We start from the raw sequence: 102,961 nt of genomic DNA, 5'->3' as shown, positions 1-102,961 counted from the left end.
GGGTTGTTGAAAATAACATACCACCTACTACCGCAATACCCATTGATACACGGCTAGTTGATCCAGACCCTAAAGCTAATGCAATAGGCAAAATACCTAAAATTGTACATAAAGAGGTCATGACAATCGGTCTAAAACGTGCCGTGGCTGCATTTTTAACCGCATCCATCTTAGTCAATCCATTCTCTTTTTGCTGGTTGGCAAATTCCACAATCAAAATACCATTTTTGGTTACTAGACCAATCAATACAATGATACCAATTTGCGAAAAGATATTTAATGTTTGGCCAAAATCCCAGAGGGATAATAAAGCTCCTGCAACGGCCAATGGAACCGTAAATAAAATAATAAATGGGTCTATGAAGCTTTCAAATTGTGCAGAAAGTATCAAATAAATCAATAAAATGGCTAGAGCAAAGGCAAACAACAAAGAAGAACTTGACTCCTTGAACTGCTTACTTTGACCATCATAGGCTGTTGAGAATGATTCGTCAAAAGTCTCCTTTGCCAGTTTATCCATTTCGTCAAGCGCTTCTCCCAAGGTAACCCCTTTCGCCATTTGCGCCGTTACTGTAGCTGCCGAATAGCGGTTGAAGCGGAATAATTGCGGAGGTGTACTTTGTTCCGTTATCTTAACCATATTGTCGAGTTGGATTAAATCCCCCCGATTATTTTTAACATATAACGATTTTAAGTCATTCACATCATTTCGTAAAGAGCGGTTGATTTGACCAATAACCTGATATTGTTTACCATCCATGATAAAGTAGCCAAAGCGTCTACCTGAAAGACCTAATTGCAAGGTTTGTGCAACATCCTGAATAGATACGCCCAAATTCTGTGCTTTTGCACGATCGATTTCCAAGCGTAATTCAGGTTTAGTGAATTTTAAGTTGATATCTGAAATCTCAAACTTGGGGGAATCGCGAACTTTTGCCATAAACTGTGGCATCATTTTCTTCAACTTGTCGAAATTCGGAGCCTGAACAACAAAGGCAACAGGTAATCCGCCACCACCTCGTTGGCCCGTTTGAAGCGTAGGCTCTTGGATTACGATGGATTTCGCGCCTGAAAATTTCTTTACCTTAGGCTGAAGCGCGTCCACAATGGCTTGCTGGCTTCTACGTACGGAATCATTTAACAGAATCCGGATCATGCCTGAATTAGAACCTGCATTACCAAAGCCCGGAGAGGTGATGGTATAAATAGCGCTTCTTTCTTTTTCTGGAATCTCCTCCATGATGGCTTTGGTAATGTCATCTGTGAAGTTTAACATATAATCAAAGGTAGCGCCCTCAGGAGCGGTTGCACTCACCCGCAATTGTCCGCGGTCTTCCAATGGAGCTAATTCAGATGGAATTGCCCCTGTTTTAAATAGTCCGTAGATGACGCCAATTAATCCGATCATAATCACCCAAGCAACCCAGCGCACCCGAAGGAAAGAATTAAGCGAGTTCTCGTATGCCGTTGTCATCCACACAAAAAATGGTTCCGTAACCCTGTAAAACCAAGGTTTATTATGGCCCCCCTTTAATAATTTCGAACTTAACATCGGGGTTAAGGTCAATGAAACAAATGCCGAGATGATAACGGATCCTGCAACGACAATTCCGAATTCACGGAACAATTGCCCTGTGATACCTTGTAGGAAAATAACAGGTAAGAAAACCGCAGCTAGTGTAACCGTCGTAGAAATAACGGCGAAATAGATTTCTTTTGAACCCGACAAGGCAGCCTCCCATGGACTTAAGCCCTCTTCTATTTTCGTGTAGATATTTTCTAATACAACAATGGCATCATCAACCACTAGACCAATCGAGAGCACAATACCCAATAAAGTCAACACATTGATTGAGAATCCCGCCAAATACATGAAGAAAAACACGCCAATCAGAGACACAGGGATTGCCGTTAATGGAATAATGGTGGACCGCCAATCGCGTAAAAATAAGAAAATGACAATGGTAACTAATAAGATAGCCGTTAAGATAGTCTCCTCTACTTCTTCAATTGATTTTCGCACATACTTGGTATTATCAAAGCCTTCTTTCAATATTACATCACTTGGGATGGTCGTTTGAATTTGCTTGAATTTTTTGTGAATCTGATCGACAATTTCAATTTGATTGGAACCCGGTTGAGGAATTACAGCAATTGAAATCATAGGGACCATATCCCTTTTAAAAAATGTCTTTTCGTTTTCAGGCGCAAGTTCCGCGTTTCCTACATCCGAGAATTTTACGGAACGATCACCCTCTTCCCGGATAATAAGGTTATTAAAATCCTCTACAGATGTCATACGGCCCTGAGTTCGAACAGTTAGTTCTGTATTATTTCCTTCAATGCTACCTGAAGGTAACTCAATGTTTTGCTTTGTTAATGCACTTACAATATCCGGAGCGGTTAATCTAAATGATGCTAAACGCTCAGGGTCGATGTGTAATCGCATCGCATATTTCTTCTCCCCCCACATTTGAACTGAACTCACACCTGGTATTGTCTGAAGTTTTTCTTTGACATTCCGAGTGGCGATTTCATTTAGACTCAATAAGTCGCGTGTGCTGGAGTAGATGTTTAGGTTGTAGATGGGATTTGAATCGGCATCTGCTTTTGAAACTACGGGAGGGTCTACATCCTTTGGAAGCAATGCCATAGAACGAGAAACACGGTCACGAACATCGTTTGCCGCATCTTCAATGTTTACCGCCAAATCAAATTCTACGGTAATGTTTGAACGACCATCTCGACTTGAACTCGAAAGCGTTTTGATTCCAGCAATCCCGTTAATTGATTCTTCCAGTGGTTCCGTAATTTGGGATTCTATGATATCCGCATTTGCTCCGGTATAACTCGTTTGTACGGTAACTACCGGTGGGTCAACCGATGGGTATTCCCTGATTCCCAAATAGGAATAACCAATTAGGCCGAATACAATTATGGTCACCGACATGACAATAGAAAGTACGGGGCGTTTAATGCTAATTTCTGATAATGATGCCATAGGTTGAATAGGTTTTAGGCCAATTTCTTTTCGGGAATTGGATGTATGTTACTTAGTTGTTGCCAAACAATTTCTGTTGGAATTTCGACCGAGGAACCATTTGGATAATGATAAATTGTTGCACGGCCAAGTTCATAAGCGCCTGAGTAAGGCATGTGGTTTTTAAAATTTTTATATTGACCAAGTAAAATTAAACCTGGAACTTCGAAAGCATTTGCAATGTGTGTGGGACCAGAATCAATACCTACGAAAAAATCAGCACCAGCAATTATTTTGGCCATTTCACAAATACTAGTCTTGCCTACCAGTGAAGTGAATTTGGGATGGGAAAAAGATAAGCCATCGGAAACGCCTACTTCAATGATATTCACCTCATATGTTTCAAGCGCCTGTTGAATTAGCTTTACCCAGCCATCATCCCGCCACTCTCGATCTTTACCGTTTGATTTACGATGAATTACCCAGTATTTTGCTGGGAGTTTTGGGGTAGATACCTGGCCTAAATACAGGTATGGCTGTTTAGATTGTTGGTAAGCGATACCGCACAACGCATAAAACCCTCCCAATAAATTTTTATTTACGTAGTAATTACTTTGATTTAATCCAATAAGCTCTGCTTGTGTATTTATCAATTCACGTTTAAAAAAAGGGTCAAAGCGCAATCCACTCAAATGCAAATTATAAAAATGCGTAAATGGGTTATTTCCAGTTAGCCAAATGCTGCTTAACAATGAATTCTCAACTATTACGCGATCAATGTGTGGATGATGTATTAGCAGGTCTTTAAATGTTGATTTAACAATCCAAACGATGCGAGCGTTTGGATGCTTTTTTCTAAGTTCATCTATTATGGGCTCAGCAGCGATAATGTCTCCCAGATGCTCAGCAAGTAAAATGCCAACCACCGGATATTTGATTCTTTCTAGACGAATACTTATGAAAAGTTGGATATAGGATACACATGCCGAAAACCAATAGCTTAGTTTTCGAAACTTATATTCCCATAAGGACCGACTCACATAGATGGATGCCATAAATCCTTTATTCTACAACTTCTTTGATTTCAACTTCGCCGTCCGGTTTTACCTGAATTACACCATTGGTAATGAGCGTATCTCCAATCGAAAGACCCGATAAAATCTCAACACTTTTTTCGCCGCGATTACCTAGTTTAACTTTCACAGGAACCGACTTCCCTTGCTTGACAATGAAAACTTTACTACCTATGGCTTCTGGAATTACGGCTTCAGTAGGGATAAGAATAGCGCTTCCTTTTGATTTTAAGATCAAATTAATTTTGGCGAAAGCTCCCGGAACTAATTGATTCCCTGGATTAGCCGCTACGGCACGAATTTGCAATGTTCTTGTTAACGGGTCTATCTTAGGGTCTACCGCATATACCTTTCCCGTAAAAGTTTTGTCTTCATTTTCCGTTTGAAATTCAACAGTACTTCCTTTTCGGATTTCAGTCGCATATTTTGCTGGGATGGAGAATTCGATTTTAGCTGGATTGGTATTGGTTAGTGTGGCAATTTTAGTTGTAGGGGAAATATAACTTCCTAAGCTGACATAACGGAAACCGATGGTTCCTGAAAATGGGGCCTTTACGGTTGTCTTGATAATTTGAGCTTTCAAATCTTCAATATCAGCTTCGATGGTATTCACAGAGTTTACGGCGATATCATATTCTCTTTGCGAAATGGCTTCTTTCTGTAATAGGATTTTTTGACGCGCTTCATTGTCCTCAGCTAGTTTTTTATTGAAACCTAGTTTACGTAAACGAGCCTGCAAATCATCATCATTAATTCGGAAAAGTACGGTGCCTTTTTGTACAACATCACCTTCTTTGATGTTTAATAATATAATTCTTCCTGCGATTTCAGAACGAATTTCAACTTCTTCATTGGCAAGAATACTTCCTGTGGTATTCACCATGTCATCCAAGCGAGTTGATTTAACTACAGAAACGACTACAGCAGTCTTTCCTCCTCCTTTACCACCCGGGCCACCTTTTTCTTTCTTAGCTTCTTCAGGATTTTTGTTTAAAGCCTGTTTGATTTTCGGATAAAACGCAAGACCTAAGATTAAGGCAATAGACAAGAGGCTTACGATCGATTTGGTTACTTTATTCATCTGTTATTTATATAGTCGGTTTAGGATAATAGTCAAATTACATATTTTCTACTATTTAGCTGTCCTAAATTGTAGGTTTATTGGTCTGTCTTATTTGTTAGCCAGGGTAAAATTTGCTCATTTTGAATCTGATTCATTACGAAATGACTCTGAGCATTTCCGATATTTTTAATACTTGCTAATTTGTGAAGGATGAAATTTCGGTATTCATCCATGTCGGAAACTACAATCTTTAATAGAAAATCACTGTGTCCTGAAACGCAATAACATTCTTGTACTTCGACGAGTGACATGACATCTATTTCGAATTGATTTAAGTATTCAGCGGCATGCTCTTTCAAGGAAATATCGCAAAAAACCGTTAATGATTTCCCTAACTTATTGGGATTGATGGTCGCTTTGTATCCTGTAATTACACCTTCTTTTTCCATGCGCTTGATGCGCTCATGGATTGGGGTAGCACTTAAGCCCAATCTAGATGCCATCTCTTTGTTTGACATAAAGGCATCCTCATGAAGAAAAGCTAATAATTGCTTATCAATGTTGTCAATTTTTGCCATCGTTTTCAGGTGTTTCAATGATGGATGCGCCTGCGGAAATAATTCCTTTCAAGGTGTCAGTTCGCATATATTGCTCTAGACTTATTTGGTATTTCCCTATTTTGGGGAATCGGATTCCTTTGAAAATGGTATATTGGTGGCTGTACATGTCTCCTAGGCCACGGCCTCTTGGTTTACCTGTTTTCACATCATAAAAAAAAGCCTCTACAAATGCACGTTTAACTACCTTACCTTCTGCATTTAGTATTTTGGGTACATAATAAAGATTATAATAGGGGTATTCATTCGATTGGCGTAAAGCTACTTGAACATCATAAGTCTTAACCGTATCAGTCACTTGGAAATCAATAAGAACTTTGTTTTTCTGTAACCAGCCTTGTTCGGCGAGTGAAACAGTCTGGTCTACGAGCGTGTCAGTTTGGCAAGCTACAGCCACTATAGCTGTTAATAGTAGTAATATTCGCTTGAAATACATAGCTTATTGCGCTGCTGGTGCTTCTGATGAACCTCCCTCACGCGGAGGGCGCGGTTTAAATTTCTTCTTAAACTTTTTCTTAAAAGGTTTTGGCGTTACATTTTCGCCATCGGCAACTGGTCCAGCTCCTTCAGGTTTAGGACCTTGTTCTTGCCTTGGATTTCTCTCCGGTTGCGGTCTTTGAGGACGATTTTCTTCACCAACTGTTCCCTGCGTACCTGGTTTAGGACCGCGATTATCTGGTCTTGGGCCTCTCGGATTTTCACGTCCATCGGGTTTAGGACCACGGTTTTCACGAGGCCCTCTATTTTCAAAACGATCTCGACCCCCGCGGTTATTTCCAGGCTTATTTCCAGGTTTTTTCCCGCCATACTTTTTATCCATGCGTTCTAAATCCGAATTCAATTCAGATAAAGATAGCTTTTCTACCACTGGCGCATCAGGATTTAAATCAGCGAAAGATTCAGGAATAATGCCTTTTTTGTTCAACTCAATGATTTCAGCAACTCGGTCGCAACTTACTGGAATCCATATTGCTTCTTCTCCCACAATACCAAACCACATCATCCGCTTAAATATATCGGTCTTCTGTAAGATCGCGTCCCCTTTTTTTGTCTTTAGTCGACCTTCAATCGTTGGGATACCTTTCAAGGCGTCCATATAGGTCTCCAGCTCATAGTTTAAGCAACATTTCAAGCGCCCACATTGCCCGCTTAACTTTACAGGGTTCAATGATAAGTTCTGATAACGCGCTGCTGATGTTGTTACGTTTTTGAAGTCGGTAAGCCATGTCGAACAGCAAAGTTCACGACCACAAACGCCAATGCCACCTAAACGTCCAGCTTCTTGTCGCAAGGAAATTTGTTTCATTTCCACGCGCACTTTAAATTCGGTAGCCAATATTTTAATCAATTCTCGGAAATCAACTCGGTCGTCGGAAGAGTAATAAAATACAGCTTTCGTTCCATCTGATTGAAACTCTACATCAGACAGTTTCATGTTCAATTTTAAATCGCCGATGATTTGTCTTCCACGATACATGGTAGGCATATCGAGTGCCATCATTTGCTCATGTTTTTCAAGGTCTTTATCCGTTGCGATACGAACAATTGACTTTAAATTATCATCATCTTTGATGCTTTTTTTCAACAATTGCAAACGAACTAGTTCACCTTGCAATGAAACAATTCCTAAATGCAAGCCCGTAGTAGACTCAATCATTACCGCATCGCCGGTATGCAGTTCAAGTTGATTAGTATTTCGAAAATATTCTTTACGTCCTCCTTTGAATTTAATTTCAACAATATGAAAACGCTGAAATTGAGGTACATCTAAGTCGGAGAGCCAGTCAAAGACATTCATTTTATTGCAGCCTCCTGTGCCACAACCTCCATTGCTTTGACAGCCCGCGACTTCGCCGGCTATTCCTTTGGATCCACATGATCCTGTTGAACACGATTTACATGCCATAATTTATGCTTGATTGGCGAATTATCCGTTATACCTAAGGACGTCAAGGCCAATATCTCTTCTAAAATTTTTCCCTTCGAATTGGATTGCGAGTGCTGCCTTTTGAGACTTTTGAATCGCTTTCTCCAAGGTATTCGAAGTGCCTGTTAAGGCAATTACTCGTCCACCATTTGTTACGAGTTGGCCGTTTTGCTCCTTTGTTCCCGCGTGGAAAATATGGGCGTCAACCACTTGGTCTAGGCCTGTAATCACATCTCCTTTTGGGTAAACTTCAGGATACCCACCCGCTACGACCATTGTGGTCACCGCGTATTGAGTAGAAAGTTGAATTTTTTCCTCATTCAAAGTCCCTTTGGCAGCCGCAAGGAGTAAAGATAAGAAATCAGATTCGATTCTGGGCAATACAACCTCAGTTTCTGGATCACCCATCCGTGCGTTGTACTCAATGACGTAAGGTTCACCTTCGTGATTCATTAACCCAATGAAGATAAAGCCTTGGTATTTTATTCCGTCAGCTTTTAATCCAGCTAAAGTCGGCTTAATTACGCGATTTTCCACATGTTCCATAAAGGAAGACGTTGCAAATGGCACAGGTGATACGGCACCCATACCGCCGGTATTTAAGCCTTCATCATTTTCTCCAATGCGCTTGTAGTCTTTTGCTTCCGGTAATACCACATAATTTTCTCCATCTGTTAAGACAAATACGGATAATTCAATCCCGCGTAAAAACTGCTCTATAACAACTTTATCAGACGCTGCTCCAAATTTCGAATCAAGCAACATTTCTCTCAACGATGTTTTGGCTTCTTCCAAAGTTTGCGCGATGATTACCCCCTTTCCAGCGGCTAGGCCATCGGCTTTTAAAACAATAGGCAATGATTGTGTGTCCAAATAAGCCAAACCTGCCTCAATGGTTTCTTTTGTGAACGTTTGTGACGCTGCCGTAGGAACACCATGTCGCTGCATGAAATTTTTTGAGAAATCTTTACTGCCTTCTAATTGTGCTCCTTCAGCCCCCGGCCCTACGATGCCAACCTGTTGTAAGTCATCTTGAGATTCAATGTAATCACGAAGCCCTTTAACTAATGGCTCCTCTGGGCCCACAACAACTAATTCAATTTGATGCTTACGAATCGCCTCGACTATGCCTGCTAAATCCGCTACTCCGATGGCTAAATTGGTACCTAAACTTGCTGTCCCCGGATTTCCAGGTGCGATAAATAAACTACTTAGTAATGGGCTTTGAGCGATTTTCCATGCAAACGCATGTTCACGACCTCCTGACCCGATAATTAAAACATTCATATTTTTATTAATTGGCTAATTCACTCAAAAACTTAATTCGCATCAAACGCAATTCCTCCTCACTTACATCATCAATATTACACTCATCTAAAGCTTGGGTAATATTATCCGTATCTGCTGACATAAAGTAATCATAGATTTCCTCTTGCTTGTCAGGCTCAATTACTTGATTAATAAAGTAATCCAAATTCAATTTCGTTCCCGAATAACAAATAGCTTCGATCTCTTCAATCAATTCAGCCATCGATAATTCTTTTTGCTCAGCAATCAAATCCAAATCAATTTTTCGATCAACCTGTTGGATGATGTAAATTTTGATTTTTGATTTATTAACAGTTGATTTGACAACGACCTCTTTTGCTGTTTCAATTTCATTTTCCTCGACATAACGAATAATTGCCTCGAGGAATTGCTTTCCAAATTTCACTACTTTCCCCATCCCGACGCCATTAATCTGCGACATCTCCTCTTGTGTTGTAGGGTAAGTAGTTGCCATTTCTTCCAACGAGGGATCCTGGAAAATCACGTAAGGAGGCAGGTTTTTTTCTTTTGCTACTTTTTTGCGAAGGTTTTTTAGGATTTCAAACAAGGCATCATCATATGCTTTAGCCCCTACTGCAGCATTTTCCTCATCATTTTCGGCCGTTATCGCTTCCTGCTCATAATCATGATCACGCGAGAATGTCAATGGATATGAATCCTTTAAGAAGGCATCCCCTTTTTCATTTAACTTTAGGACACCGTAGTTTTCGATGTCTTTAGTTAATAAATCATAAATTAATACCTGCTTGATGAATGAAATCCAAGGGGATTTTTCATCTTCCGGATTTACTTCTTTTTTCTTTTTTCGAAGTTTTTGTTTTTTAGGGGCTTTTTCTTCGCCCTCTACATCATCATCTTCCTCATCATCATCGTCCTCTTCTTCAGAAATAGCCCATGATACTTGCTTTCCTATGCCAAATACACGTAGGCTTTCTTGCTCATAGCTCTGGGTATATTGATTGGTTTTGCCCTCAAGTACATCTGCTATATGTTCTGCGTCAAACTTCTCCCCGGTTTGTTTAACCGCTTCAAGTACCCATGATACTTCTTGCTCTGCCTTGTATGTTGGGGTGGGATGTAAACAATTGTCGCAAAAACCACAATTATCCGCTTTGTGCTCACCAAAATAACTTAAGAGTTGCTTTCTTCTGCAAACACCCAAATTCGCATAATAAACCATTTCACTCAATAAAATCTTGGCATTCTCCTTTTCGGATACAGCCTTGTCTTTATTGAATTTATCAAGTTTTAAAATATCATCATAGGTGTAAAACAAGATACACGTACCATCTAAACCATCACGACCCGCACGTCCTGTTTCCTGATAATAGCCTTCCAATGATTTAGGCGCATCATAATGAATCACAAATCGAACATCCGGTTTGTCTATTCCCATACCAAAGGCTATCGTGGCGACCATCACTTCGACTTCTTCATTTAAAAAGGCTTCCTGGTTCGACATGCGAACCTGTGGATCTAGGCCTGCATGATAGGGTAAAGCCTTAATTCCATTAACGCCCAATAATTCGGATACTTCTTCCACACGTTTGCGGCTCAAGCAATAAATAATTCCCGCTTTGCCTGCATGGCTTTTGATGTAACGAATTAACTGTTTGTCTATATCTTTTTTCGAACGAATCTCGTAATACAAATTCTTTCGATTAAAGGAAGATTTAAATACTGTAGCATCCTCTAAATTCAAGGTTTTTTGAATATCCTGCTGCACCTTTGGCGTTGCTGTCGCGGTTAATGCAATGATGGGCAATTTCGCATCAATCGATTCGATGATGTTACGAATTTTTCGATATTCTGGTCGGAAATCATGTCCCCATTCAGATATACAGTGAGCTTCGTCAATCGCCACAAACGAAATCTTAGCTTGCTGTAAAAAATTCAGATTCTCTTGTTTGTTAAGTGATTCAGGGGCGATGTAAAGTAATTTAACACTACCACTGATTACCTCAGCCTTCACTCGATTAATCTCAGCACGACTTAGTGACGAATTTAAAAATTGCGCATTGATGCCAAAAGCGAGCATCTGATCTACCTGATTTTTCATCAGCGCAATCAAAGGGGAGATGACAATGGCTGTTCCCGGCATTACAATGGCAGGCAATTGGTAACAAAGTGATTTACCAGCACCTGTCGGCATTAATACGAAACTGTTATGCCCATCAATCGTATTCCGAATGATGGCTTCCTGCTCCCCTCTAAATTGACTAAAGCCAAAGGTTTTTTTGAGCTGTTCCTTCAAGACCTCACTAGAATTGGGATTCGGCATATTTTTTATGGTGGCGTGTGTATATCAGTAATTGCTTAAGATTTGGCTATCTTTGTGGGTTCCCAAAATCTTACTAACATTGAAATTAAGCAAAAATATTCAAAGCACAGCAAAAAAAGTTTTAAGTCAAGAAGCTGATGCAATTCTGCGTGTGAGCGATGGAATTGACTCCGAATTTGAATCCTGTGTGGAGCATTTACTTGCAAGTAAAGGGCGTATCGTATTCACGGGAATTGGGAAATCGGCTATTATTGCGCAGAAAATTGTAGCTACCATGAATTCGACAGGAACACCGGCCTTGTTTATGCATGCCGCTGATGCCATACATGGTGATTTGGGCATGATTCAAGCTGGGGATTCCGTGATTTGTATTTCCAAGTCGGGCGATACTCCTGAAATTAAAGTATTGGTGCCACTGATTAAGCGCACTGGTGTCTCCTTGATTGCCATGGTTTCAAATAAGCAGTCGTATTTAGGCCAGCAAGCTGATTTTATATTACATGCATTGGCCGAACAAGAGGCAGATTTGATGAATTTAGCGCCCACGACTTCGACAACCGTCGCGTTAGCTTTAGGTGACGCCTTGGCTGTTTGTTTGTTGGAATGCAAAGGATTTACTGCACAAGATTTCGCCAAGTATCATCCGGGAGGAGCCTTAGGAAAACGCATGTATTTGAAGGTTAGTGATATATACCCTCAACACGAATTTCCATCAATTGCTCCATCGGCGAGTATACAAGAAGCGATTCATGAAATTAGCTCGAAGCGCCTGGGCGCGACGGCTATTGTCGATCAACAAAACCAACTAATTGGTATCATAACGGATGGAGATGTCCGTCGCATGTTAGAAAAGCAAGCTAATTGGTCAGATATTCAATTGGATGATATGATGAATCGTAATCCCAAAACAATCGATTCTGATGCATTTGCCACCGAGGCTTTGGCCACTATGCAATCCCTTAATATAACGCAGTTGGTTGTAATGGAAAACAAAAAGGCCGTGGGATTTGTGCATCTCCACGACCTGTTAAAAGAGGGCATTATATAAGTTTTAACGCATACGATTAGACGATTGCACAAGCATTTCGTCTTTACGAACTAAACGATTTGCAATCATATTGGCTAATAAAGCCACGACCATCGCATAAAAACCATAGCCATATTGTCCTTGTGCTTCTGGTTCGAAAACCGGCGTAGCTTCTTTGAAAATCACCCAAAAGGAATACCCCATTGCTCCCGCTAATAAAAGTGAGTTAATTAATCCCAACATCATTTGACGTATCCGATTCTTGAATGAAAAAATTGTAATTAGGGTAATGATGGTCGACAAGGTCAATAAAATCACTAAGGTAATCGTGCTGTTGGCGCTTGACTTCCCCGCCTGGGTAAGGGTCCATTCGTTAAAAAACAATTCGGCCCTTTGGCCTGATTGCCCTACTTTAGCCCAAATGCTCCAGCCCATTGAAACAAGGCAATTAGCAATTATAACGAGGCTTAAGAAGATTGTTTGTGGTCTTTGAATCATAATGAGTTCTATTTTCTGCGAAATTAAGCATTTTCTTGAAAAAGCTTGGTGGCAATTTTTGCCGAACTCAAGCAAAGTGGAATTCCTCCGCCAGGATGTACACTTCCACCTATCCAGTACAGATTTTTAACGGCTGATCGATAATTGGGGTGGCGTAAAAATGCAGCAAATTTATTGTTGGACGAATTCCCATACAAGGCACCGCCCGACGAAGAGGTACGTGATTCAATCCGTCTAGGATCTAAATAATCTTCTGCCACAAGGTAATCCTCCAGCTTTATGCCCAAAATCCGATTCATTTTTTCAATGACTTGTTGGCGACATCGTTGAACAAGTTCATCCCAATCTTGTCCTGAATTTGCTGGGGCATTCACGAGTATAAACCAGTTTTCGCAACCAGCTGGCGCATCTGCTTTAGCCACCTTACTTGAGATATGTACATAGACCGTTGGGTCTTTATATAAGGTTTCCTTTTTAAAAATGGCATCAAACTCTGCACGATAATCCTCAGAAAAAAAGATGTTATGTACGCCAAGTTCATCAAATGAACGCTTAACACCCCAATAGAATATAACGCCTGAACTGGATTTAGGCTGATTGAGTAATTTATTTGGGCGAAGCTCTGTTGGTAATAAATGATTATATGTAGGCCTGATATCCGCATTGCTAGCTATGATATCAAAGTCATAGGAGGCTTCATTCGTTTGTATTCCGTTTACCTTGTTTCCATCGCATAGAATACGTTTGACAGCTTCCCCGAAATGAAACTGCACACCTAATTCCTTCGCTAAACGAACCAAGGCATTGGGGATTTCAACCATACCCCCTTTTGGGAAATAGGCCCCCAGATTGTATTCCAAATGTGGAATGATGGAGAGAGTTGCAGGTGTCTGATAAGGATCAGATCCATTGTATGTTGCGTAACGGTCAAATAATTGAACGGTCTTTGGGTTTCTAAACGTGGTTCTATGCGACTGATGCATGGTTTGAAAAAGACCTAATTTGTGCAGATTGGCATATCCATGCATCGCTTTTTTACTCGTCCAGGTACTGAATTTATGTAAGGAGTCATCGAGGAACAAATCGCTTACGATGTTGTACTTTTCGCCAGCTTCTTTGATATATCGGTAAACGGTTGCAGCATCTTCTTGCAGTGCCTCAGCCATTAATTGCGCGGTCTCTGCGGGGTCTTCTACCGTTTTCAATCGGGTTTGATCCTCCCAAAAATAACGGCAAATTTCAGGTAGTCGCTCATAGTTGAAGTAATCTCGCGGGTTCTTGCCAGCTAGTTCAAACAATTCATCCACGAGATGAGGCATTGTGAACAAGGATGGTCCAGTGTCGAATCGATAACCTTGCATTTCCAAGAGGCCCAACTTCCCACCTGGCCGTTCATTGGCCTCAAATACCGTTACATTATGCCCTAGTAACTGCATGCGTATGGCAAATGCAATTCCCCCTATTCCTGATCCGATTACTCCTACTGTTGACACCTAATTTAATTTTACTGTGAAATTAACTAAATAAGAATAAACGTGTAAATGTTTTACACTACATACTCTTTTCCGTAATTTCGCACGAATTTTTATATTAAACTATGTTACGTACACACACGAACGGCGAATTGAGAATGGAGCACGTGGGCCAAACAGTCACTTTATGTGGTTGGGTTCAAAAAACACGTGATAAGGGAGGAATGCTATGGATTGACTTGCGCGATCGCTATGGCATCACTCAATTAATGTTGGAAGAAGGAAAATCGGATCCCGCCGCTTTAACATTAGCGCGTGGTTTAGGCCGAGAGTTCGTGGTGGCCGCAGAGGGAGTGGTTGTGGAACGTTTAGCTAAGAATGATAAGTTGCCAACAGGGGATGTGGAGATTAAGGTGGCCAACTTACGGGTATTGAATCCTGCCAAATTACCTCCATTTTTAATTGAAGATGAGACGGATGGGGGAGATGATATCCGTATGAAATACCGCTATTTGGACTTGCGTCGTAATCCGATTCGAGAGAGTCTTCGTTTACGCCATCAAGTAGGTCGTGAGGTGCGTAATTATTTAGATAAGCAAGATTTTATTGAAGTTGAAACACCTGTTTTGATTAAATCAACACCAGAAGGAGCTCGTGATTTTGTGGTACCATCACGTATGAATCCAGGCGAGTTTTATGCTTTACCGCAGTCGCCACAAACCTTTAAGCAGTTGTTGATGGTTTCTGGATTTGATCGTTATTATCAAATTGTAAAATGTTTCCGTGATGAAGATTTACGTGCGGATCGTCAGCCTGAGTTTACGCAAATCGACTGTGAAATGTCGTTTGTGGAGCAAGAGGATATTCTGAATATGTTCGAGGGCTTGATTCGTCATTTATTCTCGTCAGTAAAAGGGTTGGATATTGGCGAAGTTCCCCGCATGACCTATGCCGATGCGATGAAATATTATGGTTCAGATAAGCCTGATATTCGTTTTGACATGAAGTTCGTCGAGTTGAAAGGGGAGGGGATTGATTTTACTTCTGGAAAAGATTTTCAAGTTTTTGATGCGGCAAATACGGTTGTAGGGATTTGTGTGAAAGGTGCAGCGGAATATACACGCAAGCAATTGGATGAATTAACGGATTTTGTTAGACGTCCACAAATCGGCGCGAAAGGGTTGATTTATGCGCGTGTTCAAGCTGACGGTGTGGTGAAATCTTCCGTAGATAAATTCTATTCTGAGGCTGATTTAGCTACTTGGGCAACGGCCTTTAATGCTGCTCCCGGGGATTTGATTTTAGTGTTGTCAGGTGATGGCGATAAGGTTCGTAAGCAACTCAACGAATTGCGTTTAGAAATGGGAACCCGCATGGGCTTGCGTGATCCAAATAATTACAAAGTGCATTGGGTTGTCGACTTCCCATTGTTGGAGTATGGAGAGGATGAGGACCGTTGGTTCGCGATGCACCATCCATTTACGAGCCCGAAACCGGAAGATATCGCCTTGATGGAAGCAGGAGAATTTGGCAAGGTACGTGCAAATGCATATGATTTAGTAGTTAATGGCGTGGAAGTGGGCGGAGGCTCGATTCGTATTTTCCAAAAGGATTTACAATCGAAAATGTTTGAAGTTCTTGGATTTAGTGAAGAGGAAGCGAAGGCACAGTTTGGTTTCTTGTTGGACGCATTTGAATACGGCGCGCCGCCTCATGGTGGTTTGGCCTTCGGTTTTGATCGTTTATGTTCACTGTTTGGTGGAACGGAATCAATTCGTGATTACATTGCTTTCCCTAAGAATAATGCGGGTCGTGATGTGATGATAGATTCGCCGTCTCCATTGGCTCAGGCCCAATTGGATGAATTGAAAATCAAAACGAATTTATAAGTTTTAGAGGCGATTAAGTCGCATTTTCCTGCTAGCTTTGGCAAACCTTTAAGGATTGCCAAAGCTAATAGGATCGATAATCGACACTATTCCGAAGTGGTTTTTTGTTGGTATATGATTTTTCCCTGTGCATCTCGTTCCTGAATTAATTCAGGCTCCTGATTTTCAAACTTATCCTTCCCATAGCGCCACTCTTTTTTTAGTCGGCCACCCGTTCCAAATTCATGAAATTCCCGCCATCTTCCTACACGTACACTGTCGTCCAGCATGCCCTCCTCTTTTAAGTTGCCACTTGCATAGAAAGCTCGATATTGGCCTCGAACTTTTCCGTATACTATGGGTATAATCTCTTTAATTTTCGTTTTTTCGAGATCAAAATAGCTAATGCTAGACGCTGAGGGAAATCCACGATGAAAATATTGTTTATTAATTAATTCCCCATCTGGTCCATAGGTTTCCCAGCGACCATCTTTTGCTCCCATATAGAAAAATCCTTGCTCATTAATTTGCTGATTAATTATGCGTTTGAAAGGCCCATGGCAAATTTGAGCTGATTTATTATCTTTAAGTGAACCAGTAACAATACGTGATTGCGCTGGATCAAACCACCAAATTTCACCGACATAGGCACTTACAGCTTCATCTTCAACATATTTTACGACATTGATTTCCTCAAGGGTATTTCGAATGCCACTCCCATAGTTGCCTAATCGGCGTTCGGTCTTGATGCGTTCATACTCATCTTTAGGAGGGGCTTTTTTGACTGCTCGACGGGCCATCATACTCGCTTTTATCCCAAGGTTTTTTATCCCTAAATCCTCAATAATCGCTTTGCCTTCCGTGCTTATCTTTTTTAGCCCTTCTATTTGCTGCTCTAGTCCAGTGCTTAGGCGTCCTCCTAAAAATCCCTTCTGAATAGTTGAATCAGTTAAGGGCTTTTTTGAGGAAATTACGGTTTGGGTTTGAGCATATCCTGCTAAACTCACCATGTAGACCCAGAAAAAAACGAGAACCCCAATTTTCATTATTGATAATAACGCGTGCTATGCAAAATAATTTTTCAAAAGTAGGAATTTAAATGATTAGCTAAGGTACTTTATGTATTTTTACAGGGATTTTATGAACTATTACCCCCAGATTAATTAAGCATTGAAAAAGGAAGCTAAAATATATGTTGCCGGACATCGTGGAATGGTAGGGTCGGCAATCGTCCGACAATTAAAGTCGAATGGATACCAAAATATCCTTGTACGCACTTCAAAGGAATTAGATTTGCGGAACCAACAGGCGGTATTGGATTTTTTCCAACGAGAAAAACCGGAGTATGTATTTTTAGCAGCAGCAAAAGTTGGTGGAATTATAGCCAACAATACCTATCGAGCCGATTTTTTATATGATAATTTAGCGATTCAAAATCATGTGATTCATTCAGCTTATTTAAACCAAGTCACTAAATTACTGTTTTTAGGCTCATCCTGTATTTACCCTCAGTTGGCTCCTCAACCCTTGAAGGAATCTTATCTGTTGACTGGCCTTTTGGAGCCCACAAATGAGCCGTATGCCATTGCTAAAATTGCTGGAATAAAAATGTGTGAGGCGTATCGTGCGCAATATGGATGCGATTTTATTTCGGTTATGCCAACAAATTTATACGGTCCAAATGATAATTATGACTTACAAAACTCCCACGTGTTACCTGCAATGATTCGTAAATTTCATGAGGCAAAAGAACGTGGAGATACGACAATGGAATTGTGGGGGTCAGGTTCCCCGATGCGTGAATTTTTATATGCAGATGATTTGGCGGAAGCCTGCTTGTTTTTGATGGAAAATTACAGCGATGCCGAATTGGTCAATATAGGTACGGGTGTGGATGTAACAATTAAAGAATTAGCCGAAACAGTTAAAAAAATAATCGGTTTTGATGGCGAAATTCGCTGGGATCTTTCAAAACCTGACGGAACACCAAGAAAATTAATGGATGTTTCAAAATTACATCAGTTGGGCTGGAAACATCATATAGATTTGGCAGATGGAATTCGATTAGCCTACCAAGATTTTTTGGCAAATGTGGAAGTACGTAAGTAATGGGAGAAGTCACTTGGTTTAGTACGTGGTTTGATTCCCCCTATTATCATATTTTATATTCCAGTCGGGATGATCAGGAAGCGAAGCAATTTATCGAAGCTTTACAAAGCTATTTAGACATTAAGCCGGGAGCTTTTGTGCTAGATGCCGCCTGCGGAAAAGGGCGTCATGCTAAAATGCTACAACGACTGGGTATGGAAGTGGAGGGATTCGACTTGTCGCCTAGTAATATTGAACAGGCTAATAAATTAGCCAACAAACATGTGCATTTTTTTGTGCATGATATTCGATCTTCTTTACCTAAACAAGGTCAATATGATGTGGTTTTCAATTTCTTTACAAGTTTTGGCTATTTTGATGATTCTTCAGATAATTTAAAGGCCTTTCAGACATTTACAGGAGGCTTAAGGCCGGGCGGGATTTTAGTAATGGATTTTCTTAATCCGACTTATATTTTGGCCAACTTAGTTCCGGAGGAAAAACTGAAACGTGGAGGAATTACTTTTCATATCAAGCGCTGGAATGAGCATGGATTCCTATATAAGTCAATCGATTTTGAGGATAAAGGGCAATCTTATTCTTTCCAAGAGAAAGTAGAATTGATTTCGAAGCAAGACTTCTTGCATTATGCATCTGAAGCAGGATTGAAATTTATGAATTTGGTGGGCGACTATTCTTTAGCTAAGTTTGATGATCAAACGTCGCCTCGGATGATTTTTTTCTGGGGTAAATAACATAAATCATGCAAACTTTTCGTGCTTTAGTTACGGAAATTAATACCGAGGGGAAAGTTACGAATGAAGTCCAATCACTTCCTCGCTCATTTATACCCATGGATGGCGTTCTTATCCGGGTTCAATATTCTTCCTTAAATTTTAAAGATGCTTTGTCGGCAAACGGCCACAAAGGGATCACGCGTAATTATCCACATATACCTGGCATTGATGCCGCAGGTGTTGTCGAGGAAGATCCTACAGGCACTTTTTTGGCTGGGACTCGTGTCTTGGTGACGGGATTTGACATGGGCATGAATGCGCATGGAGGGCTTTCGGAATATATATGCGTACCGGCTAATTGGGTTATCGAAATACCACCAACCTTGTCTACGCGTACCGCGATGCAATGGGGGACCGCTGGATTGACAGCTGCGATGGCTATTGATGCCTTGGTTTCAAATCATGTTAGCCCCGAAAAAGGGGATGTATTGGTTACGGGTGCTAGTGGTGGGGTAGGTATGATTAGTATTCAGTTATTAAAAAAATTGGGCTATTCAGTTGTGGCTTTGAATGGGAAGCCACAACTGAATAATACCTTACTTGATTTAGGTGCGGCACGCGTAATTTCTCGTCAGAAATTTTCTGAGGAGCCGGTGCGCGCCTTGTACGCAATGGATTATGTAGGGGCTATTGATACACTGGGGGGAGATTTTTTGGTTCAGTTAGTAAAGCGATTGAAATACGGGGGATCCGTTGCAGTTTGTGGTATGGCCGCCGGAATAGAAATTCCTCTTCAAGTTTATCCTTTTATCCTTCGTGGAATTCGCATGCTTGGCATTTACTCAGCTGATTCTTCGCTAGCTTACAAACAAAAAATTTGGACCTCAATTGCAAACGAATGGATGCTTGATCTAGATTCCATTTGTCAAGAAATCAGTCTAGATGAGGTTCCTAGAATCTTGGAAAAAATGTTGATGGGGACAAGCAGCGGACGCTATATCGTTAAAATTTGAGGAATTTAATTCCTTTTTGATTCGGCAAATTAGGAAAGCCCATCAAGTAATTACCCAAAGGCAACCTTTGCACATCCACACTGATTTTGTGATTTTTAACCTCCGTTTCTTGCTCCTGAATCATTTGACCTAAATTATTCCAAATTTGAATTTTCACTTGTTTAGGCAATAGCAATAAATCGGGGAATCCTAATTCGATAACATCATGTGTCGGATTTGGGAATGCGGTTATATTGGTATATGGATTTAACTCCTCAGCAGCCAAAATACTGATAGTGAAATTCTCTGATGACGCAAGGCAACCGTTGATGTCGGTCACTTTAATCGTATAATTACCAGATTGGGTAGGAAGATAAGTAGCTTGTGTAGCACCTGGTATGAGGTTCCCGTTTAGAAACCATTGTAAATTGCCCCCACCTGTTGATCTTAATATACCGCTTGAATATGAAACGGATGGAGCTACAGGACTTGAGTAATTCAAGTTAAAACTGGCACTTGTGCTGGTGCACGAACTGGTATTACTTGCTTGTGCTTGATATGATCCTGCTTTTGTGGCGATAAAATTCGCTTTTGTTGCACCAGCGATTGGAGCTCCATTAAGCAACCACTGGATAGTCGTATTTTCGCCTACCGTCGCGACTAAAGGTTTAGACTCATTAAAACAGGTTGTTAGCGTGCCAGTTGGACTTATGCTTATGCTTGGGCTAGGCGTAGAAGTCACAGCAACGGGAGTCCGAGGACTTGGGCAACCGATTGATTTGAACTTCATATCATAAAAATAATAGTATGCGCTAGCAATGGGAGCACCATTGAATTTGGCCCCTGTGATGGAAAGTATATTGGGAATAGTATAAGGATAACCTATGTTGGTTGGTGCATTAATCGTATCGTTCAAGATGCGATTGCTTCTAAATATACTTGCTCCATTTGAGCAAGCCTGGGAAAGTAAATAATTTCCGGCCTTAGGGAAAGGCAAATTTAGAAATACAATTTGACCAGGATCATTCTTGTCGTCTATCAGTTGATTATTGACTCTCGTAAAATTACTTTGCGTACGAGTGGCTTCAACCTGTTTCGTGACCGACGCTATTAGTTCACCTGTGTCCTGATTATATACGCTGAACGTGATTGTCCCCGAGGTGCCTACGTATATTCTTGCACTCTCCAAAACAATCGGACTTTTTACTTCGATGATTGGTTCTGGGCCAAAATTTTCAAAATAAGTTCCTGTTCCAAATGCGGCTTTACTACTTGGTTTTAGGGTTCCTGAGAAATCAGATTGTGCAACAGAATAGGTAGCAGAGGCTGGTAAGCTTATTTTGGCGCCCGCACCTACTAATGTATTATTTGCGTACCACAAGGACTCCTCTCTGTTTGAAGTTAAATTGACCACTGTACCCGGTGTGCACACTGAACCGCTGGCTATTGGTGCTTTCGGGTTTTCAATAAGTTGATTTAATTGAATGGTATTATTATTGGCTAATTGGTCGGTTGATAAAAGATGTGCCAACTCAAAAGTATAGGTTTCCCCTGCATCGAGTGAAACGTTTCCTTGTAAGGAAATCTCTTTTTCTTGACCCGCTAATATATTATCCATAACCCCATTTAAAGTAGTTAAAAGGAGTTTATTCAAGAATACATTCACTCGTACAGGGAAGTTGGTTTGCGGTTTACTCCCCATATTTTTTAGTCGGGCCAATACGTTGATTGTCCCTTTATTTTGACAAAAACTACCCGATGAACTTGCGATACTTATTGCAGCTATGTCATTAGAGGGTTGAGTGATTTCAATGGAAGGTTCAAAGATATTTCCGGTGTTAATGTTTTCACAAGAACTGTTAATCGGGTTAGTGGAAACGATGATGCGCATTTTGTAGCGATTAGCCGTTATGGTATTGCTGGGTACAGCTACACTAAGATTTAGCGTATTGTTTACGACGCCTGTGAAATTGCTGATCAGTTCATTGGCATCATCAAAATCACCATCTTGATTCCAATCTACTGAGGCGCGAACATTTTTAGGGGTATTGGGTGCTAGTTGTAACGTAACTGTTTTGGTTTCGCCTATTTCAAGGTTCAATGTGGTTCCCGTACTATCCAATGTATTTGCAATTGATTTTTTATCATCGAGCAATTGCGTGATTAGAAGTTGTTTGTTTGTCGGAGCAACGCTACAATAGGCCTTACCTCCAATTCCCGAAAAAATCAAAGAAAAATTCTGCGGTTGTGAATTTTTCAATGTGCCTTTGTGGTTTATTGTTACTGTATAGGTCTCACCTGGTATTGATTGTGGGATATTGATTTTTTCCACATTATCTAAGTTGTTTACACCTGTTTTTGCAAGTGCAGCTGGATTTTCTGGGTCAAGTATAAAGGGTAAAAAATTTCCTTTACTATCTTGAATTTTAATATCCAGATCATTAATTAATCGAGGACTCCTGTTATTTAGACTACTCGCAACCAGTGGTAAAACAGTACCTTCCGGATCAGTCCATGAAAGTGTTGCCTGAATATTTCCTACACCAGATGCGATAATTTTTTCAGTGTAAATGGTGCCATTATTCAAGCTTAACTCTCGAATAGCATGCGATTTACTTACGTTTTGAATAACTTTTGCTGCATTTTCTGCATGCAGTAAGCCCCATCCGCTTTGATAATCTGGACCCACTGGACCAAAATCCATCGCTGTGTGAATAACCAGACCTTTCAGCGTAGCAGCGCGCATAAACCTTCCATTATTTAGACGATTATACAACTGTTGCAATAAAAACATCGATCCTGCAACATTCGGTGATGCCATGGAGGTGCCATTCAAAGATGCATATGACGCATTTGCCGTATTACTCGTTGATAAGACATCGGTCCCTACACCCATAATATCGGGCTTAATGCGTCCATCATCTGTAGGGCCCCAACTAGAAAAATTACTTACCCTGAGTTCTCTTGGGGAGTTTGGTGCTTGTTGAATGGACTCTACAGCACCAACAGTTAAAATATTTTTTGCGTTACCTGTTGTTGATATGATATCATATCCATCATTTTTTAATCGAATGATATTCGAAGAATCTCTTGTGTTTTTGAGCAAGTAAAATTCACCCTTGGCAAAATCAGGTCCATTTTCTGAACGACTATTTCCGGCAGATTTTGTGATTAGATAAAATGGAGCATTAAACGCAATTTTATCGAGGTTCTGGGCATTGCTATCGTAGAAGCCAAATTTATAATCTTCCTGCGCACTTATCGCGTCATTACCCCACCATTGCCATTTTTTTTTCGCTGAATCATATACCCATCCTGACTGGTATCCGTATGAATGATTGCTAATTAGTAAATTAGGTGAAGCAGCACTGATTTCAGCATTATCGTTATTGTAGTCCCATACCTTTAAATCTGCCCCAAATGACATTCCTCGAGCTGAGGCAATTACGCCGCCAGCTACCATGGTTCCTGCCACATGAGTTGAATGTAAATCAGCGTTTGTGGTATTTTCTTGTTGGAAAATACGGCCGACTAACTCTTGGTGGGTTGTCAAAACTCCACCACCATCCCAAATAGCAAGTTTCCCAGCAAGCGTATCTGATTTACCTGATAATGAAAGGCCTAAACTACCGCCTGAATACAACTGATTGGTCCTTGTAATTTGACCTGAGCGATTATTTGATTCAATTCCTAGGTAGAGGGGCTCTCCAATGTCATTAATCTGTTGGAGTGAAATTTTCCTATCCCCAATTTGGTCATATACTTTTATTCCCCGTTTTTTTGCTAGCTCTAAACTTTGGGTAAAACGTTTGCCTTGTTCGCGGCTAAATTCATCCGCAAATTCCTCTATCCGTCTTTTTTCCTCGGTACGATAAAGCTCTCGTTGCGCTTGTATACGCATCGAGCAGCTTAGCAGCAACAAGATTAAACCTAGTATATATTTACAACGCATCGAGTGGAGGTAAAATGCTAATTTAGACTTTTTCCTTTAATTCTACACGAAAGGTTTTTCGATGTATATCGCTGGGACCTAAATGAATCACAGCCTTTCGATGTTCAAGCGTTGGATAACCCGCATTACGCTCCCAACCGTAGCCAGGAAATTTTTTTGCCGCATTCTCCATCCATTCATCTCGGTAGGTTTTTGCTAGTATGGAGGCAGCGGCTATTGAAAAGTATTTTGAATCCCCCTTGACAATGCATGTATGTTGAACAAATGGGTAACTTATAAATCGATTTCCATCAACTAACAAATGGTCGGGCTTGATCTTTAATTGATCCACTGCACGATGCATAGCCAAAACACTTGCTTTATATATATTTATTCGATCAATTGTTTCATGGTCCACTTCAGAAATAGCGTACTCTATGGCATAGGTTTTTATTACTTGGCGTAGTTGTTGACGCTGCTTTTCATTTAGTTGTTTAGAATCAGTCAATAATTTATCATGAAAATCTTTTGGAAGAATAACAGCAGCTGCTACTACTGGGCCCGCTAAACAACCTCTACCAGCTTCATCAAGCCCAGCTTCGATGCCCTCAAATTGAAAATAAGGGAGTAGTCCTTTTTTAATTATTGCCATAAATCCAGAACGAACGAGGAAATTTGTTGGTGATTCCACAAATATGGGTTAAAATTGCCTATTATTTATCATGAAATATCCTATGATTAAGCACTTTGCTCTTTCTTTTTTGTGTTTTTGCCTCTTGGTAGGTCCAGCTTACGGGCAAAAAAATCGTTCTAAGAAGATTTTTCATTTTGAGGCAAAATCGGCTCGATTTAACGGGGAAGGCGTCGGTGGAGAAACCTATTTTTTTAAGCCAACCTTTGAAGCGGGATTTGGAATTCATTATCCTTTAACTTCTCGTGTGAGTTTTAATCCGATGCTGACACTTTCACAAAAAGGCTTTCATGGTAAAACAAATTACTCAGATTCGACTTATACAGAGCGCAATTTGTCTTTAAACTATTTGGATATTAGCCCCAATTTTGAAATCAAGTTGGGTTCCGTTTCTGAATATGCAAGTGGATTTTCTGTATGGGGTGCGCCCTATTTAGGTATTGGCCTTTGGGACAACGCAACGTATGATATTCGGTCAGCAAATCCGGCAAAACCCGGTTCTTACCTGCTAAGGTCTACGACTGGAGAGAGTTTTTCGCGTGATATTCGCCGTTTGGATATGGGCTTTAAAATTGGACTTGGGGTCGTTTCACAAAATTTCGTTTCTTTGGGAATAACCTATCAAGCTGGAGTTATCAATATTGCCACAGAATCGAAAGCACTCTACAACCAATCTCTTGGTTTTTATATGCGCGTCTTATTTGACGATATTTTATAATTCCTACCGATTGAATAACAATCGCTCACCTTTTTTTGATTGATTAAATTCACCATTGGCAAAAGCTAAATGTCCTGAGACAAATGTATGCGAAATGCTCGATGAGAATGTATGTCCTTCCAACGGAGACCACGCACATTGATACTGCAAGGAAGATTTTGTGACCTGAGTACCTTGATTTAAATCCACAATTGCCAAATCAGCCCAATACCCTTCTCGAAGATAGCCACGCTCTTGGATTTGAAAACAATCAGCTACATTATGTGCCGTTTTTTCTGCGATTTGTGCTAGGCTCAATACACCTTCCAGACTCATATCAACCAACATCAGTAGTGGGTGTTGCACCAAAGGTAAACCCGATGGAGATTTCCAATATCCTTGCTGTTTTTCATCCCACGTATGTGGTGCATGATCTGTTGCAATAACATCAATCGCTCCCGTTTGCAGTGCCTGACGAATCGCCGCCCTATGCCTTCCATCCTTTATCGCTGGATTGCATTTGATTTGATTACCCAAGGTTTCGTAATTCGATGCCTCAAACCAAAGGTGGTGAACACAGGCCTCCGCAGTAATGCGCTTGTCTTTTACCGCTTTGCCCGTTTCAAATAAGTTGAGCTCTTCTTCCGTACTAATATGTAAAATATGTAAGCGCGTATTTGATTTTTTTGCTAATTCGACAGCCATTGAAGACGACAAGTAACAAGCCTCCTCATTACGTATTAATGGGTGAATAAAAGCGGGGGCATCTTCTGATGGGTACTTTTCTCTAAATAATTCCAATCGGGCCCTAACTGTCGCTTCATCTTCACAATGTGTTGCAATTAAAAGTTCACTGGAACTAAACAAGGACTCTAGAGTTTTAGAATTATCTACCAGCATGTTCCCCGTACTGGAACCCATGAAGATTTTTATTCCACATACATTTTGTTTATTCGTTTTTAAAACTTCCTCTAGATTATCATTGGCAGCGCCCATAAAAAAAGAGTAGTTTGCTAAGGAGTTCTCCTGCGCGATGTGGTACTTGTCCGCTAATAATGCTTGAGTTAAGGCATTGGGTATCGTATTGGGCATTTCCATAAAAGAGGTAACACCTCCAGCAACAGCAGCACGTGCCTCGCTCGCTATAGTTGCTTTATGCGTTAAACCTGGCTCGCGAAAATGTACCTGATCATCAATCATGCCCGGGAAAACGTGTTTGCCCGTTAAGTCGATGATTTGTTCATGGTTATTGGGGCTAATATCCCGTGCAATTTTTTCAATTCGGCCATTTTTTATTCGAAGATCGGCTATTGTAATGTTTCCTTCGTTGACGAATTGACCGTTTTTCAATAAATATGCCGACATATTACTCTTGTTTTATTTGTATAATTTTGAATTCAGTTCGACGGTTCTGCTGGTGCATATCTTCAGGGCAATCTACGCCATCAGAACATTCATTAATTAGCTGACTTTCCCCATAGCCTTTCGGTACTATGCGATCTTTTAAAATTCCTCGTTGAAGTATGTATTTCACGGCAGATTCAGCGCGTCTTTGCGAGAGCTTTTGATTGTAAGATGCCGTTGCCCGGGCATCAGTATGTGCCCCAAGTTCTAAATTAACTTGAGGATTATCCTGTAAGAAATTAACAATTTTATCTAATTCAATGGACGCATCTGGGCGGATGTCCGATTTATCTAAATCATAATAAATGGAATTCAACTGATAGAACTGACTAATCTCTTTGCCAATTTCTGGCTCGTCCATGACGATTTTGATATAAAATGTGGTATCAGTAATTTCTTTCTTTAGCAATACTTGTGGGATTTCTCTACCTTCCATGGAGAAGCTGGAGCGAGCGGATATATAACCGTCTTTGTCGCTTTTAAAATTGATTTCATCGCCAGGATTTAACGTAATCATTTCAATTTTCCCCGAAGGATTGCTGGTCATCACCTCACTAGTTTCATTATTTCTTCGAACGCTAACGCGTGCGCCTGAAAGCGCTTTCCCGTCAGGGTGTACAATTTGAACCGCTAAAGCGTAGTTTACTTGTTTAATTTTTTCATTCGATTGACTCGAAGTAGTGTCGGAAGACCACCAATGATCTTCGGATCCACTAGATTTGAAATAATAAATATCATCATCTCCCTTGCCGCCTGGTCGGTTGGAACTAATATACCCTGAAAGGGGATCGGATAAATTGATCGCAAAATCATCCCCGATAGAATTCAAAGGGACTCCTAAATGTTCAATACTGATTTCATTCTCATTTCTACTTGCTACATATAAATCCAAGCCTCCAATGCTGGGATGACCATCCGATGAAAAATAGAGTTTTCCATTATCACTCACATATGGAAAGATTTCATCGCCAGGCGAATTGATGATTGAGCCTAAATTGATTGGTCGGCCAAATCGTCCCGAATTATCGATGGCCACGCGATACAAATCTAAGCCCCCCTTTCCTCCTCGACGATTTGAGCTGAAATACAAGGTACGGTCATCCGTGGAAAAACAGGGACTTCCATCCCATGCAATTGAATCTGAAATAGCCATTCTTTCAGGCTCAGACCAACTACTTCCATTTTTTTTCGAGATATATAAATCGACATCTGGGGAAGGGTCTTTACTTTTACCCGTATTTCCACGGGCAAATACGATTGTATTACCATCGTGAGAAAAAGCAGGAGTTCCGTCATTGGCATTCTCTTTATAGAGCTGCGTGCTGAACAAATGTGGCGTGCTAATTTCATTTTCCTTTAAAAGCGGTGCGCTGTAAAGACCCAAAAATGGGAGTCCATTATTTTTGTATACGAGCGGCTTACTTGAGCTAGTAAAGAGTAATTCATTGCCTATTTTTTGGGCTCCAAATTCAGTTTTAGACGTATTTCCCATTAATGGAAATAGGGACACGGGGCTTTGTTTTTGAAGTAAGGCTGGAATTTTGTCTAAATTCTCAAGTTCTATTTCTGCCTTAATTTGATTAAAGCGATTAGGTTTGGTTTGTAAAAATTTGCCTAAACTTGTTTTGCACAATGTGTAATCCCCCAATGCTTTCGCCGACATAGCTAAGTGGTATTGAATTAAAGGATCTTCGCTTCCTTGCAAAACAGCTTTTTGATAATAAGGTAAGGCAAGACCAATTCTATTAGAAAGCCGATAAGATTCTGCAACCCAATAGGCGCTCTTATCGCCAGAAAGGTTTTTTTCGACCTGTGGTTTTAACGTTTGAATGACCAATTCATACTCCCCTCGATCAAAGTACTTTAAGGCTTTATTGCTTATTTGTCGCTCAGAATTACAGCCAATAACCGTAATTAGAATGGTTAAAAAAGCGAAAAAACGAAAGTTATGAATGGATTTTGCTTGCATGGCCTTTAAAGATCTTTCAAATGTAATAAGCTATGCTCGTTTTTTTGATGTACATTTGCATAAATTATCAATAAGGCAAAGAAATAAATCCTTGTCAAATCCAGCAGTGATGTTGCATACTTTATGAGAAAAAGAATTCAGAAAGACGACAATCGTCGGTCAGACGCTCCTCGTAGCCAAGCAGGAGGTCGTTCAACAGCAAGAAATTTTAGTGATCGTTCTTCGGGGCCTAACAGAGCGCCTTCGGGAGACCGAAAACCATTTGAAGGGGGTGATCGTCGTCCTTACAACCGTGAGGGGTCAAATGATCGTCCTTATGCACCGCGTGCACCTCGCGAAGGGGATGATCGTCGTCCTTACAACCGGGAGGGATCGAGTGATCGTCCGTATACGCCGCGTGCACCTCGTGAAGGGGGTGAGCGTCGTCCTTACAACCGGGAGGGATCGAGTGATCGTCCGTATACGCCGCGTGCACCTCGTGAAGGGGGTGATCGTCGTCCATATAACCGGGAGGGATCGAGTGATCGTCCACATACGCCGCGTGCACCTCGTGAAGGGGATGAGCGTCGTCCATATAACCGGGAGGGATCAAGTGATCGTCCGTATACGCCGCGTGCACCTCGTGAAGGGGATGAGCGTCGTCCTTACAACCGTGAGCGATCAAGTGATCGTCCGTATACGCCTAGACAAGAAGGAGCTACCTCTCGTGCGTCATTTAGAAGGTCAGGTGGCGATTTTGCACCCCGCCCAGCACGTGATGAAGCTCCTCGAAATTTTGAGGTACGCGATGAACGCATGTTCACACCACGTGAAGATGATCGTGGACGTCCTGCAAAGTTTTCAAAGCGCGATACATTTAAGAGTCGTAATCGGCATGATCAGGCCCCGGCATTTAGTCCACAATATAAATTAGATCGATATAAAGAAAATGCCCCTGCTAAAATCCAAAAGAAGATTGCGCAGACGGAACGTCGAGGGGATGAAGTTCGATTAAATCGATTTATCGCCAATGCCGGAATTTGCTCTAGGCGTGATGCTGATAAGTTGATTGAAGCCGGTGAAATTAAGGTAAACAACAAAGTGGTTACTGAAATGGGCTACCAAGTTGGCCCTACAGATGTTGTTAAATACGGCAACCGCCGTTTGAATCGTGAGAAGCCTGCCTATGTCTTATTAAACAAACCTAAGGATTTCTTAACAACAACAGAAGACCCGAACGACCGTAAAACCGTTATGGAACTAGTTAAGAATGCGGGCGATGCTCGCATCTACCCAGTCGGCCGTTTGGATCGTAATACTACAGGCCTGCTCTTATTGACAAATGATGGGGAGTTAGCAGATAAGTTAACACACCCTTCCAATGAGGTTGAAAAGATTTACCAGGCTGAATTGGATAAACCTCTGACTGACGAGGATTTTGAGAAAATCAAAGCCGGTTTACAGTTGGAAGACGGCGAAATCAAAGTAGACGATTTGGCTAAGGTAACGCCTGATGGCTACGTGATTGGGGTGAAAATTCACTCGGGTAAAAACCGCATCGTTCGTCGAATATTTGAGCATTTAGGCTATGAAGTAACGAAACTTGATCGTACCACTTTTGCTGGTTTAACGAAAAAAGACCTGCCACGTGGTAGTTGGCGTTATTTAACAGAACGCGAGTTAGTGAAATTGAAATACTTGCTATAGTTTACTAGTAACAGAAAAGGCCCAGTATACGCTGGGCCTTTTTTATAAATAATAAACATTGTTGTTTAAATATTCATTAACGATTCGCGGCGTCTCATTTTGCCTGCTGGAATACCAAACATCATTTTAAATCGACGGCAGAAATAAGCGGTGTCTTTGTATCCTACCTCGGAACCAATCGCACGAATTGATTTTTTAGTAGTACGTAACAAACCTACTGCAGCTTCCATGCGCTGATATTCAATGTAGTCTTGCGGGTTTATTCCTGTCAACATCTTAAAATATTGACCTACGTAGTCTTCCGACACATTAGCCACATTAGCTAAAACCTTATTCGATAAATCTCCTCCGATATGGTCTTTGATGTAAGCAAAGATGTCAATTAAGCGTGGATCTTTAAAGTAGGTACTATTGGTTGCCAATTGCTCGACAAACAAACGGTTTTGGATGATGTAACGAATTACTTCGATAACGATTTCTTCCGTTTTAATTTTGATGATACGCCCTTTTCCAATTTCATCGGACATATCTTCCAATAAAATCTCTTTAATTGTTTGGGCTAATTTTTCATCTTTTTTGATTAAAAATGGAGGGATGTCCAATGAAGTAAAGAAGTTGACAGAGTCAAAAACCTTCGCTTCAAACGCAACCATTCCAAAGGAGTTTTCATGCGATCCTATATTTTGTGAATCCATGTTTAAGTCGAAATACAATTCGCGATGCGTCATGAACTCCTCATTGTTGACTGCTTTCGGTTTTTCAGCATTTCCGTAAGTAACACTCACCATTTTCCCACCAGGAATAAATAGCATGTCACCTTCTTCTACCGGCGTATCTTCCTCACCAAACGAAACTTCACCTTTGTACAAAATCAAGAGTGAATTTTCCACATCGTAATAATTCTTAATACGAATAGGTTGTAATATTCTTATGTTTCGTGCCTTTATGAATTTTACCCCTAGGGACTCAATGATCTTGTTGTAATCTTCCATTTTATTTCTGATTATCCACCGACAAACACATTTTTGTCTTATTAATTAGGACAAAACTAATAAATCAGATAATAATTCCAAATTATTTTCTATTAATTTTTGTCCAATTGTTTAATTGTATCGACCAACTTTAATTGTAATATACCTATAATACACGCTGACAGGGTGTCGATGGATTTTATTTCTGTGCTACGCAGTTTTTTATAATTATTTTTAGGGTAAGTAGAAATTTGGAATAAAATAAATAATTAGGTCATTTTTTATCTGTAAATTTGTTTTTTTAGAGCACGTATAGCTTTATTATTTCCCCAATTTGAAAAACCATGGGACTATTTAATTTCCTTACCAAGGACATCGCTATTGATTTAGGTACAGCAAATACCTTAATCATCCATAAGAATCAAGTCGTAGTTGATGAACCATCGATTATTGCTTTGGATCGTAATACAAATAAAGTGCTAGCCGTAGGCCGTCAAGCTATGATGATGCACGAAAAAACAAATGATAACATCAAAACGATTCGCCCGTTAAAAGATGGGGTTATCGCTGACTTTACCGCCGCTGAGTTAATGCTTCGTGGTTTAATCAAGATGCTTGATCGTGGGAACTCATTTTTCTCGCCTGCTTTACGAATGGTTATTTGTATCCCTTCTGGCATTACAGAGGTGGAAAAACGTGCGGTAAAGGATTCCGCGGAACACGCAGGTGCTCGTGAGGTGTATATGGTGCACGAGCCTATCGCAGCAGCGATTGGTATCGGTATCGACATTGAGCAACCGAATGGTTCATTGGTCGTTGATATCGGAGGAGGTACAACCGAGGTTGCCATTATCTCGTTAAGTGGTATTGTCGTAGAAAACTCAATCCGCGTCGCTGGAGATGAATTTACACGCGACATAAAAGACTATTTGTTACGTGAGCACAAGTTGGTAATCGGTGAGCGTTCTGCTGAGCAGATTAAAATTCAGGTGGGAGCAGCCTTGCCAGAATTAGAAAATCCTCCGGCTGATTTTGAGATTCGCGGTCGTGATCAAATGACAGGAATTCCGAAAGAAATTCTTATTAATTATTCAGAAATTGCATACGCTCTAGATAGTTCAATTACTAAAATTGAGGTTGCCATCATGGAAACTCTTCAACGGGCTCCGGCAGAACTTTCTGGTGACATTTTCCACAACGGTATTCATTTAGCTGGTGGTGGTGCGATGTTACATGGTTTGGACAAGCGTATTGAAAAGAAAACGCAATTGAAAGTTCACGTAGCGGATGATCCATTAAAAGCTGTCGTTCGTGGAACTGGTGAGATCCTGAAAAATCTTGAAAAATACAAGCCGATATTAATTACCTAGGCCTCATTTATTGATAAATCATGATTCAACTGTTTCAATTCCTGGCGCGTCAAAAGGTTATCCTTTTGTTTTTGCTACTGGAATTGATAAATATTTGGGCTGTACTTAAATACAACCAATATCAACATTCGCTTTATTTTAACACCACGAATCAGTGGGCTGCATCGATTTTGTCAACGACGCAAGAAGTTAAAAAGTATCATCAATTGCGAATAGTCAACGGAACACTTGCCGAAGAAAATGCTCAATTGCGTTCCGAGATATTGCGCTTAAAAAGCCAGCAACAACCGGCAGTCAAACTCCCTTATTTTGTCAGCGAAGCCATGCTAAACCGCTATCAGGCCGTTGCAAGCCGTGTTATTGATCAATCTACGCAAATGTCACAGAATTATTTAACGATTGACAAAGGCAGGTTGGATGGTATTCAGCCGGGTATGGCTGTTATTTCTTCAACGGGTATCGTAGGTAAGGTCATGTCAAGTACTGATAATCTTTCATTGATCGTTTCCATCTTGCATACGAGTAATTCTGTTTCAGCTAAACTAAAAAGAAGCGGTGAATTGGGCTATATCAAATGGCCAGGCTACCAAAGCGAAGTGGCTGATATGATGGACGTTTCAAAATATAAAAAAGTCGTAAAGGGGGATACAATTGTTACTTCAGATTATAATGCCGTTTTCCCACCCAATATACCTATCGGTATCGTAGCAAAAGTAGGTGTTCAAAAAGATGATACATTTCATGATATTAAAGTCATGCTATTCACGCAGTTTACTACGTTGCAATATGTGTATGTTATTAAGAATCGATTGGCAGGCCAACAAGCAAAATTAGAGAGCACAAAACCGAAAGCAGAATAAGATGGCAGTTTCATTTAATGTAAAGTGGTTTTTGTCCGTCATATTTGCCATGGCGATTCAAGTATTGTTTTTACGTGATATTGCATTCGCTAATATTGCTTTCTGTTTTATTTATACGTGGTTTTTAGTTAAGGCTCCAATGAAAACTAGCCCTATCATATTAATGGTAGGCGCGATGGTAGTCGGATGGGTTATTGATTCTTTCTATAATACCCATGGCATGCATGCTTTTGCGTGCGTTCTTTTGGCTTGGATCCGTCCTGTTTTTTTTCGAATTTTAACACCTGCAAATGGGTACGATGAACGTTCTAGCATATCCTTGCATGAAATGAAATGGCTTTGGTTTTTTTCATACCTATTCTTGATGTTGATGTCACATCACTTATTGCTATTTTTAGTGGAAGCTGGCGATTGGTCATTAATTGGCTATAGCCTGCTAAAAGCTTTAGCTTCTACGGTTCTGGGAATGTCAGTCTTCGGAATTCTAGAGTTTTTTAATCGGCCAACTTAAGTCTTTTTGGCAGATAATTTATCGATTCATTTGTGGTCTTTGATTTGCAGGGCTAGTTCTGCGCATGTATTCATGTGTTTAATGGCCTAACAAATGGAAATACCTACCCCCGTAATTTCGACGCCTCCAGTAAATGCACAAGCAATATTTGAGAAGGAATTTATGCCGCATTTAAATGCGATGTATAATTTTGCATTACGTCTGACAAATGATGAAGATGATGCCCAAGATTTGGTACAAGATACCTGTATGAAAGCTTTTAGGTTCATCGAATCCTTTGAACCTGGTACTTATGCAAAGGCTTGGTTGTTTCGTATTCTGAAAAACAATTTCATTAACGATTACCGCAAGAAATCTCGAGGCCCCGCAAAGGTGGAGTTTGAGTGGGTTGAGCAATCATTTTCAGGGGATGAAGACCATGAGCCCGCTGCACATGCCGATTTGCATGCGGAGACAGTTAATGAAATGCTGGGGGATGAAATTACCGCTGCCATTCAATCCTTGCCTGTAGATTTTCGAATGATTATTATCTTATGCGATTTGGAAGAATTCAGTTATGAAGAAATGGCTCGAATTTTAAATATTCCTATTGGAACCGTTCGCTCACGATTGCATCGAGCTCGCGCTATTTTAAAAGAAAATTTAGCGAGTTATGCAAAAACCAAAGGGTATCACTGACAATGTGTCACGCATTCAAATTGAACTTTTTTTGATGTAACCTTTGTTTAAAAATTATCGCAAGTAAGTATCTACGAAATGAAAAAGACCTGTACGCATCAATCCGACTGTTTAAAGTTAATTCAACGAATCATTGATCGTGAGGCAAGTCCTGAGGAGGAAGCTGCTTTTCTTGTTACGAAAGATCAATGTTTACCTTGTCAGGAAGGGTATGAGCTTGAGAAATCTTTGCGCAAAGCCATAAAATCTACCTGTTCTACCAAATGCCCAGAAGAACTTTTTGCACGCATTAAGGCAAAACTTTTTGCCGTTTTAATCCTTATTTCCATACTTATTCCGTTATTTTGCTAGCTAAATTAATCAATTAGCTATTGGAAGGTAAACTCATAATTTTTTCTGCGCCATCTGGCTCCGGTAAGACAACAATCGTAAAGCAATTGTTGGCCAATAATTCCAATTTAGGTTTTTCCATTTCAGCGTGCACACGAGATAAAAGGGGTCGTTCTGAGGAAAATGGTCAGGATTATTATTTTATGACTCCCGATGAATTTCGTGCAAAAATTAATGAGGATGCATTTGTAGAGTGGGAAGAAGTCTATCCAGGGGCATATTACGGCACATTAAAATCTGAGATTGAACGAATTTGGGCCACAGGTAAGCATGTTATTTTTGATGTAGATGTAAAAGGTGGGCTAGCCTTAAAAAATTATTACAAGGAACGCGCACTTGCAGTTTTTGTAAAAGTTCCCACGCTTGAATTGTTGGAAGATCGGCTGCGTTCAAGAGGGACAGAGTCTGAAGAGTCCCTTTCTAAACGAATTTTCAAAATGAAATTTGAATGGGCTTTTCAAGATAAGTTTGATGTGGTTCTTGTTAATGATCAATTAAAAGTTGCCGTTAAGGAGGCACAAATTCTGTTTGATAAATTCACAAGCTAAGATGAAAATTGGCCTATTTTTTGGTTCTTTCAACCCCATACATCATGGCCACTTAATTATTGCGCAGGCGGTTTTAAATCAAACGGATGTTGATCAAATTTGGTTTGTTGTGTCTCCACAGAATCCTCACAAACCCAGTAAGTCTCTTCTACATGAATTTGATCGATTGGATTTGGTAGAGCGAGCAATTGCTGATAACTATCAATTTAAAAGTTCAGATATTGAATTTCACTTGACGAAGCCTTCTTATACCATTCATACCTTAACGCATTTGTCAGAGAAGTTTCCAAGCTATGCATTTAAATTAATTCTTGGTGGAGATAACCTCGAACAATTTAAGAGTTGGAAGAATTATGATAAGATACTTGATTATTTTGGTCTATATGTTTATCCGCGTGGAGAGCAGACAATGAGTGATTTATGGCATCATCCTCAGGTTACACGAATTGAAGCCCCATTATTGCAAATTTCAGCGACGTATATCCGTCAATGTATACAACAGGGCAAATCGATAAAATATCTACTTCCTGATAGTGTGGAGGCCCTAATCCATGCAAAAAAATTCTACATTTAGGCCTATTCGCCTAAACTGTGTTTTCATTTTTCAGCCCTTTCCCCTTTCTTCGGATTTTGTTTCTTTGGATCATCGGTTTACTGATTCATGTGAATCTTTGTTTCTTACTTTTTGTCCCTCTACTTTGTTTAGGATTTGAAAAACGGAGATTGGCGATGCTAGCCATCGTGGGGATTTCTTTTCTTCGAACTATCCAATTAGCTAGTTTTCAGAATTCCGCAATTCCTTCGCATGATGCGTTTGTCTTTGAGGTAAGTCGGCCCCCAACCCAAGGTCCTAAGTCTTGGATTGTCCGTGCGGATGTTCTTGCCTTACACATGAATAACCAATGGCGGCAAGTGCATTTTAGCAGTTTAATTTATGTTCCATTAAGTGGACATATGTTGGCTAAGGGCCAATTGTTTCAAGGCTATGGAAATTTAAAACCCATAAGGCCGGCGCTTATGCCTTTGGCTTTCGATTGGAGTCACTATTATGCATCTCAAGGGATATTTGCTTCAACTTATTTGCCTCAACAAAATCTAAATCAATTACGCGATTCGAGGGTGGGCGCTTCGTTTTATTTGTATTTAAGGGATTTAGCAAAATACTATTTGCATCAAGCATTGCCGGTTGGGGTTCATCGTAATGTTGCCGATGCGATGTTTCTTGGAATAGGAAATAGCCTTGATTTTGAGACGCGTCAATCCTATGCTGCCTTGGGGGCAATTCATATTTTGTCTGTTTCTGGAATGCATGTGGGATTGCTTTACCTTGGATTAGGGATTTTATTTGGATTTTTATTGCGTTTCCGTCGTTGGGGACCTTGGGTTTATTTTTGCTTGATTATGGTGATATTATGGACCTACGCGGCAATGACAGGTTTTTCTGCACCAGTTATGCGATCTGTTTGGATGTTTTCTGTTATGTTATTTGCGCAAGTTTTTCGAATGAATTCTCATCCAATTAATAGTTGGGCTTTTTCTGGTTTTGTCTTACTTGTTATTCAACCCATGGATTTTTTCCAAGTGGGTTTTCAGTTATCCTACGCAGCTGTTCTCGGGCTAATTTTGTTTCAAGGCAGATTGGTAAAGTTATTTAAACCAAAATACTGGTTGGTCTCTCAGGTTTGGGAATTAACCTGCGTTGCTATTAGTGCACAAATATTGACCTGGCCCCTGATCATCTATTATTTTCATCAATTCCCCAATCCCATTTATTTCTTTTTACTTAATCCGATACTGATTTTGTTTTCGAGCATTACGCTTGGTATCGGTTTCTTGTATTTGATTTTAGCTCCTATGTTAAGTTATTTCCCCTTATTAATTACCGGAGTTGGGCAATTACTCTTACGTAGTTTTGAACTACTGCATGGTATTATGTTTTCTACTACCAATCAATTTCATACGGTTATTTCATTTATTCGAATCAATGAAATCGAAGTAGTTTGCTATTACATAGGGTTGATTTTGCTCTGGTTTTGGTGGTCTACTCGGAGAATATATGGGCTTTACTTTAGTCTATTGATTTTGGCAGGGCTATTGATTAATCGCTTTTTTGAACCATTAAACGATCATGCATATTTGACTATTGCCGAGAAGAAATTGGTGTATATTCGAGGGCAAGGAATGCATGGTCAGGTGTATGGCGTGCCAACGCCTATTTGGTTGCAGTCCAATGTAGCGGGCTGGTTTTCTCGTAATCAGGTCGTAGATACACTGACTCAGGTATGGCCGGAAGGCAGTTTTACATGGCTCGATAAAGGGAATGAATTTGTCTATTTGAAGCGGCCAAGTATTCAAATTAATATGCATCCGGCTCATTTGATTTTAGCGGCCGATTTGGATTTACGGGACCCTCGGTTTTTACAAACTTGGCAAAGTTCAACGTGGTATTTTGTTCGTAAACCATCTACTTATCTATTGAACAAAATCAAGCCGTATCTCCCCGAGAAAGTCTATTATTTATCAGAGCGATCGGCTGTATATTTCCCATAAAAAAAGGCTGCCTAATTTGGCAGCCTTGAATATTAGCTTGGTTTTTTCTCGTTACGCTTACGCTCGTTTGGATCTAGCCAAATCTTACGCATACGTAAAGATTTTGGTGTAATTTCTAAGTATTCATCTTTCTGAATAAACTCCATACACTCTTCTAATGAGAAATTCAACTTAGGTGCAATTTTGGTATTTGAATCCGTACCTGAAGCACGCATATTTGTTAATTGCTTCGATGCTTGAAGATTAACTTCAATATCGTTTTGGCGATTATGCTCGCCTACAACCATTCCTGTGTATACCTCTTCACCTGGATCGATGAAAAACACCCCTCTATCTTGTAATTTATCAATTGCATAAGGAATCGCTGGACCTGTGTTCATGGAGATCAATGAACCATTAATACGGCCTGGAATCGGTCCTTTGAATTCTTCATATTGAATAAAACGGTGGGCCATGATTGCCTCCCCAAAAGTCGCCGTTAACACTTTAGAACGTAAGCCAATCAAACCACGAGATGGAATGTTAAATTCTAAGTGTTGTAAGTCACCTTTCGGTTCCATGATCAACAATTCACCTTTTCCTTGTGTAGCTAATTCGATTACCTTACCAGCAACTTCTGCAGGTACGTCTACAACCAATGATTCAATTGGCTCTAAACGCTCGCCATTTGGACCTTCTTTGAAGATAACCTGTGGCTGACCTACTTGTAATTCATATCCTTCACGACGCATGGTCTCGATTAAGACCGACAAGTGAAGAATTCCACGTCCAAATACTAAGAATTTATCTTCGCTTTCCGTTGTAACAACTCTCAAGGCTAAGTTTTTCTCGGTCTCTTTAAACAGACGATCACGGATGTGACGGGAAGTTACTAATTTACCCTCTTTACCAAAGAAAGGTGAGTTATTGATCGTGAACAACATGTTCATCGTAGGCTCATCGATCGCGATGCGCGCTAAAGCCTCTGGATTTTCTGCATCAGCAACGGTGTCACCAATTTCGAAATCTTCGATACCGGTTATCGCACAAATCTCTCCGCACTCTACTTTCTCTACTTTAACTTTTCCTAGACCTTCGAAAACTTGAAGTTCTTTGATACGCATTTTCTTCGTTGTGCCGTTAGATTTGCAAAGTGAAATTTGCATACCTTCTGTCAAAGTTCCACGCTCCAAACGACCGATCGCGATACGACCTACGAAAGATGAGTAGTCTAATGACGTAATCTGCATTTGAGGGGTACCTTCTTGAACTTTAGATGCTGGTATGTGCTCGATAATCGCATCCAATAAAGGAATAATATTATCCGTGGGCTTTTTCCAATCAGTACTCATCCATCCTTGCTTCGATGAACCGTAGATACATGGAAAGTCTAATTGATCTTCTGTTGCATCTAAGTTAAACATCAAATCGAATACACTTTCGTGTACTTCGTCAGGACGGCAATTTTCTTTATCTACTTTATTGACAATCACAATGGGCTTTAAACCTAAGGCAATTGCTTTTGACAATACAAAACGTGTTTGAGGCATTGGGCCTTCGAAAGCATCCACCAACAAAATTACACCATCTGCCATACGAAGCACACGCTCCACCTCACCGCCAAAGTCGGCGTGACCAGGTGTGTCAATGATGTTAATTTTAACTCCATTGTAACGAACAGATACGTTTTTGGACGTAATCGTAATACCGCGTTCACGCTCTAGGTCGTTATTGTCTAAGATCAAATCTCCAAACTCCTGATTCTCACGGAAGATTTTAGAGGCGTGAATAATTTTGTCCACAAGTGTTGTTTTACCGTGGTCAACGTGGGCAATGATGGCAATGTTACGAATGCTTTGCATAAAAATGTAGGCGTTGAATGAATTAAAATTCTCCCAAGTCGGGGAATTTAAGGTGCAAAGGTACAGATAATTTCTTTGAAAAGTGCTAATTGATTTAAAATCAACGGAAGCGAATTTATTGAATCAGGGCTCTTGATACATTAACACCCGCTTTTGAGCCTATTTGTTGAGCTATTTTTTGTGCAATTCCATCGGAATCGATACCGCATAGGGCATAAAGTTCACTTTGTTCGCCATGCTCTACAATGTGGTCAGGGATTCCAAGTCGGACGATGTTAGCTTGATATTGATGATCTACCATGAATTCAGCTATAGCTGAACCAAATCCACCAATGATAGATGCGTCTTCAACAGTTAAAATATGGGAATATTGAGCAAAAATTGCATGTAACATGCTTTCGTCCAAAGGTTTAGCGAAGCGCATATCAAAGACTGCTGCATCAATACCATGATTAGCAAGTTCTTCGGCGGCTTTTAGCGCTTCATTACCAATATGCCCAAGGCTTAAAATGGCTATATCATTACCTTTTTTGAGTTGAATTCCTTTTCCTATTTCGAGTTTTTCAAAATCTGTACGCCATGCAGGCATTACACCTTGGCCTCTCGGATAACGAATGCTGATGGCTTCGCCACGCTCCTTGAAAGAATCTAAGGAGGCCGTATACATCATATTTCGTAATTCTTGTTCATTGCGCGGTGCAGCCACAATCATATTAGGCACGCAGCGCATCATGGCAATATCTAAATTTCCATGATGGGTTGGGCCATCAGCGCCAGCTAAACCTGCTCGATCTAGACAGAAAATAACGGGAAGCTTTTGTAAGCATACATCATGGACCACTTGGTCGTAACCTCGTTGCATGAATGAACTGTAAATATTACAAAATACCGTTAGGCCTTGCGTAGCTAAGCCTGCGGAGAATGTAACGGCATGTTGTTCTGCGATACCCACATCAAACGCACGGTCTGGCATAGCAGCCATCATGATATTCATGGAAGACCCGGACGGCATAGCAGGCGTAATACCCATTATTTTAGGGTTTTTTTCTGCTAGCTCTAACAGGGTATGACCAAAAACTTCCTGGTATTTGGGCGCTTGAGGATTGTCATAGGTTTTCTTTTCAATCTCGCCGGTAATCTTATCGAACTTTCCTGGTGCATGCCACAGCGTTTGGTCTTTTTCTGCTAAGGAATATCCTTTCCCTTTTGTGGTTACACAATGCAAAATTTTAGGACCTGGGATATCTTTTAAATCACGCAAAACGGTTGCCAAATATTCAACGTCATGTCCATCAATCGGACCAAAATAGCGCAGGTTGAATGACTCGAATAAATTACTTTGCTTGAGCAAGGTTGCTTTTAGTCCATTCTCTATTTTTGATACAATTTCTTGTGCCGATTTTCCAAAGGTGGACATTTTGCCCAATAAATTCCAAACGTCATCTTTAACCTTATTGTAGGTATGTGATGTTGTGATATCGGTAAGGTATTCCTTTAAAGCTCCTACATTGGGGTCAATGGCCATGCAATTATCATTTAAAATGATAATCATGTTATTGGGAATGTCACCAGCATGGTTCATCGCCTCGAAGGCCATGCCTGCCGTCATGGAGCCGTCTCCAATAACAGCAATATGCTGACGGTCAAATTCTTTTTTATACCGAGAGGCTACAGCCATCCCAAGTGCCGCCGATATGGAGGTGGAAGAGTGTCCCACACCAAATGTGTCATATTCGCTTTCGGAACGTTTTGGAAAACCGCTAATTCCGCCCAATAAACGATTGGTATGAAAAACACTTTGGCGGCCTGTTAAAATCTTGTGCCCGTATGCCTGATGTCCTACATCCCAAACGAGTTGGTCGTAAGGCGTATTGAATACATAATGCAAGGCTACGGTTAATTCCGTTACGCCAAGTGATGCACCGAAATGCCCTCCATTGACGGAAACATGATCAATTATGTATTGACGCAATTCTTTGCAAACAGCTGGAAGCTGATTGGATTTTAAAAGGCGAAGATCGGCGGGTGCCTGAATCTTGCTTAGTAAAGGTCCTGCTGGGAATTGAGTTGACACAAATAATTTATTCAAGTGAAAGAAAAACAATGCAAAGGTAAAAATGTTTTTGAGGCTTACTCATTTTTTTGACTCGCTTTGAACAATCTTCTTTTTTCTGTCTTGCTTAGGCTGTCGTATCCCGACTTCGAAATTTTATCTAAAATTTGGTTTATCTCTTCCTCTTCGATGTTTTCAGCTTGTTTGCGCCGGGATGATTCTCGCGTCAAAGAGGCATCAATAAATATTTTTTCTTTTTTCTTTAGCCATGAAATTTGAATAGGATGTTCAAATAAATGGGCTATGCAAAATCCACTTAAGGCTCCGCCGAGGTGTGCGATGTTTCCACCGGCATTGGCCCCCACCGTTTCCAAGATCGACCAAAGCATATAAAATCCTGCGATGAATTTAATTCGAACAGGTCCAATCAAGAATAAATGAACTTCATAATTGGGTCGCAGCGTGGCGGCAGCAACGACTATAGCAAATACACCACCGGAAGCCCCTAAAAGAAACGAAATGCCCTGTGATTGATAGTAGCCTATGCTATTGTATGCAATCAAAAACGCTAAAGCCCCTACGATTCCGCCTACAAAATATAATCGGACGCTTCTTTGATTCCCTAAAACTTCTTGAAGAATTAAGCCAAACCAATACAAGAACATCATGTTGAATGCCAAGTGAAAGATTTCGACATGTACAAAAAAGTAACTAATTAGGGTCCATGGAGCTTGTAAGGTTGTGCTTAGACTCGAGGAAAGCGTTAAGCTTTCAATCAAATTTTCATAAACCTGGGCATTTCCAGAAAGGATACTAATTAGGCGGAAAAGCATTAGCAAAACAAAGATCGAGCTATTCAGCACAATGATCTTCAGTAATCCCTGCTCAGGTTGCTGTAGTATGCGTTGAATATCTTGCCAAAATCCGCGCATATCAATAGAAGTGATTGCGTTTTGATTTCCAAATCATTAAAAGAATCACCGCAAAAATCATGCCCCCTATATGAGCAAAATGGGCTACATTGTCTTGAGGATCCTGTACTGTTCCTTGATATAATTCATATAATCCATAGCAGCTAACAAAATATTTAGCTTTTATGGCAATGGGGAACGGAAAAAGATACATTTCAGAATTAGGGAATAAATAGCCAAATGCCATTAAGATTCCAAAAATTGCCCCAGAAGCACCAGCTAACTGGCTCCTATTTACATACTCTGCATAGTTCTCCCGTGCCCAATCAACATTAACATTTCCATCGGGTAATGCTATAACTTGATAGTGTTGTGCATAATCATATAAATGTACAGAACTCGGGTCACTCAAAACGATTTCTGTTGCTCGGCGAAAATCAGCAAAATCTACGAAATGTTGAATCCCCATATAAAGCAATCCAGCCCCTATTCCACAAAAAAAATAAAAAAACAGAAAGCGTTTCGCACCCCACATGCGCTCTAGTAATGATCCAAACATAAACAAGCCAAACATGTTCCCCAATAGGTGCATGAAGCTTGAATGTATGAACATGTAAGTAACAACTTGAAAGATATTGAAATCTTTTGCCTGAAAATAATGCAGACTTAACAAATCTTGAGGCAAAAAGCCACTAGCCAAATAAATGGCCACATTGATGAAAATTAAATTTCGTACCGTTGGTGATAAGTTTCTAAACATAGTTTTATTCTTCGTAAGCCCAATCTATCCGGTTTTTCATATCCTTGACCAATAATCCCATGGCTTTGAAACTAGCACGGATTTCGTCAACTTTTTCATATTCTCGCTTTTCCTTGAAGTTGGCATATAGGCTCAATAGCCCCTTGATTAATGCTTCTTGATTTGCGGGGAACTCCTCTCGGAGTCCTAAAACGCGTTCTAAAAAGTCAACATACGTGGTCTTCAAGCGATCAAAAGCTATTTTACCTAATTGCCCATAAGCCAACTGCCCCGTGTGCAATTGATTTATCTTTTTTAATAACGTAAATACGTGTGAAATTGTTACTGCCGTATTCAAATCATCATTCATTCCATCAAAACAACCTTGGATTGCCGCATCAATTTCCGCTACTTGTACGGCATCGATTGCCTCATTGGCTTCTGTTTCGTAGTCCATGCCTTTAATGATGCGTAACCCATTGGCGATGCGTTTATAGCCTTTTTGAGCGGCTTTTAATGCTTCATTGGAGAAGTCTAGGGTACTTCTGTATTGAGACTGCAGCATAAAGAAGCGAACAGTCATCGGACTGTAGGCTTGCTCCAATAATGGATGATCGCCAGCAATTAATTCGCTCGGTAAAAAGGAGTTTCCGAGCGATTTGCTCATTTTTTGACCATTGACTGTCAGCATATTTGTATGCATCCAATAACGCACAGGCGCATGTCCATGAGCAGCTTTTGCTTGGGCTATTTCACATTCATGGTGCGGGAATTTTAGGTCCATTCCTCCTCCGTGAATGTCAAATGTATCCCCTAAATATTTATGGCTCATGCACGTACATTCTAAATGCCATCCGGGAAATCCATCGCCCCAAGGAGACGGCCATCGCATAATATGTTCAGGAGATGCTTTTTTCCAAAGTGCAAAATCCAACGGACTTCTTTTCTCGCCAACACCATCTAAGTCACGTGTTTCTGTCAATAAATCATCTAGTACCCTGCCAGATAAATGTCCATAATCGCCGCCTTGTTTATTATAGGTTTCGATATCAAAATAGATAGAGCCATTTGATTCGTAGGCGAGACCTTTGTTCAATAGAATTTTCGTTGTTTCAATCTGTTCAACGATATGTCCAGTAGCCGTAGGTTCAATGCTTGGAGGTAGCAAATTAAATTGTGTCAATACATCATGAAAATCGTTCGTATAGCGCTGAACAATTTCCATGGGTTCTAATTTTTCCAATTTGGCCATCTTGCCAATTTTATCCTCGCCCTCATCTCCATCACCTACTAAGTGGCCTACATCGGTGATATTACGTACATAGCGAACCTGATATCCAATGAATTTCAAGTAGCGGTGTAAAATATCAAAAGATGTGAAGGTTCTTAGATTTCCTAAATGAACGAAATTGTAGACCGTAGGACCGCAAACATAAAGCCCCACATGTGGCGCATTGATGGGGGTAAACAGCTCTTTTTCTCGGCTGAGTGTATTGTATATTTTTAACGGCTGCATGAATCGTAGGTGCTTTTGTAGAGTCCTCAAAAGGGAATTAAAATTACGCTGATTCTTTTAATTCACCAAACTTAGCATTTTGACAATTTCAAGCGATTCTTTTCAGATTGTGTTATCTTTGTGTGTTTTTTGAAATCAATCATTACATGCTGCTAAAGGAGGTAGGCGAGGATAAATCGCTTCAACGTATTTTTTTGCAATTCCCTGTTCGTCTTTATGCGTCTGATTCAAATTGGATTCGACCGCTTGATAATGATGTAACAGCTGTTTTTGATCCAAAAAAGAATGGACACTTTAAGCACGGGGAAGCAATTCGCTGGGTATTGTTTGATGCGGAAGGTGAGGCGATTGGACGTGTTGCCGCATTTTATGAGCAAAGTAAAGATGAAGTTCCCGTTGGAGGAATGGGATTTTTTGAGTGTATTGAGGATGAGCGCGCTGCATATATGCTATTCGATTCATGTAAGACTTGGTTGATTTCCAAAGGCATGCAAGGGATGGACGGACCTATTAATTTTGGGGAAAGAGATAGTTTTTGGGGATTGATGGTAAAAGGCTGGGAGTATGAACCTACCTATAAAATGCCTTGGACGAAACCCTATTACATTGATTTCTTTGAAAAATATGGGTTCCAAGATTACTTTCAGCAGTATGTTTATGTCTCTTCAATTACGGGAGCGAATGTAACACCAGCCATTGAAGAGAAGGCAAATCGCATCTATCAGAATCCAGACTACGTTTTTCGTCATATTGAAAAATCGAATCTTGCTAAATATGCCGAGGATTTTAAGGTTATTTTTAATGCCGCGTGGGCGAAGTTTCCGGGCGTGAAAGAAATGAGTTCAGAACAGGCTCAGCGACTGGTGAAGACAATGAAGCCAATCATAGATGAAGAATTGCTCTGGTTTGCGTATACAAAAGAGGGTGACCCGGTAGCTTTTTTTATTGTTATTCCCGACTTGAATCAAATTATTAAGCATTTAAATGGCCGATTGAACTGGTGGGGGATGGTTAAGTTTTTATTGTTAAAAATGCGAGGAGCATTAACGCGTGCCTGTGGTGTGATTTTTGGTGTTGTGCCTGATCACCAAGGTAAAGGTGTCGAATCTGCCATTGCTTTACGTTTCCGTACGGCTGCCCGTGAAAATCCATTTTATGCCTATGAAACCATGGATATGAATTGGGTGGGAGACTTTAATCCGAAAATGTTGCGTTTTGTCTCCCAGCTTGGCGCCACCAACGAAAAAACTTTTATTACCTATCGTTTATTTTTTAATCCAGACCAGCCATTTAGTCGTTGTCCGAAGGTTGGTTAAATACTTGAACATGAGCTTATTAACAATTGGAACGGTTGCGTTCGATGCTTTAGAAACGCCTTATGGCAAAACTGATAAAATCATTGGGGGATCTTGTACCTATATCGCTTTATCATCGGCTTTTTTCCTGCCTAAGGTCAATGTTGTCGCTGTAGTAGGCGATGATTTTCCTCAAGCCTATATGGATACCTTAACTTCGAAAGGAATTAATTTGGATGGCCTTCAAATCAAGCAAGGAGAAAAGTCATTTTTCTGGGCTGGGAAATACCATAATAATATGAATTCGCGGGATACCTTGGTGACCGACTTGAATGTATTGGCGAATTTCAAACCAGAAATTCCTGCATCATACCAAGATTGCGAATACCTAATGTTAGGGAATTTGACGCCTCAGGTACAAATAGAGGCGATTGAAGGCTTGACGAAGCGTCCCAAGTTAATTGTCATGGATACCATGAATTTCTGGATGGATGTTGCCATGGATGATTTGAAACGCGTGTTAAAAATGGTGGATGTGCTTTGTATTAATGATGAGGAGGCTCGCCAACTTTCTGAGCAGTACTCTTTGCGTACTGCAGCAAAACTAATTATGGCAATGGGGCCTAAAACCTTAATTATTAAGAAAGGAGAGCATGGGGCCTTGTTATTCCAAAATCAAGATATGTTTTATTGCCCAGCTTTACCATTAGAAGAGGTCTTTGACCCAACCGGGGCTGGGGATACTTTTGTAGGAGGATTTATTGGCTATTTAGCCAAAACAGATGATACATCGTTTGAGAATATGCGCAAAGCAATTGTATATGGTTCTGCCATGGCATCTTTCTGTGTTGAAAAATTTGGAACTGAACGATTGCTTGAAATCACCGACCAAGATTTAGAAGGTCGTGTTAATGAATTTAGGGACTTAGCTCGTTTCTAACGGCCTCCCACGATGACTTCATGAAGGTTTGTTGGATCTAGGTATTTATTTGCTAGCGCCAACAAATCTTCTGAGGTACATTGTAATATCTGTGTTTGGAACTGATCATAAAAATCCAATGGCAGATTTTCCAACTGTATTACTTTAATTTTTTCTGCGATATCAAATGCTTGTGTTAATTCACCAGTAAAACTTCCCATTAAGTAGTTTTTTACTAGGTCTAGTTCTTCTTGACCTACTCGCTCGGTTTGTAGTCGTCGCATTTCTTTGCGGATTTCCTCACAGGTTTCGTCCACATTTGCATTATTCACATCAGTGCCTACTACCCAATATCCTGCGCGTCGCAGGGGAACAATGGAGGAGGAAATACCATAGGTAAAGCCTTTTTCTTCCCGAATATTTTTTTGTAAACGTGAGCCAAAGAAGCCACCCAATAACGTATTTAAGACACTAAATTTAAAATAATCAGGGTTGCTTCGCGTCACTGAAACCATGCCCATTCGTATGGATGATTGTAATGCATTTTCTCGGTAATCGCGTGTGACTTTTGGATTAAATCCTTGAGATAGATATGGTATAGACGGATCAGTTTGACTCGTCGAAATCTGTTCAAATGTTTTTTGGACTGCTTCAATTTCAGCCTTACCAATACTCCCCGAAAGGAAAATTTGTGGCATTCCTTTTAACCAGTGGTTTGTATGAAAGTTAACTACATCAGCGTGGCCGATTGCTTCAATGCTTTCCTGGGTGGATACGCGTCCATAAGTATCCTTACTAAACAGTTCTTGACGAAGTAATTGGCTGGCCGAGAAAGCAGTTTTTTGCCAATTGAGTTTATTTTTCTGAATCTCTATTGCTATTTCTTTTTCGAATTCTTCTCTTGGAAAGTTTGCTTCTTGTATGATTTCGAGCACATAGGGTAATAAGGATTCTAAATGTTTACGTAAGCCGTATAGCACAAAAGTTGCATAATCTAGATTTGTTTGAACATCCCAAAAAGCTCCATAGTAGTCGAAAAGTTGATGAATCTTTGTTGCATCGCGTCGACTTGTTCCTCTTTTCATCAGGGAACTTGTTAGGCTAGCTATACCCGCTTTTTCTGCCTTGCAGGCACCCCCTGCAACAGTGAATTCAAGTTTGAATACCGCTTGCTCACCTAAAGCCAACGACTGAATTTCAATGCCATTGGAAAGACTTGTTGACCTGACCTCTGGAAATTTGATTAGCTCAATGGGATAGGCTATCGGGGCTATGGAACGATTCAGCATAAAGGGGAATATAAAACAAATGACATTCCAAAGGGAATGTCATTTGTCAAACAAGAAAACTGTTTAATTATCTTTTTCCGTTATCATTATTGATTGCTGCCAATAATGTTACACGTAAAGTATTTGCTAATGGGCTACTTGTTCCTGTTGGTATCAAGTAAGCAAAGTCAAAACCATATTTTTGATCTAGTTTGAAACCAACACCCATCGTAAAGTATTTACGATTTCCTTTCATCTCGCTCTCATTGAAATATCCACCACGAACGGCAAATGTGTTGTTGAATAAGTATTCAGCTCCTATAGAAGTAGTAACTTCTTTCAATTCCTCACCAAAACCGTCTGGTGCGTCAAATAATGAACCGAAGATTCCGCCTATTGCCGACGTTGTCGTTGGATCTGTACCTACTTTATTTCCAGCTGCATCAATAGATTGTGGCGTAGGCACCATTAATTTATTGAAATCTAATGTAAATGTGAATCGATTTTTATCATCGATGTCTTTTACCGCCGCTACCCCAGCACGCAAGTTGGTAGGAATGAAATTCTTCTCAGCTCCACCATAGGAAACTTTACCTGAAAGATTCGAAAGAACTAATCCGTACGTATATTTCCAATTCTTTTCTGAATTTGTATTCCAGTACAATGCGATGTCAGCTGCCACCGTTTGAGCGGGCTTCATAGCAACGCCAGTACTTGAAGTACCTTGGTAATTCCCCAATAAATTTGAGTTAATATATTTTAAGTTAACCCCCAATGATAGCGCATTGGAAAGCTTTCTTGCATGCGTCAAAGACAAAGCATATTCTTTCGAATTAAAATTACCCATGCTTGACCCATTCGTAGATGTTGCTTGAAAAAGTCCTTGATCAAAATAGTTGATGGAAAAACCAAAAGCTTGATCTTTGGAGGTTTTTTTGTATCCGGCAATACTGTACAACGCCATGTCATTTGTTAAATTTCTTAACCAAGGGGCATAAGAAATGGTAAATCCTAAATCTTTATCAGCACTAGCTAATTTTGCAGGATTCCAATAAATCGCATTGACATCGGCTGAGATAGCAGCTCCTGCTTCACCCATAGCAGCTGATCGAGAGTCCGGTGCAACGTTTAAAAATAACATAGTTGGCGTTGGAATTCTTCCAGGATTTAAATTTCCAGAAACCAATGTTTGGCCATAAGCGACTGTACCGATGCATACAGTAATTGCTGTAAATAGCGCTTTGTGGAAAATTGAATAATTCTTTGTCATTGTATATTAATTATAAGAGAGTCTTTCTATTCTGAGAATCTAAATTCAAAAATAGACAATTTTTAGGATATTGAATGTTTTAAAGGTAAAAAAAATAAAACTTATTTTAGTGCACTTGTTTTGATTCGGAATACTTTATTTTTCTTTTCTATCTCATCTTGTAGAAAAATTTGAAGTATAAGTGGCTGATTCAACCGCATTAATTCATCATCATTCCAGTCAAATTCTATGATTCCGTTTTCATTGTCTTGGTATCTACTTAATCCAGTTTTTCGTACTAATATTTGCCCTTGTAGGTTAATTAACTGAAGCTCAAATGGCATTGTATTCCAAGGTTTTTTCTGTTCGAATACAAAATGAAAAGTTTTTCCTAATGGATTTGGATAAACTCTACCAAGTATAGAATTTTCATCTTCCATACTAACCTGAAATGTTAACGATGCCTCGGCTTGATTATTGTAGGTATCCCAACAAATTACTTGAATTTTATGATTCCCTTTGGCTAGGGATTTTAATTGGAATCGCGCTTTCGCTACTTTAGAAGAATTGTTGGTTGTCATTGCTATTGGAGCTAAATCGATTTTAATGCTATCATCCAGCATTGCACTAGCCGTCTTCCCTGTGGCACTTTGCCATTTTAGTCCAGATGAATCTGTTACTGTTACAACAACCCAAGGATTGGGGCTGCTCTTTTGAATGTTTTCTTCAGGTAATTCAATTCTTATTCCCGGTCCTATTTGGTCCGATGCCTGTTTATTATGCCAAGAATTAATAGATGTAGCGGCTGATGCGGTTTTTGAAGAAACCTGTATTTGGTATCGCTGATTACGTGTTAAATTTGGCAGATTTTTTAGACTAAGCCTCACTGGCGAGCTGGAACTTGATCCGGTTAATTTCCAAATAATGGGGCTCATCGTTTGATATTGAAAAGCATCATTTTTAGTTCCCAACGTTTTCTGTACATCACTCATGCGATGTAAATGGATATTCACTGGTTCATCTTTTGTTTTGATGCCCTTTATTATGATTTGTTGTTGAATCGAGTCCACTTCTAGTTGCAAGGTTTCTGCCGACCACGGCAATGCCAAGGTTGGGTCACCTAGCAACTGAATATTTCGATTGATAACGCCACTTTGACTTTGGTTTTTGGCATCTTTAAATAAATCGCCTAATCTATAGCTTGTGCGCTCTTTATTCTTGAGAAGGGCCTGGTAAAATGCCTGGCCAAATAAATAATTGCTACTTTGAAAAACGGGTCTTGTTGTACTAATTAATGCAATGACACCGCCTTGGTCCGATAATAAACCAACTTCTCCACCGGATAAAATATTGGGGTCATCAAAACGTCCAAATTGACATGTGGCGGTTAGTAAAATAGGGAGGTGTTTATTGTTCTTTAGATTTAGGAGGTCATTTGTAGTGAGTAGTTTTTCGTCTGCCCATCCACTTTCGGATCCATGCCCCATGTAGTGTATAAAATCAGCTTTTTCATTGAACAAGCTCAATACTGCTTGTGTTCCGATTGGACTTGAATAGGCCCCATTTACTTGTTGCATTGGGTATTGGTCAAGGTATACTTTATGCTGTTGGCCCGGAAATAACGCATTTTCAAGCGTACTCGAAAAATCTTCTCCGTCTTGCATGTGAATGTTGGCATCTCCATCATCAGAAACCCAAGCCAACTGTGGAAGCACAGAGCGTGATTGAGCTTCGTAGTCCATTAATTTATTAATGAACATATTGGCCTCTTGCGGATTTTTTACTGGAATGCGCCCTATTGCCACTTCCATAGAATAGTTGTTTTGCAAAAATCCTTCTTCCCAGTCACCGGACCTTTCGCCTACTATTCCATAATAATCATCGGAAGCGTAGCTTAATAATGGTTGGAAAGATTCTTGACTTTGGTATGTTGGGACAAAGCAACTTTTTTCAATTGCCGTTGATATGGTTCCTAGCCCTTTGTAGTCTATGGATGCGTCCCCTAATAATAAGATATAACGGAGTTTGGATCCGCTTTTTTGAAATTGATTTCGAATAAAATTTCGAATGGCTGTTACATCTTGCTTTCCTCCGCTAAATTCATTGTAAATGGCACTTGTGCTGATGCTTATTGATTTTATGTTTCTTTTTTCTGTTTTGTAGCGTGCAAGTTTTATAGCAGCGGCTTGAAGTGCGGGGGCCGACAAAACTATTAATTCTGTTTCGGCTGGCGTGTCGATTAGATTTTGATTGCTAACATTCCCGCAAAAGCTGGGTTCACTAGCTGAATTTGGGTCGGCTATAGCAAGCTGGCTATTGGATTTAAACACATATTGGAATGGTAAATTATTGGCCATTTTTTTCCAAAGTGTCCCGCCATTATTAATCCAGATCTGTTGGCTAGCAGTTAAATTGGCAATCGAAATATTTAGTGTCGAATCCTTCGAATTTGGCAGTAAATACAAGGGGTTTGCATGTTTAGCATCAAATGACTTTGGATACAAAAAGCTAATGTAGTCAATATACCCAGTACCGCCTGAGGTTTGAAATTGAATCGGGAAACTCCAATTTTTATTGGTTAATGTAGGTGTGAGCCTAGTGCTAATCGTTTGACTCCTTGCTTTAATATCGTAGCGCCCACCGGGTATAGGGTCTATCGTAATGGATTTTGCTAAACTTGGGATTGAGAAAGTGCTTGGTCCCGTGCTACTTGCATATAGTTTTAATTGAATGTGTGCTGGTTTGCCATCGAAATAATCCGGTAGCGAATACTGAAGGAATTTATTCGAAGAACCATAAAAAGCATCCCCTAACCAAATTCGACCTGATTGTAAGAGGTTGAATGTTTCTGGCTCATAGTGTTTGAGAGACCATGCGAAGGGGACATATGGAGTTACTGCTGTTTTATTAAGGATTTCTTCGATTGGATTCGTTTTGGCCGCATCAATTTGAATGAAATAGAAGCTTGTATCAACATATCGATTTGTTTCTTGCTCCCAAACTGCATTTTGTTTGAGTGAATGCGGGCCATCACCAAAAAACATAATGTCCCAATCGACTGATTTGCTATTTTGATAGAAGGCTGGAATTGCTTTAAGCGTCCCCGGATTTTCAATGTCCCTAGCATTTATCATGCCACTTTGACTGCCATAAATACAAATGGACTCGGGTTTTGGGGGGCTTATTTTATTTTTAGCAAACCAAGCAGGGTTGATGTGGTAAAAACCGGGCTGGGTTACCGCCACCTTAATCCATTTACCTTGTTGTAGGGGGGAGCTATTTTGACTATAGGTTCCTATTGAAATCAAAATCAACCCGAACATCATCCGGAGAAATTTAGGCTTGCATTTCAATAAGTTGGACATGCGCATTTTTTGCAACGAGGTATAATTTACCAGTATGAACTTCTTGACAAATGTAACGGGTTCTACGAAGTTTACCTTTCTGCAATCGGAGGTTTTTTAATTGGAATATTGTCCCCTCTGGCAAATTGAAAAGCAATAATACCGCTTCCTCTGCTGGGTCATATTTTTTTAGTACCTCTACCAGCGGCGTATAGCCATTCGAAGTAGCGACGGGATTCAACAGGTAAGCCTTGAGTACTTTTACTACATCGGATGGTAATAATTCAGGATCTAAAAGTGGGTCAAATACTTCAAGAAAAGCATCCTTCCATTCTTGACCATGTGGATTTACAGCGTTCTTGTGTTTTTGATAGGTAATTAAATGGGCTACTTCGTGTAAATAAGTAACGAGAAAGGCATAGGGGTTTAAATTGTGGTTGACTGTAATTTGAAAACCTTTATTTGGGGCAAAGCGAAAATCCCCAAGTTTGCTATCCCTTTTTTTTGAAACAATGAATTCAAATGATAGCTCGTTCCAAAGGTTAAAACAGTATTCGGCCACTTTGGGAGGAAAGTGGTCTAGAAAGGATTCTATTTTTTTATTTTTATTCATTTTGGGCATAAAAAAAGTCCTTCGCTTGCGAAGGACTTTTTTTTGTGAGACTGGCTAAAATTATTTAGCAGCAGCAGTGTCACCAGCAGCAGCAGTGTCACCAGCAGCAGCAGTGTCAGCAGGAGCTGCAGTAGCTGTATCAGCTACAACAGTTGTGTCAGCAGTTGCCTCAGTTTTTTTCTCACCACAAGATGCTAAAGTTACCATACCAGCAACGAAAGCTAAAGCGAATACTTTTTTCATTTTTGTAATATTTTAAGGTTTGAGCTACAAAACTACTTGATTATTTTTTAATAGCAAACAATACCCTAAAAATTTTAAGATTTTTTTAAGAATTGGTCTCTTTTTTTATAAAATGTGGCCCTATTGATTGATTTAGCGGTAAGACTTCTTAAAAAATTAAGATAAATTTAATACTTGGTGATGTGTCGGTGGTCAATTTACTTAATAAGATCTTTAAATCTGTCGTAAAAACCACTACTTTTAAATGTGAAGGTTTTGTGTAAAACGTAGTTTGATACAAAACTGAATCCCATGCCATTTACGGTAGTACTAATTTGGGTAACGTTAACTTTCTTGTAGGAGTAGGGAATTTGAATGAATAAATCCTCATAACTCGATTGAATAAAATGGTATGGAAGTATACTGAATCCCCACGTTACAAACCCTGAAAATGTGGCAACAATCATAAACTTTATCATTTCCCTTCTTGTTTGCTGTGATTGTCTTGCATCAAACGCAAATAACTTAGTCATGATAAAGCCTGCTACCAAGGAAACAAAATAGGCGGGGAGTATGGTAGATTCATAAGATAAATGAAACCAATCTTTCAATATAGCACCAGATATTAATTGAATCAATGCTCCTGTTCCAGCTATGAGGAAGTAAGCAATTATATCCTTTTGATTAAAGAGGTTTAATTTTTTCTTCAATTAAAATAGGTTTTTAACTAGATTAGGAAATAAGCCAAGGACCAATGTGCTCAAAGTTGTAATGCCTAAAGCAACTTGATACAATGTACTCATTTCGATTTTTTGGATTTCACCAGTCTTGAAATATACTGAAATAATTCCTTTAAAATAATAATATATACCTACTGCTGACATCAAGATCGCTAATATAACTGGGTAAATTATATTTCGATGGAATGCGTCTGTGAAGACAAAGAATTTACCCCAAAAACCTGCAGTTAACGGAATCCCAGCAAGCGATAATAATGAAATGGTAAAGCAGAATGCCAAATAAGGGTTTTCCTTTGCAAGACCCTCGAATGATTGAAAATTCTCTGGCTTTTCCACTCGGCCAGCTTGATGCTCAGCGACTAATTTGAATACAGCAAAAGCTGTTAAAGTGGCTAACGTATATGCCAATGAGTAAAATAAAATCGTTGAGTTTGAGGTTGCTTGTCTTGCTGATACGGTTAGTAACATATAGCCAGCGTGCGAGATACTTGAATAGGCCAACATGCGTTTGACGCTCTGTTGGTAAACTGCCGTTACATTACCTACAACCAGTGTTAACATACTAATGAAATACACGGGGAAAACCCAGGTAGTGTACACCCCACCAAAAATACCTGCGAAAATCTGATAAATGGCTGCAAATCCAGCTGTTTTTACAACCGTGGACATGTACATGGTAAAGATTGTAGGAGCGCCATCATATACATCCGGTGTCCAGAAGTGGAATGGGGCAGCAGATACTTTAAATAACATACCTACCAACATAAGTAAAACACCCGCATACAAGAATGAAGGTATAGATTCAGGTGCTGTGCCTGCGATAACATTGGCCATGTTTGAAATGTAGAACGAACGCGTTGCACCATAAACTAAGGTCATTCCAAACAATAATATTCCCGTAGCAAACGAACCCATCAAGAAATATTTAATTGCAGCTTCATTAGAACGTAAATTTCGTTTATCTGATCCTGTTAAAACGTACATGGCTACAGAAAGAATTTCAAGACCTACAAAAAGCATCATTAAGTGGTCAAATGAAACCATAATGATGGCTCCCACTGTGGAGAATAGCATGAGTGCATAATATTCTGCCGGATGCGTGTGTTCATCGTCTTGACCAAAGGCATTTGAAAATGCCACTACAAAAAATGCTGCTAACTGAATGATAAGACTGAAATTTATTGACGTATTGTTGGTGCGGAACATATTCCCAAACCACAAAAACTCATGATTCCAGTCCATCACGGTAAGTCCCATTCCTATGGCTAAGAATAACATCGTGATTTTTTGGATCATTTTACGCGATAACCAAAAACCTAAAAATAGATTAGAGATTCCAAATAATGATAAAGCAATGATAGCTGTCATAAGTTTGCTTTGCTGTTTTTAAATTTCCACTTAGTTTAACAAGTCAACAAGTTTTTCAACACTTGCCGCACTAAAGGATAACACATATTGTGGGAATAAACCTCCCAATATTACTAAGAGGATTAGGGGTATTAATACTAATTTTTCTCCTATCACCAAATCTTCAAAGTCTTTGGTGACCTTCGAAACATTACCGAAGATTGATTTTTGGATTAATCGTAACGTATAAACGGCTCCCAAAATAATGGTGATTCCTGCTAATATACCTAAATACATTTCTTGATCGAAAACGCTTTTTAATAGCAAAAACTCCCCAATAAATCCATTCGTCAGCGGCAAGGCAACTGAACCTAAGCTCAAAACGATGAAGGCAACCGTTAATAGATACGAAGATTGAGTAATGCCACCTAGTTGGGCCAACTCGCGTGTCTTCGTTCTGCGCTCAATAACTTCAATAACAAAAAAGAGACCTACCAAGTTGATGCCATGTGATAGCATTTGGTATAGGGCCCCTTGAATACCGTCAACACTTTGTGTCATTATCCCAGCTGCCATAAGTCCTACGTGTGCGAAAGAGGAATAGGCAAGCAGGCGTTTCGCATCTTTTTGTTGGATTGCAATAACAGAACCATAAATAATCCCAATGATGGATAATATCGAAACCGTTAATCCCCACTGACTAATGCCTAATGGGAACATCGGAATTACGAAGCGAATCATTCCGTAGGTCCCCATTTTTAACATAATACCACCCAATAACATACTCCCTTGAACAGGCGAGGTTGTATAAGTATCAGGTTGCCAAGTATGGAATGGGAAAACGGGCATTTTAATGGCGAAAGCAATAAAGAACGCTAAAAATAAATACCCTTGATGTTCTGCACTGAGGTTTCGAGCCGTTAAATATAAAGTTTCGATATCTGCGGAATTGGTTTGCCCCGAAGTTCGTAAATACACGTAAATCAATGCAATCAATAAAAATAAAGAACCAAAAAGCGTATAGATAAAAAACTTAAAGGTAATCGCTGTTCTATTTTCGCCACCATATTGGGCCGCCAGAAAGTAGATTGGTAATAACGATGCCTCAAAAAAGAAATAAAATAGAAAGGCATCTTTAGCTAAAAACGCACCCAACAAAGCACTTTGCATGCTGAGAATTAAGCCTAAATAAGCTGCATTTTCAGCTTTGTCAGAATTGGTTGTTGACGCTACAATAAATGGGATTAATAATCCCGTTAATCCAAGGAGCACTCCATTGATTCCATCAATCCATAAGGTAAAACTAATTCCAAATTCAGGTAACCATGGCTGCGAATATTGCATGGCTGATGATTCTCCTGAACCCAGGGCATAGGCTATTGCTACAGCCTCAATGATAGACCCCGTAAGAGCAATACCAAAAGGTTTGCTGGGTTTAACTAGCAGTAAGCCTGCACCCAGAACCAACGGAAAAAGTAAAATAAATAGTAATAACATGCCTTTTTGTTCAATTAATAATTACAAAATGTAAGTCCTTAAACCTATTGCGATAATTAGCGTAATGGAGATTACCATGATGAAAATATAATAGCCTACATTTCCTGTTTGTATTCTACGCAATTCCGTCGATGCATATTGGACGATGCGTCCTATGCCCTCCACAATAAGGTCAATCACCAAAAATTCAACAACTTGGAAACAGAAGTTACCGATAACCGTAATGGGTTTAACTATGAGGAAGTCATACAATTCATCGATATAGAATTTATTGTAAACAAGCTTTTGAATTCCGCTAATTGATTCATCTGATGCTGGAACTGATTTCTGCATTCCAAACAAATAAATAGCAAAAAATGCGGGTAAAAATGCGGCCAATAATGGTGCTCCCATTTCTAAGCTTACTAATGAAACTTCTGCAGCTTCTCCCGTTTCAGGTAAAATTGGCGCTAACCAATGAGCTAGGAATTCATTGCCTCCCGCAAAATGTGGCAAGTTGATTAATCCACCAATCACAGACAATATAGCCAATACCATCAGCGGGAATGTCATGCTTAATGGGGACTCATGCAGGTGATGAGCTTGCGCATCTGTTCCTCGGAAATCACCAAAGAAGGTCAAAATAAACACACGGAACATGTAAAATGAGGTAAGTGCTGATCCAACGATAGCTAAACACCACATCGCGAAATCATGATGATAAAGATGGGCTAAAATTTCATCTTTTGAGAAGAAACCTGCAAATGGCGGAATACCCGCTATGGCAATGGTTCCCAATAAGAAGGTAAAATAGGTAATAGGCATTTTTGATTTTAACCCTCCCATCTTCCGAATATCTTGTTCATCCGACATCGCATGGATAACCGAACCAGCTCCTAAAAACAACAAGGCCTTAAAGAAGGCATGTGTCATCACATGAAAGAATGATGCCGTGTAAGCAGATGCCCCTAAGCCCATAAACATATAGCCTAGTTGCGAGACGGTTGAATATGCCAACACCTTTTTGATGTCGTTTTGAAACAAACCAATTGCCGCACCCAATAAGGCAGTTGCTAATCCAATCCAGCCTACAAAATGTAATACCTCAGGACTCAATTCGAAAATAACATTGGCACGAATAACCATGTAAATCCCGGCGGTAACCATCGTGGCTGCGTGAATTAACGCTGAAACGGGCGTTGGACCTGCCATCGCATCGGGTAACCAAGTAAACAATGGAATTTGAGCAGATTTACCCATCGCACCGATGAATAAACAAAATGCAATTAATCCGATGTTCTCAGGGACATTACCTGATGATACGGCCTGAAATATGCTTTGGTAATTTGTAGTATTGAAATTCTGAATTAATAGGAAAATGCCCACTAAAAAACCTAAGTCACCTATACGGTTCATAATAAAGGCCTTGCGTGCAGCATCACCATAGCTATTTTTCTGATTCCAAAAACCGATTAGTAGATACGAACAAAGACCTACGCCCTCCCATCCGATAAACAAAACGGTGAAGTTGGCCCCTAAAACCAAAATCAACATGAAGAATACAAATAGATTTAAGAAGGCGAAAAACTTCCCGAAACCCGCATCGTGAGACATATATCCCATGGAATAGATGTGGATAAGTGTACCTACTCCGGTGATGATTAATAACATCAAAAGTGACAGTTGGTCCACTTGAAATTCAAATGGGATGGATAAGGAGCCCACCTTAATCCACTCAGCTAGGGTATAAATTTGGGCTTTCCCGTCGAAATTTAAGAACATTTGTAAGGAAAGAGCAAAGGCTACCAGGGGAGGAATGGTACCTATGATTCCTGCTACGGATTTACTAAGTTTTGGGAATGCTAACCCGTTAATAGCAAAACCAAGGAATGGCAAAAGGGGTATTAAATAGAATAAAGACATAATGATTCTTATCGTTAAAAGCGCATCAATTAATTTTTGATTTTATTAAGTACGCCAATATCAATGCTTTGAATATTGCGGTAAATCATCACGATGATCGCTAATCCTACTGCAACTTCTGCAGCGGCCACAGCCATGATGAAGAATACGAAAATCTGACCTGCTGGGTCAGAATAGTAAGAAGAAAATGCGGCCAATAATAAATTTACAGCATTTAACATTAACTCAACGGCCATAAACACGATGATCGCATTGCGACGTGTTAATACCCCGAGGATTCCGATACAAAAAAGTGCAGAACTGAATAGTATGTAATGCGTGAGTGGAATCGTACGTAATACTTCTGGAATCGATTGCATAGTAATTATTTGAATGCATTTAGGCGATGCAAAAATACGAATAAAACTGAATTTTAATGCCCCTAACGTTGAAAACCTTGTAATTTAATTTCGGTTAATTTGCGTTTTGTGTCCATTGGAAAATCCCCTTTCATGATCCAATCGTAATAGGACGGATCAGATTTTAACACTTCTAAAATGGGACGACCAATATGCTTGCCAAAATTAAACACAGCCACTTGGTCTTTATTATAAACCATTCTATTGGCAAAATCGATTGAATTGGACGCGCTTAATTCATGCAATTTGCTGATATCGTTTTGAATGGGGAAATATTCTTTGCCTTCACTATCTTTTAAGGTCGTGTTTGCATACCGTTTTACTTGAGCATTTAAAACTTCAAGTGTAGCCAAAACATCGGCCTCCGCACCATGAGCGCCTACTAACTCCTTATCACAATAAAAGCGATAAGCCGCTGTCAAATTACGAGGCTCCATCATATGAAAAATACGTTGTGCATCTACCAATTTTCTGTTTTTCATGTCGAAGTCAACTTCGGCGCGTAGGAATTCTTCCACCAACATCGGAACATCAAAGCGATTGGAATTAAATCCAGCCAAATCACATCCATCTAAAAAGCCAGCAAGCGACTTAGCCACTTGCTTGAAGTTGGGTTCATTTGCCACATCCGCATCATAAATTCCATGAACGAGCGAGGCCTCCAATGGAATGGGTATACCTGGATTGACCCTGCGTGTTTTCACGTCAACCGTTCCATCTGGATTTGCTTTCGCTATCGATATCTCAACGATTCGATCTTTGTTTACGAGTATTCCCGTAGTTTCTAAATCGAAAAACGCTAAAGGTTTTTTTAATTGTAATTGATGCTCCATAGCCTATCAGAAATTAATAGCTACAAAGGTAGCTTATTATTACCTTTGTTCGATGAAATTTAGTCCAAAAGCAATATTTTTTGATTGGGATCACACACTCTGGGATCATGACCGCAATGCCGCCGAAGTTATACAAGAGCTTTTGCACGAATTGAACATTCAGCAAGCGAAGTCACATCCGACAGAGGTAGTTTGGGAAACGTTTCAAAAAATTAATAATGCACTCTGGGACGATTATCAGCATGGGCGAATTACGCAGCTGGATTTGCGTACCACGCGATTTGAACGTTTTTTTGATGCTCTTTCTTTACACGGGGATATCCCATTATTCTCTAAATTGTACATGGAAAGAACTCCTCGTAAAACAAATCTACTACCTGGGGCCTATGAAGTCATTGAAACGTTATCGGCTACTTATCCATTGTATGTATTAACCAATGGTTTCGATGATATTCAACATGTAAAAATTTCCGGTGTTGGTATGTCTCATTTTTTCGAACGGATTATTACTTCTGACGTTGCTGGATGCAAAAAACCGGCAGCTGATTTTTTTAACTTCGCACTTCGTACCGCTGGGTGTTTACCAGAGGAAGTGGTTATGGTAGGGGATCATCCGATAATTGATATTGAGGCCGCGGAGGCAGTAGGTATTTCTGCGATCCATCTTCAAGTTAGCCATGGGGAATCTCCTGCAAGAATTCGTATTGGGGATTTACGAGAGCTCCTTGATTTATTCGAATAATGACAATTGGTTGTCGTTGGATTTCCGGTCAAAGATTTTTTTGTCCCGTATGAATTTCTTGTTTTCTTCTAAAAATGCCTGAAATTGTTCGATTTGCGTATATAGTGGGTTGAAATCATATTCGTTTAAGAAGTAAGTTTCTTTATATACCGCTTTAAAATCTGTAATTACATAGTCTAATTGCTCTATGCCAAGCTTTTGCAAACCTAGCAAATAGAGATTTTGGTGATTCTTTGCAAATCTTCCTGGTTCATAAAAGGAGGTGCTTTTTAAATCAAAAGCCACTTGTTCGCCCACACCGTCAACATACCCATAGATGAGCGCATTTTTGTAGCGTGATTCTACATAATATTGCGTTTTGTATTTATCAGGTATCAGTTTACGAGCCTGATCAATAATTCCTTCGGCAAACGATTCTTCATCTTCACCTAGAATTACCGCACGTTCAAAATCCATACCCTTTTGTTGGGCATTGGTCGTGGGTTTTCTAACTCGATTCACTCGCTCTATCATTTCGATTTCATCCACAATGATTTTGCCTGCCGTATCTCGAGCTTGTTGCAGGTATAAGGAAAAAGAATTGAGTAATGTTGGGTATAAGCGGTATTGCATGCTCTGTTTATTATCCGATTTGAAGGCGAGTAACAATTTCTCCTTCAACTAAATGCGTCTGTGTTAGTTCTGCTACATCTTCTAGCTGGACATTTCCATAAAATACGCCTTCAGGGTAAACAACCATAGCGGGTCCCTTACCACAAAAGTCTAGACAGCCAGCGCGTTGAATTCGAATCTTTCCCGGGTTTCCCGCTGCTGCATAGGCCGCCTTAAAGGCATTTATAAGCTCGGTACCATGGCCTGATCCGCAACATTTTTTAGGGGCATCCTTGTCATTTGTACAAATGAAGACATGTTTTTCGAAATGCATATTAAGCTGGTTTTAGTTCAAGAACAATAGGACAATGATCCGAATGCTTCGCTTCCGGAAGTATGTAGGCGTTGACAATTCTTTCTTTTAATGTATCGCTCGCCATGTGGTAGTCAATGCGCCAACCAAGGTTTTTTCCACGTGCGCCTGCTCGGTAACTCCACCAAGAGTAGGCATGAGCTTGTTCTGGGTTGATATACCGGAAGGTATCAATGAATCCATTTTGAACAAATGACTCCATCCATTCACGTTCTTCAGGCAAGAATCCAGAGCTGTTAGCATTCCCTTTAGGATTGTGAATATCAATTGCTTTGTGGCAAATATTGTAATCCCCAGAAATAATTAACTGCGGGAATTTTTTTCGTAATGCTTGGATATAATTATGAAAGTCAGCCAACCAGTCCATTTTAAAGGATTGGCGCTCATCCCCACTAGATCCAGAAGGCATGTAAACACTCATGACCGAAAAGGTGTCAAAATCAAGTCGGATTACCCGACCTTCAAAATCGTATTTCTCAATTCCACATCCTATTTCAATATTTTTGGGCGTTAATTTGGAGAAAATAGCTACCCCAGAATATCCTTTTTTTTGTGCAGAATGCCAATGAATTGAATATCCCAATGCTTCAATTTCGTGGGTATCTACTTGGTCAAATTCGGCTTTTAATTCTTGGATACAGACAACATCTGCCTGCTGTTCTGCAAGCCATTGAATAAAACCTTTTTGAATCGCAGCGCGGATTCCATTGACATTGTAACTGATGATTTTGAACATATATCAAAAAACTTCCGTTTCGAAATAGTGAATGATATGGGCTTTTAACAGAAGGTCTTGCTCTTTAAGATTTAAGGATGGAACGGGGTATTTTAAATTCCAATGCGGCCAACCCGCTTCATCCAATCCCTCAAGTTCATAAAAGCCACTGAAACTTAATACTTTGCAGGTCGCAATATGCATTAGGTCTTGCTTTTCTTCTTTGGTAAATACTTTATGTCCAATACCCAGTTCCTGAACCCCAATTAAAAATAATATGGACTCTAAATCGCTTGGTCGCTTATTGAATTGTTTTTCAAAAAAATCAAGTACATTTTCCCACGAGGCCTGAACTACAGCAGGCTCAAATTCAATCATATCCATTAGGGATGTAAGTTTACTTTGAATTTGGCAGATCCCAGAATGGCTTGTTGGCCCGCCGGATTATTTCCGATTAATACCAAGTCGCCTGTGATTGCATCTTTCGAGTAGGAGGTGATATTTACACGGCCAACTCCATTTGAAATACCTGATGAATTAGGTCGAGTAGCTTCGTAAAAATTATTTTTATTTTGATAATCTTGAATATCTTTAATTAGATTTCCTATGTTAGCAGAGGTGCCATCGCCAGGAATAAAATACGTTCCTACTCCTTTAAAATTTTTGATGTGCGTGTAAACTGTTTGCGAATCATTTTTGCTTGTGGCTGTGATTTCTAGCGTTGTTTCATCACTTACTTTGCTAATATTGGCAACAATTTTATTTGTATTAATGGAATATGCAGGGGTTTTATCAAACTCTATGGACCCTGAAAAGTAACCATTTTGTTTGGGTGATTCGCTGAAAGAGTGTTCAACATTTATTAGCACCGTAAATACAAATAACCCAAAATAAAGCAAATTGATTGGGTTTCGGAATAAAGAAACCACTCCATAACTCAAAGGGTTTGAGAGGACTGCACGCCAAAACCTAAACTTGCCAGCTGTTGACTTGTTCATATTTTGCATTGGATGTTGATTTCGTTGTAAATACAAATGTAAAAATAACATAAACAATTCATTCACACACAATTTCTGAGCAAATCAATTATTTAAAGGTAATTGCTCCCCCGTTGCGTATTTACAAATCGAGTTTTGTAAATTTGGAAACACTTGACTCAAAATACGGGTTTAGGTATTAATTTTAATTACTTTATTTGTTTTGATATTTAGTTATCGATTATAATTAATCACATGAAATCTTTTTCAATTCCAAGCTTATTTAGTAGCTCTTTGATCGGTTCAGTCAAAGAAAAAAGACGTTTAAATGATAAGTTGAAAAAAGATTACAGTCCATCCCACTTTGATTTTGGCCCTGTTGAAATTTATTTATCTCGACATTTTGGTTTTTGCTATGGCGTAGAAAATGCGGTAGAAACAGCCTATAAAATTATTGAAGAAAATCCGGATAAAAAGATTTATTTACTTTCTGAGATGATTCATAATCCAGCTGTCAATGCTGACCTGCTCGAACGCGGGGTTTCGTTTATTCAAGATACGAAAGGCTCCCAAATTATTCCTTGGGATGCCCTAAAATCTACTGATATTGTCATTGTTCCTGCTTTTGGTACTACCTTAGAGATTCAAGCTAAATTGGCTTCCATCGGTATAGACACCTACGCGTATGATACAACATGTCCTTTTGTGGAGAAAGTTTGGAATCGTGCAAGTGCGATTGGCCAAAAGTCCTATTCGGTAATCGTTCATGGAAAACCAAGTCATGAAGAAACAAAGGCTACTTTTTCACATTCGCAGTCAGTCACTCCTACGCTAGTAATTAAAGACCTACAGCAAGCACATCAATTAGCCTATTACATTCGTAAGGAAAAAACGGCCGAGGATTTTTATGATGAATTCGAAGGTCAATATTCTAAAGGATTTAATCCAGAAACGGATTTGGAGCGTATTGGAGTCGTGAATCAAACAACCATGTTAGCAACGGATACGCAAGAAATTGTGGATTATTTGCGGGAGGAAATTGTTGATTTTTATCGATTATCGCCGGGTCAAGTGACGGATCATTTTGCTGATACACGGGACACGCTTTGTTATGCAACGAATGACAATCAAAGCGCAACCTATGGTTTATTGCAAATGAAGGCTGATTTTGCAATTGTAGCGGGCGGATATAATTCCTCAAATACGGCCCATTTGGTTGATTTATGTGAGGAAAAACTGCCTACTTACTTTATCAAATCTGCCGAAAAACTAGTGAGCATGTCGGAGATTTGGCATTTTAATAATCGCAGAAAAGAAGAGGTGCAAACTTGGGACTATATTCCTTCAAATCGGCCCGTTAAGATTTTATTGACATGCGGAGCCTCATGTCCAGACGCAGTCATGGAAGAAATTTTGCGTAAAATCGTCCAGTTTTTCCCTACAGCAAAAGATCCAGATTCAGTTATTGATGAATGGATAGCTTCACAAGACTAATAGCTAGCTAAGATTTTATTCACGGCAGGTAAATAACCTTCGCCAAATAAATTCACATGTACCATTAAGGGGTATAAATTATAGAGTGGAATTCGTTGATGAAATCCCTTCTCGATAGGAAATGTGCTGTGATATGCTTCGTAAAATTCTGTTGGGAACCCTCCAAACATCGTCGTGAATGCTAGCTCAGCCTCACGCAATCCATAATAAGTGCATGGGTCAACTAACGTAATTTCACCTTTTGAATTAACCATCGCATTGCCTGACCATAAATCGCCATGTAAAAGTGCTGACGGTTCATTTGGAATTAGGTTGGGCAATTTTTCATATAAAGCTTCAAATTGAGCTTCTGTCTCCGAAGAAATTTTACGATCATAAAGTGCCGTATCAACCTGTTTTTTCAAGCGATTTCGTATGAAAAATTGAACGCCTTGCTGCTCCCAATTATTAACTTGTTTAGCCGCTCCTAAAAAATTATCATAATCTAGGCCATGCCCTTGAGCTGCATTATGTTGATGTAAATGGGCCAATTTCTCTCCAAAATCAGACCAATAATGAGTTGATTTTTCGGCTGACTCAACACATTCCATCATTAGGTATTCTTTCTCTTCTAAACTGCCATAACCTAAAACGCCTGGAACATCGATAGCATCTGTTTTTTTGATAAGTTGAAGATTGTTCGCCTCAGCTTCAAATAGGCCCCGATGCTCCCCTTGTGTCCATTTAATGAAATATTCAGCTGCCTCTGTTTTTACCCGAACTGCCAAATTAAAGTTTCCTCCATAAAAAAACTGAAGGTCATCAATCGTCGACTTTGCGCCAATGTGCTTGGTAAGAATAGCAGAAATGAATTGGTATTGTTCTTGTGATTGTTGAGACATGCGAATCAGCTAAAACGTAAATGTATGAAATGCAAGGGACTATTTTGCTTTTTTGAAGATTGGCACCGTACTACACGGTTCCCCAAAAAAGATGCTTCTAGCTACAGGTCGAAGACGTTTGGTCAAGGCAACATAGGCATTTAAAGGGACAGATTCTTTGGAGCAACCCTTCACTACAATTTTCCCGTCTATATAAGGACTCAAATCGAGCTGATTGATTACCTGCAAATAAAGTTGGTCCTCTAACTCTTTTAATGAACCCAAAACAACACTTGCAGCTAAATCTGCCAACTTTGAGCTGACTAGCATGTATGCCCAAGTAGGAATAATGGCATCCGATGTGCAACCTATAGCAATATGTTTGTGGGTGTATTGATCCCAATCATGTGATTGAATAAATTCTCTAAAATCCTTCTCACGCAACGCCAACCCCATATATAATAACGGCTCTAGATCGAAAAACACGCGCTCCCCTTTGGGTCGCAAGTCTTCCAGGTCTATTTGAATGAGGCCACTTTTCTGAACCTTATTGACGATTTCTTCCATCCTTATAGCGCTTTACTTTTTGGTTTTGTACCCATAAATTCTTTTAAGTATTCAGGTTCTGCTTGGACCAAAGAGGCAAAATTTTGCTTCTTATAGGCCACTGCTGCATCTTTACCCATAAATTTTGCATGCGGATATGGATGCTCTTCAGAAAAGGTAACCCATTTATTTTCACATGAATCTTTCCATTTTAAGGCCCCATTCCCAAAAGCGATTGTTGGCTGCGTCAAGTTTAAAAAGGAGTTTGGCTCCAAAACAATGGCTTGGGTTTCCACAAAATTTTCATGGCTGGCACCTTCAAACACCGCAGCATAAACTTCCATTCTTCTTGCGTCCATCATGGGGAGTAGAAAAGTACTTGATGGAATGTCTATCCAAGCGTTTGCCATGATTTTCAATGTATTCAGGGTTATTAAAGGAATGTCTAGGGCGAAACATAAACCTTTTGCTGTAGCCAATCCAATTCTTAACCCCGTATATGAACCTGGGCCATTTGAAACGGCGATGGCATCGAGTTGTTCTAATGAGATCCCCGATTCTTTACAAACAGCTTCAATTAACCGTGTTAGACGTTTTCCGTGACCGCCTTCCTCCATAGTTTCAAGGGTGCATAGTAATTCACCTGATTGGTGTAATGCAACCGAGCATAATGGGGTTGAGGTTTCTATGCTAACAATAAGACTCATGGTTTTTCGCGTCTTGTTAAGATAGAAGCAAATTTAGTTGGTTTGGCAAGTAATTCAACCGCAGATTGTATCGTGGGATCTTTTCGTATGGACCACTTATTAAGACCTTGCTGTAAATAATAATGCATAATCATTTCTTGTTCCAATAGCGGTTTAAGTTCCGAGCTATGCTGTTCTAATTCGCGATCAATACGCGTCATCCATTGGCCAGTTTGTTCTTGTATATTTTTGTGAAAAGTGGCATAGGCAGGTTGATCTCGCGTTACCTCAAGTAATTTTTTTACTTGATTTTCTACAGGTGTCTCGAAACTAAATTGAGATTTGTTTAGCCAATTTTTAAATTGTTCCAGTAAGGCATCGTCTACGGCAAATACTTCAGCGGGAGCAATGTTCGGATGCATTCCATGGTAATTACTACTAAACAAAAAGAATATATCTTGTTTTAAAAGCGCTTGGGCGAAAGGAGATAAACTTTTTTTGTCGGTTAGTTGGTCAGGTAAAATCCCTCCTCCATCTACAACTTTTCGCCCATTTTTTGTATAAAAAACGCGAGCTGCAGAATCTTGATATGCTTTCGCGCTGCCATCTATATTCTTATTTTTATAATCCAACGCTTGAATACACCTTCCACTGGGAATAAAATATTTTGCTGTTGTTATTTTCATTTTTGTGCGGTAGGGTAAGTCACGTGTTACCTGAACAAGCCCTTTTCCGAAACTTTTCTGCCCCAAAATAACAGCTCTATCATAATCTTGTAATACCCCAGCAACGATTTCTGCTGCGGAGGCTGTTCGATTGTTGATGAGTACAATAATGGGCGTCTCTGTGTCAACTGCCTGATTCAGTGCTTGGTAACTTTTATTCCACTCCTCAACTTTTCCGCGAGTTTCTACAATTTTTGTCCCTTTAGGGATAAATAAATTACATATGTCGATTGCTTGCGTAAGTAATCCGCCAGGATTATTACGTAAGTCCAAAATAAGTTGTTGCATGCCCTGTTTTTTTAAATCAATCAAGGCATTTTTCACTTCTTTACTTGCCGAGGCATTGAAATCCTCGAGTAATATATAGCCAACACCCGGACGAATGATGGCTGTATTTACCACGTTTTTAATCTGTACGGTTTCTCTTTTGATAGAAAAGAGGGTAGGGTTTGACTTCCCCACTTGCAATACTTCAATTTCTACAGTTGAACCTGCACTACCCTTCATTAAAATGGCTGGATCTGCATCTGGTTTTTCTTCCAAAAGCGTTCCATTGATACGTAATATTTGGTCGCCAATACCTAAACCTGCTTTGTGTGCTGGACTATTTTCCTCAACGAAGCTAATACGTTGGGCATGATTTATATCCGATAAAATAATCCCAATCCCTTGGTATTTTCCGGTAGTCATTTGCAAAAACTCATCAATATCATCTTCGGGATAGTATACCGTATAGGGGTCAAAGCTTTTTAAAAGCGCCTCAATAGAGGTTTCAACCGATTTTTTGGCATCAACCTCATCCACATAATAGGTATTTAATTCCTTGAAAACAGTAGCGTAAATATCAAGGTTTTTGGCAATTTCAAAAAAACGATCGCCAGGTTTTGTAAATGCGAAAAATAGCCCGGACACAAGAAGCAAGCCAAGTAAAGTAATTTGTATGGTTCTTCGATTTATTCGCATGTCTTATGGGTGCTCAATTCTTTTAAAATACCAATAATTCTTTTTTCAATTTTTGCATATGGCTCGATAACCGAACCAATATAGACAAAACCCAGGTAATCTGGTAGTTTTTCAAAATCAGGTCCTGTAAAATGCGGTTTATTTAGTCGGTATGCCTCCCGAATGCGGCGTTTAAGTAAATTCCGATCAACGGCTTTTTTGAATTTACGCTTGGGAACTGAAATGATGATTTGCGGGGCTGGGAGTTTTTTCGAAGAATTGATTGGGTACAAAACTCGAAAAGGATAGACAAAACGTTGAGAAACGTTTGTGCTATCCTTTTGGAATAACGAATCGATTACCTTTATTTGAGTTAATCGTTCGGATTTAGGGAAACTGAAATTCATGGCAAGATTACTTATGGAATAAGTAAATGGCCTAAATCAGCTTAAACTAAATTATGGCTTATTTACCTCTTTTTTCGTCAGAAACAGACAATTTATGGCGACCTTTCGCGCGACGTGCTGTTAATACACGACGACCGTTTGCAGTAGACATACGCTCACGGAATCCGTGCTTGTTCTTTCTTTTACGTACTGAGGGTTGGAATGTTCTTTTCATTTCTTTATTTATTAAAATCCGATTTAGAATCGAATTGGGTTTGCAAAGGTACGTAAAAATATATTTTTGTCAAGGCTTACCTTAAAAAAAATAATAATCATTCGTGAAAAGTGCATGGATTGCTTTGAATGGGATTTTCTTATCTTTGGTCTTTAATTCGTGAACTTGAAAGTTTCCATCATTACTGTAAGCTTTAATGCAATTGCCACGCTCCAGCAGACCATTGAGAGTGTTTTGGCGCAGGATTATTCTGATATTGAATATTGGGTGATTGATGGGGGGTCATCTGATGGGACAAAAGAATTATTAGCTAGCTATGGCGACCGAATTAAGTACATTTCCGAGCCTGATAAAGGAATTTATGACGCTTTTAATAAAGGGTTGGCTTTGGTGACAGGGGATGTGATAGGCGTAATTGGAGCAGATGATTTTTATCCGACCACCGATGTTATTCGTTCGGTGGTAGATGTATTTGAGCGGCAGGATGTTGACTCGATTTATGGTGACCTGCAGTTTATTGATCCGATTAGTTTAAAGGTTGTCCGTAAATGGAAGGCTGGGAGCTATAAACGCTCAAGTTGGTTGTTGGGCTGGATGCCACCACATCCAACATTTTATGTGAAGCGGAAGGTATATGAGGAGATTGGTAATTTCAAGATTCACTATACTTGCGCGGGGGATTATGAATTTATGCTTCGGGCTTTATACAAACATGGGATTTCGGTAGCTTATCTGCCGAAGTTGTTGATGACGATGCGTACCGGAGGTACTAGTACTGCCTCATGGAAACACCGATGGAGGGCCAACTTAGAAGATCGAAAGGCTTGGCGAGAAAATGGCTTGAGGCCTTACTTCATTACGGTTTCTCTTAAGCCTCTTCGAAAAATATTTCAATTTTTATCATAAAAAAAACCTCTTCGATTGTTCGAAGAGGTTTTTTATTGGGGTTAGAAACCGAAAGTTAAACTTTGATTTCAACATCAACACCAGATGGTAATTCTAATTTCATCAAAGCGTCTACAGTTTTTGCAGAAGAAGAAAAAATGTCAATTAGACGCTTGTAAGTACATAATTGGAATTGCTCGCGCGCTTTCTTATTCACGTGTGGTGAACGTAAAACGGTGAATTTCTCAATTTTTGTTGGTAATGGAATTGGACCAGATACAACAGCTCCAGTAGCTTTAACCGCTTTAACGATTTTTTCAGCTGATTTGTCAACCAATGTGTGGTCAAACGACTTCAACTTGATGCGAATTTTTTGATTCATCTTGTTTGGTTCATTAGGTGAATACACGTCGAAAGAACCATTGACTCCGCCGTGTATGTAATTTTGAATGGCAAAACTAAGCGATAATTATTTGATTTACAAGTACTCAATTGAATTTTTGTCTTTGCTGAGCCTGCAAGCGCGCTTCGTCTAGAATTTTCTGATTAGCATGGTAGGTTGCGATGTCGAGTACTTTTAATTGTTTGGTTGCCTCTTCCCCATATGCAATTTCGCCGAGTTGGTAGGCTTGCATAGCATAGATTAGGTAGTAAACAGGTATATCTTCATTCCATTGTAGAGCTGCTAGAGCGGCGTCATACCCAAGTTTTTCGAGTTTGTTTTTGTTTAGGACAGGGAGTGCTTTTTGTAGGGCCTCGACCTGAAAGGGGTATTGTTGTAGCGTCTTTTTGGCTTCTTGCAATCCGGTTATTGGTGATATGGTTTTGGTTTCCAGCAGGCTTTGTTTCCAGAAAGCTAAGATATTTTGAAGACCTTCCGTTTTGGATGTTGTGTCATTTGAAATTTGTAAGTTGATTTTTTGCAATGCCTGCAAGGGTTTATTGTGGTAAAAGTCTTGCCATGCACTCAGCAGTTTGATTTCCGGAAAAATTTGTAATGTCGCCGGGTCTGTTTCCCATTTTGCGGGTAATTCAGGTGCTTGCCCTTTGTTTAACATGTGGTAATTGTATAGGTATGACCAAATTCTTAAATCGTTTCCTGGATGAGATTTAGCAGGTGGAATAATATTAAAGGATTTATCTCCATTTTTAAGCGCTATGGCAATTATGTTGGCTTGAACGGCTGGATCTTCGCTCTCTGCCAGTTCTTGGTGTGATTTTTTCGTTATGTATAAAAGATTTGCTTGACATATGGGGTTATTCGGGTCGTTCTGATAAGCCAGTTGGTAATAATAGTTCGCAGAATCCTTTGCTTGGACAGCTTCAAACTGCTTTGCTAATTGCGTGTTTAATTCTGATGAGGAAGGAAATGCCTTTTGGGCTTGCTGAAGGGTAAATAATGATTCAAATGTTTTGCCCGCTTGCTGGTATATATGTGCCAAAGCAATATAGGTAATGGGGTTAGCGTGTTTCACCTGGCTCGTATGAAGGTAATAGGCGGCCGTTTCTACATCATTTACATCCAAGGCCATGGCAGCCAAACTCACATTACTTTTCTCATTCAATTTACTATGAATCATCGCCTGCTGGTAGGCAAATTCTGCAGCTTGTGTATTTTCTACTAGGACCGATATGTCTCCTCTCTCATTGTGAAATGCAGCTTGAAATTGATGTAAAACACTCCCATTTTTTGCAAAAATCCATGCACTACCTAAAATAGCGACCCCTAGGTACATGATTCTCAAATCCAAATGTGGTGCCTTGTGCACAATTTTGAATACCGGCATGTTTTGTAGTATCGGCACTTTGAAATTGGTCACTATAAATAAAGGGAAAACGATGGCCATGAGGATTTGGCTTATCAAAATCCAGTGTTCGAATGCGCTGATTCCAGGATCATTTCCTGTGATTTGGAATATAATGAGTGTGCTAAATGCGCCAAGTGATAATCCCCACTTGAGGGGGGTATTTAAAGAGCTCATCTGAAAAGCGTAGGCAATCCATGCCAAAAGTGCCCATAAAATGCCTGGGATTGCCAAGTTTAAATCCCATGATAAAAATTGCTTTCCGTAAGCGAGAATCAAGTTAGTTAAATAGATGACTAAGAAATAAATCCAATTACGTTTACTTTGGCTTAAATTTTGACTGTATCCTAGTTGAAAAAGCAAACGAGGTGTAGCAGCTGAAATGAATAGGCCAACCAGATATACCATCACAATGCCGAGTAGGTGTAATTGCTCCACGATGACCAAACCAATTTCTTTCCAGTTGGCAAATTGATTTGTCCAAAAAATAATCAACAAATAGATTAAACAGCCACCGAATAAAAAGGTACGATTGATGTTTGCCCATTTTTTTAAGCCCAATAACAGAAGTGAAGTGGAGGCAATGAGGCAAATGAAGTAACCAATGTAGGCTACCTGAAGCCCAAAGAACGGAATAGCAAAATAGGATTGCCGAACGAAGTAGACAGTACTCTCAAGTTTGCTCAGCTTATTTGCATCCACAGGCGCAGAATCGAGTATCAGTTCGCTAGCTGATTGCAAGGTGATCGGGGAGTAAGAATAGAGCCCCCAAAATGCTACACTAAGTAAACTTAGAAGGCAAATGAAAACGGAAAAGCTAATTTGGGTTTTCTGATTCAAGGCTTGATATTTTTGTTCGACCAATTTCCGCATAAACTTTAATTCATTCAAAGAATTGGGCTGATTTTGTTAAAAAAAAGGAGAAAAATACAATCTTCATTTTTGTTTATTGGAAATTCCGAACTAATTTTGCAGTCTGAATTGATATCTCATTTTTTTAAATATAATTTTCAAATGGCAAACGCAGTAAATAAAGGGAGAGTTGCTCAAGTAATTGGGCCCGTAGTCGATGTGAGCTTCGAAGGTGAAGGATCACATTTACCAGCGATTTTAAATGCTCTTTCTGTTACCAAATCAAATGGTCAGGAACTTGTTTTAGAAGTTCAACAACATTTAGGAGAAGATCGTGTGAGAACGATTGCGATGGAAGGAACTGAGGGACTTCAAAGAGGTCAAGAAGTTGTTGACAAAGGAACTCCGATGACTATGCCAACAGGTGAGGGTATCAAAGGTCGTTTGTTTAATGTTGTTGGGGATGCTATCGATGGTATTTCCCAACCAAAATCGGATAAGGGAATGCCTATTCACCGCGCAGCTCCCAAGTTTGATGAATTAGCTACGACTACTGAGGTACTGTTTACAGGAATTAAAGTAATTGACTTGTTAGCTCCTTATGTTAAAGGAGGGAAGATTGGTTTGTTCGGTGGAGCCGGTGTAGGTAAAACGGTACTAATCATGGAGTTGATTAATAATATCGCGAAAGCCTACGAAGGTTTATCTGTATTCGCAGGAGTAGGAGAACGTACGCGTGAAGGAAATGACTTATTACGTGAGATGATTGAGTCTGGCGTTATTAAATACGGTGAAGAATTTAAGCATTCGATGGAAGCTGGTGAGTGGGATCTTTCGAAAGTAGATCAAACTGAATTAGCGAAATCACAAGCTACCTTGGTGTTTGGTCAAATGAACGAACCTCCAGGAGCACGTGCGCGTGTTGCTTTATCTGGTTTAACTGTTGCGGAACACTTCCGTGATGGGGACGGAGAAGGTCAAGGGCGCGATATTCTATTCTTTATTGATAATATCTTCCGTTTTACGCAAGCGGGTTCTGAGGTATCGGCTCTTTTAGGTCGTATGCCATCAGCGGTAGGTTATCAACCCACTTTGGCAACAGAGATGGGAGCGATGCAAGAGCGTATTACCTCGACGAAGCGCGGTTCCATCACATCGGTACAAGCGGTTTACGTGCCTGCCGATGACTTGACCGATCCAGCTCCGGCAACAACCTTTGCCCACTTAGATGCAACCACGGTATTATCTCGTAAGATTGCTGAATTAGGTATTTATCCTGCTGTGGATCCATTGGATTCGTCATCTCGTATTTTATCTGCTGAAGTATTAGGTGATTCTCACTATGATACGGCTCAGCGTGTGAAAGAGATTTTACAGCGTTACAAAGAATTGCAAGATATCATTGCCATTTTAGGTTTGGATGAATTGTCGGAAGAAGATAAATTAGTAGTATCACGTGCAAGACGTGTTCAACGTTTCTTATCTCAACCATTCTTTGTGGCAGAACAATTTACCGGATTAAAGGGCGTTCTAGTAGATATCAATGACACCATCAAAGGATTCAATGCAATTATAGATGGTGGATATGATCATTTACCAGAGGCTGCATTTAACCTAGTGGGAACCATCGAAGACGCAGTAGTTAAAGGAGAGAAATTACTTGCTGAAGCTGCTAAATAAGAAATAATATGTTTGTAGAAATTATTACACCCGATCGTAAAGTATTTGCTGGAGAAGCATCTGTGGTAACTTTACCTGGCGTGGATGGTTCTTTTCAGATTTTAAATGATCACGCAGCTCTCGTTAGTACGCTCGATAAGGGAACTTTATCTGCCGATAAAGAAGTCTTTCAAATCGAAGGAGGCGTTGTTGAAGTTTTGAATAATAAAGTGTTAATTTTAGCGGAAGGCGTTAATTAATTCTATGAAAAAGCTCAGTTTTTTATTGCTAAGTTTGGTTTTGTTAAGTTCTTGTTCAGAAAAGACCCAATTAACGGGCTCCTTGATGACTTTAATCAAAGAAAATCAATTGCCTTTAGAAAAGATTCAGTTTTATAATGATAACGAGTTATTTTTAGAAAGAGAACTGAATGCATCTGATGCTAACGTTAAGTCGGGTAAAATCACGATTGTTAATGGCAAATCAATTAATCGAGTAAGTTTGGAGCGTGAAACACCGGGTGTTCTGGTGAAAGAAACCAAGGATCAATTATTGATTTCATTCGAAGCCGGGGCTGGAGAAGAGAAGAGTTTACATTTTGCTCCTGTATTGGGTGAGCGAGGCGAATATTTCTATCAATTAGTAGATGAGTCGGGCAGCCCAACGTTCTCACGTTTAATGTATGATGGCAATAAATATTTACTTTACAATAAAAAGAAAGTCCGCTTATTAATTATGAAATCATCTTTCTCTGGTTTGAAAGTAAATAGTAAACGTATGCGAGGTAATCGAATTAAATAATACGGTTTTTAAAGAAATTTGAAAATAGGATGCTTGCATCCTATTTTTTTTTGTTTCAAATTTACCTTGGTATGCCAGCATACTACTAATACCTATGAAAGCAGAAAAAACCGTTGATTTCCAAATTAAATCAAGTTGGTATGCGATAAGTCGCATGTACAACACGTATTCCACTCAGTTTGACATGACGATGGCAATCGGCTACGTGTTGTTGCATATTGACAAGGCGGGGACATCTGCTACGAAAATTGCTCCGGCATTAGGCTTGGAATCTCGTAGTTTAACTCGGATGTTGAAGTCCTTAGAAGATAAAAAATGGATACGGAGAGAAGCAAATTATGCCGACAAGCGTGTGGTCAAGATCTTTTTAACTGATTTGGGTAAGCAAAAGAGAGATCAGGCCAAACAAGGGGTGTTAATTTTCAACGAATTGATATATCAGCGGATAGGAGAAGAAAAGCTAGCTGGGTTTTTTGATGTAATTGCGTCCATAAATAAAATATTAGATGAGGAGTCTGATACCATATTTGAATCTGTTTCTAACAAAATAAAACAATAGCCATGAGTAGTTTACATGCATTTAAAGGGGGTGAGTTTTTAATTCGTCCATTGTTACCATCGGAGATATTTATTCCAGAAGATTTTACTGAGGAGCAAAAAATGATAAGCCAAACCTGTCTGGATTTTATTCGGACAGAAGTGCATCCTATTCTAAATGAAATTGATTTCGCCAAAGACACTTCGGTTATGGTGGGTTTGCTTGACAAAGCAGGTGAATTAGGTTTGTTAGGAACATCTGTACCAGAAGAATATGGTGGATTTGGGATGGATTTTAATACATCTATGCTCGTGGCAGAAGCCTGTGGGAGTGGACATTCATTTGCTGTGGCTTTATCTGCTCATACTGGTATAGGCACCTTACCCATTGTATATTATGGAACAGAAGAGCAAAAGAAAACTTATTTACCGAAACTTGCCTCTGGAGAATGGAAAGCGGCATATTGTTTGACTGAACCTGATTCAGGTTCAGATGCCAATGCCGCTAAAACAAAGGCAAGGCTAAATGAGGCAGGTACGCATTATGTTTTGAATGGTCAAAAGATGTGGATAACGAATGGCGGTTTTGCTGACTTGTTTATCGTGTTTGCTAAAATTGATGATGATAAGAACTTAACGGCTTTTTTAGTAGAGAAGTCTTTTTCAGGTATTTCAATGAATGAGGAAGAACATAAGATGGGGATTAAAGGGAGTTCTACTCGACAAATTTTCTTTACGGATTGCGAGGTGCCCGTAGGTAATTTGTTGTTTAAACGTGAGGGAGGCTTTAAGATAGCTGTCAATATTTTAAATATTGGAAGAATTAAGTTGGCTGCTGCCGTTTTGGGAGGTTCTAAACAGATTGTTAATCAAGCGGTGAATTATTCAAATGAGCGTAAACAGTTTGGACAATCTATTCATTCTTTTGGAGCGATTCAGGCGAAACTAGCTAACATGATTGTGCGAATATATGCATCTGAAGCAGCATCCTACCGAGCGGGCCAAAATATAGATGAATCAATTTCAAGCCTAAAGGCTGCTGGAATGAATGATGCGGAGGCTAAATTGAAAGGTGTTGAACAATTCTCAATTGAATGTGCGATTTTAAAAGTTCATGCATCAGAGGTGCTTGACTTTGTAGCTGATGAAGGCGTTCAGATCTTTGGCGGTATGGGTTTTTCAGCTGAGGCGCCTATGGAACGTGCTTATCGAGATGCTCGAATCAATCGTATTTTTGAGGGAACAAATGAGATTAATCGCTTATTGGCTATTGGTACTGTATTGAAAAGAGCGTTAAAAGGAGAGATCGATTTGATGCCTGCAGCCATGGCAGTTGGGAAGGAGATTTTAGGCGTACCTGATTTTTCAACAGAAGTTCCAGAGGGCGTATTTGGGAAAGAGTATAAGGTAATTGCGAATGCGAAGAAGGCTATTTTAATGACGGCTGGTGCAGCGATTCAGAAGTTTACAACTGAAATAGAGCATCAACAAGAGATTTTAATGGGTATTTCGGATATGATGATTGAGGTTTATGTTGCGGAGTCTGCATTGGCTCGTGTGGATAAATTGATGTTGCGCGATGGAGCGGAAGCCCACCAAATTGCTAAAGAATGCGCATTAGTTTATCTTCATGAGGCTATTGATAAAGTAGCGAATTCCGGCAAGGAGGTAATCATGGGCTTTGCTAAAGGCGATGAACTGAATGTATTATTACTAGGGTTAAAGCGGTTTACTAAGATTGAACCGAAAAATTTGATTGAATCCAGGCGCCTAATTGCTCAAGCTGCAATAAGAAAAAATGGATATATTTTTTAAATTTTTCGTTATTCAGGACAAAATATCTATTTTTGATTTTTACATTTGTTAAAATACTTATTTACCATATTCTTTTAATTATACGTTTATGAAAAAATTAATTTGGGTGCTGGCAATATTGCCATTTTTGTTTACCTCTTGTGCTAGCAAGAAAAAGTTAACAGAATTGCAGTCACGTTTAACAGAATTACAAGCTAGTAGTGATCAAACTGTTTCGCGTGCCAAATCAGATTTAGCTGATTGTCAATCATTAACAGCTAGTCTTCAAGGAGAGGTAAAAAAGCGTGATGCTGATTTAGACGCAAAAAATAATCAATTGAAATCTTTACAAGAGCAATTGGATTACATGAAAAAAACCAATACCAACTTATTAGACCGTTTGTCTGACTTATCCGTTATCAATAAGTCCGGTGCTGAGAGTATTCGTAAATCATTGGATGCGTTGAATGAGCAAGGAAAGTATATCAAGGATTTGAACTCATCTATTCAAAAGAAGGATTCGGTTAATTTATCATTGGTTATGAATTTAAAGCGTTCATTGGCGGATGTTAATGATGAAGATGTTTCAATTGAAGTTAAGAAAGGGGTGGTTTATATCTCCATTTCAGATAAGCTGATGTTTGCGTCGGGTTCTGCTAATGTTAGTACGAAGGCAGAAGCTGTTTTAGCTAAAGTAGCTAAGGTGGTTAATGACCATAAGGGTCTAGACATTTTGGTTGAGGGTCACACGGATGCTGTGCCAATTTCAACGCCAGAATTCAAAGACAACTGGGATTTAAGTGCTATGCGTGCAACCTCTGTAGTACGCTTGTTGCAAACTAAATTTGGAGTAGATCCTGAGCGCATGACTGCAGGTGGTCGTGGTGAATATGAGCCACAATCAGGTAACAATAGCCGTGCAGGTCGTAAGCAAAACCGACGCACTGAAATTATCGTGACGCCGAAGTTGGATCAGTTCTTTGATTTATTAGCAGCTCCTGCAGGTAAATAAAATACAGTATAGGAATTACATAAAAAAGGCTTCCAATTTTGGAAGCCTTTTTTTATAAACTCTTTTTGATAATTTCTCTTTTTCTTCTCGAGACCGGGAGATGGGTTCCATCATTAAGCTGAATCATATTCTCATCATTAATGCCATTTTCAGATAAATTCGCCTGATTGATTAAATAGGATTTATGTATCCGTAAAAATTGATGTAGCCGCAATTGGGATTCGAACTTTTTTAACGTTTTAGCCATTGTAATTGGGCTTTTCCCTTTGAGGTAGATGATGCTGTAATTGCTTTTTCCCTCAATAAATAATACATCCGCAATAAGACAAGTGTCTAATCCTGGTAGCTTAAGAGTTGTTTTCATGCGCATTGTTTAATCCATTCAATGCAAACGTATGAAATCAAATTGCTTGGTTAAAGAAAGATTTATCTAGCGGTCAATTAATTTTCTAGAAAATAAAAAAGGCCTTCAATTGAAGACCTTTTTCTAGTAGCGGGGGCCAGACTCGAACTGACGACCTTTGGGTTATGAGCCCAACGAGCTACCAACTGCTCCACCCCGCGATATATTGGAGTGCAAATATGCAGGGTTAATTCGTTAAAAACAAGTATCTTTGTATAATTATTCACAATATCCCGGTCGGGCAATTTAGTATTTGACATGGCCCAGCAGCATAAAGCAGGTTTTATAAGTATTATTGGAAAGCCCAATGTGGGGAAGAGTACACTTATGAATGCTTTAGTAGGTGAGCGCTTATCGATTGTAAGTTCAAAAGCCCAAACAACGCGGCACAGAATACTTGGAATGCTGAATGGCGAGTACCATGGTGATGAATATCAGATAATTTATTCGGATACTCCTGGGGTATTACTGCCTAAATATGAGTTGCATAAATCGATGATGGCCTTTGTTAAGAACTCTTTGGAGGATGCAGATGTTGTCTTGTATGTAACGGATGTATTTGATACCTATGAGGATTTGGATTTTCTAACCAATTGGAAAGATCATACCAATACTCCCATTGTCGTTTTGTTGAATAAAATTGATTTGGTCACTGATGAGAAATTGCAGGTTTGTATGGAGTATTGGCAAGGAATATTTCCTGGCAGGCCTATTCTTCCCATTTCGGCTCAAGAAAATGTTCATTTAGATCAAATATTTAAGCACATTGTAGAGAATTTACCGATTCATCCACCATTTTTTGATAAGGATGAACTTACGGATAAATCTGAGCGGTTTTTTGCGGCTGAGATTATTCGTGAAAAGATATTTTTAAATTATAAGAAGGAAATTCCGTATTCCTGTGAGGTAGTGGTAACTTCATTTAAAGATGAACCTACTATTTTACGAATTGCGTCTGAGATATATGTTGAACGCGTTTCTCAGCGTGCCATTATTATAGGCCATAAAGGTGAGAGTATTAAGAAGGTAGGTATCCAAGCACGTGCTGATTTGGAAGCATTCTTTAATAAAAAGGTTTTTTTAGAGCAATTTGTGAAGGTAGAGCCAGATTGGCGTGCAAAAGCAGATAAATTGCGATCATTCGGGTATTCACCCGATTAATTTTTAGGACTTATGTCAAATATAGTAGCCATTGTAGGCCGTCCAAATGTGGGCAAATCAACGTTGTTTAACCGTTTAATTGAACAGAAAAAAGCCATCATGGATAATATGTCAGGCGTTACGCGTGACAGACATTACGGATATGGTCAATGGACAGGGAAATTCTTTTCTGTAATTGATACGGGAGGATATGTGCATGGTTCGGAAGATATTTTTGAAGGAGCGATTCGCGAGCAAGTTGAATTGGCTATTGAAGAATCTGCGGTTTTATTGTTTGTTGTGGATTGTCAAACGGGTCTAACTGATTTAGATAAGGATTTTGCTAAAGTTTTACGGAGGTCAAAAAAACCCGTTATCCTTGTCGCCAATAAAGCTGATACGCATGAAAAAGCCATGGCATCTGCTGAATTTTATGAATTAGGCTTGGGAGACCCTTTCCCAATTGCGGCAGAAAGTGGGAGTGGAACGGGCGATATGTTGGACGAAATGATCTCACATTTCAAAGATGAAGGAATTGAAAATCCCGAGGCAGGCGTTCCGCGTGTCGCAATATTGGGTCGCCCCAATGTAGGAAAGTCATCATTTCTGAATGCTTTATTAGGCAGAGATCGTTCGATTGTAACTGACATGGCGGGCACAACACGTGATGCCATTCAAAACCGATATACCTTATATGGCAAGGATTTTATCATTACCGATACTGCTGGGATTCGTAGAAAAGCACGCATTGATGATAACATTGAATATTATTCCGTGCTTCGTTCGATTAAAGCGTTAGAGGAATGTGATATTGCGATAATCTTAATTGATGCAACAACGATTGATCCATTAACCGGTTTGGAAGCTCAAGATATGAACATTGTGAGTATGGCTGATAAAGCGAAAAAGGGGATTGTCTTGATGGTGAATAAGTGGGATTTGGTAGCTAAAGACACCAATACCGCGAACGCACTTGAAAAAGCTATCAAAGAACGTATGGCTCCTTTAAATTATATGCCAGTAATTTTTACTTCTGTGATGGAGAAAAAGCGTATTTTCCAAGTATTAGAAATGATGCTAGAAGTGTACGAGAATCGTTCGCAAAAGATTTCTACATCGAAGTTGAATGATGTCATGTTGGAGGTAATTCAAAATTACCCTCCTCCAGCTTGGAAAGGGAAATACATTAAGATTAAATACTGTACGCAAGTTTCTACACCTTATCCCACCTTTATTTTCTTCTGTAACTTACCTCAATATATTAAAGAGAGTTACGAGCGGTATTTGGAAAATCAGATGCGTAAAAATTTCAAATTAGACGGGACACCAATTTCTTTATTCTTTCGAAAGAAATAATTGATCTATGGTTGAGAGGCTGATATAACCTAATTGGCCTTTTGCTCCAATTCCCCATATAGTATTTCCTACTTGGATGATATTGTGGAATGGACTATTGCCTAAAATGCGCCATCGTTTTGTTTTTTCATGATAGGCTGCACTTTGTGACGGGCCGGTTACAATCCAGTAGGGTTTTGCCCAAATGACTTTTTCCATATAGAATGCTGGGGTGTTTAGCAATTTAATCCAATGCTTTCCTCCATCGCCTGTCGTGATTATTGGGATAGATCGTTCATTCAATTTTCGGTAATCACCTCCCACTGCCCATATTTCTTGATCATTTTTGGCGCCGACAGAAAAATAACCTTTCGCCTCGCCTGTTGGAACACCTGGGTTGTTGGTTACCCACGTTTTCTTGTTTATGTTGTACGTATATATCCTTGCTGAATCTGCACCTCCTCCTACGAGTATCAACTTATCTTTCAATTTAAGCATACTCGAGCCACTCGCAGCAAAAAATGCCTCTTTTGGCTGGAGAGATGGTGAGCTAAGCGCATCTTGTCGCTTGAGTAATTTATCTTGAATAGTAAACAACGTGAGTTTTGTATCAATTGGGTCAGATAAAAGCCATGCGAATTGATTTTTGGAATCCCATTGTATGCAATCAAAGAAGTATCCTGGCTCCTTTATTTGAATTAGGCGGTTCCAGTTATTACCACCGTCTTCTGTTTTAAATACAATGGCTTTCCCTTCTTCTGAAGGCCCCGCACTCATTAGCAGTATTTGTTGTGTATTTATGATTGATAGGTCCCTAAAATCAAGTGTTTCTGCATGAGGTACTTGCTGAAACTCCCATGTTTTCCCAGCATCCTTTGAATGTCCAACCGTTCCTCCCGAACCACTAACCCAAAGTTCATCTTGATAAGATTTTAATGCCCTGAACGATGCTTTGGTGGGGATGTCTACGAATGTCCACTGTGCGTCACATTGGATCGAAATAAGAAAGAGAAGTAAACCTAATTTTCTCATAATAAAAAAGCCGATCGTTTCGGATCGGCTTTTAATAAGACTATATCGAATTATTTATTTACGATGACTTTACCTACAAATGATTTATCTCCGTCAGCTTTAATTTGAAGGATGTAAATTCCATTTGCTAAACCACCTACTTCAAGAACTGATGTTCCATCTGTGTTGGCAATTTTACCTGAATAAACTGGGCGACCAACCATATCAAATAATGTAATTTCACCATTAACCCAATCTTCTAAAATTTGAATTTGAACTTTAGCAGTTGCGTTAGCGCTTGCTGCGGTAATTGGATTAGGATATACTGCTACACCAGAAAAATCAGGATCAACAACGTAAGTATATTTCACAGCATCTGTAATACACGTTAGTGGAGTGCCATCGACAGTGTAAAGATATTTTCTAGATACTGTGTAATCTCCCGCAGTTTTTACTTTTGAGATAAAGGTTTTAGGTGTTAACAAGGTTGAACCAAATCTCCAAACATATTCACCTGCACCTGTTGCATTCACTGTTGCAGCAGAAGGGAAGTTTGTTGCTCTTAAGGTATAAACACCTTCTTTAATGATCTTTGTATCTGATCCTAGTGCTGGGTTTGGTTGTGCGACAACCTTGATACCATTAGAGTTCAACGAGATACAACCGTTGGCATCACGTGCTGTAGCTGTATAAGTACCACTGGTTCTTACATCAGCAAGTATCTTTCCTTCAAATTTAGTGCTCCAGATTACGTCGTTTGTAGTTGTTGCTACTAAGTTAACAGCATTTAGGGCACCCGTTTCTGACTTAACACAGAAGAATGGAGATGCACCATTGGCAGTGGCAATAGTCGGAGCAGCTGGCAATGGTAATACTGTAATTGTTACTGGACTTGAGGCTAAAGAGTAACATCCGTCCGTGTTAATCAAACGAACTGTATAGCTTCCATCTTTATCAATATTTGCTAATTTACCTGTAGCCTTATTGCTCCACTCATACTTAGTTGTTTCACCATTGGGTAAATCTGACGACTCAAGGATAGCTTGTATCGGGGTTCCGAAGCACCAACCCAATTTTGTTTTAGCGGTGATACTTGGCGTCGCTGGTCTCTCATAGTTAGTAACCGCAACCGCATCAGATAACACAGAATTACAACCATAGTTTGTCGTGTAAGCCACTTGAACGGAAATATTCGTATTAGCCTTTATGCTCGAAAGATTTCCTAAGCTAGTCTGTTCAACACCATTAACATACCATGTAAATTTCGATGGCGCTGTAGGTCTAGCAGGCATTAAATAGCCTTGTTGCTTCACTAAGCTTGTTGAATCTACATTTAAGGTAGTTACACCATCAACACAATATTTGTTGTTTCCTAAAATTACCGGTTTATCTAAACCGATTTTATTGATAGTAAATACGTTTGAATCTGAAAATCCACAAATACCTGCACCTCCTTTTGAAGAAACACGAACAAAATAATTTCCTTGTCCTCCGGTATTTAACACGCCAGTATAATTCGATGCAACTAAAGTATTGTTTAAAAACCATTGATATGACATTCTACCTGCAAAGGCATCTGACATAGCGGGTTTCAAGTCGATTGCTCTGCCATCACAAATTTCTGTCCATTCCCCTGAGCCCAAAGCTGCTGTTGAACTAAGACGTAAATTTTGTGGAGGGAAGTATTCTCTGCCAACAAATGAATTTCCGCTTCTAGTTTGAGGAAAAACAGTTACTCTCGCGTTGTTACTATCTTCAAAGAGCTTGTTAAACTTACATCTAGCGCGATATTCACCTTCTTGATAGTTACCACTTAAGGTTAAAATACCATCAAATTCTTCCCAAACTACTTCTGTAGAACCATCTGGTTTAGTCCACTCAACTTCATCATAACATCCGTCCGCTTTCAAACGAACTACTCCTCCCGTTGGGTTATCTATGTAAGCACATTGACGACTAACAACGGCTACTGGAGGTGCCCAATCAACAACCGGTTGAGGCAACACATAAATTTGCACTACTGCTTTAGGGTCAGATGGAGCAGTTGCTCCAGCGCAATGTACGGTATATTGGTAAGGCGAATTATTGTCAGGAATCCAAAAACTATTGTTTGCATTGTTACCTAAAGCAACGGTTGAAACGGTATCAGCCGTATTAGATCCGTAGGTCACATCCCAAGTTGTTGACATATCTGAAGTTACCCCTTGATTATTCGAGGCAGACCAATCGTAGCCTGATGCACAACCAGAAACCTTAAAAAATACAGAGTACGTGTTTACTCCATTCATTTTTACATTTGAAAGCCCGTTTATTAGTGGCGTAGTTTGGGAAAACGCCAAAGCGCTAACTATTGTCAGGGCTAGCGTGAGGGAGAATTTGAATAATTTATTCATTATGATAAAGGAATAATTGAGTAGATGTTCTTGTAAAAATCTTTTGGTTATTTTTTCAACTGCCAAGTTAAAAATTATTTTTTAGATTAAATAGAAAAAATTATTAATTAGTAGTAATTAGGCATTTTTTTAATAACGCGATATGTGGATTCTTAGTGTGTGTGGTTGCCAAAATATGTTTATTTTTGTGGGTAATTTTTATTTGATCAAAATAATTAAATGCCTACATGGAAGATTCCAAATCCAAATCTTTGAATTTTTTAGAAGAAATCGTTCAGTCAGATATTGCTGAAGGTAAATATCCGCAAGGCATATTTACACGTTTCCCACCTGAGCCAAATGGGTATTTACACATTGGTCATGCCAAAAGTATATGCCTAAATTTTGGCTTAGCTCAGAAATTTGGAGGTAAAACAAATTTGCGATTTGACGATACGAATCCCATGACTGAAGAGACTGAATACGTCGATTCAATTAAATCAGACGTTGCATGGTTGGGATTTCAATGGGAGAATGAACTTTATGCTTCAAACTATTTTGAGCAAATCTATCAATTTGCGGTCTCCCTAATTTCAAAAGGCTTAGCCTATGTAGACGATTCCTCCGCTGAAGAAATAGCTGCTTTGAAAGGCACCCCAACTTCTCCTGGAACGAATAGTCCGTTCCGTGATCGATCTATTGAGGAGAATTTGTCTTTGTTTTCTGCCATGCGGAATGGAGATTTTGCTGATGGTGCCAAAGTATTGCGGGCAAAAATCGATATGTCGCATCCCAATATGCACATGCGTGACCCTTTAATGTATCGCATTCGACATGTACCACATCATCGTACCGGAAGTCAATGGTGCATTTATCCCATGTACGATTTTGCCCATGGCCAAAGCGATTCCATGGAAGGCATTACGCATTCCATCTGTACCCTGGAATTTGATGTACATCGGCCACTTTATGATTGGTTTATAAATAAATTGGAAATTTTCCCCTCACATCAATATGAATTTGCTCGACTAAATCTCTCTCATACCGTTATGAGCAAGCGTAAACTCTTGCAAATGGTAAATGAAAAGGTTGTATCGGGCTGGGACGACCCACGAATGCCCACCATCTCTGCGCTCCGCAGAAGGGGGTTTACTTCAGCGTCTATTCGTAATTTTTGCGATCGTATCGGTGTGGCCAAGCGAGATAACCTAATTGATATCAGCTTATTGGAATTTTGTATTCGTGAAGATCTAAACAAATTGGCAGATCGTGTCATGGCTGTTCTGGATCCAGTTAAATTGGTCATTACCAATTACCCAGCGAATCAAACCGAAGATTTATTGGTTGAGAATAATCCAGAAGATCCTGAAACCAGTAAACGCATTGTCCCTTTCTCGCGCGAATTATATATTGAGCGTGATGACTTCATGATTGAGCCTCCTAAGAAATTTTTCCGTCTAGGACCTGGTTTGCAAGTTCGTTTGAAAGGTGCTTATATTATCACTTGTGAGCATTTTGAGTTGCATGCTGATGGCTCAGTAAAAGAAATTCATGCATCCTATATTCCGTCAAGTAAATCGGGTCAAGATACATCGGGGATTCAAGTAAAAGGAACCATACACTGGGTTTCCATTCCACATGCTATTCAAGCAGAGGTAAGGCTTTTTGATCGACTGTTAATTGTTGAAGACGCGTCTGAGCTAGGTGACGATTTTGTTAAATTCATAAATCCGGAATCGCTACAAATCATTGAAAAAGCGTTTGTAGAGCCAAGTTTAGCCAACGCAAAACTGGGAGAAGCGGTACAATTTATTCGTAAAGGATATTATTGCCTAGACCGAGACTCAAAACCAGATCACTTGGTGTTTAACCGTACCGTTACCTTGAAAGATACCTGGGCTAAAGAACAGAAGAAATAATTATTTTTTGGCGAAAAGGGACTCAACAAATGTCGTTTTATTGAAAACTTGCAAGTCGGAGACTTTTTCGCCTACGCCAATGTATTTGACTGGAATCTTAAATTGATCTGAGATACCAATTACCACTCCACCCTTTGCTGTCCCATCTAGTTTGGTTATCGCTAAGGCCGTTACTTCGGTTGCCTTGGTGAATTCTTGCGCCTGAATGAAAGCATTTTGGCCAGTAGAACCATCCAATACCAGCAAAACTTCATGAGGCGCCTCTGGGATGAATTTTTGAACCACACGTTTCATCTTAGATAATTCAGTCATTAAATTAACCTTCGTATGTAAACGGCCTGCCGTATCAATGATTACAATATCAGCCTGCATTTCTACCGCTTTTTTAACCGTATCATATGCAACAGATGCCGGATCGGTGTTCATTCCATGATCTATCACCGGAATGCCCACACGTTCACCCCATAATTTAAGTTGGTCGACTGCTGCTGCACGAAATGTGTCTGCAGCTCCTAGAACTACTTTCAAGCCATTTTGATGAAATTGAGATGCTAATTTACCGATGGTCGTCGTTTTGCCAACCCCATTAACACCCACCACCATAATGACATAAGGCTTTTGGGTAGGTTCAGCAAATGCATTTTCTATATCATACGATTTATTTTCGTCAAGCAGTGCTGCCACTTCCTCACGCAATACTTGGTCGAGCTCTTCTGTGGATACAAACTTGTCGCGCTCAACTCTACGCTCAATGCGTTCGATGATTTTAAGCGTCGTGGCAACCCCTACATCTGAGGTTAAAAGAATTTCCTCTAATTCATCAAGGACATCGTCGTCGACTTTCGATTTCCCCAATACCGCACGTCCCATTTTTGAAATAAACCCTTCTTTGGTTTTTTCCAAACCTTTATCCAACGCCTCCTCGAGGTCTGCTTGCTCTTCTGGAGCCGGTTTCTTTTTGAGAAAATCAAATAATCCCATCCGATTAATTGTCTATTTTGTGTTGAAGGTAAACAAAAAAAAGTCCCCGAAAAAGGGACTTCAATATGCTAGCGATAAATTGCCGACGAAAAAACTAGTTTTTCAATGCTGCGTTAACCTCATCTTGAAGAATAATTTCTTCTTTGAAGGTATAAGCTCCTGTCGTTGGGTTTTTAACCGCCTTGATGATTTTAGCGTACTTAACGCCTCCTTCTTTCTTTAGTGTTGCAACTACTTTCTTAGCCATGATTCTTTGGTATTAAACCTTATTTAATTTCTTTGTGTAAAGTAACTTTCTTCAATACTGGGTTGTATTTTTTCAACTCAATACGAGCAGTTGTGTTTTTACGATTCTTAGTCGTGATGTAACGTGACATCCCTGGTAGACCAGACTCTTTGTGCTCTGTACATTCCAAGATTACTTGAATGCGATTTCCTTTCTTTGCCATATTTGTAAAATCTGTTTACGCCTCGATTCGAAACGGAATGCAAAGGTATAAGAAATATTTTTCTTGCCAAACACTTTATCGAAAATATCTGATAATTAATTGATATTCTCATCATGCTACCGCCTTCCGACTTTTATATGTGAGATACTTTCTTCATTTTTGTTTAATGAATCCCATTCAATACGAATTTCTTTCTCAGAATTTTAAAGACTCTGATCCGAATCAGTATCAGCTTGCTGACTTGAAATCGGAGGAAATGTTGATTTCTTTAGGGCCACAACACCCGTCAACGCATGGGGTTTTGCGGCTAGAAGTTATTTCAGATGGAGAGTTGGTAGTAGATGTTGTACCTCATTTGGGATACCTGCATCGTTGCTTTGAGAAACACGCTGAAGCCTTACCTTTTAACCAGATAATTCCCTACGTGGATCGCCTCGATTATATGGCGTCTATGAATTCTGAACATGCCTATGTAATGGGGGTGGAGAAGATGCTGGGGATCTCAGGTACACTTCCAAAGCGTATTGAATACATACGCGTTTTGGTTGCAGAACTCAATCGCATCGCATCACATTTTGTTGCCATTGGAACATACGGGTTAGATATCGGCGCCTACACCCCTTTTTTGTGGGTTATGCGAGATCGTGAACATATTCAACGCTTGCTCGAATGGCTATCAGGCGCTCGAATGTTGTATAATTATGTTTGGGTGGGTGGGTTGTTTTATGATTTGCCCATTGGATTTGAGGAACGAACGGCTGAGCTTATCCCTGTATTGAAAAATACGATTTCGGAAGTACAGAAAATCGTCGAAGAAAATGCTATTTTTATAAAAAGAACCGCTAATGTTGGTGTTTTGCCGCTGAATTTAGCTATAAATTATGGCTGTACTGGTCCTGTTTTGCGAGGCTCAGGGTTAGCCTATGATCTACGAAAAGTAGATGCTTATTCGGTTTATCCTGAATTAGAATTTGATATTCCTATAGGGGAAGGTATAAAGGGCCAAACAGGGGACTGCTGGGATCGTAATCATGTGCGTGTAAGGGAATGTATTGAATCCATTCGTATAATTGAACAATGCTTATCAGTGCTTACGCATGAACATGCGCGTACGCCATCTTTCGACCCGCAAGCGTTTGTCTCAAAGAAAATTAGACCTACAGCTCAAGATATTTATGCCAGAGCTGAAAACCCAAAAGGTGAATTAGGTTTTTATATTCGTGCCGATGGTAAATCAGATATTCCAACCCGAGTGAAAGTGCGCGCTTGCTCATTTCATCACTTGTCGGTAATTCCTGATTTAGCAAAAGGTGCTTATTTAGCCGATTTAGTAGCTATCATTGGTTCCATGGATTTAGTCATGGGCGAAGTAGATCGATAATTATGATACAACAATTTTTGCCCGCGCTGGAAGCCGAAATCAAGGAACAAAAATTAGGAGAATCTCCTCAAGAACTATATGAGCCAATTCGCTATTTAATGCAATTGGGCGGTAAGCGGATTCGGCCTGTACTATGTTTATTGTCCTATTCTTTGTTTAAAGGTGATTGGGAAAAGGTTGTTCCAACAGCCTTATCCATTGAGATCTTTCATAATTTCACCTTGATGCATGATGATATCATGGATAAGGCGCCGCTGCGACGCGGAAAGCAAACGGTTCATGAAAAGTGGAATGATAACATCGCAATTCTTTCAGGAGATGTAATGCTGGTGAATGCCTATCAATATTTAAATAATTGCCAACATTTGTCTTTGGCTGAATACCAACATCTTTTGCTCCGATTTAATCGTACAGCTGCTGAGGTATGTGAAGGCCAACAAATGGACATGAATTTTGAAAGTCGGTCCGCTGTTACGGTGGGAGAATATATTGAAATGATTCGCTTAAAAACATCTGTTTTGATTGGTTTATCGATGGAAATGGGCGGTATTTTGGCAGGAGTGGATGCATCAAAAGCTAAAACACTTTATGAAATTGGGGAACGTATTGGTTTAGGATTTCAATTGAAAGATGATTTGTTAGATGTCTATGGCGATCCTGAGAAATTTGGTAAGCAAGTTGGAGGTGATATTTTAGCAAATAAAAAAACCTATCTGTTGATCCGCGCACTTGAGTCAGCTCAAGGCGAGGCACTTGCTTCATTACATGCTTGGTTAGCAGCCGCTAATCCCAACCCTGCGGAAAAGGTTAGAGCCATTACGCAACTATATACCGACTTGGGAATTCGCGCTGAGACCGAAGCAAAAATTAATCAGTATTTTGATTTGGCTTTTGAGGCAATTGACCAATTAAACCTGCAATCTGAGCAAAAAGAGGTATTAGGTAAATTCCTTTCTGGGTTGGTTGATCGGGAAGTTTAATGTAGTTTTGTAGGCTAAAATTTAATGGGCATAGCCCGTATTCAATGGGGATATCGAATTCACTCAGTTTCATGATAATGGCCATTACGGTCGCAATTTCACTTCTTGCTTGGCAAAAGCCTGCTTGGTTGGATGCGATGACCATGTCACCCTATCGAATTAATAAAAAACAAGAATATTGGCGCTTTTTGACCTCTGGATTTATTCATGCCGACTTCACCCATTTGTTTTTTAACTTATTCTCCTTTTACTTTTTTGGGACGCAATTGGAAATTATTTTTTCAATCATTTTTCCAGGATACGGTGACGTAATTTTTATCATTTTTTATTTGTTAGCTATTCTTGCCGCTGATTTACCTACTTATTTTAAACAGCGAAATAATCATTATTTTAATTCGCTAGGTGCTTCTGGTGCCGTTTCTGCAGTTATTTTTGCTGGGATTATGTTCTTCCCTACTGAGAAGATTTATCTTTTCGGCTTTGTTGAAATCCCGGGTTTTATTTACGCAGGACTGTTTACCTGGTATTCCATTGCTATGGATCGCCGAGGTCGTGACAATGTCAACCATTCCGCTCATTTATATGGAGGTTTATTTGGCGTGCTATTTATTACGCTGCTTAGACCTTCTACTTGGATTGAATTTGTTCAAAAAATCATGTTAATGCTCGGATGAAAAGAATAGCTATTCTAGGATCTACAGGTTCCATCGGGACGCAGACATTGGACGTTGTAAAGCAGCATCCGCATGCTTTTTCAATCGCTGTTTTAACCGCACAATCGAATGCAGATTTGTTGGTAGAGCAGGCCCTTCAATTTCTTCCCAGTCATGTGGTTATCGGCGATGAGCAAAAATATGCCTTTGTTAAAGAAGCGCTTTCTGGAACATCTATTCAAGTTTTAGTAGGAGCGGAGGCATTGTTGGAAGTCGTTTCTTTGGACCATGTGGACATTGTATTGACAGCTTTAGTAGGTTATGCTGGTTTGCTTCCAACTGTGAAGGCGATTAAAGCTGGGAAACCCATTGCATTGGCAAATAAGGAAACGTTGGTTGTTGCTGGTTCTCTGATTATGCCTTTGGCACGTACTATGGGCGTGCCGATATTGCCCGTGGATTCGGAGCATTCCGCAATATTTCAATGCTTGATGGGCGAATCTCATAATCCTATTGAAAAAGTGATTTTGACCGCTTCAGGAGGACCTTTTCGAGGAAAGAAACGTGAGGAGTTAGCAGGAGTTACGCGAGCTCAGGCCTTAAAACATCCTAATTGGACAATGGGGGCTAAAATAACCATTGATTCAGCGAGCTTAATGAATAAAGGCTTGGAGGTTATTGAGGCGGCTTGGTTGTTCGATGTCAAGGCATCGCAGATTGATGTGGTCGTTCATCCGCAATCGATTGTACATTCTTTGGTGCAATTTGAAGATGGCTCAATCAAGGCACAGTTGGGATTACCCGACATGAAATTACCCATTCAATTCGCATTGGGATATCCGAATCGAATGAAGGCAGATTTTCCAAGATTTGATTTTCGAGATTTTGCCATGCTTACTTTTGAACAGCCAGATTTGGAGACATTCCGAAACTTAGGTTTAGCGTTTCAGGCATTGGATCAAGGAGGGAATATGCCTTGTATCTTAAATGCGGCGAATGAAGTGGCGGTAGAAGCCTTTTTGAAAGATGAAATTGGTTTTTTAGCAATGTCAGATTTATTGGCTGATTGCATGACGAAAGGAACTTTTTTACAAGAACCAAGTTTAGAAGACTATATTGCTACAGATAAATTAACGAGAGAAATGGCCCAAATGTGGGTAAATAAACAAAATAAATAAGGTATGGAAGGTTTGATTATGGCAGGACAGTTGATATTGGGGCTGTCGATTTTAGTAACATTACACGAGTTTGGTCACTTCATTACGGCTAAGTGGTTTAAAATGCGTGTCGAAAAATTTTACCTGTTTTTTGATTTTTTATTCCCGATTCCTACCGTGTTAAACTTTGCTATTTTTAAAAAGAAAGTAGGTGATACGGAATATGGATTAGGTTGGTTTCCGCTTGGAGGCTATGTGTCCATTGCAGGTATGATTGATGAAACGCAAGATGCAGCGACATTAGCAAAAGAACCAGAACCGTGGGAGTTTCGTGCCAAACCAGCTTGGCAGCGATTAATTGTCATGTTGGGTGGAGTAATTGTTAATGTGATAACGGGTGTTGTCATTTTTGTGGCACTCACTTTTTCGAATGGCAATAATTTTATATCCAAAGAGGAATTGAACAAAAATGGTATTGTTGCTTTAGATCTTGGCAAGCAAATTGGCTTAAAAACGGGGGATAAGGTAGTCAAGGTAAATGGTTCTGATTTCAAGTCATTGGCAGATTTAAGAACTTCTGACGTCTTGTTGGGGGAAAATTCATCTTACACGGTTTTACGTAATGGCCAAGAAATCGAAGTTAAAATTCCTTCTAATTTCATTGAGAAATTGAGTGATAAAAAGGCTGCTTTCATCGAGCCAGTCGCTGCTTTTAAAGTGGCAGAAGTTGCCGCGCCTGAAGAACCAGGGAGTGAAGATGGTGAGTTATTGCCAGCGTATTCGGCAGGTTTAAAAGCTGGAGATTATATTACAGCCGTGAACGGACAGGCCATTCATTTTTATCATGAAATCAAAGAGATTTTAGGGAAAGAGGCTGGAAAGCCCATACGGTTGGCGATTAACCGACAAGGTAAATCGGATACATTATCCATGGTTGTCGCGAAAAGCGGACAAATCGGATTTATTCCTGAGTTGTTGATTAAAACGACGCATGAAGATTATACATTTGTTCAGTCGTTGGGGATTGGTACGGGTCGCGCTTTCTCGGTTATATCGGATAATATTCGTGGATTTAAAAAGATTGCCACGGGGGATGTTTCGGCTTCCAAAGCCTTGAGTGGACCAATTGGTATCGCTCAGATGTTTGGTGGAGTTTGGGATTGGAATCGCTTTTGGATGTTGACGGGTTTATTATCAATGGCATTAGCCTTCATGAACATTTTGCCTATTCCTGCCTTGGATGGTGGCCATGCCATTTTCTTGATTTATGAGATGATTACGGGAAAACCGGCATCAGAGAAAGTATTGGAGCGCGCTCAGCAAGTGGGTATGATCATCTTACTTGCTTTAATGGCATATACTTTTGGGAATGATTTCTATAAATTGTTCTAAAGATTGAAAAAAGGATTTTTCTTTTTATTGCTACTAGCTTTGCCTGTTTTGGGGAATATGCATCCGTTTCATTCCAGTATGGGTGAATGTATATACAATCCCAAAGAAAAGGTTTGGGAAATTAGTATTCGCTTGTTTCAAGATGATTTAGAGCTTGGCTTAAGTGCCTATTCCGGTAGGAGATTTATTTTTCAGGAAGGCCCGCGGACGGATAAAATCTTAGAGTCATATCTGCGCAAACACGTAGGAATTCTGGTAAATCAAAAACTTACGACCCCCTATCGTTATTTGGGATGGGAAGCGGTTAAGGATGTCATTTGGGTTTATGTTGAATTGCCTACTGAGCAACCATTGAAGGGCATGAATTGGGAAAATAGCTTATTGGCTGAAACTTTTCCGGATCAGACTAATCTTTTCCACGTCGCACGAGGCGATCAAAAACGTTCCTATTTGTTTCAGTCAAATCAATGGAATCACGTTTTTGAATAAAGTGGTCTGCCAAAAGGTCATGTGGCATGATTTTTGATTATGTGCGCATACTTTTAGAAAAAATAACGAGGGGAATAATATAAATTGTGTGTATGAATAATTCAAACGACCTTTTTAAGCATTTGAGATTATCAGATATGTCTGACTTCGAGAATATTGAATTGATTCCAATTGGATCAGAGGGGATGGGGAGTGATGACAAAATGGGCGTTTTGTCAGAGGAGTTGCCGATTTTGCCTATTCGAAATATCGTTTTGTTTCCGGGCATGGTGATTCCCATTACCGTGAGTCGCCAAAAATCGGTACGCTTAGTCAAGAAAGCTTACAAAGGCGATCGTACGATAGGTGTTTTGGCACAAGCTAATCATTCGAAAGAAGAGCCACAGCCGGAAGATTTATATAAGATTGGAACCGTTGGACATATTGTAAAGATGTTCGTTTTACCTGGCGGGAATACTACGATTATTGTACAAGGAAGAAAGCGCTTTGAAGTGAAGGAATATGTCAAGACGGAGCCAAATCTGATTGCGAAAGTCAATTATTTAGAAGATACATTTCCAAAGAAATTGAATCGGGAGAATAAGGCTTTGATTTCCACATTGAAGGAAAATGCTTCAAAAATACTGAATCTAAATCCTGAAATTCCGCGTGAGGTTCAGATTGCACTGGATAATATCGAATCGCCATCGTATTTGGTGCATTTTTTGTCTTCCAATGTCAACGCCGAATTACCTGAAAAACAGGCCTTACTCGAGCAATTGAATGGCCTGGAGCAAGCGACAACTTTGTTGGAGCATATGATGAAGGATATTCAATTATTGGAATTGAAACGTGAAATTCAAAGCAAGGCTTCGAGTGATATTGATCAACAACAGCGGGATTACTACATTCGCCAACAAATTAAAGTCCTCCAAGAGGAGCTCGGGGTGGAAAGTCCTGAGCAGGAATTGGATGGTCTTCGTGCACGTGCATTAAAGAAAACGTGGACAAAAGAAGTCAATGATTTCTTTCAAAAGGAATTAAGCAAGTTGCAACGTACGAATTCGATGTCACCGGAATATCCGATGCTCATGAATTATGTTGAGCTTTTAGCAGACCTGCCATGGGGGGAATATTCCAAAGATAATTTTGATTTAATCAAGGCAAAAAAGGTCTTGGATGCGGATCATTTTGGCTTAGAGAAAGTAAAAGAACGCATCATTGAGTACTTAGCGGTGTTGAAGATGAAGGGCGATATGAAAGCCCCAATCCTTTGTTTGTACGGTCCTCCGGGGGTTGGTAAAACTTCATTAGGCAGATCAATTGCGAAGGCATTGGGTCGGAAATATGTTCGTATGGCATTGGGAGGATTGCGTGATGAAGCGGAAATTCGGGGCCATCGTAAAACCTACATCGGTGCCATGCCAGGTAAGGTAATTCAGAATATCAAAAAGGCAGGTTCTTCGAACCCTGTCTTTATCTTAGATGAGATTGATAAGGTGGGAGCAGATCATCGCGGGGATCCTTCCTCGGCTTTGTTGGAGGTTTTAGACCCAGAACAAAACAATAGTTTTTTAGACAATTACTTGGAAGTTGAGTATGACTTATCGCGTGTTATGTTTGTCGCTACTGCCAATAATTTAGACACGATTCACCCTGCTTTGCGTGACCGCATGGAGATTATTGAGGTGAGTGGGTATACCATAGAAGAGAAGGTTCAAATCGCGAAAAAGCATTTGCTTCCTAAACAAAAGATGGAACACGGTCTTGATAAAATTGCCTTCACCATGTCAGATACTGCGATTCAAAAAGTAGTGGAGGGGTATACGCGTGAATCTGGTGTTCGGAAATTAGAACAAGAGATCGGTCGGGTAGTTAGAAAAATGACAAAATCAATTGCTATTGGCGAGGAATATCCTGGTAAAATTCAAGCTGAAGATGTAGTAAGGATGTTAGGTCAAGAAGTATTCGACAAAGATTCCTATGAAAGCAATGAGTATGCGGGGGTCGTTACAGGCTTGGCTTGGACACCTGTGGGTGGGGATATTTTATTCATTGAAACGTTGTTGAATCGAGGTAAGGGTCAATTGACATTATCGGGCCAACTAGGTGATGTGATGAAGGAATCGGCGGTGGCTGCATTGAGTTTTTTAAAGGCGCATGCGGATGATTACCAAATTGATTATCGCATTTTTGATCAATATAATTTACATATTCACGTACCAGCTGGTGCGGTGCCCAAAGATGGTCCATCTGCGGGGATAACGATGTTGACGGCGATTGCCTCTGCCTTGACTCAACGCAAGGTAAAAGCGAATTTAGCCATGACAGGTGAAATTACGCTTCGCGGAAAAGTATTGCCTGTGGGAGGAATTAAAGAGAAAATCTTAGCTGCAAAGCGTGCAGGGATTAAGGAGATTATTATGTGCAATAAGAATCGGAAGGATGTAGAGGAAATTGAAGCACATTATATATCAGATTTAAAGTTCCATTATGTGGAACATGCAACGGAGGTATTGGCGATTGCTTTGCTGGGCCAACAAGTTAAAAATCCAGTAAAATTTGTATTTCAAGACGAGGCCAAGGCCAAAACGTCTGTTGATTGATAAACAATATCGCCCATTTCGAGGCAATATTGGATCATTTTAGCTGCCTCTGCTTGTGTTAACGGGCGGAGGCACTCTATTAAATCCTGAAGACTCATGGCGCCATTTTTTAGGTAGTTCAGAATTAATTGCCGCTCTTTTTCCATGCCTTCCGGGTAGGCCTTTCCACCGGATTCTTTTTTTCGTTGAATGCAATTATCACAAATGCCACAATTTGCTTGATCTGCTTCTCCAAAATAGGCTGTTATCAATCGATTTCTACATGTACTCTTTTCGCGGACATAGGTTTCAATGGCCTTGATTTTGAATTGGCTTCGTTCTTTCTTCTTTAGGTAATCACTCCAAATAATCGGTAAGTTTTCAGAATTAGCACGTGGGGTAAGCAGCGTAAGCTTTGGAAGACCTGATTGCTTTTCGTATTCGAGTATTTCAAATTTGGTTAGTAATTGAAGGATTCTTTCAACATCCACTAAAGGCATCTTGATTAGTTGGCTGATATTAACTTCTGAAATGGGAATAAACTGGGTATAGAGATTCCCTCCATAGTGCCTTAAAAGGAATTTAATAAATGTTTCAAACTTCTCATTCCGAATCATGAAGTCATAAACTTCTGCAGCTGTGGCCTGAATGCGTATTTTGGAAGGATTTTGAAAAGCATCATTTAGGATTAATAGCCCTTCGCTTTCTAGCGTTTTGATGGCAAAATAAGTCTCGGAAGTAGGCAGTTGAAAGCGTCGTGCCATTTCGGTCCAATCAAAATCATAGGTGCTAAGTTCACCACTTCCTTCAGCTAATTGCAAATAGTTGCTAATGACTTGGTAGGTCTTGCGTAAGACGGTAGGCGTAGGGAATGTTTTTTCAAAATTTGCTTGCAAGTCGAGGATATCTTGTTCTTCAACTAAAATTACAGCATAGGCCTTTTTCTCATCTCTTCCAGCGCGACCAGCTTCTTGATAATAGGCTTCTAAGGTATCAGGTAAATCCATGTGGACTACTAGTCTTACATCAGGCTTGTCAATGCCCATGCCAAAGGCGTTGGTAGCCACAATGCAATGGGTTTTATTTTGTACCCATTCCGTCTGCTTTTGTGTTCTTAATTCATTGGCCAACCCTGCATGGTAATATTCGGCAAGAATACCATTAGACTGGAGCATTTGAGCTATTTCTTGTGTTTTTCGGCGATTACGTGCGTATACAATGGAACTTCCCCCTACTTTTTTGATCATTTGAACAAGTTGGGGGTCTTTATTGTCTTCCCATTTACCAGAATAGGAAAGATTGGCGCGAGTAAAGCTTTTTTGAAATATTTTCGGGTTTTTAAATCCCAGTTTTTCGATGATGTCTTGTTTGACTTCTTGATTTGCAGATGCAGTTAATGCAATACATGGAACACCTGGAATCAGCTCTCTAAAGGTATTGATTTCCAAATATGGGGGTCTAAAATCATAGCCCCATTGGGAGATACAATGTGCTTCGTCGACGACCAAAAGTGTGATGTTCATTTGTTTGGCACGCTCGATAAAAAGATGGGTTTTTAGTCGTTCGGGCGAAATGTAAATGAACTTTATTTGGCCATAGATGCAATTATCAAGGGCGATGTCGATCTGTTTTTTCGACATGCTTGAATTAATCGCGATCGCTTGAATACCACGACTGATTAATTGTTCCACTTGGTCTTGCATCAAAGCGATCAATGGCGTAATTACAATACAAATACCGTCGTTGGCAAGAGCGGGAACCTGAAAACAAATGGACTTGCCGCCACCAGTAGGTAGAAGCGCTAAGGTGTCTTTTTTTGCTAATACTGACTCAATAATATCCTGTTGCAATGGGCGAAAGCTGGTATAGCCCCAATGTTGTTGCAATATTTGATGGATGTCATTCATGTTCGTTCAAATCTACCAAAATTGGCTGAAGGAGAAAAATCAGATGGCTAGTGGAATGGATTTAATTAAAATTAACAGACTGAATATGTGGGAAAATTAGAAGCAAAGCGTACATTTATTTTTTAAAAAACCAGCATTATGTTAACAGCAAACGATTTATTGCAATTGTCTTCCCGCGGTATTCGTCCGGAAGAAGTAAATCAACAAGTTGAATATTTTAAGCAAGGATTTCCTTGGATGAATCTAGAAAAATCGGCGACGGTGGGGGATGGGATTGTTCGTTTTTCCAAAGAGGATTTGGCTGGGCATATTGGCCGATTTGAGTCAAGGCGGAGTTCTTTGAAATTATTGAAGATGGTCCCAGCTTCTGGAGCAGCTACTCGGATGTTTAAGTCGTTATTCGAATATATCGCTTCGGGCGAGCCTAATAAGGAATCCAATTTATTTTTTAGCCAACAAGAATCTTTCGCCTTTTATGAAGAGTTAAATGCTATCTCTGGCGATTCGTCTACTGAGGTTGAGGTTTTAAAACATTTATTAGGGGCATCTGGTATGGATTACGGTTCTTTGCCGAAGGGGCTATTAAAATTTCACAACTATTCTTCAGGTGCAAGAACGCCATTAGAGGAACATTTGGTTGAAGCTGCTGCTTATGCATCAGATGGCAAGACAGCTCGTTTGCATTTTACGGTATCCCCTGAGCATCGAGGAAGATTTGAAGATTTGGTTAATCAATTGATACCCCAATGGTCATCACACTTTGGAGTAGACTTCGAAGTAACTTTTTCGGAGCAAAAACCGGCAACGGATACGGTTGCAGTGAATATGGATAACACCTTATTTCGGGAGGCTGATGGGTCGTTATTATTCCGCCCTGCGGGACATGGAGCTTTATTGGAAAACTTAAACGATTTGTCGGCAGATATCATATTCATTAAAAACATCGATAATGTGGTTCCGGATCATTTGAAGTCGGTGACCATAGAATACAAAAAAGCTTTAGCGGGTTTGTTATTGTGGATACTGGAGGGGATAACGTATTTGGAAATGCGGTTAAGGGGGGAATTGAAGCCGAGTTTGATTGAAGAGGCATTGGTTGAGGTGAAGACCTTTTTGGGTTTTGAAGCTTCGGAGGATTTTAAACAGTTATCATTGGAAGCTCAGGCTACCGAATTATTGAAAATTTTAGGTAGGCCAACGCGTGTGTGCGGTGTGGTTAAAAATACGGGAGAACCGGGTGGCGGGCCATTTTGGTGCCAAGATGCTGCAGGTAATTTGACATTGCAGTTGGTTGAATCAGCTCAAGTAGATATGTCAAATGCGAGTCAAAAGGCTCTGTTTGGTGAAGCTACGCATTTTAATCCGGTGGATTTGGTCTGTGCGACAAGAGGTTGTGATTTGATCGAATACCGAGATATGTTGACGGGATTTATCACGGAAAAAACCAAGGATGGCAAGTCTTTGAAAGCGCAGGAGTTACCTGGTTTATGGAATGGAGCGATGGCGCATTGGAATACCTTATTTGTTGAGGTACCTTTAGAGACCTTCAATCCCGTGAAGACGGTAACTGATTTGTTGCGTCCTGCTCATCAAAATGGCTAGGCTTTTGCTCTTTGTAAAAAATTCCTAATTTTGCACCTCTTCCAGCAGATTTTGAAGGAAGTATATAAATGCTTGATTACAAAAACCTTGTCCGTTATACAGGCAAGGTTTTTTTTATTAAGAAGATGATTTTATTTATCAAGTAATTTTTAAATGAATTGAGCTTTTAGTAGTAATATTAAAAAAGAAGAGAGGGTCAAGCTCTACGCTGCCGGTGGTCTATGACCCCGGCAGCGTAGAAGTTGGCGAGAATAGTTTCCCGCTGCCGGGGTCGCAGACCCCGGCAGCGGGACTTGACACCCTGTCAACCTAACAAAAAAATTATGGCATTAGAGCAAACATGGCGGTGGTTTGGACCCAATGACCCCGTTAAATTATCCGATGTGCGTCAAGCGGGCGCTACTGGAATTGTGAGTGCATTGCATCAAATTCCCAACGGTCAAGTTTGGGAATTAAGCGATATTTTGGAGCGAAAAGCGATCATAGAGGCGGCCGGATTAACGTGGTCGGTGATTGAAAGCATCCCGGTGCATGAAGATATTAAAACACGATCTGGCCATTATAAGCAGTACATAGAGAATTACAAGACCTCCATACGAAATGTGGGAAAGGCAGGTTTGGATTTGGTTTGCTATAATTTCATGCCCATTTTGGACTGGACGCGGACGGATTTAGATTTCCGTTTTACGGATGGAAGTACAGGATTGCGATTCGATGCAGCTGAATTTTGCGCCTTTGAATTGTTCCTGTTAAAGCGTCCAGGTGCGGAGCAACATTATACGGCAGAACAAATAGCGCGAGCCGAAAAATGGTTGGCCAGCGCTACGCAAGCACAGCAAGAAAAATTAATTCGAAATATCATTGCCGGTTTACCTGGTTCGGAAGAGAGCTTTACGTTAAAGTCTTTTCAAGAAGCGTTGGATACTTATGCCAACGTGGGGGAGAAGGAATTACGTGAAAATTTATATGATTTCATACGAGAAATAACCCCGGCAGCTGAGGAGGCAGGAGTAATGTTATCGATTCACCCAGACGATCCTCCGTATCCAATTTTGGGATTGCCACGTGTGGTGAGTACAGAAAGCGACGCGGTTCAATTGTTGAGTGCGTATGAAAGTAATACCAATGGCTTATGTTTTTGCACAGGTAGTTATGGTGTGCGGGCAGATAATGATTTGGTCGGTATGGTTGACCGCCTAGGACATCGATTTAATTTTATTCATTTACGGGCGACGCGTCGTGATGAGTTTGGGAATTTTCATGAGGCAGATCATTTGGATGGGGATGTAGATATGTTTGGAGTAATGAAAGGATTAGTTCAAGAGCAAAGGAAACGAATTGCTGCGGGTAGGAAAGATTATCGATTGCCATTCCGTCCAGATCATGGACATCGGATGTTGGATGATTTACAAGAAGGAAAGAAAACAAACCCAGGTTATACAGCGATAGGTCGTTTACGTGGTTTAGCTGAATTACGTGGTTTAGAATTGGGAATAGAAGGCTTTTTGAAATAATTTTCTGATAAACAGTTTTGTTTTGTCTTACTAATTGTTAAATTTGCACCCCCATTGGTGTGGGATAACTCTATTCAATTGGGTTTGATGCACGAAAGAAGGGATAAAATGAATTTTTAATTAAACAGGTAATTACGCTAAAATGCCAACTATTCAGCAATTAGTGCGCAAGGGACGTGAGCAAATGACTTGGAAATCTA

90 protein-coding genes and 1 tRNA gene are annotated in these 102,961 nt (G+C 39.8%); 38 read left to right on the top strand and 53 right to left on the bottom strand.

Annotation, left to right across the window (positions count from 1 at the left end; all coding sequences use genetic code 11):
* The 8 genes from ACIQZ2_RS04570 to ACIQZ2_RS04535 form a co-directional block, all read right to left on the bottom strand.
* On the bottom strand, positions 1–3,001 hold a 3,001-nt coding region (locus ACIQZ2_RS04570), incomplete at its 3' end, for an efflux RND transporter permease subunit (RefSeq protein ID WP_395767661.1).
* A gap of 14 nt (positions 3,002–3,015) precedes the next feature.
* A complete protein-coding gene (locus ACIQZ2_RS04565; protein WP_395767660.1) occupies positions 3,016–4,035 on the bottom strand; it encodes a glycosyltransferase family 9 protein in 1,020 nt (339 codons plus the stop codon).
* Positions 4,036–4,042: 7 nt separating this feature from the next.
* Entirely contained in the window at positions 4,043–5,134 is a 1,092-nt protein-coding gene (locus ACIQZ2_RS04560; protein WP_395767659.1) for an efflux RND transporter periplasmic adaptor subunit, read from the bottom strand.
* A gap of 77 nt (positions 5,135–5,211) precedes the next feature.
* Positions 5,212–5,694, bottom strand: coding sequence for an Lrp/AsnC family transcriptional regulator (locus ACIQZ2_RS04555; RefSeq protein ID WP_395767658.1), 483 nt, complete (start codon positions 5,692–5,694; stop codon positions 5,212–5,214).
* Positions 5,681–6,169 (bottom strand): gliding motility lipoprotein GldH, encoded by a 489-nt coding sequence (gldH, locus tag ACIQZ2_RS04550; protein WP_395767657.1) that lies wholly within the window; start codon positions 6,167–6,169, stop codon positions 5,681–5,683. Before gldH ends, ACIQZ2_RS04555 begins: the two co-directional genes overlap by 14 nt.
* A gap of 3 nt (positions 6,170–6,172) precedes the next feature.
* Complete coding sequence (gene ricT, locus ACIQZ2_RS04545) at positions 6,173–7,639, bottom strand: regulatory iron-sulfur-containing complex subunit RicT (RefSeq protein WP_395767656.1); 1,467 nt, start codon at positions 7,637–7,639, stop codon at positions 6,173–6,175.
* A 21-nt stretch (positions 7,640–7,660) separates the two neighbouring features.
* Complete coding sequence (gene purD / locus ACIQZ2_RS04540) at positions 7,661–8,947, bottom strand: phosphoribosylamine--glycine ligase (RefSeq protein ID WP_395767655.1); 1,287 nt, start codon at positions 8,945–8,947, stop codon at positions 7,661–7,663.
* 7 nt (positions 8,948–8,954) lie between these two features.
* Positions 8,955–11,270: a RecQ family ATP-dependent DNA helicase gene (locus tag ACIQZ2_RS04535; RefSeq protein WP_395767654.1), complete on the bottom strand. Its 2,316-nt coding sequence runs from the start codon at positions 11,268–11,270 to the stop codon at positions 8,955–8,957.
* A 79-nt stretch (positions 11,271–11,349) separates the two neighbouring features.
* Between ACIQZ2_RS04535 and ACIQZ2_RS04530 the strand changes: the two genes are divergently transcribed.
* The gene (locus ACIQZ2_RS04530; protein WP_395767653.1) at positions 11,350–12,318 is read left to right on the top strand and encodes an SIS domain-containing protein; all 969 of its coding nucleotides are present in this window, start codon (positions 11,350–11,352) and stop codon (positions 12,316–12,318) included.
* Between the two features lie 3 nt (positions 12,319–12,321).
* On the opposite strand, the gene ACIQZ2_RS04525 is transcribed toward ACIQZ2_RS04530, so the two are convergent.
* Positions 12,322–12,795 carry a DUF4293 domain-containing protein gene (locus ACIQZ2_RS04525; RefSeq protein ID WP_395767652.1) on the bottom strand — a complete coding sequence of 158 codons (474 nt, stop codon included), beginning with the start codon at positions 12,793–12,795 and terminating at the stop codon, positions 12,322–12,324.
* Between the two features lie 23 nt (positions 12,796–12,818).
* On the bottom strand, positions 12,819–14,288 hold the full coding sequence (gene crtD / locus ACIQZ2_RS04520) for a 1-hydroxycarotenoid 3,4-desaturase CrtD (protein ID WP_395767651.1): 1,470 nt from the start codon (positions 14,286–14,288) through the stop codon (positions 12,819–12,821).
* 104 nt (positions 14,289–14,392) lie between these two features.
* Here crtD and aspS point away from each other — a divergent pair, with 104 nt between their 5' ends.
* Positions 14,393–16,156 (top strand): aspartate--tRNA ligase, encoded by a 1,764-nt coding sequence (gene aspS / locus ACIQZ2_RS04515; protein WP_395767650.1) that lies wholly within the window; start codon positions 14,393–14,395, stop codon positions 16,154–16,156.
* 86 nt (positions 16,157–16,242) lie between these two features.
* Here the strand turns inward: aspS and ACIQZ2_RS04510 are convergent, their stop codons facing one another.
* A complete protein-coding gene (locus ACIQZ2_RS04510; protein ID WP_395767649.1) occupies positions 16,243–17,181 on the bottom strand; it encodes a toxin-antitoxin system YwqK family antitoxin in 939 nt (312 codons plus the stop codon).
* Between the two features lie 124 nt (positions 17,182–17,305).
* Here ACIQZ2_RS04510 and ACIQZ2_RS04505 point away from each other — a divergent pair, with 124 nt between their 5' ends.
* From ACIQZ2_RS04505 to ACIQZ2_RS04495, 3 genes are read left to right on the top strand one after another with little or no spacing between them, the layout of a single operon-like run.
* Complete coding sequence (locus ACIQZ2_RS04505; protein WP_395767648.1) at positions 17,306–18,244, top strand: GDP-L-fucose synthase family protein; 939 nt, start codon at positions 17,306–17,308, stop codon at positions 18,242–18,244.
* On the top strand, positions 18,244–18,978 hold the full coding sequence (locus tag ACIQZ2_RS04500; RefSeq protein ID WP_395767647.1) for a class I SAM-dependent methyltransferase: 735 nt from the start codon (positions 18,244–18,246) through the stop codon (positions 18,976–18,978). The genes ACIQZ2_RS04505 and ACIQZ2_RS04500 overlap by 1 nt, the downstream gene beginning before the upstream one ends.
* A gap of 8 nt (positions 18,979–18,986) precedes the next feature.
* A complete protein-coding gene (locus tag ACIQZ2_RS04495; protein ID WP_395767646.1) occupies positions 18,987–19,973 on the top strand; it encodes a YhdH/YhfP family quinone oxidoreductase in 987 nt (328 codons plus the stop codon).
* On the opposite strand, the gene ACIQZ2_RS04490 is transcribed toward ACIQZ2_RS04495, so the two are convergent.
* Complete coding sequence (locus tag ACIQZ2_RS04490; RefSeq protein ID WP_395767645.1) at positions 19,963–23,853, bottom strand: S8 family serine peptidase; 3,891 nt, start codon at positions 23,851–23,853, stop codon at positions 19,963–19,965. The genes ACIQZ2_RS04495 and ACIQZ2_RS04490 overlap by 11 nt on opposite strands.
* A gap of 73 nt (positions 23,854–23,926) precedes the next feature.
* Positions 23,927–24,535 (bottom strand): ribonuclease HII, encoded by a 609-nt coding sequence (locus ACIQZ2_RS04485; RefSeq protein ID WP_395767662.1) that lies wholly within the window; start codon positions 24,533–24,535, stop codon positions 23,927–23,929.
* Positions 24,536–24,605: 70 nt separating this feature from the next.
* Between ACIQZ2_RS04485 and ACIQZ2_RS04480 the strand changes: the two genes are divergently transcribed.
* Positions 24,606–25,292, top strand: coding sequence for an outer membrane beta-barrel protein (locus ACIQZ2_RS04480; RefSeq protein WP_395767644.1), 687 nt, complete (start codon positions 24,606–24,608; stop codon positions 25,290–25,292).
* 3 nt (positions 25,293–25,295) lie between these two features.
* On the opposite strand, the gene ACIQZ2_RS04475 is transcribed toward ACIQZ2_RS04480, so the two are convergent.
* Together ACIQZ2_RS04475 and ACIQZ2_RS04470 are read right to left on the bottom strand one after the other, a co-directional pair.
* Positions 25,296–26,636 (bottom strand): dihydroorotase, encoded by a 1,341-nt coding sequence (locus ACIQZ2_RS04475; RefSeq protein ID WP_395767643.1) that lies wholly within the window; start codon positions 26,634–26,636, stop codon positions 25,296–25,298.
* 1 nt (position 26,637) lies between these two features.
* Entirely contained in the window at positions 26,638–28,644 is a 2,007-nt protein-coding gene (locus ACIQZ2_RS04470) for an OmpA family protein (RefSeq protein WP_395767642.1), read from the bottom strand.
* A gap of 123 nt (positions 28,645–28,767) precedes the next feature.
* Here ACIQZ2_RS04470 and ACIQZ2_RS04465 point away from each other — a divergent pair, with 123 nt between their 5' ends.
* On the top strand, positions 28,768–30,330 hold the full coding sequence (locus ACIQZ2_RS04465) for a pseudouridine synthase (RefSeq protein WP_395767641.1): 1,563 nt from the start codon (positions 28,768–28,770) through the stop codon (positions 30,328–30,330).
* Between the two features lie 65 nt (positions 30,331–30,395).
* Here the strand turns inward: ACIQZ2_RS04465 and ACIQZ2_RS04460 are convergent, their stop codons facing one another.
* Positions 30,396–31,322, bottom strand: coding sequence for a helix-turn-helix domain-containing protein (locus ACIQZ2_RS04460; protein WP_395767640.1), 927 nt, complete (start codon positions 31,320–31,322; stop codon positions 30,396–30,398).
* 323 nt (positions 31,323–31,645) lie between these two features.
* Between ACIQZ2_RS04460 and ACIQZ2_RS04455 the strand changes: the two genes are divergently transcribed.
* From ACIQZ2_RS04455 to ACIQZ2_RS04420, 8 genes are all read left to right on the top strand, one after another.
* Positions 31,646–32,671, top strand: a complete 1,026-nt coding sequence (locus ACIQZ2_RS04455; RefSeq protein WP_395767639.1) for a rod shape-determining protein — start codon at positions 31,646–31,648, stop codon at positions 32,669–32,671.
* A 20-nt stretch (positions 32,672–32,691) separates the two neighbouring features.
* Positions 32,692–33,531 (top strand): rod shape-determining protein MreC, encoded by an 840-nt coding sequence (gene mreC / locus ACIQZ2_RS04450; protein WP_395767638.1) that lies wholly within the window; start codon positions 32,692–32,694, stop codon positions 33,529–33,531.
* A 1-nt stretch (position 33,532) separates the two neighbouring features.
* Entirely contained in the window at positions 33,533–34,042 is a 510-nt protein-coding gene (locus tag ACIQZ2_RS04445) for a hypothetical protein (protein WP_395767637.1), read from the top strand.
* 93 nt (positions 34,043–34,135) lie between these two features.
* Entirely contained in the window at positions 34,136–34,720 is a 585-nt protein-coding gene (locus ACIQZ2_RS04440) for a sigma-70 family RNA polymerase sigma factor (RefSeq protein WP_395767636.1), read from the top strand.
* Between the two features lie 78 nt (positions 34,721–34,798).
* A complete protein-coding gene (locus tag ACIQZ2_RS04435; protein ID WP_395767635.1) occupies positions 34,799–35,071 on the top strand; it encodes a hypothetical protein in 273 nt (90 codons plus the stop codon).
* Positions 35,072–35,091: 20 nt separating this feature from the next.
* Positions 35,092–35,658: a guanylate kinase gene (gmk, locus tag ACIQZ2_RS04430; protein ID WP_395767634.1), complete on the top strand. Its 567-nt coding sequence runs from the start codon at positions 35,092–35,094 to the stop codon at positions 35,656–35,658.
* Between the two features lies 1 nt (position 35,659).
* A complete protein-coding gene (gene nadD, locus ACIQZ2_RS04425; RefSeq protein WP_395767633.1) occupies positions 35,660–36,232 on the top strand; it encodes a nicotinate (nicotinamide) nucleotide adenylyltransferase in 573 nt (190 codons plus the stop codon).
* 17 nt (positions 36,233–36,249) lie between these two features.
* Entirely contained in the window at positions 36,250–38,208 is a 1,959-nt protein-coding gene (locus ACIQZ2_RS04420; RefSeq protein WP_395767632.1) for a ComEC/Rec2 family competence protein, read from the top strand.
* Positions 38,209–38,240: 32 nt separating this feature from the next.
* On the opposite strand, the gene typA is transcribed toward ACIQZ2_RS04420, so the two are convergent.
* The 5 genes from typA to cysS form a co-directional block, all read right to left on the bottom strand.
* Positions 38,241–40,049 carry a translational GTPase TypA gene (typA, locus tag ACIQZ2_RS04415; protein WP_395767631.1) on the bottom strand — a complete coding sequence of 603 codons (1,809 nt, stop codon included), beginning with the start codon at positions 40,047–40,049 and terminating at the stop codon, positions 38,241–38,243.
* A 115-nt stretch (positions 40,050–40,164) separates the two neighbouring features.
* Positions 40,165–42,138, bottom strand: coding sequence for a 1-deoxy-D-xylulose-5-phosphate synthase (gene dxs, locus ACIQZ2_RS04410; RefSeq protein WP_395767630.1), 1,974 nt, complete (start codon positions 42,136–42,138; stop codon positions 40,165–40,167).
* 41 nt (positions 42,139–42,179) lie between these two features.
* Entirely contained in the window at positions 42,180–43,034 is an 855-nt protein-coding gene (locus ACIQZ2_RS04405) for a rhomboid family intramembrane serine protease (protein WP_395767629.1), read from the bottom strand.
* A 1-nt stretch (position 43,035) separates the two neighbouring features.
* Positions 43,036–43,773, bottom strand: a complete 738-nt coding sequence (locus ACIQZ2_RS04400) for a rhomboid family intramembrane serine protease (protein WP_395767628.1) — start codon at positions 43,771–43,773, stop codon at positions 43,036–43,038.
* A 4-nt stretch (positions 43,774–43,777) separates the two neighbouring features.
* Positions 43,778–45,268: a cysteine--tRNA ligase gene (gene cysS / locus ACIQZ2_RS04395; protein WP_395767627.1), complete on the bottom strand. Its 1,491-nt coding sequence runs from the start codon at positions 45,266–45,268 to the stop codon at positions 43,778–43,780.
* A gap of 146 nt (positions 45,269–45,414) precedes the next feature.
* On the opposite strand from cysS, the gene ACIQZ2_RS04390 reads away from it, so the two are divergent.
* Positions 45,415–46,584, top strand: coding sequence for a hypothetical protein (locus tag ACIQZ2_RS04390; protein ID WP_395767626.1), 1,170 nt, complete (start codon positions 45,415–45,417; stop codon positions 46,582–46,584).
* A gap of 10 nt (positions 46,585–46,594) precedes the next feature.
* Positions 46,595–47,503 carry a PfkB family carbohydrate kinase gene (locus tag ACIQZ2_RS04385; RefSeq protein WP_395767625.1) on the top strand — a complete coding sequence of 303 codons (909 nt, stop codon included), beginning with the start codon at positions 46,595–46,597 and terminating at the stop codon, positions 47,501–47,503.
* Here the strand turns inward: ACIQZ2_RS04385 and ACIQZ2_RS04380 are convergent.
* The 11 genes from ACIQZ2_RS04380 to ACIQZ2_RS04330 form a co-directional block, all read right to left on the bottom strand.
* Positions 47,500–48,771, bottom strand: coding sequence for a M16 family metallopeptidase (locus ACIQZ2_RS04380; protein ID WP_395767624.1), 1,272 nt, complete (start codon positions 48,769–48,771; stop codon positions 47,500–47,502). The two genes, ACIQZ2_RS04385 and ACIQZ2_RS04380, sit on opposite strands and share 4 nt — an antisense overlap.
* A 67-nt stretch (positions 48,772–48,838) precedes the next feature.
* The gene (gene porV / locus ACIQZ2_RS04375; protein WP_395767623.1) at positions 48,839–50,020 is read right to left on the bottom strand and encodes a type IX secretion system outer membrane channel protein PorV; all 1,182 of its coding nucleotides are present in this window, start codon (positions 50,018–50,020) and stop codon (positions 48,839–48,841) included.
* Positions 50,021–50,121: 101 nt separating this feature from the next.
* Positions 50,122–53,364 (bottom strand): type IX secretion system sortase PorU, encoded by a 3,243-nt coding sequence (porU, locus tag ACIQZ2_RS04370; protein WP_395767622.1) that lies wholly within the window; start codon positions 53,362–53,364, stop codon positions 50,122–50,124.
* Positions 53,336–53,956, bottom strand: coding sequence for a SprT-like domain-containing protein (locus ACIQZ2_RS04365; RefSeq protein WP_395767621.1), 621 nt, complete (start codon positions 53,954–53,956; stop codon positions 53,336–53,338). The genes porU and ACIQZ2_RS04365 overlap by 29 nt, the downstream gene beginning before the upstream one ends.
* A gap of 60 nt (positions 53,957–54,016) precedes the next feature.
* Positions 54,017–54,163, bottom strand: a complete 147-nt coding sequence (locus tag ACIQZ2_RS04360; RefSeq protein ID WP_395767620.1) for a hypothetical protein — start codon at positions 54,161–54,163, stop codon at positions 54,017–54,019.
* A 233-nt stretch (positions 54,164–54,396) separates the two neighbouring features.
* Entirely contained in the window at positions 54,397–54,888 is a 492-nt protein-coding gene (locus ACIQZ2_RS04355) for a GtrA family protein (RefSeq protein ID WP_395767619.1), read from the bottom strand.
* Complete coding sequence (locus ACIQZ2_RS04350) at positions 54,889–56,286, bottom strand: NADH-quinone oxidoreductase subunit N (protein ID WP_395767618.1); 1,398 nt, start codon at positions 56,284–56,286, stop codon at positions 54,889–54,891. It abuts the gene before it with no gap.
* A gap of 30 nt (positions 56,287–56,316) precedes the next feature.
* Positions 56,317–57,762 (bottom strand): NuoM family protein, encoded by a 1,446-nt coding sequence (locus tag ACIQZ2_RS04345; RefSeq protein ID WP_395767617.1) that lies wholly within the window; start codon positions 57,760–57,762, stop codon positions 56,317–56,319.
* 21 nt (positions 57,763–57,783) lie between these two features.
* On the bottom strand, positions 57,784–59,664 hold the full coding sequence (gene nuoL, locus ACIQZ2_RS04340) for an NADH-quinone oxidoreductase subunit L (RefSeq protein WP_395767616.1): 1,881 nt from the start codon (positions 59,662–59,664) through the stop codon (positions 57,784–57,786).
* Positions 59,665–59,693: 29 nt separating this feature from the next.
* Positions 59,694–60,023 (bottom strand): NADH-quinone oxidoreductase subunit NuoK, encoded by a 330-nt coding sequence (gene nuoK / locus ACIQZ2_RS04335; protein WP_395767615.1) that lies wholly within the window; start codon positions 60,021–60,023, stop codon positions 59,694–59,696.
* Positions 60,024–60,085: 62 nt separating this feature from the next.
* Positions 60,086–60,895, bottom strand: coding sequence for an exonuclease domain-containing protein (locus ACIQZ2_RS04330; RefSeq protein ID WP_395767614.1), 810 nt, complete (start codon positions 60,893–60,895; stop codon positions 60,086–60,088).
* 52 nt (positions 60,896–60,947) lie between these two features.
* Between ACIQZ2_RS04330 and ACIQZ2_RS04325 the strand changes: the two genes are divergently transcribed.
* The gene (locus tag ACIQZ2_RS04325; protein ID WP_395767613.1) at positions 60,948–61,637 is read left to right on the top strand and encodes a YjjG family noncanonical pyrimidine nucleotidase; all 690 of its coding nucleotides are present in this window, start codon (positions 60,948–60,950) and stop codon (positions 61,635–61,637) included.
* Here ACIQZ2_RS04325 and ACIQZ2_RS04320 read toward each other — a convergent pair.
* Genes ACIQZ2_RS04320 through ACIQZ2_RS04300 form a run of 5 tightly spaced genes read right to left on the bottom strand, consistent with a single transcriptional unit; the run spans position 61,626 to position 64,323 of the window.
* Positions 61,626–62,249, bottom strand: a complete 624-nt coding sequence (locus ACIQZ2_RS04320) for a hypothetical protein (RefSeq protein WP_395767612.1) — start codon at positions 62,247–62,249, stop codon at positions 61,626–61,628. The two genes, ACIQZ2_RS04325 and ACIQZ2_RS04320, sit on opposite strands and share 12 nt — an antisense overlap.
* A 10-nt stretch (positions 62,250–62,259) precedes the next feature.
* Positions 62,260–62,562, bottom strand: coding sequence for a (2Fe-2S) ferredoxin domain-containing protein (locus tag ACIQZ2_RS04315; protein WP_395767611.1), 303 nt, complete (start codon positions 62,560–62,562; stop codon positions 62,260–62,262).
* Position 62,563: 1 nt separating this feature from the next.
* Positions 62,564–63,337 (bottom strand): exodeoxyribonuclease III, encoded by a 774-nt coding sequence (locus ACIQZ2_RS04310; RefSeq protein ID WP_395767610.1) that lies wholly within the window; start codon positions 63,335–63,337, stop codon positions 62,564–62,566.
* Positions 63,338–63,340: 3 nt separating this feature from the next.
* Positions 63,341–63,700, bottom strand: coding sequence for a hypothetical protein (locus ACIQZ2_RS04305; protein ID WP_395767609.1), 360 nt, complete (start codon positions 63,698–63,700; stop codon positions 63,341–63,343).
* A complete protein-coding gene (locus tag ACIQZ2_RS04300) occupies positions 63,700–64,323 on the bottom strand; it encodes a hypothetical protein (protein WP_395767608.1) in 624 nt (207 codons plus the stop codon). The genes ACIQZ2_RS04305 and ACIQZ2_RS04300 overlap by 1 nt, the downstream gene beginning before the upstream one ends.
* Before the next feature lie 225 nt (positions 64,324–64,548).
* On the opposite strand from ACIQZ2_RS04300, the gene ACIQZ2_RS04295 reads away from it, so the two are divergent.
* Positions 64,549–65,787: a 4-hydroxy-3-methylbut-2-enyl diphosphate reductase gene (locus tag ACIQZ2_RS04295; RefSeq protein ID WP_395767607.1), complete on the top strand. Its 1,239-nt coding sequence runs from the start codon at positions 64,549–64,551 to the stop codon at positions 65,785–65,787.
* On the opposite strand, the gene ACIQZ2_RS04290 is transcribed toward ACIQZ2_RS04295, so the two are convergent.
* From ACIQZ2_RS04290 to rpmH, 6 genes are read right to left on the bottom strand one after another with little or no spacing between them, the layout of a single operon-like run.
* Complete coding sequence (locus ACIQZ2_RS04290) at positions 65,784–66,668, bottom strand: fructosamine kinase family protein (RefSeq protein WP_395767606.1); 885 nt, start codon at positions 66,666–66,668, stop codon at positions 65,784–65,786. The genes ACIQZ2_RS04295 and ACIQZ2_RS04290 overlap by 4 nt on opposite strands.
* 39 nt (positions 66,669–66,707) lie before the next feature.
* Positions 66,708–67,214: a DUF2480 family protein gene (locus tag ACIQZ2_RS04285; RefSeq protein WP_395767605.1), complete on the bottom strand. Its 507-nt coding sequence runs from the start codon at positions 67,212–67,214 to the stop codon at positions 66,708–66,710.
* A 2-nt stretch (positions 67,215–67,216) separates the two neighbouring features.
* Positions 67,217–67,900 (bottom strand): tRNA (adenosine(37)-N6)-threonylcarbamoyltransferase complex dimerization subunit type 1 TsaB, encoded by a 684-nt coding sequence (gene tsaB, locus ACIQZ2_RS04280; protein ID WP_395767604.1) that lies wholly within the window; start codon positions 67,898–67,900, stop codon positions 67,217–67,219.
* Complete coding sequence (locus ACIQZ2_RS04275) at positions 67,897–69,567, bottom strand: S41 family peptidase (RefSeq protein WP_395767603.1); 1,671 nt, start codon at positions 69,565–69,567, stop codon at positions 67,897–67,899. The genes tsaB and ACIQZ2_RS04275 overlap by 4 nt, the downstream gene beginning before the upstream one ends.
* Entirely contained in the window at positions 69,558–69,953 is a 396-nt protein-coding gene (gene rnpA / locus ACIQZ2_RS04270; protein WP_395767602.1) for a ribonuclease P protein component, read from the bottom strand. Before rnpA ends, ACIQZ2_RS04275 begins: the two co-directional genes overlap by 10 nt.
* A 58-nt stretch (positions 69,954–70,011) precedes the next feature.
* Positions 70,012–70,167: a 50S ribosomal protein L34 gene (gene rpmH, locus ACIQZ2_RS04265; RefSeq protein ID WP_127802947.1), complete on the bottom strand. Its 156-nt coding sequence runs from the start codon at positions 70,165–70,167 to the stop codon at positions 70,012–70,014.
* 159 nt (positions 70,168–70,326) lie between these two features.
* On the opposite strand from rpmH, the gene ACIQZ2_RS04260 reads away from it, so the two are divergent.
* Positions 70,327–71,073 (top strand): glycosyltransferase family 2 protein, encoded by a 747-nt coding sequence (locus ACIQZ2_RS04260; RefSeq protein WP_395767601.1) that lies wholly within the window; start codon positions 70,327–70,329, stop codon positions 71,071–71,073.
* Between the two features lie 55 nt (positions 71,074–71,128).
* On the opposite strand, the gene rpsJ is transcribed toward ACIQZ2_RS04260, so the two are convergent.
* Positions 71,129–71,434, bottom strand: a complete 306-nt coding sequence (gene rpsJ / locus ACIQZ2_RS04255) for a 30S ribosomal protein S10 (protein ID WP_092014386.1) — start codon at positions 71,432–71,434, stop codon at positions 71,129–71,131.
* A 106-nt stretch (positions 71,435–71,540) separates the two neighbouring features.
* Positions 71,541–73,730: a tetratricopeptide repeat protein gene (locus ACIQZ2_RS04250; RefSeq protein ID WP_395767600.1), complete on the bottom strand. Its 2,190-nt coding sequence runs from the start codon at positions 73,728–73,730 to the stop codon at positions 71,541–71,543.
* 141 nt (positions 73,731–73,871) lie between these two features.
* Here ACIQZ2_RS04250 and atpD point away from each other — a divergent pair, with 141 nt between their 5' ends.
* The 6 genes from atpD to ACIQZ2_RS04220 all read left to right on the top strand — a co-directional run bounded on the left by atpD (position 73,872) and on the right by ACIQZ2_RS04220 (position 79,512).
* Positions 73,872–75,389 carry a F0F1 ATP synthase subunit beta gene (gene atpD, locus ACIQZ2_RS04245; RefSeq protein ID WP_395767599.1) on the top strand — a complete coding sequence of 506 codons (1,518 nt, stop codon included), beginning with the start codon at positions 73,872–73,874 and terminating at the stop codon, positions 75,387–75,389.
* Between the two features lie 8 nt (positions 75,390–75,397).
* Positions 75,398–75,628, top strand: a complete 231-nt coding sequence (locus tag ACIQZ2_RS04240) for a F0F1 ATP synthase subunit epsilon (RefSeq protein WP_395767598.1) — start codon at positions 75,398–75,400, stop codon at positions 75,626–75,628.
* Positions 75,629–75,632: 4 nt separating this feature from the next.
* A complete protein-coding gene (locus ACIQZ2_RS04235) occupies positions 75,633–76,169 on the top strand; it encodes a hypothetical protein (RefSeq protein WP_395767597.1) in 537 nt (178 codons plus the stop codon).
* A 94-nt stretch (positions 76,170–76,263) separates the two neighbouring features.
* Complete coding sequence (locus ACIQZ2_RS04230; protein ID WP_395767596.1) at positions 76,264–76,728, top strand: MarR family winged helix-turn-helix transcriptional regulator; 465 nt, start codon at positions 76,264–76,266, stop codon at positions 76,726–76,728.
* 2 nt (positions 76,729–76,730) lie between these two features.
* Positions 76,731–78,521 (top strand): acyl-CoA dehydrogenase family protein, encoded by a 1,791-nt coding sequence (locus ACIQZ2_RS04225; protein ID WP_395767595.1) that lies wholly within the window; start codon positions 76,731–76,733, stop codon positions 78,519–78,521.
* Positions 78,522–78,609: 88 nt separating this feature from the next.
* Positions 78,610–79,512 (top strand): OmpA family protein, encoded by a 903-nt coding sequence (locus tag ACIQZ2_RS04220; RefSeq protein ID WP_395767594.1) that lies wholly within the window; start codon positions 78,610–78,612, stop codon positions 79,510–79,512.
* A 52-nt stretch (positions 79,513–79,564) separates the two neighbouring features.
* On the opposite strand, the gene ACIQZ2_RS04215 is transcribed toward ACIQZ2_RS04220, so the two are convergent.
* Complete coding sequence (locus ACIQZ2_RS04215; protein WP_395767593.1) at positions 79,565–79,876, bottom strand: LytR/AlgR family response regulator transcription factor; 312 nt, start codon at positions 79,874–79,876, stop codon at positions 79,565–79,567.
* Positions 79,877–80,003: 127 nt separating this feature from the next.
* Positions 80,004–80,076, bottom strand: a tRNA-Met gene (locus tag ACIQZ2_RS04210).
* Positions 80,077–80,173: 97 nt separating this feature from the next.
* Here ACIQZ2_RS04210 and era point away from each other — a divergent pair.
* Both era and der read left to right on the top strand, forming a co-directional pair.
* Positions 80,174–81,076 carry a GTPase Era gene (gene era, locus ACIQZ2_RS04205; RefSeq protein ID WP_395767592.1) on the top strand — a complete coding sequence of 301 codons (903 nt, stop codon included), beginning with the start codon at positions 80,174–80,176 and terminating at the stop codon, positions 81,074–81,076.
* A 12-nt stretch (positions 81,077–81,088) separates the two neighbouring features.
* Positions 81,089–82,411 carry a ribosome biogenesis GTPase Der gene (der, locus tag ACIQZ2_RS04200; protein ID WP_395767591.1) on the top strand — a complete coding sequence of 441 codons (1,323 nt, stop codon included), beginning with the start codon at positions 81,089–81,091 and terminating at the stop codon, positions 82,409–82,411.
* On the opposite strand, the gene ACIQZ2_RS04195 is transcribed toward der, so the two are convergent.
* Together ACIQZ2_RS04195 and ACIQZ2_RS04190 are read right to left on the bottom strand one after the other, a co-directional pair.
* Positions 82,391–83,422 carry a YCF48-related protein gene (locus ACIQZ2_RS04195; RefSeq protein ID WP_395767590.1) on the bottom strand — a complete coding sequence of 344 codons (1,032 nt, stop codon included), beginning with the start codon at positions 83,420–83,422 and terminating at the stop codon, positions 82,391–82,393. The two genes, der and ACIQZ2_RS04195, sit on opposite strands and share 21 nt — an antisense overlap.
* 50 nt (positions 83,423–83,472) lie before the next feature.
* Positions 83,473–85,689, bottom strand: coding sequence for a T9SS type A sorting domain-containing protein (locus tag ACIQZ2_RS04190; RefSeq protein ID WP_395767589.1), 2,217 nt, complete (start codon positions 85,687–85,689; stop codon positions 83,473–83,475).
* A 332-nt stretch (positions 85,690–86,021) separates the two neighbouring features.
* Between ACIQZ2_RS04190 and ACIQZ2_RS04185 the strand changes: the two genes are divergently transcribed.
* A complete protein-coding gene (locus ACIQZ2_RS04185; protein WP_395767588.1) occupies positions 86,022–87,692 on the top strand; it encodes a glutamine--tRNA ligase/YqeY domain fusion protein in 1,671 nt (556 codons plus the stop codon).
* On the opposite strand, the gene ftsY is transcribed toward ACIQZ2_RS04185, so the two are convergent.
* The 3 genes from ftsY to rpmG form a co-directional block, all read right to left on the bottom strand.
* Positions 87,693–88,673: a signal recognition particle-docking protein FtsY gene (ftsY, locus tag ACIQZ2_RS04180; RefSeq protein ID WP_395767587.1), complete on the bottom strand. Its 981-nt coding sequence runs from the start codon at positions 88,671–88,673 to the stop codon at positions 87,693–87,695.
* A 94-nt stretch (positions 88,674–88,767) separates the two neighbouring features.
* On the bottom strand, positions 88,768–88,920 hold the full coding sequence (locus ACIQZ2_RS04175) for a DUF4295 domain-containing protein (RefSeq protein WP_109324168.1): 153 nt from the start codon (positions 88,918–88,920) through the stop codon (positions 88,768–88,770).
* A 19-nt stretch (positions 88,921–88,939) separates the two neighbouring features.
* Entirely contained in the window at positions 88,940–89,122 is a 183-nt protein-coding gene (gene rpmG / locus ACIQZ2_RS04170) for a 50S ribosomal protein L33 (RefSeq protein ID WP_109325429.1), read from the bottom strand.
* A 166-nt stretch (positions 89,123–89,288) separates the two neighbouring features.
* On the opposite strand from rpmG, the gene ACIQZ2_RS04165 reads away from it, so the two are divergent.
* The 7 genes from ACIQZ2_RS04165 (at position 89,289) to lon (ending at position 97,759) form a co-directional block, all read left to right on the top strand.
* Positions 89,289–90,503: an NADH-quinone oxidoreductase subunit D gene (locus ACIQZ2_RS04165; protein ID WP_395767586.1), complete on the top strand. Its 1,215-nt coding sequence runs from the start codon at positions 89,289–89,291 to the stop codon at positions 90,501–90,503.
* A 2-nt stretch (positions 90,504–90,505) separates the two neighbouring features.
* Positions 90,506–91,483, top strand: a complete 978-nt coding sequence (locus tag ACIQZ2_RS04160) for a polyprenyl synthetase family protein (protein WP_395767585.1) — start codon at positions 90,506–90,508, stop codon at positions 91,481–91,483.
* A gap of 44 nt (positions 91,484–91,527) precedes the next feature.
* Positions 91,528–92,157: a rhomboid family intramembrane serine protease gene (locus ACIQZ2_RS04155; protein ID WP_395767584.1), complete on the top strand. Its 630-nt coding sequence runs from the start codon at positions 91,528–91,530 to the stop codon at positions 92,155–92,157.
* On the top strand, positions 92,154–93,314 hold the full coding sequence (locus tag ACIQZ2_RS04150) for a 1-deoxy-D-xylulose-5-phosphate reductoisomerase (RefSeq protein WP_395767583.1): 1,161 nt from the start codon (positions 92,154–92,156) through the stop codon (positions 93,312–93,314). The genes ACIQZ2_RS04155 and ACIQZ2_RS04150 overlap by 4 nt, the downstream gene beginning before the upstream one ends.
* A 3-nt stretch (positions 93,315–93,317) precedes the next feature.
* The gene (rseP, locus tag ACIQZ2_RS04145) at positions 93,318–94,685 is read left to right on the top strand and encodes an RIP metalloprotease RseP (RefSeq protein ID WP_395767582.1); all 1,368 of its coding nucleotides are present in this window, start codon (positions 93,318–93,320) and stop codon (positions 94,683–94,685) included.
* Positions 94,686–94,688: 3 nt separating this feature from the next.
* Positions 94,689–95,174, top strand: a complete 486-nt coding sequence (locus ACIQZ2_RS04140) for a DUF6702 family protein (RefSeq protein WP_395767581.1) — start codon at positions 94,689–94,691, stop codon at positions 95,172–95,174.
* A gap of 92 nt (positions 95,175–95,266) precedes the next feature.
* Positions 95,267–97,759 carry an endopeptidase La gene (gene lon / locus ACIQZ2_RS04135; RefSeq protein WP_395767580.1) on the top strand — a complete coding sequence of 831 codons (2,493 nt, stop codon included), beginning with the start codon at positions 95,267–95,269 and terminating at the stop codon, positions 97,757–97,759.
* On the opposite strand, the gene ACIQZ2_RS04130 is transcribed toward lon, so the two are convergent.
* Complete coding sequence (locus ACIQZ2_RS04130; RefSeq protein ID WP_395767579.1) at positions 97,723–99,645, bottom strand: ATP-dependent DNA helicase RecQ; 1,923 nt, start codon at positions 99,643–99,645, stop codon at positions 97,723–97,725. The genes lon and ACIQZ2_RS04130 overlap by 37 nt on opposite strands.
* A gap of 138 nt (positions 99,646–99,783) precedes the next feature.
* On the opposite strand from ACIQZ2_RS04130, the gene ACIQZ2_RS04125 reads away from it, so the two are divergent.
* Positions 99,784–101,247, top strand: coding sequence for a DUF4301 family protein (locus ACIQZ2_RS04125; RefSeq protein ID WP_395767578.1), 1,464 nt, complete (start codon positions 99,784–99,786; stop codon positions 101,245–101,247).
* 323 nt (positions 101,248–101,570) lie between these two features.
* Entirely contained in the window at positions 101,571–102,761 is a 1,191-nt protein-coding gene (uxuA, locus tag ACIQZ2_RS04120) for a mannonate dehydratase (RefSeq protein WP_395767577.1), read from the top strand.
* Positions 102,762–102,961 lie beyond the last annotated feature (200 nt).

The organism is Aquirufa sp., from assembly GCF_044342065.1.
GTDB lineage: Bacteria > Bacteroidota > Bacteroidia > Cytophagales > Spirosomataceae > Aquirufa.
The sequence above is the reverse complement of the archived record's forward strand: the minus strand, read 5'-3'. Positions and strand labels throughout refer to the sequence as shown.

Bases quoted from the DNA above. Each gene is read 5' to 3' on its own strand.
- ACIQZ2_RS04565 (WP_395767660.1), bottom strand. From the start codon at position 4,035: ATGGCATCCATCTATGTGAGTCGGTCCTTATGGGAATATAAGTTTCGA.
- ACIQZ2_RS04560 (WP_395767659.1), bottom strand. From the start codon at position 5,134: ATGAATAAAGTAACCAAATCGATCGTAAGCCTCTTGTCTATTGCCTTA.
- ACIQZ2_RS04555 (WP_395767658.1), bottom strand. From the start codon at position 5,694: ATGGCAAAAATTGACAACATTGATAAGCAATTATTAGCTTTTCTTCAT.
- gldH (WP_395767657.1), bottom strand. From the start codon at position 6,169: ATGTATTTCAAGCGAATATTACTACTATTAACAGCTATAGTGGCTGTA.
- ricT (WP_395767656.1), bottom strand. From the start codon at position 7,639: ATGGCATGTAAATCGTGTTCAACAGGATCATGTGGATCCAAAGGAATA.
- purD (WP_395767655.1), bottom strand. From the start codon at position 8,947: ATGAATGTTTTAATTATCGGGTCAGGAGGTCGTGAACATGCGTTTGCA.
- ACIQZ2_RS04535 (WP_395767654.1), bottom strand. From the start codon at position 11,270: ATGCCGAATCCCAATTCTAGTGAGGTCTTGAAGGAACAGCTCAAAAAA.
- ACIQZ2_RS04525 (WP_395767652.1), bottom strand. From the start codon at position 12,795: ATGATTCAAAGACCACAAACAATCTTCTTAAGCCTCGTTATAATTGCT.
- aspS (WP_395767650.1), top strand. From the start codon at position 14,393: ATGTTACGTACACACACGAACGGCGAATTGAGAATGGAGCACGTGGGC.
- ACIQZ2_RS04510 (WP_395767649.1), bottom strand. From the start codon at position 17,181: ATGAAAATTGGGGTTCTCGTTTTTTTCTGGGTCTACATGGTGAGTTTA.
- ACIQZ2_RS04500 (WP_395767647.1), top strand. From the start codon at position 18,244: ATGGGAGAAGTCACTTGGTTTAGTACGTGGTTTGATTCCCCCTATTAT.
- ACIQZ2_RS04495 (WP_395767646.1), top strand. From the start codon at position 18,987: ATGCAAACTTTTCGTGCTTTAGTTACGGAAATTAATACCGAGGGGAAA.
- ACIQZ2_RS04490 (WP_395767645.1), bottom strand. From the start codon at position 23,853: ATGCGTATACAAGCGCAACGAGAGCTTTATCGTACCGAGGAAAAAAGA.
- ACIQZ2_RS04485 (WP_395767662.1), bottom strand. From the start codon at position 24,535: ATGGCAATAATTAAAAAAGGACTACTCCCTTATTTTCAATTTGAGGGC.
- ACIQZ2_RS04480 (WP_395767644.1), top strand. From the start codon at position 24,606: ATGAAATATCCTATGATTAAGCACTTTGCTCTTTCTTTTTTGTGTTTT.
- ACIQZ2_RS04475 (WP_395767643.1), bottom strand. From the start codon at position 26,636: ATGTCGGCATATTTATTGAAAAACGGTCAATTCGTCAACGAAGGAAAC.
- ACIQZ2_RS04470 (WP_395767642.1), bottom strand. From the start codon at position 28,644: ATGCAAGCAAAATCCATTCATAACTTTCGTTTTTTCGCTTTTTTAACC.
- ACIQZ2_RS04465 (WP_395767641.1), top strand. From the start codon at position 28,768: ATGAGAAAAAGAATTCAGAAAGACGACAATCGTCGGTCAGACGCTCCT.
- ACIQZ2_RS04460 (WP_395767640.1), bottom strand. From the start codon at position 31,322: ATGGAAGATTACAACAAGATCATTGAGTCCCTAGGGGTAAAATTCATA.
- ACIQZ2_RS04455 (WP_395767639.1), top strand. From the start codon at position 31,646: ATGGGACTATTTAATTTCCTTACCAAGGACATCGCTATTGATTTAGGT.
- mreC (WP_395767638.1), top strand. From the start codon at position 32,692: ATGATTCAACTGTTTCAATTCCTGGCGCGTCAAAAGGTTATCCTTTTG.
- ACIQZ2_RS04445 (WP_395767637.1), top strand. From the start codon at position 33,533: ATGGCAGTTTCATTTAATGTAAAGTGGTTTTTGTCCGTCATATTTGCC.
- ACIQZ2_RS04440 (WP_395767636.1), top strand. From the start codon at position 34,136: ATGGAAATACCTACCCCCGTAATTTCGACGCCTCCAGTAAATGCACAA.
- ACIQZ2_RS04435 (WP_395767635.1), top strand. From the start codon at position 34,799: ATGAAAAAGACCTGTACGCATCAATCCGACTGTTTAAAGTTAATTCAA.
- nadD (WP_395767633.1), top strand. From the start codon at position 35,660: ATGAAAATTGGCCTATTTTTTGGTTCTTTCAACCCCATACATCATGGC.
- typA (WP_395767631.1), bottom strand. From the start codon at position 40,049: ATGCAAAGCATTCGTAACATTGCCATCATTGCCCACGTTGACCACGGT.
- ACIQZ2_RS04405 (WP_395767629.1), bottom strand. From the start codon at position 43,034: ATGCGCGGATTTTGGCAAGATATTCAACGCATACTACAGCAACCTGAG.
- ACIQZ2_RS04400 (WP_395767628.1), bottom strand. From the start codon at position 43,773: ATGTTTAGAAACTTATCACCAACGGTACGAAATTTAATTTTCATCAAT.
- cysS (WP_395767627.1), bottom strand. From the start codon at position 45,268: ATGCAGCCGTTAAAAATATACAATACACTCAGCCGAGAAAAAGAGCTG.
- ACIQZ2_RS04390 (WP_395767626.1), top strand. From the start codon at position 45,415: ATGCTGCTAAAGGAGGTAGGCGAGGATAAATCGCTTCAACGTATTTTT.
- ACIQZ2_RS04385 (WP_395767625.1), top strand. From the start codon at position 46,595: ATGAGCTTATTAACAATTGGAACGGTTGCGTTCGATGCTTTAGAAACG.
- ACIQZ2_RS04380 (WP_395767624.1), bottom strand. From the start codon at position 48,771: ATGCTGAATCGTTCCATAGCCCCGATAGCCTATCCCATTGAGCTAATC.
- porV (WP_395767623.1), bottom strand. From the start codon at position 50,020: ATGACAAAGAATTATTCAATTTTCCACAAAGCGCTATTTACAGCAATT.
- porU (WP_395767622.1), bottom strand. From the start codon at position 53,364: ATGTCCAACTTATTGAAATGCAAGCCTAAATTTCTCCGGATGATGTTC.
- ACIQZ2_RS04365 (WP_395767621.1), bottom strand. From the start codon at position 53,956: ATGAATAAAAATAAAAAAATAGAATCCTTTCTAGACCACTTTCCTCCC.
- ACIQZ2_RS04360 (WP_395767620.1), bottom strand. From the start codon at position 54,163: ATGGTAACTTTAGCATCTTGTGGTGAGAAAAAAACTGAGGCAACTGCT.
- ACIQZ2_RS04350 (WP_395767618.1), bottom strand. From the start codon at position 56,286: ATGACAGCTATCATTGCTTTATCATTATTTGGAATCTCTAATCTATTT.
- ACIQZ2_RS04345 (WP_395767617.1), bottom strand. From the start codon at position 57,762: ATGTTATTACTATTTATTTTACTTTTTCCGTTGGTTCTGGGTGCAGGC.
- nuoL (WP_395767616.1), bottom strand. From the start codon at position 59,664: ATGTCTTTATTCTATTTAATACCCCTTTTGCCATTCCTTGGTTTTGCT.
- nuoK (WP_395767615.1), bottom strand. From the start codon at position 60,023: ATGCAATCGATTCCAGAAGTATTACGTACGATTCCACTCACGCATTAC.
- ACIQZ2_RS04330 (WP_395767614.1), bottom strand. From the start codon at position 60,895: ATGGAGCATCAATTACAATTAAAAAAACCTTTAGCGTTTTTCGATTTA.
- ACIQZ2_RS04325 (WP_395767613.1), top strand. From the start codon at position 60,948: ATGAAATTTAGTCCAAAAGCAATATTTTTTGATTGGGATCACACACTC.
- ACIQZ2_RS04320 (WP_395767612.1), bottom strand. From the start codon at position 62,249: ATGCAATACCGCTTATACCCAACATTACTCAATTCTTTTTCCTTATAC.
- ACIQZ2_RS04315 (WP_395767611.1), bottom strand. From the start codon at position 62,562: ATGCATTTCGAAAAACATGTCTTCATTTGTACAAATGACAAGGATGCC.
- ACIQZ2_RS04310 (WP_395767610.1), bottom strand. From the start codon at position 63,337: ATGTTCAAAATCATCAGTTACAATGTCAATGGAATCCGCGCTGCGATT.
- ACIQZ2_RS04305 (WP_395767609.1), bottom strand. From the start codon at position 63,700: ATGGATATGATTGAATTTGAGCCTGCTGTAGTTCAGGCCTCGTGGGAA.
- ACIQZ2_RS04300 (WP_395767608.1), bottom strand. From the start codon at position 64,323: ATGCAAAATATGAACAAGTCAACAGCTGGCAAGTTTAGGTTTTGGCGT.
- ACIQZ2_RS04295 (WP_395767607.1), top strand. From the start codon at position 64,549: ATGAAATCTTTTTCAATTCCAAGCTTATTTAGTAGCTCTTTGATCGGT.
- ACIQZ2_RS04290 (WP_395767606.1), bottom strand. From the start codon at position 66,668: ATGTCTCAACAATCACAAGAACAATACCAATTCATTTCTGCTATTCTT.
- ACIQZ2_RS04285 (WP_395767605.1), bottom strand. From the start codon at position 67,214: ATGGAAGAAATCGTCAATAAGGTTCAGAAAAGTGGCCTCATTCAAATA.
- tsaB (WP_395767604.1), bottom strand. From the start codon at position 67,900: ATGAGTCTTATTGTTAGCATAGAAACCTCAACCCCATTATGCTCGGTT.
- ACIQZ2_RS04275 (WP_395767603.1), bottom strand. From the start codon at position 69,567: ATGCGAATAAATCGAAGAACCATACAAATTACTTTACTTGGCTTGCTT.
- rnpA (WP_395767602.1), bottom strand. From the start codon at position 69,953: ATGAATTTCAGTTTCCCTAAATCCGAACGATTAACTCAAATAAAGGTA.
- rpmH (WP_127802947.1), bottom strand. From the start codon at position 70,167: ATGAAAAGAACATTCCAACCCTCAGTACGTAAAAGAAAGAACAAGCAC.
- rpsJ (WP_092014386.1), bottom strand. From the start codon at position 71,434: ATGAATCAAAAAATTCGCATCAAGTTGAAGTCGTTTGACCACACATTG.
- ACIQZ2_RS04250 (WP_395767600.1), bottom strand. From the start codon at position 73,730: ATGCGGAAATTGGTCGAACAAAAATATCAAGCCTTGAATCAGAAAACC.
- atpD (WP_395767599.1), top strand. From the start codon at position 73,872: ATGGCAAACGCAGTAAATAAAGGGAGAGTTGCTCAAGTAATTGGGCCC.
- ACIQZ2_RS04240 (WP_395767598.1), top strand. From the start codon at position 75,398: ATGTTTGTAGAAATTATTACACCCGATCGTAAAGTATTTGCTGGAGAA.
- ACIQZ2_RS04235 (WP_395767597.1), top strand. From the start codon at position 75,633: ATGAAAAAGCTCAGTTTTTTATTGCTAAGTTTGGTTTTGTTAAGTTCT.
- ACIQZ2_RS04230 (WP_395767596.1), top strand. From the start codon at position 76,264: ATGAAAGCAGAAAAAACCGTTGATTTCCAAATTAAATCAAGTTGGTAT.
- ACIQZ2_RS04225 (WP_395767595.1), top strand. From the start codon at position 76,731: ATGAGTAGTTTACATGCATTTAAAGGGGGTGAGTTTTTAATTCGTCCA.
- ACIQZ2_RS04220 (WP_395767594.1), top strand. From the start codon at position 78,610: ATGAAAAAATTAATTTGGGTGCTGGCAATATTGCCATTTTTGTTTACC.
- ACIQZ2_RS04215 (WP_395767593.1), bottom strand. From the start codon at position 79,876: ATGAAAACAACTCTTAAGCTACCAGGATTAGACACTTGTCTTATTGCG.
- era (WP_395767592.1), top strand. From the start codon at position 80,174: ATGGCCCAGCAGCATAAAGCAGGTTTTATAAGTATTATTGGAAAGCCC.
- der (WP_395767591.1), top strand. From the start codon at position 81,089: ATGTCAAATATAGTAGCCATTGTAGGCCGTCCAAATGTGGGCAAATCA.
- ACIQZ2_RS04195 (WP_395767590.1), bottom strand. From the start codon at position 83,422: ATGAGAAAATTAGGTTTACTTCTCTTTCTTATTTCGATCCAATGTGAC.
- ACIQZ2_RS04190 (WP_395767589.1), bottom strand. From the start codon at position 85,689: ATGAATGGAGTAAACACGTACTCTGTATTTTTTAAGGTTTCTGGTTGT.
- ACIQZ2_RS04185 (WP_395767588.1), top strand. From the start codon at position 86,022: ATGGAAGATTCCAAATCCAAATCTTTGAATTTTTTAGAAGAAATCGTT.
- ftsY (WP_395767587.1), bottom strand. From the start codon at position 88,673: ATGGGATTATTTGATTTTCTCAAAAAGAAACCGGCTCCAGAAGAGCAA.
- ACIQZ2_RS04175 (WP_109324168.1), bottom strand. From the start codon at position 88,920: ATGGCTAAGAAAGTAGTTGCAACACTAAAGAAAGAAGGAGGCGTTAAG.
- rpmG (WP_109325429.1), bottom strand. From the start codon at position 89,122: ATGGCAAAGAAAGGAAATCGCATTCAAGTAATCTTGGAATGTACAGAG.
- ACIQZ2_RS04165 (WP_395767586.1), top strand. From the start codon at position 89,289: ATGAATCCCATTCAATACGAATTTCTTTCTCAGAATTTTAAAGACTCT.
- ACIQZ2_RS04160 (WP_395767585.1), top strand. From the start codon at position 90,506: ATGATACAACAATTTTTGCCCGCGCTGGAAGCCGAAATCAAGGAACAA.
- ACIQZ2_RS04155 (WP_395767584.1), top strand. From the start codon at position 91,528: ATGGGGATATCGAATTCACTCAGTTTCATGATAATGGCCATTACGGTC.
- ACIQZ2_RS04150 (WP_395767583.1), top strand. From the start codon at position 92,154: ATGAAAAGAATAGCTATTCTAGGATCTACAGGTTCCATCGGGACGCAG.
- rseP (WP_395767582.1), top strand. From the start codon at position 93,318: ATGGAAGGTTTGATTATGGCAGGACAGTTGATATTGGGGCTGTCGATT.
- lon (WP_395767580.1), top strand. From the start codon at position 95,267: ATGAATAATTCAAACGACCTTTTTAAGCATTTGAGATTATCAGATATG.
- ACIQZ2_RS04130 (WP_395767579.1), bottom strand. From the start codon at position 99,645: ATGAATGACATCCATCAAATATTGCAACAACATTGGGGCTATACCAGC.
- ACIQZ2_RS04125 (WP_395767578.1), top strand. From the start codon at position 99,784: ATGTTAACAGCAAACGATTTATTGCAATTGTCTTCCCGCGGTATTCGT.
- uxuA (WP_395767577.1), top strand. From the start codon at position 101,571: ATGGCATTAGAGCAAACATGGCGGTGGTTTGGACCCAATGACCCCGTT.